Below are 111,683 nucleotides of genomic sequence, written 5' to 3'. Positions count from 1 at the left end.
TACGCCAAGGCGGTCTACGACAACTACATCACGTCGGCGCGCCCTGCCCCCGGCATTGCGGCGGCATCCGGAGGTGCGAGTGCTGGTGGCACCACAGCTGGGGCAGGCGGTTGATCCTTGGCGCGATTGCGCGCCGACTGTCTCGGAAAGTCCGATATTTCCTGAATTTTGGTCGTAATGTTGCCCATTTCTGGGGCGATGGTCTTTCCAAGGCAAGGTGGGTTCTCTGGTTTCCAGCGATCAACCGTGCAGGGGCAACGCTACGACTTTCGCCCTGATCGCACGGCCCCGCCTGACAAAGGGGTGATACGAATGAGTGGCAGCGCAGTGCGGAAGGAAGACGCTTCGGCACAGGCCTTTCAGGCCTGCACCGTCGCCCGCGATGTCCAGAAATTCGATCTGTTGATCGAGGACATGGAACACGCTTTCGGCGAGGCATGGGGCGATCTGAGCTTCGAGGATGCCGGGCTGTTCTTCCATCAGGAAGACGCCCGGGCGCTTGAATTCGTCGCCATCGCCATCGACCACAAGGACGAGGCGAACCTGGCGCTTGTCGCTGACGTGATCTCGCAGGCCAAGGCTGCGGATATCAAGGTGATCCTGATCGCCGAGGATGTCAGCCCGATCGCCCTGCACCAGCTGTTGCGCCTTGGTGCCCGCGAATTCGTGCCCTACCCGCTGCCCGAGGGTGCGCTGGACGAGGCCATTGGCCGGCTGCGCACGCCTGCACCTGTGGCGGCTGCCCCCGCAAACTATGCACAGGAACCCATCCACGCCCGCAAGCGCCCAAGCGAGAACCGCGACGGCGTCGTCGTTGCGGTGCACGGCCTGTCCGGCGGCGCGGGCGCTTCGACCTTTGCCGTCAACCTGGCATGGGAACTGGCGACCATTTCCAAGGACAACCCCCCGCGCGTCTGCATCATCGACCTCGACCTGCAGTTCGGCACCGTGTCGACCTATCTCGACCTGCCGCGCAGGGACGCCGTATTCGAGCTTTTGTCCGACACCGGGTCGATGGATTACGAATCCTTCACCCAGGCGCTGCAGACCTTCGACGACAAGATGAGCGTCCTGACCGCCCCCGCCGACATCCTTCCGCTCGACATCATCTCGTCGCAGGACGTGATGCGCCTGTTCGAGGTGGCCAAGACCGGGTTCGACTATGTGATCGTCGACATGCCCACCACGCTTGTGCAGTGGACCGAGACGGTTCTGGCCGAGGCGCATGTCTACTTCGCGCCGTTGCAGCTGGACATGCGGTCGGCACAGAACACGCTTCGGATGGTCCGCGCCCTGAAGTCCGAGGATCTGCCGCACGACAAGCTGCGCTATGTTCTCAATCGCGCGCCGGGCTTCACCGACCTGAACGGCAAGAGCCGGATCAAGCGGATGGCCGAGAGCCTCGACATCTCGATCGACGTGCTGCTGCCCGACGGCGGCAAGCAGGTCGCGGAATCGGGCGATCATGGCGCGCCGCTTGCGGCACATGCGCCCAAGAACGCCCTTCGCAAGGAAATCATGAAGCTGGCCGCTTCCCTGCACGAGCTCAGGGAAAAAGAGCTGGCGGCAGAGTTGTAAGGACCAGGACGCATGTTTTCGCGCTACAAGAAGCCGACCGGCGAACCCGTTGCCCCGGTGCAGCGTCCCGCGCCCGCGCAGGGCGCGGCCAAGCCCGCCGCACAGCCCGCGCCGTCAGCGTCCGCCCCGCCGCCAGCCGCAAAGCTTGCGACGCAGCCCGCAAGCCGCCCGCCGCAGCAGCCCGCGCAGGCGGCTCCTGCAGACCGCGACAAGAAGCGCAAGGAGCGGCTTTCGGACATCAAGGTCGAGCTGCACAAGCGTCTTCTGGACACGCTGAACCTGGCTGCGCTGGAACATGCCGCGGAAAGCGAGTTGCGCGCCGAAATCGCCGCCATCGCATCCGAGGCTCTCGAGGAAATGTCGGTCGTCCTCAACCGCGAGGAACGCGCCACGCTGATCCAGGATCTGTATCACGAGGTTACGGGTCTTGGCCCGCTCGAGACGCTGCTCAAGGATGACGAGATCAGCGATATCCTGATAAACGGCCCGCACAACATCTTCGTCGAGAAGAAGGGCAAGCTTACCCAGTCCGACGTGACCTTCAAGGACGAGAAGCACCTGCTGCGGATCATCGACAAGATCGTGTCGGCCGTGGGCCGCCGCGTCGATGAATCCAACCCTTATGTCGACGCCCGCCTTGCCGATGGCTCTCGCTTCAACGCGATGGTGCCGCCGGTCGCGGTCGACGGCTCGCTGGTGTCGATCCGGAAATTCAAGAAGGACAAGCTGGGCATCCGTGACCTGATGTCATTCGGCGCGTTTTCGGAAGACATGGCGGAATACCTTGAGGCCGCGGTGGCCTGCCGCCTGAACGTCATCGTATCGGGCGGCACCGGTTCGGGCAAGACGACCACGCTCAACGCGCTGTCGTCGTTCATCGACAACTCGGAACGCATCCTGACGATCGAGGATACTGCGGAACTTCAGCTTCAACAGGTCCATGTCGGGCGGATGGAGTCCAAGCCGCCGAACGTCGAGGGCAAGGGCGCCGTCACCCAGCGCGACTGTTTGCGCAACGCGCTGCGGATGCGCCCGGACCGGATCATCGTCGGCGAGACGCGCGGCGAGGAAGTCATCGACATGCTTCAGGCGATGAACACCGGCCACGACGGGTCGATGACCACGATCCACGCCAACAGCGCGCGCGACGGTATTTCGCGTCTGGAGAACATGGTCGCGATGGCCGGGATCGAAATGCCGCTGAAGGCGGTGCGCTCGCAGATCGCTTCGGCCGTGAACCTGATCGTGCAGGCCAGCCGCCTGCAGGACGGCTCGCGCCGGATGGTGTCGATCACCGAGATCACCGGCATGGAAGGCGACGTCATCTCGATGCAGGAGCTGTTCCGCTTCCAGCGCCTCGGGCTTGAACCCGACGGCAAGATCATCGGCAAGTTCACCGCAACCGGCGTGCGCTCGCATTACTCGACGCGCTTCAAGCAGTGGGGCTACGACCTGCCCGCCAGTATCTTTGAACCAAGTGTGAGTTTGTAATCCATGGAAATCAGTTCCGAACCGCTCATCTACGGCCTGATTTTCGTCGGTGTCCTCGTTCTGGTCGAGGGCATCTATCTTGCCGCCTTCGGCAAGTCGATCAGCCTGAACAGCCGGGTCAACCGCCGCCTGCAGATGCTTGAATCCGGCAAGGGCCGCGAGCAGGTGCTGGAACAGCTTCGCAAGGAGATGAGCCAGCACATCAAGTCGCAGTCGATCCCGTTCTATGCGCTGCTGGCCGAGAAGGCGCAGAAGGCGAACCTGGCCTTCACGCCGCCGCAGTTGGTGATGATGATGGGCGTTCTGACGCTTGTCGCCTTTGTCGGCCTGACCGTCGGCACCGAAACGGCCATCGGCGTGCGCGCGCTGGTATCGGTCGGCATGGGCATCGGCGGCATCTATTTCTGGGTCGCGGGCAAGGCCAAGAAGCGCATGCGCCTGATCGAGGAACAGCTTCCCGATGCGGTCGAGCTGATGGTGCGATCCTTGCGCGTCGGCCACCCGTTCATCGCGTCGCTGAACATCGTGGCCAAGGAAGTAGCCGATCCCTTGGGCACCGAAATGGGGATCATCGCCGACGAGGCCGCCTATGGTCGCGACGTCGGTGAAGCCCTGAAAGCCATGGCCGAGCGGCTTCAGATGCAGGATTTGCGCTTTCTGGCGGTTGCGGTGAACATCCAGCAGACATCGGGCGGCAACCTGGCCGAAGTGCTGGACGGTCTGGCCGTCGTGATCCGCTCGCGCTTCAAGCTGTTCCGCAAGGTCGCGGCGATCACCGCCGAGGCGAATTGGTCGGGCAAATTCCTGTCCGCCTTCCCGATCGTCGCGCTGATCGGCATCAACATGGTCCAGCCCAATTATTACGACAAGGTCATCGAGACGCCGGTGTTCATCCCCGCCTGTTTCGTGGTGGGGGGCTTCCTGCTCGCCAACCTGGTGATCATGAAGAAGCTCACGAATATTCAGGTTTGATTTAAGGGGTCGTCGCAATGGATCTTGTTCAGAACATTCTCGGCCCCTACGGCCCGCTGATGATTGTTGGCGGGCTTGGCGTCGTCCTGATCGGCATTGCGATGTCCTTGCTGCTGGGTGGCAAGGAAGACCCTCTCGACAAGCTGAAGAGGGCCAGGGCCGAGGAAGAGAAGGCCAAGACCACCGGCGGCGCACGGCTGCGCACGGCCAGCAAGCAGGACAAGCTGGAGAAATACGCCGGATTTCTGGAACCGCAGAACGAAGAAGCCTATTCCAGCGCCCGGATGAAGCTGATCCGCGCCGGGTTCCGGTCCAAGGCGTCGGTCCGCATTTACTTTTTCCTGACCCTGACCATGGGCATCGGCGGCCTGATCCTGGGCCTGATCTATACCCTCGTCTCCGGCGGCATGGCGGCGGGCATCACGCCGCTTGCGATGGCCACGATCCTGGTGCCCGGCCTGATCGGCTACATGGGCCCGAAACGCTATGTCAGCAGCCGCGGCGAGAAGCGGAAGAAAGAGATCATCGACGGCTTTCCAGACGCTCTTGACCTGATGCTGGTGTGCGTCGAGGCGGGCCAGTCGCTGGACCAGGCGATCCTGCGCGTCGCGCGCGAGATCGCGTCGAGCTATCCGGCGCTGTCCGAAGAATTCCAGATGGTCAGCTACGAGATCAAGGCGGGCAAGGACCGCTCGAGCGTCCTCAAGGACATGGGCGAGCGGGTCGACGTTCCGGACGTCGCCAGCTTCGTGACGGTGCTTGTGCAGTCAGCATCGTTCGGCACGCCCATTTCCGAGGCGCTGCGGGTCTACGCCGCCGAGATGCGGGACAAGCGCCTGATGCGCGCGGAAGAGGCGGCGAACCAGTTGCCCACCAAGATGACGCTGATGACGATGGCCTTCACCGTGCCGCCGCTGATGATCATTCTCGTGGGTCCGTCCGTCTATGACGTGACACAAACCCTTGGCAGCGGCGGCGGAATCGTGAACTTCTAGACATGATGCGGGGGCATGGGAAAATACTGATGATCGTGCCGCTGGTGATGCTTGTCGCCTGCGGCACGCCCGATGGTCCGGCGCTCGATGCCGGTCAAGGCCCCTATGCGCCTGTCGGCATCGACCCCGACGGCGAGACGGTGGACGGGCTGATCGTGGGGCATCGCCTGATGGAGGCCCAGGAATACGAGCTGGCACTCGACGCTTATATCCGGGGCGCGGCGGAGCAAGGGCTAACGCCAGACACTCTGTCGGCGATGGGATCGGCGAACCTGAAACTCGGGCGGCTGGACCAGGCCGAAAACCTGCTGCGGCAGGCCGTCGAGAAGGACGAAACCTTCGTGCCCGCGTGGAACAACCTGGGCGTTGTTCTGATGGAGCAGGGCAAGACAGGCGAGGCGATGGCGACGTTCCGTCAGGCGTTCGCACTCGACAGTGGCGGAAATGCAGGGATTCGCGAAAACCTCTCCTTGGCGCTCGCAAAACTGGATAACCCTGAGTATAGTGAACAAAACAAATCCGACTTCGCGTTGGTTCGTCGCGGAAAGGGCGATTACAGGCTCTTGACGGGTCAATAGCGGGGCGGGACGAGCAGCAAGGGCAGACATCCAATGCGGCAACCCTGGGTAGGATTGCTTTGCGTCGGCGCAATGGCGTTTCTCGGAGCCTGCGACAGGTTTCGGGGGGATGACCGCGCGGACGTTGGGCGTGCAGTGAAGAGTGTCAACGTCGTCGACGAAAGCAACCTTGGCGACATCATGCTGACCGTGGCCGACCCCGAAGAGGCGGTCGCCTATTTCCAGCGCACGCTGCGCGAGAACCCCGAACGGATCGACGTTCAGCGCGGGCTGGCCAAATCGTTGATCCGTGCCCGCCGCACGGACGAAGCGGTGCGGGCCTGGAAAGCGGTGACGGCGCATCCCGACGCGACCAACGACGACAAGGTCGATTACGCCGACGCCCTGATCCGCACTGGGGATTGGGAAACCGCCGAGATCGAGCTCGACAAGATCGCCCCCACCTACGAGACCTACAACCGCTACCGGCTTGAAGCGATGGTCGCCGACAGCAACCGCGAATGGGACAAGGCCGACGCCTTCTACGAGACGGCGGCCGGCCTGACGACCAAGCCTGCAGGCGTTCTTAACAACTGGGGCTATTCCAAGCTGACACGCGGCGACTACCAAGAGGCCGAGGGCCTGTTCGGCGACGCGATCCGCTATGACGAGGACGTGTTCACCTCGAAGAACAACCTCGCGCTGGCCCGCGCGGCGCAGGGCAAATACGACCTTCCCGCCTTCCCGATGACCCAGACCGAGCGCGCACAGCTTTTGCACACGCTGGGCCTGTCGGCGGTCAAGCGCGGCGATGTCGAGATGGGCAAGTCGCTCTTGCGGGACGCGATCGAGACGCATCCGCAGCACTTCGAGTCCGCCGTGCGGTCGCTCCGCGCTCTCGAAGGCTGACGGCGCATGGGCCTCGACATCACGCCGTATCAGGCGCTCTGGTTCCTGCCGTTCGTTACTCCGATCTGCATCTGGGCGGCGTGGAGCGACCTGAAATACATGAAGATCCGCAACATGTCGGTTCTGGCGATGGTCGCGGTGTTTCTTGTGGTCGGGCTGATCGCCCTGCCGTTCGAGGACTACCTGTGGCGGCTGGTCCATATCGCCGTGGTGCTGGTGATCGGGTTCCTGATGAACATGGCCCGCGTCATGGGCGCAGGAGATGCCAAATTCGCCGCCGCGATGGCACCGTTCATCGCCCTGCCCGATGCAGGTGCATTCCTGCTGCTGTTGTCGGTGGTGATGATCGCTGCGCTGGCGACGCACCGGATGTTCCGCGCGATGCCGGGGTTCCGCGCCCGCACCGCTGATTGGGAAAGCTGGCGGGTATCCAAATTCCCGATGGGGTTCGCGCTTGGCTCGGCGCTGGTCTTCTATCTTCTGATGGGCACGATCCCCGGCTGATCGTCCCGCTTTTTGCCACAAATCCGTGGCATTGCCGGTCCGCAAGACCCGCAAGAGGCCCCGGACAGAGCAGATGACCAAGGACCCGCGCCGATGAACATCCAGACAGGCAACGTGATCGCCCCTCCTCCGCCGCGCACGCTGGAGGACACCGGACTGACGGTGGTGATGATGCGCAACATCCTTCTCAAGACGATGTTCCGGCGCAACCTCGACACGGCGACGGCGCTGTCGCGCGCGCTGTGCCTGTCTCCGATGCTGACGCAGGAACTGATCGACATCGCCCGTGGTCAGGGTCTGCTGGAAGCGATGGGAACGCTGCACGCCACATCGGGCAACGAGATGGGGTTCCAGTTGACGGACGCGGGGCGCGCCCGCGCGCTCGACGCGCTGTCGCAGTCGGAATATTTCGGCGCGCTGCCGGTGCCGATGGCCGCCTACGAGGCGCAGACCCGGCGGCAATCGGTGCGCAACATGCGCATCACCCGCGACCAGCTGACCCGCGCCATGGGACACCTGATCCTGCCGCCCACGCTTCTGGACCAGCTGGGCCCTGCGGTCGGCGCTGGCCGGTCGATCCTGATGTATGGCCCGCCCGGCAACGGCAAGTCGTCGATCTCGAACGGAATCCGCGACGCGATGGGCGACAACATCTATGTGCCGCGCGCCATCGAGTATTCCGGGCAGGTCATCACCGTCTACGACCCCATCGTGCACACGCCCGTCCCCGAGGCCGAAGCCAACCCCAATTCGCTGCGATCCGCGGATTCGATGCGCGACCGGCGCTATGTTCTGTGCGCGCGGCCAACGGTCATCACCGGGGGCGAGTTGTCGCTGGACATGCTGAACCTCGTCTACAACCCGACGAGCCGGACCTATCAGGCGCCCTTGCAGATGAAATCCACCGGCGGCGTGTTCATCGTCGACGACCTTGGACGGCAGGCCGATCCGCCACAGGCGCTCATCAACCGCTGGATCGTGCCGCTGGAGGAAAGCAAGGACATCCTCGCCCTGCAATCGGGCGAGAAGTTCGAAGTGCCCTTCGACACGATGGTGATCTTCTCGACCAACTTTCACCCGAACGAGATCTTCGACCAGGCGGCGCTGCGCCGGATCTTCTTCAAGATCAAGATCGACGGGCCGAACAAGCAGGATTTCCTGAAGATCTTTGCGCTGATCGCCAAGAAGAAGGGGATGCCGCTGGACGAGGCATCGCTTATCCATCTGATCAAGAACAAGTATCCGACGATCAACAACGTCTATGCGAACTATCAGCCGGTGTTCCTGATCGACCAGATGATCGCGATCTGCGATTTTGAGGGGATGTCCTTGCGGATGACGCCCGACCTGATCGACCGCGCGTGGTCGAACCTCTTTGTGCGTGACGAGCACATCGTGAAATAGGCCCCTGCGCCTATCTGACGTGCAGTGCCGACGTTATCCCCGCCAAATTTTGTGCCCGGCACAAAATAAAGGGGCAATGACTATGCGGACCACAACAAACGGTGCTAGTCTTCAGGCGGGGTGAATCGACACGGTGTTCTTGGGGGACGGCTTGCGATGATGCATTCGATGCGGCGATTCCTGCGCGAGGGGACATTGGCCAACGCGCTCGACGCAAATCCGGTGTTCGACGCGCCGGTGCAATGCAATGAGCCGATCTATGCCATCGGCGATCTGCATGGCCGGTCGGACATGATCGCCCCGATGGTCAACATGATCGACGCCGACCGGTCCAAGCGCGGCTATCCCGATGCAAGGATCGTGTTTCTGGGCGACTACATTGATCGCGGCGACAAGATCGCCGTGACGCTTGGCGTGCTGCGCGCCCTGTCGGATCGCAGCGATGGCGAAATCGTCTGCCTTCTGGGCAACCACGAAAAGATGCTTCTCGACTTCCTCGACAGACCGGAAGAGGCCGGTCCGCGCTGGCTGCGCCACGGCGGATTGCAGACGCTGGCGAGTTTCCGCGTCGGCGAGGTCTGCACCCTGTCCACCGGCAAGGATCTGGTCAGGGCTGCGGACAAGCTGCGCGGCGCGATGCCCGTCGGATTGGAGGGCTGGCTGCGCGATCTGCCGCTGACCTGGCAAAGCGGAAACGTGCTGTGTGTCCACGCCGCTGCCGATCCGTCGCTACCGGTGCACATCCAGTCCGAGAGGACGCTTCTGTGGGGGCATAAGGAATTCTATTCCGCCGACCGGCGCGACGGCATCTGGATCGTGCACGGGCACAACGTCGTCTCGGCCCCCATCGCCCGGCGCGGCCGCGTGTCCGTCGACACCGGCGCTTATTTCAGCGGGCGTCTGTCGGCTGCGGCGCTTTATCCCGATGAACCTGTGGAATTTATCCGCCTCGCGGTCTGAGACGGTTTGCCTTGGACCGCGGTTTTGGATAGCCCCCGCCGCATGACGCCCGAAGACACCGCCGCCCTGTTCACCCGGTCAGACGGGTCCTACCTGTTCGCCCGCTGGGGTCGCCCGCTGGCGACCGTGGTGTTCGGCGTCGAGGATCAGACCCTCGCTGTCGTCAAGGGGGCCGTCGAGGCGGTCGCGCAGCTGGCCGGGCACTCCATCGCCGAAACCGACCCCGAGCTTGGCGCCAACCTGATGGTGTTCTTCCTGCGCGACTGGGACGAGTTGACCGAGACGCCAAATCTCGACCGCCTGATCGACGGGCTTGGCCCGCTGGTGGACAGGCTGAAGAAGGCGGACGCGAACCAGTACCGGGTGTTCCGTTTCGACGCCAAGGGCGCGATCATGGCGGCCTTCGTGTTCGTGCGGATGGACGACCAGATGGCGCAGGTTCCGGCGGACACGATCGCCCTGAACCAGATCGTGCAAACCATCCTGCTGTGGTCCGACACCGCGTTCACCGAACGCTCGCCGCTTGCGCAGACAGACGCCGGGCACACCGTCCTGCGGCCGGACATCGCGGCGCTGATCCGGGCCGCCTATGACCCGGTGATGCCCGCCGCCGCCCAAGACGCCAGCCATGCCCTGCGCCTACACGCCCGGATCGGAGCCTTGCAATGACCCATGAATTCAGCTGCCACGTCTACTACGAGGACACCGATCTTGCGGGCATTGTGTATTACGCCAACTACCTGAAGTTCATCGAACGGGCGCGCACGGAATGGGTGCGCAGCATCGGGATCGACCAGAAGGCGCTCAAGCGCGATCAGGGCATCGTCTTTGCGGTGCGCCGGATCGAAGCGGATTACCTGAGCCCCGCCCTTTTCGACGAGGACCTGACGGTGCGCACGCGCGTGACCTCGACCACCGGCGTGCGGATCGTGCTGGCGCAGGACGTGCTGCGCGGCGAGACCCTGCTTTTCCAGGCGCAGGTAACGCTTGTGGCGCTGACCGACACCGGGCATCCGACGCGGCTGCCAGCGAATATCCGCCGAACTGTCCACTAGGCGCGGGTTGTCTCCGCCGATCACGCGCTAGTGTTGGATTTCTGCCTTCCGCTCCTGTAGGTTCCCTGTCACAGGGCCGCGTCAAGACGGCCCCGGGGCACTTGACGAGCAGGAAATATGGAAACTGAAACCCTTGCGATGGCGCAGGAGATGGATTTCTCCTTCCTCGCGCTGTTCTGGCGCGCGACCTTCACGGTCAAACTGGTGATGCTGTCGCTTCTGATCGCATCCTTCTGGTCATGGTCGATCATCGTCCAGAAGCTGTTGGCGTTCCGAAAGGCGCGCCGCGAGGCAGCCGAGTTCGACACCGCATTCTGGTCGGGCGAGCCGCTGGACGAGTTGTATGACAAGATCGGCCCCACGCCCGAAGGCCGCGCCGAGCGGGTGTTCGCCGCCGGGATGCTGGAATGGCGCCGCAGCCACCGACAGGACGGCGACCTGATCCCGGGCGCCGCACCCCGCATCGACCGGTCCATGGACGTGGCCATCGCCAAGGAAAGCGAGGGGCTGACCTCTGGCCTGTCCTTCCTTGCCACCGTCGGATCGACTGCGCCCTTCGTCGGGCTGTTCGGCACCGTCTGGGGCATCATGCACGCGTTTACCGAGATCGCCGTGCAACAGAACACGTCGCTTGTCGTGGTCGCCCCCGGCATCGCCGAGGCGTTGCTGGCGACCGCCATCGGCCTTCTGGCAGCGATCCCCGCCGTCGTGTTCTACAACAAGCTGACCGCCGACGCCGAACGCATCACCGGCGGCTATGAAGCATTCGCCGACGAGTTCTCGACCATCCTGTCGCGCCAGCTGGACGCCTGAGCCATGGGCGCAGGTGTCATCAAGTCGGGGGCCAAGGGCGGGCGCGGACGCAGGCGTCGCCGCGCGCAGCCGATGTCCGAGATCAACGTGACGCCCTTCGTCGACGTGATGCTGGTACTCCTCATCATCTTCATGGTCGCCGCGCCGCTGCTGACTGTCGGCGTGCCGGTGCAACTGCCTGAAACGGCGGCCGAGGCGCTGCCGGTCGAGACCGAGGAACCCCTGTCGGTGACGCTGACCGCAGAAGGCACGGTGATGATCCAGACGACCGAGGTGCCGCGCGGCGAGCTGGTGGCGCGGCTGCAGGCCATCGCGGGCGAGCGTTCGACTGACAAGATCTTTCTGCGCGCCGACGGCCAGGTGCCTTACGAGCAGGTGGCGCAGGTCATGGGCGCGCTGAACGCGGGCGGCTTTCGCAACATCGGCCTTGTGACGGACACGGGCGGGCCGCGCCTTGACACGGGCAACTGACGGCGGATTTGACGTGACGACCGGCCAGAAGATTTCAGGGATCGGCCATCTGGCCCTGATCCTGATCCTCCTCTTCGGGGAGTGGTTCGCGCCGGGCGACCCGCCCGAGCCGCCGGAATCCGTCGATGTGTCGATGATCACCGAAGCCGAGTTCGCGGCCCTTACGCAGCCAAGCGCCCCCGAGGCCGCGACCGAGACCGACGCGCCCGCGCCGCCTGAACCCGAACCTGCGCCAGAGGTGTCGCCGCCCCCCACGCCCGCACCGACACCCGATCCGCCCGAGACGACAACGCCCGCCGAGCCTGACCCCGCCCCGGCCGAGCCGGAGCCTGTGGCGCCCCCTGCCGAAGTGGTGCCGGACGAGCCGGAACGCCCCGAGCCGCCCGTGCCCGATCCGGGCGCCGATGTGCCCGACACGACAAGCGCCGATCCGACCCCGCGCGAGGCGCCGCGCGTCGCGCCCACGCCCTCGCCCGAGACGCCCCCGGTGCCGGAAATCGCCGAGGCGCCGCAGCCGACCGTCTCCGAGGATGCCGTGACCGACGAGCGGGCCGAGGACGAACCCGCTGCAAGCCCGGAAGAGGCGACGACCGAGATCGTGACCGAGGCAGACCGCCCCGCCGCCGGTGCGCCCGGATCGTCTCCGCGTCCCCGTCCCCGCCCGCCGCAGCGCGTGGCCGAAGCGCTGCCCGAGACGCCTGACGACCCGGCGCCCGAATCCGTGCCCGAACCGGCCGACGAACCCGAGGAAGACCCGCAAGAGGATGTCGGCTCCGCCATCGCCGACGCACTGGCCGCCGCGAACCCCGACCCGGCACCGCAGCCCGCGCCAGCGCCCTCCGGCCCGCCGCTTACGCGCGGCGAGCGGGAAGGCTTGCGCCTCGCAGTGCAGACCTGCTGGGTGATCGACCCCGGCTCTCCCGCCGCGCAGGTCGTGGTGACGGTCGGTTTCAGGATGAACCCCGACGGCACCGTGGCAAGCGATTCCCTGCGCCAGTTGTCCGCGACGGGCGGAGACGAGCAGGCCGCGCGCGTGGCCTTCGAATCCGCACGCCGCGCGGTCCTGCGCTGCCAGGGGGCCGGCTATGACCTGCCACAGGACAAGTACGAGCAGTGGAAAGACATCGAAATCACATTCAATCCGTCCGACATGCGGACGAGATGAGCTAGTGTTATGTCGGGCATGCCCGACGCTGAATGAACAAGGACTTCGCCATGACACGACTGATCGCGCGCTTTCTGGTCGCCCTTGGCCTTCTGGCCGCCGCCCTGCCCGCTTTGCCAGCCCTGGCCCAGGACAACGGCCCTGGCCCGCTGCGCATCGAGATCACCGAGGGCGTGATCGAGCCGCTGCCGATCGCGGTTCCCGACTTCATCGCCGAAGACGGCGGCGCGGCGGCCTATGCCAGCCAGATCGCCCGTCTGGTCGCAGAGGACCTTACCGGAACGGGCCTGTTCCGCGAAATCCCCGCCTCGGCGTTCATCTCGCCCGTGACCAGCTTCGCCTCGCCGGTGCAGTATTCAGACTGGAAGGCGATCAACGCGCAGGGGCTTGTGACCGGGTCGGTGTCGACGGCATCCGATGGGCGGCTCGTGGTCAAGTTCCGCCTGTTCGACGTGTTCTCCGAGGCGCCGCTGGGCGAGGGCCTGCAATTCGTCGGCACACAGGAAAGCTGGCGGCGGATGGGCCACAAGGTGGCCGACGTGGTCTATTCCCGCATCACCGGCGAAGGCGCGTATTTCGACACCCGCGTGGTGTTCGTGTCCGAGACAGGGCCGAAAAACGCGCGGTCCAAGCGGCTGGCGATCATGGATTATGACGGCGCGAACGTCGAATACCTGACCGACGCCGCGTCCATCGTGCTGGCGCCCCGGTTCTCGCCCTCTGGCGACCGCGTACTCTACACCAGCTACGAGACCGGCACGCCGCAGGTCTATGTCATCGACGTGAACAGCGTCACGCGGCAGACCATCGCGACCGGCGGCACGGGAATGAGCTTCAGCCCCCGCTTCTCGCCCAATGGGCAGACGGTGGTGTTCTCGCAATCCTCGAACGGCAACACGGACATCTACGCGCTGGACCTCGCATCGGGATCGACACGGCGGCTGACAGAAACGCCCTCGATCGAGACCGCGCCCAGCTTCTCGCCCGATGGCAACCAGATCGTGTTTGAAAGCGACCGCTCGGGCACCCAGCAGCTTTACATCATGCCCGCCAGCGGCGGTGAGGCACGGCGCATCAGCTTTGGCGCGGGGCGCTATGGCACCCCCGTCTGGTCGCCGCGCGGCGATCTGATCGCCTTCACCAAGCAGAACGAAGGCCGCTTCCACATCGGCGTGATGCGGCTGGACGGCTCGCAGGAGCGGCTTCTGACCGCCTCGTTCCTCGATGAAAGCCCGACCTGGTCGCCGAACGGCAGGGTCATCATGTTCACCCGTGAGACCCAGGGCGCGGACGGTGCGCCGTCGCTCTATTCGGTGGACATCTCGGGCCGGAACCTGCGGCGCGTGCCCACCGAAACCGGCGCGTCCGATCCGTCGTGGTCGCCGCTTCTTGATTGAGGCAATCGTTTCCAAACGGGCGACGATTTGGTATCGTCGCCCTCAATCAAACCAATAATCGAGCGCAGGATCCCTCTCATGCCCCATATTCTGAAATCCTTGGCGCTTGTCGCCATCCTGGGCCTAGCGGCCTGTTCCAACGCCGACCGCTTCGGCGATGCCGGTGCCGGTGGCAACACGCCGCTTGGTCCGGGCGCGGGCCTCGGCGGCGCCGGTGATCCGGCCAGCCCGGCCTATTTCAGCCAAACCGTCGGCGACCGCGTCCTGTTCCTTGTCGACCAGTCGACTCTGACCAACGAGGCGCAATCCATCCTGACGCAGCAGGCGGCATGGCTGAACAACAACCCGGCCTATACGATCGCCATCGAAGGCCACGCGGACGAGCGCGGCACGCGCGAATACAACGTCGCCCTGTCCGAACAGCGGGCGAATGCGGTCAGCACCTACCTTGTCTCGCAGGGTTTGCTGCCCTCGCGGATCACCCGCGTCGTCGGGTTCGGCAAGGAACGCCCGCTTGAAATCTGCTCTGAAGAGGCGTGCTATGCGCAGAACCGCCGGTCCGTCACTGTGCTGAACGCTGGCGGCGTCTGATCGTGCCGAAGGGGACCGTCATGCACCGAACCTTGCGCCTTGTGCTGGCCGCTGCCCTTGCGGTCCCTTTCCTTGCCAGCGCCGCGCTTGCCCAGCAAGACCGGGCTCAGACGCTGGCCGATATCCGGCAGGAAATGTCGGTTCTCTATGTCGAGATCCAGAAGCTGAAGCAGGAGCTGAACACCACCGGCGCGCCCAGCGGCGGCGTGGCGGGGGGCAGCGTGCTGGACCGTGTGAACCTGATCGAACAGGCGCTGCGGGATCTGACATCCAAGACCGAACAGCTTCAGTTCCGGGTCGACCAGGTGGTCACCGACGGCACCAACCGGATCGGCGATCTTGAATTCCGCCTGTGCGAGCTGGAGACGGACTGCGACATCGGCTCGCTGGGGGACACGCCGTCGCTCGGCGGAGAGACGTCGCCGGTCATCGCCTCGCCCATCGCGCCGCTTCAGCAGGGACAGATCGACGGCGGAGCGCAGCTTGCCGTGGGCGAGCGGGCGGATTTCGACGCCGCAAAGGCCGCCTATGACGCAGGCGACTTTGACGCGGCGGCCCAGCAGTTCGGCGCGTTCACCGACACTTACACGGGCGGCCCGCTGACCGGCGAGGCGTATTTCTTCCGCGGCTCGGCGCTGGCACAGTCGGGCCAGACCTCTGCCGCCGCCCGCGCCTATCTCGAAAGCTTTTCGGGCTATCCGAACGGCCCGCGCGCCGCCGATGCCTTGCTTGGCCTTGGCCGCTCGCTGGGCGCGCTTGGCCAGACGAACGAGGCTTGCGTGACGCTGGGCGAGGTGTCGCTGCGCTATCCCAACAGCGCCGCCGTGACCGAGGCGTCAGCGGCGCTTCAGGCGCTGGGGTGCCAAAGCCAGTGATCGAGGCCCGGGTTCACGCCCGCCTTGCCACGCTTCTTCCCGCCCGCCCGCCGGTGTGTGTCGCCGTGTCAGGCGGCGGCGACAGCATGGCGCTTCTGCACATCGTCGCTGCCTGGACGAACAACCTGCGCGCCGTGACCGTGGATCATGGCCTGCGCGAGGCGTCCGCCGCCGAAGCGCGGCAGGTGGCAGAGACCTGCGCGGCGCTTGGCGTGCCGCACGAGACCCTGCGCTGGACCGGCTGGACCGGCAGCGGCAACCTGCAGGACGCAGCACGGCGTGCACGGATCGCCCTGATCGACCGCCTCGCCGCAGAGCGGGGAACGTGGCATGTGCTGACCGGCCACACCGCTGACGATCACGCCGAGACGGTGATGTTGCGGCTTGCCCGCGGGTCGGGTGTGGACGGGCTTTCGGGTATCTCGGCATCCACGCGCCACGGACCGCAAGGTGCGCTTTGGTTGCGCCCGCTGCTGGCGGAACGGCGCGAGGATCTGCGGGACTACCTGCGCGGCAAGGGCGCAGCGTGGTCAGAGGACCCGTCGAACGACGATCCCCGCTTTGACCGGGTGCGTGCCCGTCGCCTGCTGGCGGGGCTGGGCGTCCTTGGCCTTACCCATGATCGGCTGATCGAGACCGCACGCCACATGAGCGCGGCGCGCGAGGTGCTGGAGGGCGCGATGCACAGCCTTGCCGCGCAGGCGGTGCAGGTGGACAGGGGCGATCTTGTGCTCGACCCCGAGCTATTTGCGCAAGCGCCGGACGAAACCCGGCACCGCCTGCTGGCCGCGGCCCTGCAATGGGTATCGGGCGCCGTCTATCGCCCGCGCTTCGGCCCTTTGCGTGCGCTGGCGCAGTCGATGGACGGAACGCTGCACGGATGCAGGGTCTACCGCAACGGCGGCGCGGTGCGCATCACGCGCGAGTTGTCCGCCGTCGCCGAGTGCATCGTCGCCCCGCCCGGCCTATGGGACGGGCGCTGGCATCTGGCAGGGCCCGACAGCGACGTGCGGATCGCGCCCCTGGGTGAGGCGGGGCTTTCCCTGATGCCAAAGGACCAGCCCCGCACCTTGCCCGCGATCTCCGCCATCGCATCGCCCGCCGTGTGGCGCGGCGAGACGCTTGTCGCGGCGCCAGTGGCGGGATTTTCGGGCGATTGGCGCGCCAGCTTGGCGAAAGGCCGCGACATCTTTCCGGCGGTCGACGCTTCTCGTTGAACCCGGCCATCTTATCCTTATGTTAGGGTGGCATCCCGGCCATTCGCGCGGGATCGGCGAATTACGGGAGAATTTTCCTTGGGCAACGCGAGAAATATCGCCTTCTGGGTCGTGCTGTTTCTACTGATCCTGGCGCTTTTCAACCTGTTCTCGGGCGGACAGTCGACGATGTCGTCGCGGTCGGTCAGCTATTCCGACTTCATCCAGCGGGTTGAAAACGGAAACGTGTCATCGGCCACGATCGACGGCGAGCGGGTGATGTTCCGCGGCGCGGACGGTAACGACTACGTGACAGTCGTGCCCTCTGACACCGACGTCACGAGCGAGTTGATCAACAACGGCGTGTCCGTTCGGGCCGAGCCGCAGGAACAGTCGGGCTTCACCACGGTCCTGATGACCTTCCTGCCCTTCCTGCTGCTGATCGGCATCTGGATCTACTTCATGAACCGGATGCAGGGTGGCGGACGCGGCGGCGCGATGGGCTTTGGCAAGTCCAAGGCCAAGCTGCTCACCGAGAAACATGGCCGCGTGACCTTTGACGATGTCGCGGGCATCGACGAGGCCAAGGAAGAGCTTGAGGAAATCGTCGAATTCCTGCGCAATCCGCAGAAATTCTCGCGTCTCGGCGGCAAGATCCCGAAAGGCGCGCTGCTGGTCGGCCCGCCCGGCACCGGTAAGACCCTGCTGGCGCGCGCCATCGCGGGCGAGGCCGGTGTGCCGTTCTTCACCATCTCGGGTTCCGACTTTGTCGAGATGTTCGTCGGCGTGGGTGCATCCCGTGTGCGCGACATGTTCGAACAGGCGAAAAAGAACGCGCCCTGCATCGTGTTCATCGACGAGATCGACGCCGTGGGACGGTCGCGCGGTGTCGGCTATGGCGGCGGCAACGACGAGCGCGAGCAGACGCTGAACCAGCTTCTGGTCGAGATGGACGGCTTCGAGGCGAACGAGGGCATCATCATCGTCGCGGCCACCAACCGCCCCGACGTGCTTGACCCCGCGCTTCTGCGTCCCGGTCGTTTCGACCGCCAGGTGCAAGTGCCCAACCCCGACGTGAAGGGCCGCGAAAAGATCCTTGGCGTGCATGCCCGCAAGGTGCCGCTTGGCCCCGACGTGGACCTGCGCATCATCGCGCGCGGCTGCCCCGGGTTCTCGGGCGCTGATTTGGCGAACCTTGTGAACGAGGCGGCGTTGATGGCCGCCCGGATCGGCCGCCGGTTCGTCACGATGGACGACTTCGAGTCCGCAAAGGACAAGGTCATGATGGGCGCCGAGCGTCGGTCGATGGTGATGTCCGAGGACGAGAAGAAGCTGACCGCCTACCACGAGGCCGGTCACGCAGTTGTCGGCCTGAACGTCCCGCAGCATGATCCGATCCACAAGGCGACGATCATCCCGCGCGGCCGTGCGCTGGGTCTGGTGCTGTCCTTGCCAGAGCGCGACCAGCTGTCGGTGACGCTGACCAAATACAAGTCCAAGATCGCCATGGCGATGGGCGGGCGGGTTGCGGAAGAGCTGATCTTCGGCAAGGAAAACGTCACCTCGGGCGCGGCGTCGGACATCCAGCAGGTGTCAAAGATCGCCCGCGCCATGGTCACGCAGTTCGGCTTTGCCGAAGAGCTGGGCTATGTCGACTATGCCAACGAACAGCAAAGCTATCTTGGCGCCTACGGCGGCGGCACTGGCCACTCCGAAGAGATGCAGAAGCGGATCGACTCGAAGGTGAAAGAGATCATCGACGAGGGCTACGAGACCGCCAAGCGCATCCTGACCGAGAAGAACGACGACCTGCACCGTCTGGCGCAGGGCTTGCTGGAATACGAGACGCTCACCGGCAACGAGATCACGCGCGTGATCGCGGGCGAGCCGCTGAACCGGGGCGATGACGATGACAGCGGCTTGCCGAAACCGTCCGACAAGCCAAGCCTGACCGCGATCCCCAAGACGCGCCCGCGTCCCAAGGACGAAGGCGGGATGGAGCCGGATCCGGCGACCTGATCGCCCCGGTCTGACACGAAGAAGCGCCCCGGCCCCGCCGGGGCGTTTTCGTTTGGCACGGCGCGGCGTTGGCGCGAAACTGGCCCGCGCAGGAGACCGCCATGACCGACTGGAACCCCAGCCTTTATTCCCGCTTTGCCGGTTTGCGCCTGCGCCCCGCGCTTGACCTTCTGGCGCAGGTCGGCGCGCTGCCGGACGGTGACGCTGTCGATCTTGGCTGCGGGAACGGCGCCGCCGGACCTGCCCTGCGCGCCCGGCTGCCGGGGAGGCACCTGATCGGCCTCGATGCCTCGCCCGCGATGCTGGACGGCGCACAGCGCACCGGCGCCTACGATGCGCTGATCGAGGCGGATGCCGGGGGATGGCATCCCGTCAGAACGCCCGCGCTGATCTTCTCGAACGCGCTGCTGCACTGGCTGCCGGACCATGCGGCGCTGTTTCCCCGGCTTGCCGGATGTCTCGCCCCCGGCGGAGTGCTGGCGGTGCAGATGCCGCGCCAGTTCGATGCACCGTCACACCGGCTGATCCGAGAGGTGTCTGCCCGGCTGTTCCCGGACCGGTTCGACTGGTCCGGCTGGCAAGCGCCCGTGGCTGAACCGCAGGTCTATCACCGCCTGCTGGCGCCGCTGGGCGCCGTGTCGGTGTGGGAGACTGAATATCTGCAGACGCTCGCCCCGGTACCAACGGGACATCCCGTCCGGCAGTTCACCCAGTCGACGATCATGCGCCCGGTGCTGGAGCGTCTGAGCGACGCAGAGGCTGCTGACTTCATCGCGGCCTATGACGCGGCGCTGGCGCCACCTTATCCAGCACAGACGGACGGCACCGTGATCTTTCCGTTCCGGCGCCTGTTCATGGTGCTGCGGCGGCCTTGATCCCGCTGCAACGGCGGGGCCATATGCCGCCACGCGCCAAGGAGACAGTCATGCCCGCCCTTATCCCCACCGATCACGTCGGAAAGATCACCTATCTTGGCCGTGTCACCAATCGCGGCGCCAGCCTGCGATCGGACCCGGTCGAGGGGTTGATGGCGATGTTCGACGGGGTGCGCGGCGAGGAACATGCCGGGCTGACCCGGCCGTCCTGTTCAAGGGTGCTGTCGCAGTATCCGCGCAACACCGAGATCCGCAACGTGCGGCAATTCTCGATCCTGTCGGCGGAAGAACTGGATGAGGTCGCCGCCAAGATGGGACTGGAGGCGATCCGCCCCGAATGGGTCGGCGCGTCGATGGTGATCCGGGGGCTGCCCGACTTCACACATCTGCCGCCCTCCTCGCGGCTGCAATTCTCCAGCGGGGCGACGCTGACCGTCGACATGGAAAACCGCCCCTGCCATCTGCCCGCGAAAGAGATCGACAAGGACGCGGAAGGGTTCGGCGGCAAGTTCAAGGCTGCGGCAAAGGACAGGCGCGGTGTCACCGCCTGGGTCGAGCGTGAAGGATCGCTGACGGTGGGCGATGCGGTGAAGCTGCACATTCCCGACCAGCGGCCTTGGGCTCCGAGCCCAGGGCGCTGAGCGGACGGCCCGCCTGTCGCGGCGGGCCGAAGATCGTGATTACATCACGACATAGTAGCGGTAGAAGATCACCGGAACGCCGGGAAGCCCTTCGGCATCCGAAGTGTTCTCCTGTCCGGGAACATTCTGCATGGCGTCTTCATAGCTGGCCATTGCGTCGGAATTGAACTCTTCCCGGCTGACCGACCCGTCGCCGCTGCTGTCCATGTTCGAAAAGTCCTGCTCGAACGCGTCGGCCATGTTGCCCATCTCGATCTCGCGGGCGCTCCATTCCTCTTCCGAGATGCCGCCCGACTGATCGGCATCGGTCATTTCGAACATGTCCGCCACGCGCGACCAGTATTCCACCCCGGTCGGATCGCCGCTGCGCGGCGAGACTTCGCCGTCCTCGCGCGTGTAGGTCAGTTGCCGCGCGGTGTCTTCATCCTCGGACGTAGGGTTGTCGCCGGTGACGCTTTCATAGGCGCCCGACGCCGTATCGACCCACTCGTTGAAAGTCACTTCGCCGTCATCGTTCTCGTCCAGCGCGGCAAGATCGGCGGGCGAGCGTTCCATCGGCGTGCCCGTACGGCCCGCGCCGCGGTTCATGCAGGCGACGTATTCGTCGCGGGTCAGTGTGCCGTCAGCGTTTGCGTCGATCGAATCGAAACGGTCGCTGGCCATCTGTTCAGCCTCGTCACTGTCGATCTGGCCGTCCTCGTTGCCATCGACGACCGTAAAGGCGTTGGCACAAAGCGCGGTATCATCCTGCGCGGCACCGGCAGTCTGGTCGCCGGACTGGTCAGTGTTTGCCTCGTCTGTTCTCGCCTCGCCGGAACTCATCTGGCCAGAGCTTTCCTGACTCGATCCGGCCTGATCCGCGCTGGTGTGGCTTTCCGCGATCACCGCCGCCGGAGTCATGGCAAGGCTGAGGGCAATAATGGAAATCTGTGACAATCGCATGGGATCTTCCTGAGATGTGTGGCTGGGTCCCGCACCCAAGGAGGCAGGCGCCAGCTGCATGGCCTGCCCCTTCAGCCCTGCAAACAGGTCCTGCGCCGCGATGTTCCCGGAAAATCCGCGCCGGAAATGTTTCCGATCCGCAGCATGGCGGCCCCGATCTGCCGAATACGACTGCGGAAAGGTCGGTTTCCGCTCGAATGTCGGCTCCCCGGGTGCCTACACAACGGGTAAGACCGGGCACGCTGGCAGGGGAGAGACAGCGCATGGCGCACAAGACCGACATCGAGATCGCGCGCGAGGCGCAAAAGCGCCCGATCCAGGAGATCGGCGAGGCGCTTGGCATCCCCTCGGAACACCTGCTGCCCTATGGTCACGACAAGGCCAAGGTCGGGCAGGCGTTCATCGCGGGCCTCGCGGATCGCCCCGACGGCAAGCTGATCCTCGTCACCGCCATCAACCCGACGCCCGCGGGCGAGGGCAAGACCACGACGACCGTGGGCCTTGGCGACGGGCTGAACCGGATCGGCAAACGCGCCTGCGTGTGCATTCGCGAAGCGTCGCTTGGCCCGAACTTCGGGATGAAGGGCGGCGCGGCGGGCGGCGGCTATGCGCAGATCGTCCCGATGGAGGATATGAACCTTCACTTCACCGGCGATTTTCATGCCATCACCAGCGCGCACAACCTGCTGTCCGCGCTGATCGACAATCACATCTACTGGGGCAACGCGCAGGACATCGACCAGCGCCGCGTGGTCTGGCGCCGCGTGCTCGACATGAACGACCGCGCGCTGCGCGATGTCGTCACGTCGCTGGGCGGCGTGTCGAACGGCTATCCGCGCCAGACCGGGTTCGACATCACCGTCGCGTCCGAAGTCATGGCGATCCTGTGCCTTGCGAGCGATCTTGCCGATCTGGAACAGCGGCTCGGCGACATGATCGTCGCCTATCGCCGCGACAAGACGCCGGTCTTTGCCCGCGATATCGGCGCAAGCGGCGCGATGACCGTTCTTCTGAAGGACGCGATGCAACCGAACCTCGTGCAGACGCTGGAAAACAATCCCGCCTTCGTGCATGGCGGTCCCTTCGCCAACATCGCGCATGGCTGCAACTCGGTCATCGCGACGCGCACCGCGTTGAAACTGGCCGACTATGTCGTGACCGAAGCGGGATTCGGGGCCGATCTGGGGGCCGAGAAGTTCCTCAACATCAAGTGCCGCAAGGCCGGGCTGTCGCCGTCCTGCGTCGTCCTGGTCGCCACGGTGCGGGCGATGAAGATGAACGGCGGCGTCTCCAAGGCCGATCTGGGCGCCGAGAACGTCGAAGCGGTACAGGCGGGATGTGCCAACCTTGCGCGTCACATCGAGAACCTCAAATCCTTCGGCGTGCCCGTGGTGGTGGCGATCAACCATTTCTCGGGCGACACCGAGACCGAGATCGCTGCCGTGCAGGACCACGTCGCGGCGCAAGGGGCCGAGGCCATCGTCGCGCGTCACTGGGCCGAAGGCGGCGCCGGGGTCGAGGCGCTGGCCACCCGCGTGGCCGAGATCGCCGACGCAGGCACCGCCAATTTCGCGCCGATCTATCCCGACGAGATGCCGCTGGCCGATAAGATCGAAACCATCGCCACCCGGATCTACCGCGCCGACAGCGCGGTGATGGACGCCCGCATTCGCGCGCAGCTGACAGAGTGGGAGGACGCGGGCTATGGCCACCTGCCGGTCTGCATGGCAAAGACGCAGTATTCCTTCACCACCGATCCCGCGCGGCGCGGTGCGCCAACCGGCTTTGACATCCCGGTGCGCGAGGTGCGGCTGTCGGCGGGCGCGGGGTTCGTTGTCGCCATCTGCGGCGAGATCATGACGATGCCCGGCCTGCCGCGCACCCCGGCCGCCGAGACGATCCGGCTGAACGATGAAGGCCAGATCGAAGGACTGTTCTGAGGACAACCCAGCAATGCCCCAAACCGACCCGGACAACATCGAGACCATGGCCGACTTGCGCACTGCGATCGACGCCGTTGACGACCGGCTGATGGCGCTTTTGGCGGAACGGCTGCGCCTGACCGACCTTGCCCCGACGCTCAAGCAACGCGAGGGCATATCGGCTGCCGCCCCGTCGCGGGTGGCCGAGGTGCTGTCGCGGGTGCGCGGCAAGGCGGACGAGATGGGCTTTGATCCCGGTCTCGCCGAGGCGATGTGGCGCAGGATGATCGAGACAGTGATCGCGCGCGAAGAGCGCGTGATGGGCAAGAAAGGACAAGACCGATGACGGCAACCCTGATCGACGGCAAGGCCTTCGCGGCAAAGGTGCGCGGCAAGGTCGCGGGCCATGTGACGCGGCTCAAGGAGATGGGGATCACCCCCGGCCTTGCGGTCGTTCTGGTCGGCGCCGATGCGGCCAGCGAGGTCTATGTGCGCAACAAGGGCAAGATGACGGTCGAGGTCGGCATGGCCTCTTTCGAACATCGGCTGGCCGAGGACACGCAGGAAGACGAGCTTATGGGCCTGATCGACCGCCTGAACGCCGATCCCGAGGTTCACGGCATTCTCGTGCAGTTGCCGCTGCCGCCTCACCTGAACTCGGACCTTGTCATCAACGCGATCGACCCGGCCAAGGACGTCGACGGCTTTCACATTCTCAACGTCGGGCTCTTGGGCACCGGCCAGCGCAGCATGGTGCCCTGCACGCCGCTGGGCTGCCTGATGATGCTGCGCGACCACCACGGATCGCTGTCGGGGCTGAATGCCGTGGTAATCGGGCGGTCCAACATCGTTGGCAAGCCGATGGCGCAATTGCTGCTTGGCGACAGCTGCACCGTGACCATCGCGCATTCGCGCACGAAGGACCTGGCGGACGTGGTGCGCCGCGCCGACATCGTCGTCGCCGCAGTAGGCCGCCCCGGCTTCGTGCCGGGCGACTGGATCAAGCCGGGCGCGACGGTGATCGACGTGGGCATCAACCGGATCGAGGCAGAGGGCGGCAAGACCCGGCTGGTCGGCGACGTGGATTTTGCCGCCGCATCCGAAGTCGCGGGCGCCATCACGCCGGTTCCGGGCGGCGTTGGCCCCATGACCATCGCCTGCCTTCTGGCCAACACCGTCACCGCGTGCTGCCGCGCCAACGGCCTTCCCGAACCCGAGGGGCTGACCGCGTAACCGCTTGTCCAAGCTGCGGCTTTCCTTCCTGGCGGGCGGCGTATAGCGTTCCGCAATGACCGCAGACCGCCCTCTTCTCGGCATCCTTCTGATGACCGGCTTCTGCATCCTGGCGCCGCTGGGCGACAGCCTGTCGAAGATCGTGATCGCCGAGCATGCGCTGATCCTGATAATCACCGCGCGCTTCATCGTTCAGCCGGTGCTGCTGACGCCGATTCTCTGGGCGCAGGGCGGCGGCTTTGCCATGCCGCGCCGCGCACTTTGGCTCACGGCGCTGCGAACCGTGCTGCACATCATCGGCATCGCCTGCATGGTGCTGTCGCTTCGCTATCTGCCGCTGGCGGACGCCATCGCCATCGCCTTCGTCATGCCGTTCCTGATGCTGATCCTCGGCAATCTTGTTCTGGGCGAAGAGGTCGGCCCGCGCCGTCTTGCCGCCTGCGCGGTCGGGTTCGTCGGTACCCTGCTTGTCGTGCAGCCCTCGTTTGCCGAGGTTGGCGCGCCCGCGCTGCTGCCGCTTGTTGTGGCAGTCGCGTTCTCGCTGTTCATGCTGGTCACGAGGATCATGGCCAAGGACACCGGCGCGATCCAGTTGCAGGCGGTCAGCGGCGCGATGGCCACCGTGGTGCTGGTTCCCCTGCTGCTTTTGTTCGACGGCAGCGGGCTGCGTGACCTTGACGCCGACATGCCTGACGGGCGCACCTTTGCGCTGCTCCTGGGGCTTGGGATCATCGGAACCGTGGGGCACCTGATGATGACATGGTCGCTGCGGTTCGCGCCCGCCGCGACGCTCGCGCCGATGCAGTATCTTGAAATCCCCTTCGCCACCGCCATCGGCTTTGCGCTGTTCGGCGATCTGCCCAACGGGCTGGCTGCGGCGGGCATCGCCATCACGGTGGCGTCCGGCCTTTACATCGTCGCGCGCGAACGCAGCCTCAGCCGGGTGCCGACACCCCCAGCGCCCGCACCGCAGCCGAAAGGCATGACCGGGGAAGGATGACCAGAAGGCCGGGGCCGTGCGGGTCGACCGTCACCTGCGCCCGGGTGGCAAGGTTCGACGTCCCGACCCTCGCCCACGGCGCAAGGTCCAGTCCGTCGATCGGCCATTCCAGCCCGGTAGAGGTGCCCGTGACGGGCCGCATCGGAAACAGCGACACCCGCGTTCCCGACTCTAGCTCAAGCGTCAGGCGCTGCGGCGCGTGGAAACAGATATCCTCGTGCCCGACCACGATGCAGGGCGGCCCCGCGACCGACACAAGGACGGTGTAGGCCGCAAGCTCATGGTCGAGCCGCGCGCCGGTGAACCCGACCGCCAGCACCAAAGGCGCCGCGATGGACCGCAGCGCCTTGTCGAAATCCGTCGTCTCCTGGTCGGCAATCCGGTGGATGCGATCTTCGCCGATGCGGGCGCGATCGGCGGCGGGCAGCGAATCCATGTCGCCGATCACGGCGCGTGGCATGATCCCGTGCACAAGCGCGGTGGACGCAGCCCCGTCGGCGGCCACAACCTGGGGCGCAATGCGCAGGCATTCGGCCAGCGTCAAAGGATCAACGGGCGCCCCGCCGATCAGGGTGACTGGTTCTCCGGATTGGACAATGATGGCATTCATGGCAATATTGGGGCGGGACCAGAAACGGGACACAATGTGACCCAGAAAAAATACCGCGCAATCCTTTGTTCTGTTCTGCATCCAGTGACATAGCGTGGTAAATAATTTCTCGTCTGACGACGGAAGGCTCAGTGCATGTCCGGTACCAGTAAAATTCTTACCGTGTCCTATGGAACGTTTTCCTGCACCCTGGAAGGGTTCGACGATCCGTTCGATACGATGAAGTCGATCGCGGAGTATTTCCGCGATCTGGCCGCGGACGACCGCTATTTCGGTGCAGAGCCGCCGACCCCCGACCCCGAGATGCTTCACCGCATCGCCGAGCGCGAGATCAAGCGCCGCGTGGACAGCAGCGTCTCCTCCACCGGCGTCGTGTTGCGCGCCTCGGACCGTGACGGCGCCGTCGCGCTTGCAGGCTTGCAGGGGCTGGCCCCCGCGATGCAGCCCGCTGCGGATTCCCCTGCCCCTCAGGCAGCGGAACAGGTTCCCGTTACCACCACGCCGGAACAGGACACCGCCGAACCTGCGCCCGAAGCGGACGCCGCCGTTGCCGAAGCGACCGCGCCTGTGGCTGACGTGCCTGAAACGGGCGAGGCCCCCGTTGACGACCGTTCGGCAGAGGACGAAGCGGCGCTCGCCGCCGTCACGGCGGCGACGGACGATGCCGCGCCGGAAGCCGAGGCCGCAGCGCCCGAGGATATTGCCGACATTGCAGACCCGGCGCCCCTTGCGGAGGACGACGCGGCCGAGTTGCCAGAGGATGAGACCGGGGTCACGGCCAAGCTGGACCGTATCCGTGCCGCCGTTGCCGCTTCGGACTATTCCGAGGACGAGCATGCCGAGGATGCGCCGCTTGCCGTGCCCGTCGCCAGCGTGCCCGCGCAGGCCGCAGAGGCTGAGGAGCGGGCCGACGATCCGCTGGATGACATCGACCTCGACAGCCTTGCCGGACATGAAGACGCCGAGGCGCCTGTCGCCAGTGCGGCGGGTGACCTTGGCGAGGACGACGAAGACGACAGGGCCTGGGCGGACATCGACGGCCTCGATGAGGTCGCCGCACCGGACGACACCGAAAGCCGACCCGAACCGCTTCGGCTGTCTGCCGCGCAGGCTGTGCCGTCGGCGGCGCGGGCCCGCGTGATGAAGATGTCGCGTGCTGACTTCGACGCCGCCTTCGAGCCCGCCGAGGATGACGACGAAGACGACTACGAAGACGGCGACAACGACATCGCGGACTTCGAGACGCCCGCAGCACCGTCTGCCGCCGTCACGCGCGAGGCTGCGGTCGGCGTGACAGGGCTTGCCCCCGAGGACGAAGCCTCGCTTCTGGCGGACCTTGCCGAAGCCGAGGCAGAGCCGTCCGCCGCCGTGCAGGACGACCGCCCGCGCCGGTCGATTCCCCAGGGCGAGCCTGCGGTCGAGCGCATCCTCGAGCAGACCAACACCGAGTTGGACAAGACCGATGGCAACCGCCGCCGCAGCGCCATCGCGCATCTCAAGGCCGCCGTTGCCGCTGTGCGGGCCGAAGGTGGCCGCAGCAGCGCCGAGACGCGCCGCCGCGACGAGGAACATATCGGCCAGTTCCGCAATGACCTTGCCCGCGCCGTCCGCCCCGATCAGGTGCGCAATCCCGACGAAGAGCTTTTGCTGGACGAAAGTGTGCCGGACGGCCTGCAGCGCAAGACCGCTCCGACCGGGACCGCAGCAACCGACGCAGGCCAGCGTCGCAACATGCCGCCCTTGATGCTTGTCAGCGAACAGCGCGTGGACCACAGCGCCGCCGCGCCCGAACGTGCACCGGTCACGCCGCGCCGCGTCGCCCAGATCGAGGACGAGACGCCAGAGGCAGTCACCGAGGACGACGACGTGAACGTCACCGAGTTCGCAAGCTACGTCGGCCGCACGGGCGCCAATGAACTGGACGAATTGATCGAGGCGTCGGCCGCCTTCGGCATTACCGAGCTTGGCCAGGACGCCGTGTCGCGCGGCGAGATCGTGCGCCGGGTGAACAAGTATCTGAACGGCGCACTCAGCCGCGAGGACGCACTGCGCGCCTTTGGCCAGCTTCTGCGCGAAGGCCGCCTGTCACGACTTCAGCGCGGTGCCTTCGGGATCACCGACAAGACCCGGTTCCAGGATCGGCGCAGCGCCGCGGGCTGACCCGCGGCTGCCCCCGTCACATCCGACTATACAGCCCTTCGTAGATCGGCCCGAGGGTTTCGGCCTCGAACAGCGAGGACACGCTGGTGCCGTTCCAGATGTTGATGATCGCCTGCGCGAACATCGGCGCCGTCGGAACGATGCGGATGTTCTCGGCGGCGCGCACATGTTCGCTGGGTGCAATGGAATCGGTGATCACGAGGCTTTTCATCACGGATTTGGTGATCCGCTCGACAGCAGGGCCCGACAGCACACCGTGCGAGATATAGGCGTGAACCTCGCTGGCGCCGTTCTCCAGCAGCACTTCGGCGGCCTTGCACAGTGTTCCGGCGGTGTCGCAGATGTCGTCCACGATGATGCAGGTCTTGCCCTCGACGCTGCCGATCACAGTCATCTCGGCGATTTCGCCCGCCTTTTCGCGGCGCTTGTCGACGATGGACAGGGGCGCGTTAATCCGCTTGGCCAGTTCCCGCGCCCGCGCCACGCCGCCGACATCGGGCGAGACGATCATCAGATCGTCCATCCGCCCGGCAAAGGAATGCCGGATATCCAGCGCGAAGACCGGCGAGGCGTAGAGGTTGTCGACGGGGATGTCGAAGAACCCCTGGATCTGCGCCGCGTGCAGGTCCAGCGTCAGCACCCGCTCGATCCCGGCCTCGACCACCATGTTGGCGACCAGCTTTGCGCTGATCGGGGTGCGCGCCTTGGTGCGGCGATCCTGCCGGGCATAGCCGAAATACGGGATCACTGCGGTGATCCGCGCCGCCGAGGACCGGCGCAGCGCGTCGGTCATGATCAGCAGTTCCATCAGGTTGTCGTTGGCCGGGTTCGACGTCGGCTGGATGATGAACATGTCCTCGCCGCGCACGTTCTCGAAGACCTCGACGAAGATCTCGCCGTCGTTGAACCGTTCCACCCGCGCGTCCACAAGGTTCACCGACATGCCCCGGTGCATCGACATCCGCCGCGCGATGGCTTCGGCAAGCGGACGATTCGCGTTCCCCGCGATCAGTTTGGGTTCGGTGATTGTGGGCATGTGTCGGGGTTCCGGAAGCTGGCAGCGTAAAGGATTCGTGACGTTGACACCGCTTAGCACCGGGATACGGTCTTGCAAACATAGCCCCGCCCGAGAGGACATCCCCATGGCGCATATCGACTACTATTTCTTCACCGTGTCGCCCTGGGCCTACCTGGCAGGCGACAGGCTGGAACAGATCGCAACCGAAGCTGGCGCGTCCATAGCCTACAAGCCGGTGCATCCCGGCGGGATCTTCAAGGCGGGCGGCGGGTTGCCCCTGAACGAGCGTCCGCAGTCGCGGCAGGACTACCGCCTGCAAGAGCTGGAGCGTGCGCGCAAGAAGACCGGCCTGACGCTCAACCTGCACCCGGCGCATTTCCCGACCAACCCTGCCCCGTCCAGCTATGCGATCATCGCCGCAGACAAGGCAGGCGCCGGCGATCTGGGCGCGCTGACCCACGGGCTGATGCGCGCCTGCTGGGCCGAAGAGCGCAACATCGCCGAGGATGAGGTGATCCGCGATTGCCTGACAGCGGCAGGGTTCGACCCCGGATTGGCCGACAGCGGCATGCTGACCGGCGCCGAGACCTACGAGCGCTACACCGAAGAGGCCGTCGCGGCGGGCGTGTTCGGATCGCCCTTCTACATCGTCGACGGCGCAGAGAGGTTCTGGGGACAGGACCGTCTGGACGATCTCGAACTGCACCTGTCCGGTGGTCTGTGACCGCCGCCTCGCTCGCGCCGCCGCTGCATTGGCGGCGGTTCGGCGCGGGCGATACGCGCCTCGTGCTGCTGCACTGCGCGCTTGGTCATGGCGGGCTGATGGAACCGCTCGCCCGGCGGCTGGGGGAGCCCGCGCTGGCGCCGGATTTCCTCGACCACGGCGACAGCCCGGACGCCGATCCGGCGGCGGACTACCAGACGGCCTGTCTGAATGCCGTCGCCGCCGGGCTGGACGGCCCGCACGACATCGTCGGCCATTCCTTTGGCGCTACGGTCGCGCTGCGCCTCGCGGTCGAGCGTCCCGACCTGGTGCGACGGCTGGTCCTGATCGAGCCGGTGTTCTTCGCCGCCGCGCGCGATCATGCCAACTACGCCGCGATGATGGCCTGGTCCACCGCGTTCGATGCGCATTTCGCCGCCGGGGACGTCACCGCCGCCGCCCGCAGCTTTACCGAGGTCTGGGGCGGCAGCACGCCGTGGGACCGCCTGCCCGAGGCCCAGCGCGCCGCCTTCACCGACAGGATCCACGTCATCCCTGCGATGGACGGCCCGGTGAAGCATGACAGCGCGCGCCTTCTGGCCCCGGGGCGCCTCGAATCCGTGCGCTGCCAAACGCTGATGATCGCGGGCGGCGCCTCGCCGCCGATCATCCCGGCGATCCAGGACGCCCTCGCCCTTCGCCTGCCGCACGCCAGCCGCGTGACCATCGATGGCGCCGGGCACATGCTGCCCCTGACCCACGCGGGCGCGGCGGCAGACGTCATTGGGCGATTTCTCGCCTGAACCGACCTCTCACCAAAGCGTCACTGGCGCGATGGCCAAAGCCGCGCAACAGTGAAACGCGTGTGGATAACACCAGTGGACAACGTAAAGGAAGGGGGCGGCAATGACACCATTCGTGAAAGCGGCCCTCGCGCTGACGCTGGTGCTGACCATCGCCTTCAGCGTGACCGGCGGCGCTGGCCACGGCGGCGACGACCATGCCAGCCTCGGTCTGCGCTCGGTGATGACCCGCTAGCCGAGCAGCGCAAGGAACGCGTCGACATCCGCCTCGGTCGTCGACCAACTGCAAACCAGCCGCGCGGACAGCTGTTCATCCGCCGGACCCTCGGCTGCCGGTTCGGACGGCCAGAAGTAGTATTTTGCCCCCGCCGCCCGTGCACGGTCATGCACCGCACGGGGAAAGGCCGCGAAGACCATGTTGGCATCGACCGGGTGCAGGATCTCTGCGCCCGCCTGCCTCAGCCCCGCGCCCAGCCGCGCGCCCATCGCATTGGCCTGCCGCGCCATGTCGAGCCATAGCCCGTCCGCCAGAAACGCCTCCATCTGCGCCGAAAGGTAGCGGTGCTTGGAAAACAGGTGCCCCGCCCGCTTGCGCCGCAACTCGAACTCCCAGGCGTGGCGCGGATCAAAGAACACCACAGCCTCCACCCCCAGAAGCCCGTTCTTGGTCCCGCCAAAGCTGACCGCATCGACGCCCGCGCGCCAGGTCATCTCGGCGGGCGAGGCGTTCGTCGCCACGATCGCATTGGCAAAGCGCGCACCGTCCAGATGCACCGGCAGGCCATAGCCCTTGGCCACGCCGCACAGCGCCGCGACCTCGGACACCGAACTGACGCCGCCCTTCTCTGTCACGTTGGTCAGTGACACCACCCCGCGCTGCACATTGTGCACCACGCCTTGCCCGGTGCCCGCGATCGCGCGGTCCAGTGCACCCGCATCCATCTTGGCGTGATCGCCGTCCACCAGCACCAGCTTGGCCCCGCCGGTATAGAACTCGGGCGCGCCGCACTCGTCCTCCTCGATATGCGCGTTGCGGTGGCAATAGACCGCGCCCCAGGGATCGGTCAGCGTCGCCAGCGCCAGCGCATTGGCCGCCGTGCCGGTGGCGACGAGGTAGACCGCCGCCTCGGGCGCCTCGAACACATCGCGGATCGACTGACGCACCCGCCCCATGATCTCGTCGGCGCCGTAGCCGCCCGCATAGCCCTCGTTGGCACGCAGGAGCGCCTCCATCACGCGGGGATGCGCGGGCGCGGTGTTGTCGGATGCGAATTTCATGTGCCGGGTTCCTCGATCACGTAATCTTCCCAATCTTCTTCCGGCACGTCGAACTCGGACACCGTCCAGCCCTGCACCGACACGCCCGCGTCATGCACGGTCTGCGGATCGCCCGAGATCAGCGGATGCCAGTCATACAGCGCCTTGCCTTCAGCGATCAGCCGATAGGCACAGGTGCGCGGCATCCAGTAGGCGACCTTGTGGATCGTCTGCGGCGTCAGCACGACGCAATCGGGCACGAACTGCTTGCGGGTCTCGTAATGCGCACAGCGGCAGGTGCTGTCGTCCAGAAGACGGCAGGCGACACGGGTGAACGCGATCTCCTGCGTGTCCTCGTCTTCCAGCTTGTTGAGGCAGCACTTGCCGCAGCCGTCGCACAGCGCCTCCCACTCGCGAGGCGACAGGTTCTGAAGCGGCACGCGCTCCCAGTAGCGGTCGCGCAGACCGTGGCGGGGAATGGGATCGTTCATGCGTGCGACCCTAGTGCGACCCGGCTACCGGGTGCAACGCGTCCCAGGTGTCACATCTCGTCTTCTCTTTGGTCCCAAATACCTCCGGGGGAGTCGCGCAGGGCGCGACGGGGGCAGAGCCCCCCTTCCCGGTCGCAAAGCGAAGCGGAGCGACCGGAGAAAGGTCTTGCGCCGAAGGCGCTCCTTTCGACGGGGCCATCACAGTGCGGACAGGATCGCGCGGGCGCGCAGGCAATCGGCGTCCATCTGCGCGATCAGCGCCGCCAGCCCGTCGAACCGTTCCTCGGGGCGCAGGAACTCGACCAGCGCGACCGACAGGTGCGCGCCGTAAAGGTCACCCTTGAAGTCGAACAGGAAGGTTTCGATGTTCGGCCGGTTCTCTCCGAACATCGGCCGCACGCCGACCGACGCGGCGCCGTGGTAGCTGCCTGCAAAGGTCCCGCTCAGCACATCGACCAGTACCGCGTAGACGCCGAACCTTGGCCGGTGCAGCCCGTCAAGCGACATGTTCGCCGTCGGATACCCCAGGTCGCGGCCGCGCTTCTCGCCGTGCAGCACTTCGCCCTCGATGCGGTGCCAGTGGCCCAGCATGTCGGCGGCATCGCGCGCGCGGCCCTCGCCCAGCGCCTCGCGGATCCGGGTCGAGGACACCTCGATCCCGCCTGTCTCGACCAGATCGGCAATGGTGACGCCAAAGCCCATGTCGTCGCCAAAGCGTCGCAGGTCCTGGGGGGTGCCCGCCCGTCCCTTGCCGAAATGGAAATCGCGGCCGACGACCACATGACGCAGGCCCAGCCCTTCGGCGATCACGTCGTGGGCGAACTGCTCTGGCGTCAGCGACGACAGCGCGGCGTCGAACGAAAGCTGAAACAGCCGATCGACCCCCAGCTTGGCCATGCGGTTCGCCTTGGCTTCGGCATTCATCAGGCGAAAAGGCGGGGCGCCCGGTGCAAAGAACTCGCGCGGGTGCGGCTCGAAGGTCATCACGCCCAGGGGGGCGCCCAGCGCCTGTGCCTTTGCGCGCGCCACGTCGATCACCGCGCGGTGGCCAACATGCACGCCGTCGAAATTGCCGATCGCCGCCGAAGCGCCCTTGGCCTCCGGTCCGAGGCCCTGCCAGGTGGTAAAGGTCTGCATCGTCCCCCGGTAAGGGGGCGACACCCCCTTGCGATCAGTCGAACTTTCTGGACGGCGCAAGCACCACGGCCTCGCCCTTCAGAACGACCGTATCGCCCACAGCACAAAGACAATCAAGCGTGACCCGGCGCTTGCCGTGGTCGATCTCGCGCACCTTGACCTCGGCGTAGACTTCGTCGCCGGGGCGCACCGGCGCCATGAACTTGAGAGTCTGGCCCAGATACACGGTGCCATGCCCCGGCAACTGTTCCCCGATCACCGCCGAAATCAGGCCCGCGGTCAGCATTCCATGCGCGATGCGCCCCGCAAAGATCGTGTCCTGCGCATAGGCATCATCCAGATGCACCGGGTTCCGGTCGGTGGACACTTCGGCGAACATCTCGATATCGCGGTCCGTCACCACCTTGCGCAGGTAGCGGGTCATGCCGATTTCGAGGTCCTCGATGACGATGGTGCCGCGAGGCAGGTTGTGCGTGTGGTCCAACATCGGTGTCTCCGGGTTGCCGTTGCGCTGCGGCATAGCAGAGGATGCACCCGCAGCGCAACCGACAAGGTAATTTTAATTCCCCGGATGTCAAATCCTCGCAACAATGTTGCGAGGCGGATGCGCGCCCTAGCGCAGGAACCCCAGTGCGTAGGTCGGCTCGAACCCCTGATCGACCAGGTATTCCGCCAGCGCGCCCGCCTCGGGATCGCGGCCCGTCCGGGTCTCGGCGGCGGCCAGCCCGCCGGTGATGAGGACCGAATCGAGATCCTCGCCCACCGCGCCCTTCACGTCCGTCAGGATGCCATCACCGACACAAAGGATGCGGCTGTCGTCCACGTCGCGGCCAAGCCCGGCCAGACGCCGCCGCGCCAGATCGTAGATCGGCGGATGCGGCTTGCCGAAATACAGGCTCTCGCCGCCCATTTCGGTATAGAGCGCCGCAATCGCCCCCGCGCACCATTCACGCTCGTACCCGCGATCCACCACGATGTCGGGGTTGGCGCACAGCAGCTTCAGCCCCTTGGTCTTGGCGAACAGAAGCTCGGGGCGCAGAACGGCCGGGTCTGCCATGGGATCGAACGGCCCGGCGCAGACGATGCCCTCGGCGTTCCGCAGCTCGACCTGTTCGATGTCCGCGGGATCGTCCACCATCTGCATCGGCTCGAAAAAGCTCTGGTCGCGCGGCTCGCCGACGAACCAGACCTTGTTGCCGACGGCGCCATCGAACATCGCGGCGCGGGCGCTGTCGCCCGAGGTGGCGATGACGTCCCAACACTTCTCGGGCACGGCCATGCGTGCGATCTGCCGGGCAACGGACGCGCGCGGGCGCGGCGCATTGGTCAGCAGAACGACGGCGCCGCCCTTGGCCCGGAACGCCTGCAAGGCGGCGACGGCCTCGGGAAAGGCCGTGACGCCGTTGTGCAGACAGCCCCAGAGGTCGCAGAACAGCGCGTCGTAGCGGTCGGAAATCTCGGCAAGGCTGTCGATGATGCGGGTCATGTCGGCGGCTCCGGCGCTTGGGATCGTTCGGGGTCGTCTATGCACCGCATAGGGCGCAATGGCCAGCCGTCTAGCGGTCGCGCGGGGTCCAATCATCCGGCGGCGGAACCCGGCGCGACAGCCGCAGCAAGAGGCCCAGCGCCACGCCGACGCCGATGGCGACGGTCAGGTCGACCAGCACCGTCAGCACCATCGTCAGCCCCAGTAGCACGCGGTCGGCCAGCGGGCCATCGCGCAGGTATCCGCGCCAGTTCTGCGGCTCGGCCATGTTCCAGGCGGTCAGCAGCAATAGCCCCGCCAGCGCGGGCATCGCAACCCCCGAGGCCAGCGGCGCAGCAAGAAGGATCGCGGCCAGCACCACGCCAGCATGGATCATGCCAGCGACCGGCGTGCGCCCGCCCGCGCGGATGTTCGTTGCGGTGCGCGCGATGGCGCCGGTGGCAGGCAACCCGCCGAACAGGGACGAGGCGACGTTCGCCGCGCCTTGGGCCAGCACCTCGGCATTGGGACGATGCCGGTCGCGGATCATCCGATCGGCGACAAGCGCAGACAGAAGCGACTCGATCCCTGCAAGGAAGGCGATCACGATGGCGGAGGGCAGCAACTCGCGCAATTTGGCAGGCGACAGATCGGGCAGGCGCGGCATCGGCAGGCTGTCCGGCAGCGTGCCGAAGCGGTCCGCGATGCTGTCGACCGGAAGCCCCAGGCCCGCCACCAGCGCCGAGGTCGCGCCGACGGCGACAATCAGCCCCGGCAAGCGCGGAAAGGCGCGGCGCAGCACCACGATCAGACCCATCGTCGCCAGCCCAATCCCCAGCGCCCAAGGGTTCACCTCGCCCCGCGCCGCCCAAAGCGCCCCGGCCTTGTGCACGGCGTCGGCGGGCATGGCCGCATCCATGCCCAGCAGGTCCTTGAGCTGGCTGAGCGCGATGATCGCCGCGATGCCAAGGGTGAAGCCGTTGATCACGGCCTCGGGGACGTAGCCGATCAGCCGCCCCGCCCGCGCCAGCCCCGCCACCAGCAGAATCACCCCGGCCATGAAAGTCGCGGTGACCAGCCCGGAATACCCGTGCGCGGCGATCACCCCGGCGACGACGACGATGAAGGCGCCGGTCGGCCCGCCGATCTGCACCCGGCTTCCGCCCAGCGCCGAAATCAGGAAGCCCGCGACAACTGCCGTGACCAGCCCCGTCTCGGGGGCCGCGCCCGACGCGATGGCGATGGCAAGGCTGAGCGGCAGGGCCACCATCGCGACCGTCACGCCCGCGCCAAGGTCGGCCCGGAAATCGCGCGCGCCATAGCCGCGCAAGGAGGTGACGAGAGCAGGTGTCATGACGCAGCGTTAGGCCTGCGCCGATGCCCTGTCCATGAGGCAAAAAGGGCGGCCGTCACGGGCCGCCCCTCGCATCGAAATCCCCGGCAGGCTCAGAGCGTCAGGTTCGGCACGATCTGCTTCTTGCGGCTCATCACGCCCGGCAGAACGACGGTATCGCCGCTGACGGTTGCGCCAAAGCTTTTCTCGGCGACGGTCTTGATCAGATCGTTCGGCACCAGAAGCGTCGCCTCTTCGTTCAGGATGTCGATGACGAACAGAAGCACCTGCTCGACGCCGTCCTCGCGCGCTACGTCCACCATCGATGACATCAGGCTGTCCTTGCGGTCGAGCACGATGTGCGGCGCCGTGGTTTCCAGAACCGAGACGCGGAACTTGGTGCCGCCGACCTCGTATTCCTTGGAATCCATCCGCAACAACTCGGCATCCGAGAACGCGGAGACGTCGGATTTCGCCGCGAACATCTCGGCGGCATAGTCGGGGATCGACAGCGCCAACTCGCCCGCCAGCCGTTCCGCCAGGGCGCGGTCGTGGTCGGTCGTCGTGGGCGAGCGGAATTCCAGCGTGTCGGACAGGATGCAGGACAGCATCGCCCCCTTGATCGCGTCCGGCATCGCCGCCGCCTTGTCACCCATCAGGTCGTGCAGGATCGTGGCGGTGCAGGCCAGCGGGCGGACGGTGATCTCGATCGGGCCCTTGGTGACAAGCCCCCCTGCCAGCTTGTGATGGTCGATGATCTGAAGGATGTTCGCATCGTTGATCCCGGCGGGCAATTCGGCGGGGTTGTTGGTGTCGACGATCACCACGTCCTCGCCTTCGGCCACGTCACCGATGATCGCGGGCTTGGGCAGGTCCCAACGCTCCAGCATGAACGCGGCTTCGGTGTTCGGCTCGCCCAGAAGCACGGCCTCTGCAGGTTGGCCGCGCTGCTCTGACAGATACCACGCCCAGATGATCGGCGATCCGGTCGAGTCGGTGTCGGGGGCCTTGTGGCCGAATACCTTGATGGTCATGCTTGCAGTGTCCCTTTGGGGTCGGCGGTGGTTTTCGCGCGCCTTATAGGGGCATGGGGACGTGAAGTTAAGGGAACATTGAACGCCTTGGTCAAGCCGCGTGAAACCGACCTCTATCCTCCGGTAAAGGGCTTTCTCGAGCGCCTCGGCTACGAGGTGAAGGGCGAGATCGGCGCGGTCGACGTGATGGCCTGCAAAGGCAACGAAGACCCGGTGATCGTCGAGTTGAAGACCGGCTTCGCGCTGTCGCTGTTCCATCAGGCGGTGGCCCGGCAGGCGGTGACGGACTGGGTCTATGTCGCGGTGCCGCTGGGGGCGGGAAAACCCTTTGCCTCGTCCCTGAAGAACAATACCAAGCTGTGCCGCAGGCTGGGGCTTGGGCTGTTGACGGTGCGGCTGGCCGACGGGCTGGTGCAGGTGCATTGCGACCCCGGCCCTTTCGTGCCGCGCAAGTCGAAGGCGCGGCGCGGTCGGCTGCTCAAGGAATTCGCCAGGCGGCAGGGCGATCCGTCTAGGGGCGGCGCGACCCGCGACGGCCTTGTCACCGCCTACCGGCAGGACGCAATGCGGCTGCGCGCCTATCTGGAGGCACACGGGCCATCCAAGGGGGCGGTCGTGGCCAAGGCTACCGGGGTGGAACACGCGACGCGAATGATGCGAGAGGACCACTACGGTTGGTTCGTCCGGCATGGCACCGGACTCTATGCCCTTGCGGCACAGGACACCACGCGCGCCGTCAAGCCGTAGATCGCCCCCGAACGATCAATTTTTCCGATAGCCGTTCCTTGACAGGGCACCGCGCGTTGCGTATCTCCGGTTCGCTAGCACTCCACATGAGTGAGTGCTAACACCCAGATATAACCATGAACCAAGGAGCGTTCAGAGATGGCTTTCACTCCTCTGCATGACCGCGTGCTGGTCCGCCGCGTCGAGAGCGACGACACGACCAAAGGTGGCCTGATCATCCCCGACACCGCCAAGGAAAAGCCCGCCGAAGGCGAAGTGGTTTCCGTTGGCGCAGGCGCCAAGGACGAGGACGGCGACCGGATCGCCATGGACGTCAAGGCTGGCGACAAGATCCTGTTCGGCAAGTGGTCGGGCACCGAGATCACGCTGGACGGCGAAGAACTGCTGATCATGAAAGAGTCGGACATCCTGGGCATCATCGCCTGATCTCCCTGACTTTCTTTCAAATAACTTCAACACGTTAGGAGCAAGTCAATGGCTGCTAAAGACGTCAAGTTCAATACCGACGCCCGCAACAAGATGCTCAAGGGCGTCAACATTCTTGCGGATGCCGTCAAGGTCACCCTCGGCCCCAAAGGCCGCAACGTCGTGATCGACAAGAGCTTCGGCTCGCCGCGCATCACCAAGGACGGTGTCACTGTCGCCAAGGAAATCGAGCTTGAAGACAAGTTCGAGAACATGGGCGCGCAGATGGTCAAGGAAGTCGCATCGCGCACCAACGACGAAGCGGGCGACGGCACCACCACCGCCACCGTTCTGGCCCAGGCCATCGTTCGCGAAGGCGCCAAGGCCGTTGCCGCCGGCATGAACCCCATGGACCTCAAGCGCGGCATCGATCTTGCCACCGCCAAGGTCGTGGAAGCCATCAAGGCCGCCGCGCGCCCCGTCTCGGGCACCGATGAAGTCGCCCAGGTCGGCACCATCTCGGCCAACGGCGAAGCCGAAATCGGCCGCCAGATTGCCGACGCGATGCAGAAAGTCGGCAACGACGGCGTCATCACCGTCGAAGAGAACAAGGGCCTCGAGACCGAGACCGAAGTCGTCGAAGGCATGCAGTTCGATCGCGGCTACCTGTCGCCCTACTTCGTGACCAACCCCGAGAAGATGATTGCGGACCTCGACGACTGCATGATCCTTCTGCACGAGAAGAAGCTGTCGTCGCTGCAGCCGATGGTTCCCCTGCTCGAGCAGGTGATCCAGTCGCAGAAGCCGCTTCTGATCATCGCGGAAGACGTCGAAGGCGAAGCCCTGGCGACCCTCGTCGTCAACAAGCTGCGCGGCGGTCTCAAGATCGCGGCCGTCAAGGCACCGGGCTTCGGTGATCGTCGCAAGGCCATGCTGCAGGACATCGCTGTCCTGACCGGCGGCCAGGTGATCTCGGAAGACCTCGGCATGAAGCTCGAGAGCGTCACCATGGACATGCTCGGCTCGGCCAAGAAGATCACCATCACCAAGGACGAGACCACCATCGTCGACGGTGCGGGCGACAAGGCAGAGATCGAAGCGCGCGTCTCGCAGATCCGTGGCCAGATCGAGGAAACGTCCTCGGACTACGACAAGGAAAAGCTGCAAGAGCGTGTTGCCAAGCTGGCAGGCGGTGTTGCCGTGATCCGCGTCGGCGGCATGACCGAGACCGAAGTGAAAGAGCGCAAGGACCGCGTCGATGACGCGCTCAACGCGACCCGCGCTGCCGTTCAGGAAGGCATCGTGGTCGGCGGCGGCGTCGCGCTGATCCAGGCGGCCAAGTCGCTTGACGGTCTGCAGGGCGCCAACAGCGACCAGAACGCGGGCATCACCATCGTGCGCAAGGCGCTCGAGGCACCGCTGCGCCAGATCGCGGAAAACGCAGGCGTCGACGGCTCGGTCGTCGCAGGCAAGATCCGCGAATCCGACGATCTGAAGTTCGGCTTCAACGCCCAGACCGAAGAATATGGCGACATGTTCAAGTTCGGCGTGATCGACCCCGCAAAGGTCGTGCGCACCGCGCTCGAGGATGCGGCATCGGTTGCCGGTCTTCTGGTGACCACCGAAGCGATGATCGCCGACAAGCCCGAGCCGAAAGGCCAGAACGGCGGCGGCGGCATGCCCGACATGGGCGGCATGGGCGGCATGATGTAATCACGCCGTTCCCGCTTGGAACGACTGGGAAAGGGGGCCTTCGGGCCCCCTTTTTCCGTTGGCGGGGAGGGCTTTCGAGTATCTGGACCAAGAAGAAGCACGGTCGCCGCTTGACCCCGGCGCGGCGATGGCGGACGCATTCGCGATGCGCGTCCTGCCTTTGACCCTTGTGGTCCTCATCCCGCTTGCGGCCAATTCGATCCTGAACCGGCTTGCCATTCTGGACGGCGAGATCGGCGCGCTCGACTTCGCGGCGATCCGGCTGGCCTCGGGTGCGGCGATGCTGGCCCTGCTGATCCTGTGGCGTGACGGCGCCCTGCCCCGCGTCTCTGCCGGGCGGATCACCGGGGCCGCGAGTCTCTTGATCTACATGCTGTTCTTTTCGCTCGCCTACCTGCGGCTCGATGCGGGGATCGGGGCGCTGATCCTGTTCGGCGGCGTGCAGGTGACGATGTTCGCAGGCGCCCTGCTGGCGCGAGAGGCGATACCGGCCCGTCGCTGGATCGGCGCGGCGCTGGCGTTCTCGGGGCTGGTCTACCTGATGTGGCCGCGCGGCGGCGTCGATGCGAACCTTGCGGCATCCCTGTCGATGGCCTTCGCGGCGCTGGGATGGGGCATTTACAGCCTGATCGGGCGGCGCATTGGCGATCCCTTGCGGGACACGGCCGAGAATTTCCTGCTGGCCGCGCCCTTCGCCGCTCTGGCGGCGCTGCTGCTGTCACCGGGGCACGCGATGTCGGCGACCGGGATCGCGCTGGCCTGCGTGTCGGGCGCTATCACCTCGGCGTTGGGATATGTGCTGTGGTACTGGCTTCTGGCGCGCATCGCCTCGTCGGTGGCGGCGGTGGTGCAGCTTTCGGTGCCGATCCTGATCGGTGTCGCCGGGATCGTGTTCCTGTCCGAGCCGATCACCGCGACCTTCGCCATCGCCGCCGCGCTGGTGCTGGGCGGTGTCGCGGTGGCGGTGTTCGGCGGTCAGCGCACCAAGGGTTCCAGCGGGTCATAAAGGATGCCCTCGCCCCAGGCGGCGCCCGGCAGGCTGTCGGGCTTGAAGCGGATCGCGTCCATCCCGGACCGGCTGAACCAGCGGCGGTCGGTCACGATGCCTTCGGGGTCGATCCAGTCTTCGGACAGGGTGCCCGCGATCACCCGGCAGCGGAAATAGACGTCAACCTGGTGAAACCCGCGATCTGGCGCATGGAACTCGTTGACCAGCGCAGGCGCGCCGACCTCGATGCGCAGTCCGGTTTCCTCCCACACCTCGCGGGTCAGGTTGTCGGGGAGAGAGGCGTGGCGCCTGGCGCCGCCGCCGGGCGCGCACCACAGATCGCTCTGCCCGCCGGGGTAGGCGTTGACCAGCAAGAGCCTGTTCTCGTGCAGTATGAGGGCACGGACGGCAAGGCGCGGCGATTGTTCGCTCATGCCCGCGACGGTGACGTTGCGGCGCAGGCTGTGCAAGGCCCATGCGCAGGACTATCTCTGCCACATGCGCCACCTGCTGCTTTCCCTTCTGCTGATCCTGCCCGCCGCCGCGCGTGCCGACTGCGTCGTGTTGCTGCACGGGCTGGCACGCACCGAAGCGTCGATGGCGATCATGGCCGACAGCCTGCGCGCCGAGGGGTATGACGTCGTCAATCGCGGCTATCCGTCGACCGATGCGCGGATCGAGGCGCTGGTGCCCCTCGCCCTGACCCCCGCCGTGGCCGAGTGCGGGGCAGAGCGTACGCATTTCGTGACGCATTCGATGGGCGGCATCCTTTTGCGCGCCTGGCTGCAGGACAACGCGCCGCAGAACATGGGCCGCGTCGTCATGCTGGCCCCGCCGAACAACGGCAGCCAGCTGGTCGATGCCTTCGGCGATCTTGGGGCCTTCGCCTGGATGAACGGCCCCGCCGGGCTGGAACTGGGCACCGGCCCCGGCAGCGTGCCAAACAGCCTTGGCCCCGCCGATTTCGACCTGGGCGTGATCGCCGGAACGCTGTCCTACAACCCGGTGTTCAGCGGCATGATCGACGGGCCGGATGATGGCAAGGTGTCCGTCGCCTCGACCACGCTGCGCGGGATGGATGACCACATCACCTTGCCGGTGTCGCATACATTCATGATGCTGAATCCCACCGTGATCGCGCAGGTGAAGACGTTTCTGAAGACTGGCCGCTTCGCGGGCGACATGCCGTTCGGCAAGGCGCTGGGGATGGCCATCGGGATCGACTAGCGCCGGATGCGGTTGACGTGGCCCATCTTGCGTCCGGGGCGCGCCTCGGCCTTGCCGTAGAGATGCAGCGCGGCGTCCGGTTCCTTCAGGATGTCCGGCACGCTTGCGATATCCTCGCCGATCAGGTTCTCCATCACCACGTCCGCGTGGCGCTGCCCGTCGCCAAGCGGCAGGCCCGCAACGGCGCGGATATGCTGCTCGAACTGGTCCACGGCACAGCCGTTCTGCGTCCAGTGGCCCGAGTTGTGGACGCGCGGCGCGATCTCGTTCACGACAAGCGCGCCTTCGGCGGTGACGAACACCTCGACCCCCATGACCCCGACATAGTCGAGCGCGGACAGGATGCGCGCGGCGATCAGCACGGCGTCGGTGCGGGCACTGGCGGACAGCGCGGCGGGAACGGTCGTGGTGCGCAGGATGCCGCCCTGGTGGACATTCTCGCCGGGGTCGAAGCAGGCGACGTCTCCGCCAAGGCCGCGCGCGCCAATCACCGACACCTCACGCTCGAACGCAACGAAGCATTCGAGGATCGACGGTGCGTCCGCCATCGCGGCCCAGGCTTCTGCGGCATCCTCGGGCGTATCCAACCGCACCTGCCCCTTGCCGTCATACCCGAAGCGGCGGGTCTTTAGGATCGCGGGCGTGCCGATGCTGGCGATGGCCGCCGTCAGATCGTCAAGGCTGTTCACTTCGGCATGGGGGGCGGTGGCAAGGCCAAGATCGTTCAGGAACCGCTTTTCGGTCAGGCGGTCCTGGCTGACACGCAGCGCCTCGCGGCTGGGGCGGATCGCCACATGCGCCTCGATGGCGTCGAGCGCGGCGGTCGGGATGTTCTCGAATTCATAGGTCACGACATCACAGGCAGCGGCAAAGCGCGCCAGCGCGTGAACGTCGCCATAGCCGGCCTGCAGATGGAAATTGGCGACATGCGAGGCGGGGCAATCCCCCGCCGGATCGAACACGCAGGTCTTGTAGCCCAGCCGCGCCGCTGCAACAGACAGCATCCGGCCAAGCTGGCCGCCGCCCAGAATGCCGATGGTCGCGCCCTGCGGCAGCGGGTCAGTCATCGCTAGGCTCCTCGGGGATAGACGCCGACAGCGCCGCGCGCCAGTCGTCCAGCCGCTGCGCCAGCGCCGTGTCCTGAAGCGCAAGGATGCCCGCCGCCATCAGGCCCGCATTGGCCGCGCCCGCCGCGCCGATCGCCATAGTGGCCACCGGATAGCCACGCGGCATCTGGACGATGGAATACAGGCTGTCGACGCCCGACAGCGCCTTGGTCTGCACCGGCACGCCGATCACCGGCACCCGCGTCTTCGAGGCCATCATCCCCGGCAGGTGCGCCGCGCCCCCGGCCCCGGCGATGATGACCTGCAGCCCGCGCGAGGCGGCAGTCTTGCCATACTCCCACAACCTGTCCGGCGTCCGGTGCGCCGAGACGATGCGCGCCTCATGGGGCACGCCAAGCTCGTCTAGGATATCCGCCGCGCCCTTCATGGTCGCCCAGTCGGACTGGCTGCCCATGATGATGCCAACCTTGATGCTCACGCCCTGCCTCCGGCCGCCTTGAATGAGGGCGGCACTATACGGAACGCGGGCCGGGGCGCAATCAGGCGATGATGTCGGGGAACAGGCGATCCTCGAGACGGGCGATCCTGTCCTTGAGCGCCAGTTTCTGACGCTTGAGCCGTTGCAGGCGCAACTGGTCGCTCATCGCGGAATGCTGCAGCGCATGGATCGCGGCGTCGAGATCGCGGTGTTCGCGCTTGAGATGTTCCAGTTCGACGCGCAGCACGTCGTCGGATGCCATGTTCGAAAACATGTTCATGAATTGAGCCCCAAGTCCTGTGACTGATGCCGTGGCGGTCACATTAGCGCGTTCACCGATTCCCTCCAAGCACTTGCGGCGGGCATGCCTTGCGCGGCGGTGTTTCGCGTCCCATATTTTGAGGGCGGTCGCCAGACTTGGGGCCATACCTGCACTGTCGCTTGTCAAAGGACGTGTCGATGACGAAAATGACGTTGGGGTCACACCCCTTTCTTCTCGGGTTCGAGCAGCTAGAGCGGCTGGTCGAGCGAACCGCCAAATCCGACGCTGGCGGTTACCCACCCTACAATATCGAACAGACCAGCGATTTGTCCTACCGGATCACGCTGGCCGTCGCCGGGTTTCCAGAGGACGACCTGTCGATCACGACAGAGGACCGCCAGTTGGTGATCCGCGGGCGCCAGTCCGAGGACGCCGAGACGCGCGTCTTCCTGCATCGCGGCATCGCCGCTCGCCAGTTCCAGCGGACCTTTGTGCTGGCCGACGGCGTTGAGGTGGCAGGAGCATCGCTTGAAAACGGCCTCTTGCACATCGACCTTCGCCGTGCAGAGCCGGAAACGGTGATCCAGACCATCCCGATCAATGCGGGCCCGAAGACCACGGGCACGATCAACACGGGGCCCAGAAGGGGGAAGAGCAAATGAACGCCATCCATGATTTCGACCGGATCAATTCCGAACGGCTGGTCTATGTGCGACCCGTCGACGTGAGCGATCTGCCCGAAGAGGTGCAGGAACAGGCGGACGGCATGGAAACGCTCTTTGCCCTGCACGACGCCGACGGGCAGCGTCTGGCGCTGGTCAAGGATCGCCACCTTGCGTTCATCCTGGCCCGCCAGAACGATCTTGCGCCCGTGAACGTCCACTGATGCCCATCGGCTTCGACTGGGTCGATGCCTTCACGGCACAGCCTTTCGCAGGAAACGGCTGTGCCGTCATTCACGACGCCGATGGCCTGCCCGACGATCTGTGCATGGCCATCACCCGCGAGACGGGGCTGGTCGAATGCACGTTCCTGTGCGCATCCGACCGCGCCGATGTGCGCATCCGCTATTTCATGGCCAACCGCGAGATCCCCTTTGCCGGGCATCCCACGGTGGCAAGCGTCACCTCTCTGTATGATCGTGGCCTCGTCAGCGAGGGCGATCTGACGGTCGAAACCGGCGCAGGCGTGGTGCCCGTTCGCATTGAGACCGGGGCAAAGGGCGTCTGGGTGTCGATGGTGCAGAACGCGCCCGATTTCGGCCCCTACGTCCCCGAGGCGCGCATCGCCGCGCTGATCGGCCTGCCCGAGCGCAGCATCGCCGCGCCGCCGCGCGTGGTGTCGACGGGACTGCCCTTTGTCGTCACGCTGCTCGACGGGCAAGAGTCGCTGGCCGCCGCGCGGCTGGACGCCGCGGACATGCAAAGGTTTCAGGGCGAGATCGACTATCCTGACCCGCTGATGGAGCCGTTTCTCGTGACGCTGGGCGGCGCCACGCCCGAGGGCGACACATTTTCGCGGCTTCTGCTGGCGCCGCCGCTGCCGCCCGAGGATCCCTTCACCGGCTCCGCGACCGGTGCGATGGCGGCCTACCTGTGGTCCGAGGGGCTGATCGACCAGCCCGCCTTCATCGCCGAACAGGGCCACTGGATGAACCGCCCCGGTCAGGCGCGCGTCGAGGTGCTGGGGCCCCGCGACGCCATCACCGGCGTGCGCGTCGCAGGGCAAGGCTACGTCCTGATGCGCGGGTTCCTGAACCTCGGCTAGCGTCTACCAGCTGGTCTCGTAGGTCACGCCGAACCCGTAGTCCTGTGCGCCCTGGAACAACTGGCCGCCGTCCAGATTGACCGACAGGTTTCCGGCGGCGCCGGTGTAGTCCACGCCGAGGCCGAGCCTTGGCGCGAGACTGTCGGTGGTTGTTCCCAAGCCGTTGGAAAAGCTGTTGTATTCCCCCGCGAGGCTGACGTAGGGCCGCAGCGGCGCGCCGGGGTTGAACTTGGCCTTCGAGCCGATTGACCCGGTGTAGCTGGTGATCGTGCGCGCCGCACCCGACGCGGCTGGCAACGCCTCGGAGAAGCCACGCAGCCCGAGGAAGCTGTCGATCTCGATCCCGCCGATGTCATAGCGCGCCCGCACGTTCAGCCCGCCGATGGTCCGCGCCGCCGTATAGCTGACCGCGCCTGTGGTGTAGCTGGGCGTGGCAAAGGCGAGATAGCCATCAAGCTGGTAGCGCGGGCTGATCGCCAGTTTGAAATACGGGCCGTAGGTCAAGGCGCTCGTGTTGGTCGTGGTGGCGCCTTGGGTGATGGAATAATCGCCGTAGGACAGCAGGACACCGATCTTGGCGTTCGGCCCTGCATTGACATGCGCGCCAACTGTGCCTTCGAAACCGCCGCCCGACAGGCTGCCGCCAAAGATGCGGCCCTGCCCGATGATCCAGGCATCCCAGCCGCGCGACAGATCGCCCACGCCTTGCGTCGAAAACCTAAAGCTGTCGCGCGTGGCCTGCACGCCGCCCCCGCCGCCGCCCAGCGCGGCACCGATGGCACCCCCGATCGCCCCGCCCGCCGCGCCGCCCGCCGCAAGCGTCGTGTTGGTGGTCTGGGTGGTGGAGCTGCTGGAGGAGGAAGAGGAGGAGTTGTTTCCCGTTGACCCCACCGGAACGCCATCGGTGCCAAAACACGCCAAGGTGACTTGTCCCGCGCCCGCATTTTCGACGCGGGTTACCTCGATGCCGAGCGTCACAGGTCCCATTGCCTCGGGGGCCGTGAACTTCGCACCGTTGCATTCCATTACACCGTCACACACCCGCTTGCCCTCGACCGTGATTCGGACCGACGTAAATTCGGCGGGGGTTCCCACCTGCACGTCGAAACCTGCATTCGCGCCGAAGCTGGCATTCGAAAGATTGAATGAGATCTTGGCGCTGTCCATCGGGCCACGCGCATTAATATTGAAAGTGCCTCCCGCACAGGTCTGCGCAGCAGCGGGAACAGCGGCGCAAAGAAGGGCAGCAGCGGCAAGGGAGAGAACGGATCGCATTGAGATGACCTGTAATGTTTGGGGGCAATTACAGGCAGTTAGCTTTACTTCGGGTCACGATGCGCCGTAAATTTTGGAGCAACCCTGAATTGCGGCAGAAATGTGGCCATTCGGATACATTTCTATCCGAATGGCGAGGCGCGGCAGGTCCCGCGCCTCTCGTGATCCAGGCCTTCAGCTACGCCGTTCAGAACGTCTGGCTTGCGACCAGACCCATGCTTTCCAGCTTCAGTAGCACCTGATGCGCGCAATGGTCGACGTCGGTGCCTTCTGTGTCGAGTCGGATCTCGGGGTGCTCGGGCACGTCATAGGGGTCGCTGATGCCGGTGAATTCCTTGATCTTGCCCTCGCGCGCCAGCTTGTAGAGGCCTTTGCGGTCACGGCGCTCGCATTCCTCGATAGAGGTTGCGACATGCACCTCGACGAAGGCGCCGAAGGCTTCGATGTCCTCGCGCACGGCCCGGCGGGTCGAGGCGTAGGGCGCGATGGGGGCACAGATGGCGATGCCGCCGTTCTTGGTGATCTCGGACGCAACGAACCCGATCCGGCGGATGTTCAGGTCGCGGTGTTCCTTGGAGAAGCCAAGCTCGGACGACAGGTTCTTGCGCACCACGTCGCCGTCAAGAAGCGTCACGGGACGGCCGCCCATCTCCATCAGCTTGACCATCAGCGCGTTGGCGATGGTCGACTTGCCCGAACCCGAGAAGCCGGTAAAGAACACCGTGAACCCCTGTTGCGCGCGCGGCGGCGAGGTGCGGCGAAGTTCGCGCACGACTTCGGGGAACGAGAACCATTCGGGAATCTCCAGCCCCTCGCGCAGGCGGCGGCGCAGCTCGGTGCCCGAGATGTCGAGGACGGTGTCGCCTTCGGGCACTTCGTTCGCGGGGTAATACTGCGCCTTCTCCTGCACGTAGACCATGTGCTTGAAATCGACCATGGTCAGGCCGATCTCGTCCTGATGCTCCTTGAACAGCGTTTGCGCGTCATAGGGGCCGTAGAAATCCTGACCCGCGCTGTTCTTGCCCGGGCCCGCGTGATCGCGCCCGACGATGAAATGCGTGCAGCCGTGGTTCTTGCGGATCAGCCCGTGCCACACCGCTTCGCGCGGGCCGGCCATGCGCATGGCAAGGTTCAGAAGGCTCATCGTGGTGGTGGCCTGCGGATACTTGTCCAGCACCGCCTCGTAGCAGCGCACGCGGGTGAAGTGATCGACGTCGCCCGGCTTGGTCATGCCGACGACCGGATGGATCAGAAGGTTCGCCTGCGCCTCTTTCGCGGCGCGGAAGGTCAGTTCCTGATGCGCGCGGTGCAGCGGGTTGCGGGTCTGGAAGGCGACGACGCGGCGCCAGCCCAGTTTGCGGAAATAGGCGCGCAATTCGTTCGGGGTGTCGCGGCGGGCCTTGAAATCATAGTGCACGGGCTGCTGGATGCCGGTGATCGGACCGCCCAGATACACCTTTCCCGCCTTGTGGTGCAGGTAGTTCACCGCCGGGTGCGCAAGGTCGTTCGCCCCGTAGACCTTTTCGGCCTCGCGGTCCTTGTTCGGCACCCATTTGTCGGTGACCGACAGGATCGCAAGGATCACGCCTTCCTGATCGCGCAGGGCGATGTCCTGCCCTGCTTCGATGGTTTCGGCGAACTTCTCGGAAATATCGAGCGTGATCGGCATCGGCCAGAGCGCGCCGTCAGACAGGCGCATATCCTCGACGACGCCGTCATAATCCGCCTCCGACAGGAAGCCCTTGAGCGGATAGAAGCCGCCGTTCATCAACAATTCCAGATCGCAGATCTGGCGCGGCGTCAGGTCCCAGGACGGCAAATCGCCCGCCTCGACCTTCAGCTTCTGGGCGGATTCGTAAGAGACATAGAGTTCGGGAATGGGGGCCATGTTGCTTTGCATGGAAAACATCCTGTGTTGAGAAGGGGCAAGGGCACCGTCGGTGCCGGTCAATTCGGCATGAAGCGCGCTGTATTCCGCGCGTTTGCGGGCAAGGAACCGGTCTACGAGCCGCGCCTTGCGGGCGGCCCCCTTCGCGGTCAGGGCGTAGGCAAAGCGCTGGCGCCTGTCGGGACTGTCGCGCTTGCCGATCTGGACAAGCCCCGCCTCTGTCACAGCGCGCAGGATCGCGTTCAGGCGGCCAAGGCTGACATCCAGCGCCTCGGCGATGTCGCGCTGACTGGCCGCAGGCGCAGCATCAAGCTGCCGCAGAAGGCGGAAGAGCGTATCGTCATCGGGCAAGGAAGCGTGGGCTGTTGCGGGCACGGGTTCGGTCATGGATTTATGTTCACGGATGAACATATGTCACACCGGCACGCGGATTGGAAGATGTGTGTTCACGGATGAACGTAATGTTGCGGATTGGCGACGCATCATGGCGGCCAAAGGGCAGCGGGTGCGGTGTCACACGGAAAGATGGCGAAGGCAGGGCAAGGTTGTCCTGACGAACCGGCCCTCGGGACATCCCGCGCGTGCGCTGCTACGGTCGCCAGAAAGCACCAAGGACATAGTCATGACGATCACGAACCAGGACGAACTCGAAGGCATGGAAGTCATCGGGCGGATTGTCGCCCGGACGATGGCCGCGATGGCAAAGGCCATGGAGCCGGGGATGACAACGCGCGAGCTGGATAACATCGGGCGCAGGTTTCTGGAACGGGCGGACGCCGTGTCGGCCCCGCAATCGACCTATGACTTTCCGGGTGCCACCTGCATCAGCGTAAACGAGGAAATCGCCCACGGCATCCCGGGCGACCGGATCATTGCCGAGGGTGATCTGGTGAACATCGACGTCTCGGCGTCGAAGAACGGCTATTTCGCCGACACGGGCGCATCCTTTCGCGTGGGCAAGGTCGCGCCTCACCTCGACCGCCTGTGCAAGGACGGCAAGCGCGCCATGCAGATCGGCATCGCCGAGGCACGTTCCGGCAAGCCGCTGTCGGGCATCGGCAACGCCATCGGGCGCTTCGCCTCAAGGCGTGGCTACACGCTGATCCGGAACCTTGCCAGCCACGGGGTCGGTCGCGCCCTGCACGAAGACCCGGGCGAGATCGCGACATGGCCCACCAAGGGGGACCGCCGCCGGATCGGCAAGGGCCTTGTGCTGACGGTGGAGCCCTTCCTGTCGATGGGCGGGCTATGGGCCAACGGCGGGCCGGACGGATGGACCCTGTTCAGCGAACCCGCCGCGCCGGTCGTGCAGTACGAACACACCGTGATCGCCACGGACCGGGGCGCGAGGATCGTTACGCTTCCCTGACGGACCGGCCCTGCGCCGTCGGCTCAGTGCCCGGCTTCGACGGGCGCGCCGTAGCCCAGCGGGGCCGTCTCGTCCTTGGCCGGGCCGGGGTCTTCCTCCATCTCGGCAAGGAACTTCTCGGCTTCCAGAGCGGCCATGCAGCCCATTCCGGCACTGGTGACGGCCTGGCGGTAGATGTGGTCGGTCAGGTCGCCCGCCGCAAAAACGCCGGGGATCGACGTGGCGGTTGAATCGGGTTTTGTCACGACATACCCGCCGTGGTGCGTTTCAAGCTGATCCTTGACCAGTTCCGACGCAGGCGCGTGGCCGATGGCGACGAAAAAGCCCTTGCACGGCACTTCGGTTATCTCGCCCGTGTCCACATGGCGGGCGCGCACGCCCTCGACACCCAGCGGATTGTCCGCGCCGATCACTTCCTCGACCGAGTGGTTCCACATCAACTCGACCTTGGGGTTCTTGAACAGCCGGTTCTGCAGGATCTTTTCCGCCCGCAGGGTGTCGCGGCGGTGAATCAGCGTGACCTTGGACGCGAAGTTGGTCAGGAACAGCGCCTCTTCGACAGCCGTGTTGCCGCCGCCGATCACCACGACCTCGGCGCCGCGATAGAAGAACCCGTCGCAGGTCGCGCAGGCCGACACGCCGAAACCTTTGAACTTTTCCTCGGACGGCAGGCCCAGCCATTTCGCCTGCGCACCCGTCGCAAGGATCAACGCGTCGGCGGTGTAGGTGGTGCCGCTGTCGCCGATGGCGGTGAAGGGGCGCCTCGACAGATCGACCGAGGTGATGATGTCGGACACGATGTCGGTGCCGACGGCGCGCGCATGCTCTTCCATGCGGATCATCAAGTCGGGGCCCTGCACGTCGGTGTCGCCCGGCCAGTTCTCGACCTCGGTGGTGATGGTCAGTTGGCCGCCCGGCTGGATGCCCTGCACGAGCACCGGCTCCAGCATCGCGCGGCTGGCATAGACCGCAGCCGTATAGCCCGCCGGGCCGGACCCGATGATAAGCACTTTGGCGTGTCGCGTGTCGGCCATCCTGAAGCCCCCTCGTCCTGCATGTTCCATTCCGCGCCGATATATGGTGCGCCGTGCCGAACTGGAACCCCGCGTCCTGACGCAGGGGGCGCCCATAACGATATTGCGCAATGGCGAAATATTGTTGCGCTTTCTGTGCCAACTGGGTAGCTTTCCGCAAATTTCCGGAAAGCAGACATGCCAGGCGCGAAACTCGATCCCATCGACAGGATGATTCTTCGGGAACTGCAGGCCGACGGCCGCATGACCAATGTCGAACTGGCCAAGCGGGTCGGCATCTCTGCCCCGCCCTGCCTGCGCCGTGTCCGCACGCTTGAGGAACAGGGATACATCAAGGGCTATCACGCCGACGTCGACCCGCGAAAGCTGGGCTTCGAGGTGCAGGTCTTCGCGATGGTCGGGCTGGTCAGCCAGGCCGAGGCCGACCTGTCGCGCTTCGAACAGCGCTGCCGCGACTGGCCGCTTGTCCGCGAATGCCACATGCTGAACGGCGAGGTGGATTTCATCCTGAAATGCGTCGCCCCCGACCTGTCCACCTTCCAGAGCTTCCTGACCGAGCAGCTTACGGCGGCCGAGAACGTCGCCAGCGTCAAGACCTCACTGGTGATCCGGGGCGCCAAGGATCAGCCCGGCGTGCCCTTCGACGTGATGGAATCGCGGCTGGCACAAGACGCCTGAGACGTCACCGGCAATAGGCGCCGTTGCCGTGGCGTGCCGTGTCAAAGTGGAAATGATCCTGGTGGAAACGGTCCGAATTGGGGCCAAGCACTGTGCCAAAGGTCCCGCAGGCCCCAGAATGCAGGCGCTTCATCACCGGGCCGATGGACCCGTCGCGCCATCCTTTCAGAACCGTCAGCGACTGCCCGTTGCGCAGGTTGATCGCCGAGATGTCGATGGCCTTGCCGCGCCCGTGCTCGGACACCTTCGCACCCGGCTGGTTGTTGCGCGTCCGGCAGGAATAATGCGCCGCCACCTGCAACGACGCGACGCCCCCGCCCAGGCGCCCAACCGAAGGCTTCAGCGTCGCATCCACCCAGCTTCGCAAGGCCTGCGCGGTCGGGCAATCTAGCGTCGCCGCCTGGCTCAGCGAAATGCCCCCGACAGACGTCACCCGCACCGGGTTCGCGACGCGGCACCCCGCGATACGCCCCGGGATCGGCGCCATCGGTTGACCGATGATCGACGGATCGCCGCACACGACCGTGACCCGGCCCGGCGTGCGCGTCGGCGGCGGTGGCGGCTGCACGAGCATCCCCGAGGCGCGCACCACGGACCGGCGCTGCAGGTTCGGCGGCCTTGGCCCGGGGCGCGGCGACACCCGAACGGCTGGGCCGCCCCCCGCCAGAACCACATCCGGTTTGGGCGCAACGGGCGGCGCAGGCTGCGCGGCTGCACCCTCCTCGGGGCGCAGCACCGGCACGGGAGAGATGACGATGGCCGCCTCGACCGCCTGCAGGACGCGCTGGTCGGGATCGGCCGCCGCTTCTGCCGCCTGGGCCGCCGGGCGCAGCACCGGAACCGGGGATTGCAGCGGCGCCTCGGCCACGGCGGCCCCGGCGGCAAGCAGGGCCGCCGCGGCCAGGGTTGCCCACCCCCGCCGCATCAGCCCCGTTTCACCCGCCCGAAGTCGGGCGCGTCGGTATCCTGCCCCGCCTCGATGATCCCGCGCCGGATCGCGCGGGTGCGGGTGAAATAGTCGTGCAACAGCTGCCCGTCGCCGGTGCGGATCGCCCGCTGCAACGCGAACAGCTCTTCGGTGAAGCGCCCAAGGATTTCCAGTGTCGCCTCCTTGTTCGTCAGGAACACGTCACGCCACATCGTGGGATCCGACGCGGCGATCCGGGTGAAATCCCGAAACCCCGCCGCCGAGAACTTGATGACCTCGCTGTCGGTGACGCGCCGCAGATCGTCCGCCACCCCGACCATGGTGTAGGCGATCAGGTGCGGCGTGTGGCTGGTGACGGCAAGGACCAGGTCGTGATGATCGGCCTCCATCGTCTCGACATTCGAGCCGAGCGCCCGCCAGAACCGCGACAGCCGGTCAAGCGCGCCCGCGTCCGTCGCCTCATCCGGCACCAGCAGGCACCAGCGGTTGTCGAACAGTTCCGCAAAGCCCGAGCGCGGGCCGGAATGTTCCGTTCCCGCCAGCGGATGCCCGGGGATGAAATGCACGCCATGCGGCATGTGCGGCGCGACCGCGTCGATGACATGCTTCTTGACCGACCCGACGTCGGTGACCGTGGCGCCTTCCGCAAGATGCGGTGCGATCTCGGCCGCGACCCGGCCCATCACCCCCACCGGCACGGCCAGCACCACAAGATCGGCGTCCTTCACCGCCTCGGCCGCCGTTTCGACGATCCGGTCGCAAAGCCCGATCTCCTCGGCAATGGCGCGGGTCTCGGGCGACCGCGCGGTGCCCACGATCTCGCCCGCGGCCCCCGCGCGCCGGGCGGCATGGGCCATCGACCCCGCGATCAGGCCAAGCCCGATCAGCGCGACGCGGCCATAGATCACGCTCACCTGCCGACATCCTTGAAATTCCCGATCGCATGGGCGACCCGGCGGCAGGATGCCTCGTCCCCGACGGTGATCCGCAGGCAGTTCGGCAGGTTGTAGCTCGCGACAGGGCGCACGATCAGACCCTCCTGCTTGAGCCAGGCATCGCAGGCCAGCGCCTCGTCGGCACTGGCAAAACGGGCCAGCACGAAATTCGCGCAAGATGTATCGGAAGGCACGCCCTTTTCCATCAGCGCCTCGGCCAGCCAGGCGCGGTTGCGCGTGTTCTCGCTCAGGCTGCGCTGGATATGCTCATCGTCGCGCAGCGCGGCCTCGGCGGCGGCAAGCTGCGCCTCGGACAGGTTGAACGGCCCGCGAATGCGGTTCAGCACGTCGATCACCTCGGCCGGGCCATAACCCCAGCCGACCCGCAGGCCGCCAAGGCCGTAGAGCTTGGAAAACGTGCGCGTCATGAACACGTTCCCGCGCGAGGCGATCAGGCCGATGCCGCCATCATAGCCTTCGACATACTCGGCATAGGCGCCGTCCAGTACCAGCATCGCGCCCGCAGGCAGCCCGTCTGCAAGCCGCGCCAGATCGCCGGTCCCGATCATCGTGCCGGTCGGGTTGTTCGGGTTGGCGATGAACACCAGCTTCGTCTTCGGCGTGCAGGCCGCCAGCAAGGCATCGACGTCCGTCACCCGCTCGCGCTCGGGCACAGACACCGGCGTGCCGCCCGCTGACAGCGCAGCGATCCGGTAGATCGCAAAGCCATGCTCGGTGTGAACCACCTCGTCGCCCGGCCCGACATAGGCCTGGCACAGAAGATGCAGAATCTCGTCCGACCCGACACCACAGACGATGCGCCCCGCATCGATCCCGTGCACCTCGCCAAGCGCAGCGCGCAGGCTCGCATGATCTGTGGACGGATAGCGGTGCAACTGGCGCACGGCCCGGCTGAACGCCTCCATCGCCTTGGGGCTGGGGCCGAACGGGTTCTCGTTCGACGACAGCTTCACGACGTTCTCGACGCCCGCCAAATACGACTGGCCGCCGACATAGGGCGCGATATCGAGGATTCCGGGCTGGGGAACGATGACACTCATTGGGGAACCTGTGCTTTGTCCTGCCTTCTATCCGCCTGCCGCGCACAGGAAAAGCGGCAAAGCCGCACGGGCCCTGCGCCGCGACATCGCGGCAACGCCGCACGCGTCTCTCGCCTGCGCGGTGTCCGCCCCCAAGGCGCCGCCATGCCCCCATCTTTGGTCTGCAAATACCTCCGGGGGTTTGGGGGCAGAGCCCCCATGCGGCGCGCGGGGCCTCGATGGCCCCAAGCGCCGCTCCCCGTCCTCACGTCGCCAGCACGTTACGGAACTGCCAGGGATCGCTCTCGTCGATGTCCTCGGGAAAGTGCTCCCAGCGGTCCTGCAGCGGCGTCCAGTCGGTGTAATGCGCCTCGACGGGCCCGAGATACGGGCGCTGCACCTCGAGGCACCGCGCGTGGTCCATCTCGTCGGTCTCGACGATCCCTGCGCCGGGGGTCTCCAGCGCCCATACCATGCCCGCGATCACCGCAGACGACACCTGCAGGCCGGTCGCGTTCTGGTAGGGGGCCAGCGCCTTGGTTTCCTCGTTCGACAGGCGCGAGCCATACCAGAGCGCGTTCTTCTCGTGCCCGAACAGCAGCACGCCCAATTCATCGATGCCCTCGACGATCTCGTGTTCCTCGAGGATATGGTGCCGCTCCTGCTGGCGGCCCGATCCGAACATCTCGTGCAGCGACAGGACTGCGTCGTCGGACGGGTGATAGGCATAGTGGCAGGTCGGGCGGAACTCGGGCGCGGCCGCGTCGCCGACCGTGTAGTAGTCGGCGATCGAGATCGCTTCGTTGTGGGTCACGAGGAACCCGAACTGCGGTCCGGGTGTAGGACACCAGCTGTGGACCCGCGTGATCGCGCCGGGGCGGTCCAGCCAGATGCCCGCCCTGCAGCCTGTCTCGTGACGGTGGCCCAGTTCGGGGAACCACGTCTCATGCGTGCCCCAGCCCAGTTCCGCAGGCTGGAACCCTTCCGCGATGAAGCCCTCGACCGACCAGGTGTTGACGAAGACGCCGCGCGGGCGCGGCTCGCGCCGGGCTTGGGTGTCGCGCTCGGCGATGTGCACGCCCTTGACGCCCAGCGATTGCATCAGCCGGGCCCAGCCGTTGCGGTCCTTGGGCGCCGCCGCGTCCCGCCCTGTGTCGCGCGCCAGCGTCAGCAGCGCCTCCTTGACGAACCACGACACCATGCCGGGATTGGCGCCGCAGCAGGACACCGCCGTGGTGCCGCCGGGATTGCGCGCCTTCTCGTCCCGCACCGCCTGCCGCAGCGCATAATTCGTGCGCTCTGCATTGTCGGTGGTGTCGAAGTAGAATCCCGCCCAGGGCTCGACGACGGTGTCGATGTAGGGAACCCCGATTTCGCGGCAGAACCGCATCAGGTCAAGCGACGAGGTATCGACGGACAGGTTGACGCAGAACCCCTTGCCGTCCGGGAACAGCTCGCCCAGCACTTCGCGGTAATTGTCCGGGGTCAGCGCCACCTGAAGATGGGCGATGCCGCGTTGGCGCAGGAACGTGGCGACCTTCGGGTTCGGCTCGATCACCGTGAGCTTCTTGGCGTCGAAGTCGAAATGCCGTTCGATCAGCGGCAGCGTGCCGCGCCCGATCGACCCGAAGCCGATGATCACGATGGGCCCGTCGATACGGGCGTGAACGGGATGGTCGATGTCGGCCAAGGTCAGGATCCTTCCGTACTGCGCTGTCAGGGCGACTACCTAGCCGCTGCGACCCGCGACGTCCAACCGCACGGCAAGGTGAGCGTGATGTGGCGCCGGGCGCTTGACGCGGCGGCGCAGGAACATAATGTGAACATCATGCCGATGACCCTTCAAGACAAGCTTGCCATCCTGTCCGACGCTGCGCGCTACGATGCCTCCTGCGCGTCATCCGGCACATCGCGGCGCGACAGCCGCGACGGCAAGGGTCTGGGATCGACCGAAGGCTCGGGCATCTGCCATGCCTATGCGCCCGACGGGCGCTGCATCAGCCTGCTGAAGATCCTGATGACGAATTTCTGCATCTACGACTGCGTCTACTGCGTGAACCGGGTCTCGTCGAATGTCCCGCGCGCCCGCTTCACCCCGGAAGAGGTCGTGCACCTGACGACGGAATTCTACCGGCGCAACTATATCGAGGGGCTGTTCCTGTCCTCGGGCATTATCCGTTCGCCCGACAAGACGATGGAGGACATGGTGCAGATCGCCCGCCTTCTGCGCGAGCGCGAGCAGTTCCGGGGCTACATCCACCTCAAGACCATCCCCGACGCCGCGCCCGAGTTGATCGCGCAGGCCGGGCTCTATGCCGACCGGCTGTCGGTGAACGTCGAATTGCCCACCGACGCGTCCGTCGCCGCCTATGCGCCCGAAAAGAACCCCGCGACGATCCGGGACGCGATGGGGGACGTCAAGGCGCGGCGGCTGGCGTCCAAGGACCGCAGCCACACCGGCAAGCGCCCTGCCCGCTTTGCCCCGGCCGGGCAATCGACGCAGATGATCGTCGGCGCCGATGGTTCGAACGACGCCGTGATCCTGAACCATTCGGCCCGGCTTTACGGCGATTTCCGGCTGAAGCGGGTGTATTATTCCGCCTTCTCGCCGATCCCCGACTCCTCAGCGCGGCTTCCGCTCATCAAGCCGCCGCTGATGCGCGAACACCGGCTGTATCAGGCCGACTGGCTGCTGCGCTTTTACGGCTTTGGGGTGGACGAGATCACGGGCGTCAGCGCGGGCGGCAACCTCGACCTCGACATCGATCCGAAACTGGCCTGGGCGCTGGCGCATCGCGGGCTGTTCCCGGTGGACGTGCAGCGCGCCGAGCGCGAGACGCTGCTGCGGGTGCCGGGCTTCGGCACCAAGACGGTCGGCCGCATCCTGACGACACGCCACCACCGGACCCTGCGATACGGCGATCTGCAGCGCATGGGCGCCGGCCTGAAGAAGGCCCGCCCGTTCATCACGCTGCGCGACTGGAGCCCGGGGGCACTGACCGACAGCGCGGACCTGCGGGCGCGGTTCGCGCCGTCGCCCGAACAGTTGTCGCTGTTCTGATGCGCAGCATCGCCCTGCCCCGGATCGGCACCGCAGCGGCCTGGCGCGAGGCGGCGCGGGGGCTGCTGTCAGCCGGCGTGCGTCCCGAGGATGTCCTGTGGACATGGGACGGTGCGGCGGGGGATCTCTTCGCCGAGCCCGCCGCGCCGCCAGCCCCCTCGCCCGCGCTGACCGTGCCAAAGGCGTTCCTCGAGATGGCCAACCGCGTCGTCTGGCATTCCGACCCCGAGCGGTTCGCGCGGCTCTATGCGTTTCTATGGCGGGTGCGGGACGATCCCCGCCTGATGTCCGCGCGCGGCGATGCAGGGCTGGAGCGGCTGCGGACGATGGAGAAGAACGTCAACCGCTGTGCACACAAGATGAAGGCTTTCGTGCGCTTCCGCGATCTTGGCGCGGACGGACCGCGCCGCCGCTTTGCCGCCTGGTTCGAGCCGACGCATCACACGGTGGAACCGACCGCCCCGTTCTTCACTCGCCGTTTCGGCGACATGGATTGGGTCATCGTCACCCGCGACGTGACCGCACGGTTCGAGGAGGGGACGCTGTCCTTTTCAGAAGGCCAATCCAAACCCGACTTGCCCGAGGATGGCGCAGAGGCGCTGTGGGGCACGTATTTCCGCAACATCTTCAATCCTGCCCGCGTCAAGATCGGCGCGATGACCTCCGAAATGCCGCGCAAATACTGGAAGAACATGCCCGAGGCGCAGCACATCCCGGACCTGATCCGCACCGCAGAAGCGCGTGCGCGGCAGATGCAGGACAACGCCCCGACCCTGCCGCCCTTGCGCGCGGCGAAAGTGACCGAGCGGCTGCGCGGCCCCGGTACGGGCAGCACGAAAGCATGACGCATCTGTAGGGCGGGAGTCATCCCGCCACCCCTGAAAACGAAAAGGGTCGCACCCTGCGGTGCGACCCCCCTTGCGACTGTCCCTCGCGAAACGCTTAGTTCTGCGCGTAGTATTCGATGACGAGGTTCGGTTCCATCTGGACCGGGTACGGCACATCGCCAAGACCCGGGGTCCGCACGAAGGTCGCGGTCAGCTTGGAGTGGTCGACCTCGAGGTAGTCGGGCACATCGCGCTCGGCCAACTGGGTGGCTTCAAGCACCACGGCCAGCTGCTTGGAGCGGTCACGGACCTCGATCACGTCGCCTTCCTTCACGCGGTAGGACGGGATGTTCACGATCTGGCCGTTCACGCGCACATGCTTGTGGTTCACGAACTGGCGGGCGGCGAACACGGTCGGCACGAATTTCGCGCGGTAGACCACGGCGTCGAGGCGACTCTCGAGCAGGCCGATCAGGTTCTCGCCGGTGTCACCGCGCACACGCTCGGCTTCGGCATAGATGCGGCGGAACTGCTTTTCGGTCAGGTCGCCATAGTAGCCCTTGAGCTTCTGCTTGGCGCGCAGCTGGATACCGTAGTCCGACAGCTTGCCCTTGCGGCGCTGGCCGTGCTGGCCGGGGCCGTATTCGCGGCGGTTCACCGGGGACTTCGGACGACCCCAGATGTTTTCGCCCATGCGGCGGTCGATCTTGTACTTGGCAGAGGTGCGTTTTGTCACCGTCTGGTCTCCTTCTGTGGGCGCCTCCGGGCGGAGGCCATGAAGGGCGTTGTCCTTTGCTCCGGCACGGGGGCCGGGGCCGACAGGGCTCCCCTTGCGGGGACCACCAACACCAATATGAACAGGCAGCCCGAAGGCCGCCTGAGATGCGCGCTTATAAAGGGGCTGACCCCGGTGTCAATGCCGCCAGTGCATCGCTTCGGTCAGGATCGCCGCTTCCGGCGCCGACAGCAGCCGACGGGCGAATCCGCCATACAGGCTGGCATCCCGGTCGACATCCGGCGCCCGTTCCAGAAGCGCTGCGCGCTGGTCGGGCGCGATCGCTTCGAAGGGCGTGCTGGCGGGGTGGAAGGTCTCGGATTCGAGGCCGTTCGCCCAGACCACCTGATGCCGGTCCAGCAGGATGTGAACGTATGTCACGCTTTGCGGGCGATGGTCCACGGTGATCGTGCGGTCGTTCACCATGTCGCGGGCGCGCACCAGCACTTCGGGGCTGTTGAACAGCGCCTCGGCCATCGTGCCGCGCAGCAACATCCGGTGATCGGGCGACACCAGCAGTTCGGCATCGGGCACATCGGCGCCCAGCGCGCTGCCGCGAATGCGGATCGGGCGCAGTTCCGGCAGGGCGAACAGTCGCGCGCCGCTCATCCGGCGGCTGCCGATCCAGCGCACCGGCTGCGGGCCGTCGTCCTTGGTCAGGATCAGGTCACCTTCGGCAAGATCCGACACCAGGCGCGGGCCATCCGGGGTGGCCAGCCGGGTTCCCGGGGTGAAGCAGATGACCGACCGCGCCGTATCGGTGATGCGGTTGATATGGCCCTCGGGCAGCGACACGTCGCTGATCCACAGATCGCTTTCCTGGTCGGGCATGTCGCCCGCGAACATGGCAAGCGGCTCTGCGTCGGGCATCTCGATCAGCGTCACCCGATATTGCCGGTAGCCGTCCGTGATGCAGAATCCGCCACCTACGAGCGGATCGTCCGGCAGGTCAGCCCGTGGCGCCTCGTCGAAGTCAGCGACCCCGCCAAGCCGCCGCTTTACCGCTGCTGCAGCCCGCCGGTGCAATGTATCGACCGCTTCGGAACCGGTCAGAACCAGAAGTGATGTGGGTCCGTCCACCCTGACCGCACGACCGTTCCATGACCAGGACGCACCTTCTGAAAGCGACGCGATGGGCGCGCCGCGAAGGCCGTCGGTCTCGGTCTGCGACCAGGGTATGACGAACGTGCCTTTCGAGCCCGTCCTCATAGCCTGTATGCCTGCCTGCTCTTTTTTTATTGAGCCCGTTGTAACATGGGCGAATCGCACTGTGAATCCTGTTTCTTCCGCCTCGCGTCAGAACTTTGCGTTGACCCTCAGCGAGCCGATGAGCTGCCCGGACCTCTGCCCCTGAAACTCGGGGCTGAGGTAGGTCAGGCCATAGAAGGTGCCGAACCGTTTGCCCTGCGTGCGCAGGCCCAGACGCAGCCGAGTGCGAGTATCGGCAATGGTGTATCCAAGACTGGCCGGGAAATAGGCGCTGGACGACACCGCCGCGAAATCCGCGCCAAGCGTCAGGCCAAAGCCGGTGGCGGGGGACCGCACGCCGGGATAGCGCTGACCAGTGACGACATCGCGAAGCATCATGTCGCCAAGGCCAAGCCGTCCGATCTCGAAATCAACGCCAGCACGGGCCAGCACCTCTACCCCGGCGATCGTCTCGACGAAGGGACGCATGCGGACCCGTTCACCCAAGGCAATGGGGCGGCCGATCTCGAAAGTGGCGGTCGGGTTCAAGGAATTGCCAAGCTGAAGCGCCTGCGCCGCGGTCGGGCTGGGACCGTTGAACAGATCATGGATCAGCGTCTGTATTCCGGGCACGCCTGTCATCGGCCCAATGCCGACGATGTCGATGCCCGCGGAATGCTCGAAGCCGCCGCTCTGGAAATGGGTATGCGCGCCAAGCGACAGGGTCGCGGCATAGCGGCGGTCGCCGGGGCGCGGGTTTGTCAGGCTTTCAGGGGCGGCAAGGGCGGCACGGAACCGGTATTCCACGATCTCGCCCATCCGGTCCGGAAGCGCTCCAGACCATTCGGGCCCGCGCACGACACTGACCACATAGGAACCGGTCTGCCAGCGATCGCGGCCATCACCGATGGTGTCGTTGTTGAACTGGCGTCCGGTGCCTAGCGTCTGCTTGCCGTCAAAGCCATGTGCTGTCGTCGCAAGCAACAGCGCCGCGCAAAGGGGGATTAAGGCTGAAAGCCGCATGTCTTGAACCCGATAGATGCCCCCCCGGGCAAGACGCACCATAGACGGCTGGGCGCTGTGCCTGAAAGACCATTGCGCAATGCCCTTCAATCCCTGCGCGAACCTGTGGCGAAACCGCCTCAGGCGATGCGCTGGCCGCCGACCCATGCGCCGCGGTGCACAGGGGTGCCGCCCATCAGGCGGATGCGGATCAGATCGCCCTTCAGGCCGGTCTCGATCCTGCCGCGGTCCGCAAGGTTCGCAGCGGCGGCGGGAGCAGCGGTGACGGTGCGGATCGCGCGCGGCAGGTCGTCCCACAGGGCGGCCAGCCGGAACGCCGCCAGCAACAGCCCGGACGGCACATAATCCGACGACAGGATGTCCAGAAGCCCCGCGCCTGCAAGGTCCAGCGCCGAGACGTTGCCGGAATGCGAGCCGCCCCGGATCACGTTCGGCGCGCCCATCATGATCGCGATGCCTGCCGCGCGGCACGCCTCTGCCGCCTCGACCGTGGTCGGGAATTCCGCAAGCGCCACGCCGTGCGCGCCGGAGGTGGCGACGTGATCTGCGGTGGTGTCGTCGTGGCTGGCCAGCACCGCGCCATAGCGGCGGGCCTCGGACACGGCGGCGGCCTCGTGCACCTCGCCAAAGCGGTCGCGCAAGGACTTGAGGTTCGCCACATGCTCGACGAAATCGGCCTCGGACATTGATTTCTTGCCCATGACATACGCCTTCAGCTTGCCAATGTCGCGGAACTGGCGCTGGCCCGGCGTGTGGTCCATCAGGCTGACAAGACCGATGCGGTCGGCGGGGCCGAACTCCGCCATTTCCTCGACCAGCGTCTCGGAGCAGCACTCTGCGCGCAGGTGGATCAGGTGCCGGATCCGCAGCGCCTGCGCCGCGCGCAGGTCCAGAAGCGCGCTCACCAACTCGCGCGCGTATTTCGCGTATCCGCCCTTGTCGGACAGCACGGACCCCACACGCATCGCGTCGAACACCGTCGTGATCCCGCAAGACGCAAGCTCTCCGTCATGGGCAAGGATCGCGGCATCATGCGGCAGATGCACGCCCGGGCGCGGCTCGATATGACGCTCGAGGTTGTCGGTGTGCAATTCGACAAGGCCGGGCAACAGATAATCGCCGCCCATGTCCTCGGCGCCCGGCGGCACGGCTGCGCCCTCGGAGATGTCCGTGATCTTGCCGCCAGACACCGTCACCCGCCCGCGCAGCACCGCGTCCGGCAGCACCAGCTCGGCATTGGCGAGAACCGTCTCGCGTGTCACACCAGCGTCATTGGCCGTGGTCATTGATCCGCTCGGAGAGAAAGTGTTCATGTCGGAATTCGCTCGCTATGCAATCTATTACGTGCCGGACGGCCCGCTGGCCGCGTTCGGGGCCGCATGGCTTGGGTGGGATGTAGCGCAGGGCGCCGAGGTGCCACAGCCCGACCTGCCGCCGCTGGGCGACGAGTTGCGCCGGATCACCGACACGCCGCGAAAATACGGATTTCACGGCACGCTCAAGCCGCCGTTCAGGCTGGCCGAAGGACGCTCCGCAGAACAACTTGCCGAAGAGACCCAGGACCTTGCCCGCCGCACCGCGCCGGTTCGAGTTGGCGGCCTGGCGCCGGGGCGGATTGGCCGGTTCCTTGCGCTGGTCCCGCAAGGCGACACCGCCGCGCTGGCCGCGCTGGCCGCCGCCTGCGTGACCGAGCTTGACGGCTTCCGCGAGACCCTGTCCGAGGCGGAACTGGCCCGCCGCCGCGCCGCCGGTCTGACCGACCGGCAAGAGGATTTGCTGGCTGCCTGGGGCTATCCCTATGTGCTGGACGAATTCCGGTTCCACATGACCCTGAGCGGCCGGGTGGATGACAGCACCGCTGCCCGCGCAATGGCCGCCCTGGACGTGGCGCTGCCGGCCTTGGATACGCCGTATGTCTTTGGCGCGATCGCGCTTGTCGGAGAGCGTGCGGATGGCAGGTTCCAGACGATCCATCGTTACGCCCTGACCGGATAAAGCTTGGCCAACGCCATCTCAACAGCATCGGCAAGCGCGCCGTCGTTGGGAATGTCGCGCACGTCCAGATGCCCCGGCAGGTCCACCCGGCGCGCCAGCCTGCGCGCGATCCCGGCCTCGTCCTCGCGCCCGCGCCCGGCAAGGCGGCGGGCCAGCGTTTCCGGTGTCGCGGTGACGTTCAGCACGACAAGGCGGTCAAAGGCGCGGCCTGCCTCCTCCAGCACGCCGCGCGACAGGTTCACGATGGCGTCGCCCCCGGCGGCAACGCGCGCCTGCACGGCGGCCGGAATGCCGTAGAACAGGCCATGCGCGCCCCAACTCAGGCAGAACGCGCCTGCCGCGCGCCGGGCGGCAAAGCCTGCCTCGGTCTCTGGCTCGTGGTCCTCGCCGCCTGCCTCGGGCGGGCGCGTGATGACGCGGCGGACCTTGTGCAACGCGGGGCGCCGCGCCGCCAGAGCGTCGATCAGGCTGTCCTTGCCGACACCGGACGGCCCGACAACGGCGATCAAGCGTCCGCTCATGCCGCCGCCTGGGGCGAGAAGCCGGTGACGTCGATCTCGCGGTCGCAGACCCGCGCGCGCGCCGTCTCGTCGTGGAAGATGCCGACGATGGCCGCGCCGCGCGCCTTGGCCTCTTCGATCAGCGACAGCACGACCTCGCGGTTGCCGCCATCAAGGCTTGCCGTCGGCTCGTCCAGCAAGAGCGCCGGATAGGCATGGATGAAGCCGCGCGCGATGTTCACGCGCTGCTGTTCGCCACCCGAAAACGTGGTGGGCGACAGGTGCCACAGCGTTTCGGGCACATTGAGCCGCGCGAGCATCGCCGCCGAGCGGTCCCGCGCCTCGTCCTCGGGCACGCCGACCGCGCGCAAGGGTTCGGCGACCACGTCCAGCGTCGGCACACGCGGCACCACGCGCAGGAACTGGCTGACATAGCCCAACGTATCGCGACGAAGCGACAGGATCTCGCGCGGGGCGGCACGGGCCACGTCCAGCCCGCCGACGACGATGCGCCCCGACGCGGCAAGGTAGTTGCCGTAGATCATCCGCATCACGGTGGACTTGCCCGATCCCGACGCGCCCACCAGCGCCACGCATTCGCCCGCCGCCACGGACAGCGACGCGCCCCGCATCACCTCGATGGTGGCCCCGCCCTGATTGTGCAGCGTGAAGCTCTTGCTGACGTTGTCGATCTCGATCATCGCCATCCCCTTACACCTGAAGCACGCTTGAGACGAGCAGCTGCGTATAGGCATGCTGCGGATCGTCGAGCACCTGGTCGGTCAGCCCGTGTTCCACCACATGCCCGTCCTTCATCACCATCAGCCGGTGCGCCAGCAGCCGCACCACCGCCAGATCGTGCGTGACGACGATGGCAGACAGCCCCATGTCGCGCACCAGCCCGCGCAGAAGGTCGAGCAGCCGAGCCTGCACGCTGACGTCGAGGCCCCCGGTGGGTTCGTCCATGAACACCAGCCGTGGCCCGGTCACGAGGTTGCGCGCGATCTGAAGCCGTTGCTGCATCCCGCCCGAAAACGTCGTGGGGCGATCGTCGACACGGGTTTCGCTGATCTCGACGCGGCCCAGCCAGTCGATGGCGCTGTCGCGGATATCGCCGTAGTTCCGCGCCCCCACGGCCATCAGCCGTTCGCCCACGTTGCCGCCTGCCGACACGCCCATGCGCAGCCCGTCGCGGGCGTGCTGATGAACAAAGGCCCAGTCGGTGCGCCCCAGCATCCGGCGTTCGGGTTCCGACATCGTAAGCACGTCGCGCTGGCCGTCCGCGCGGGTGTCGAAGATCACCTGCCCCGCGTCGGGCGGCAGGTGCCCGGCCAGGCAATTCAGCAGCGTCGACTTGCCCGACCCGGATTCGCCGACGATGCCCAGAACCTCACCGGGGAACAGATCGAACGACACGTCGCCGCAGCCCAGGTGCGCGCCATAGCGCTTGGTCAGGCCGTGGACGGACAGAAGCGGCGTCATGCGGCGTCCTTTCCGCGATGGCCTTGCGCGCGGCGGCTCTCGCAATAATCGGTGTCGGAACAGACGAACATCCGTCCGCCCGCGTCGTCGGTGATGACCTCGTCGAGATAGCTGTCTGCAGCCCCGCACAGCCCGCAGGGATGATCGGCCTTGGTCGGCTCGAACGGGTGATCCTCGAAATCGAGGCTGACGATCCCGGTGTAAGGCGGGATCGCGTAGATGCGCTGTTCGCGGCCCGCGCCGAACAGCTGGATCGCGGCCATCTCCAGTTTCGGATTGTCGAACTTGGGGATCGGCGAGGGGTCCATCACGTAGCGCTCCTCGACCTTTACAGGGTAAGCATATGAGGTAGCGATGTGCCCGTGCCGCGCGATGTCTTCATACAGCTTGACGTGCATCAGCCCGTATTCCTCAAGCGCATGCATCTTGCGCGTCTCGGTCTCGCGCGGTTCCAGAAACCGCAGGGGTTCGGGAATGGGTACCTGATAGACCAGGATCTGCCCCTCGGTCAGCGGCTCCTCGGGGATACGGTGGCGGGTCTGGATCACGGTGGCCTCGGACGTCTTGGTGGTCACAGCGACCCCTGCCGTGCGTTCAAAGAACCGCCGGATCGACACGGCGTTCGTCGTGTCATCCGCGCCCTGGTCGATCACCTTGAAAGTGTCGTCCGGTGTAAGTGTCGCGGCAGACACCTGCACGCCGCCGGTGCCCCATCCGTAAGGCGTGGGCATCTCGCGCGACGCGAATGGCACCTGGTATCCGGGGATCGCCAGCCCTTTGAGGATCGCGCGGCGGATCATCCGCTTGGTCTGCTCGTCGAGATAGGCAAAGTTGTAGGACTGCTCGGTCATTCCGCCGCCTCCTGCAGGTCTTGCGCCCCGGCAGACCGGCGCAGTTTCCGCACCAGTTCTAGTTCCGACTGGAAATCGACGTAGTGGGGCAGCTTGATGTGCTCGAGAAACCCCGTCGCCTGGATGTTGTCCGAATGATAGAGGACGAATTCGGCGTCCTGCGCGGGCGCGCCGACGTTGTCTTCGCCCAACTCCTCCCACCGCAGCGCGCGGTCCACCAGCGCCATCGAGATCGCCTTGCGCTCGGTCTGGCCGAACACCAGCCCGTAGCCGCGGGTGAATTGCGGCGGTTCGGTCTTTGAGCCCTTGAACTGGTTCACCGTCTCGCATTCGGTAAGCGTCACCTCGCCGATGGAAATGGCGAACCCCAGCTCAGGGATGTCCATCTCGACCTCCACCGCGCCGATGCGCAACTCTCCGACGAAGGCGTGGTTGCGCGCATAGCCGCGCTGCGTGGAATAGGCGAGGCCAAGGGTGAACCCCTCGTCCGCGCGGGTCAGTGCCTGAAGGCGCAGCGCGCGGTTCGCAGGCAATTCCAGCGGCTCGCGCGTCAGGTCGGGTGGGGTGTCGTCGCTGGAAGGTTGCTCCTCGATCAGCCCCTCACGGTTGAGGAAGCCGGTGACATGGGGCACATGGCCGACACCGGTGTCGGCGCGGCCTGCTACGGGCGCCTCACCCTCGGCGGCGAGTTTGAAATCCAGCAAACGGTGCGTGTAGTCGAAGGTCGGGCCAAGGATCTGCCCGCCAGGCAGGTCCTTGAAGGTGGCGGACACGCGGCGTTCGACCGCCATCGCGTCGGTGTCGACGGGACGCGATGCGCCAAAGCGCGGCAGCGTCGTGCGGTAGGCGCGGATCAGGAAGATCGCCTCGATCAGATCCCCGCGTGCCTGCTTGATCGCCAAAGCGGCAAGGTCGGGATCGTAGAGCGATCCTTCGGCCATCACCCGGTTCACGGCCAGCCTCATCTGCTCGCGGATCTGCGCGACCGACATTTCGGGCACGTCAGTGTCGCCGCGCCGTTCTTCGGCGAGCCACTGGTGTGCGGCATCGATGGCGCGTTCGCCGCCCTTGACTGCAACATACATCGTCTATTCCACCCGAGTTGTGCGGGGCAGCGCGGCTAGGCGCGACCCGCAGGTGAACAGGAAATCGAGGCCCAGTGGGAACCGCGCGGCGTTGTCGCGGAAAACATCGAGGTCGGGGAGCGACAGGAATGCCGTGTCCTTGATGCCCGGGCCGGTCAGGCGGGCGCCGTCGCTCCGCAGGTCGGGCATCTCGACGATGACCGTGACCGAGCGGTCGGGGTATTCCGAGGTGCCAACGGGATACGCCGTAAGGTCGTGCGCATCCCAGGCCCCGAGAGCGAACATCGCCCGCCCCGGTTCTGCCATTGGCGCGCCGGAATGAAAGGCGATCCAGTCCCGAACCTCGGCGGCATTGCAGGCACCTGCCAGATGCACCGGCGTCTCGGGATCGCAGAGCGTCAGGATCACCGTTCCGGCGGCGACGGACAGGGGTGCGGGCGGCGCGGCCCCGGTGATCTCGACAATGCGACCGGGATGCGCCATTGCCGTCATCACGGCGCGGAAGGCGTGACTTGCGGTGCGCGGCGTGTCGGTGAACCCGCCTTCAAGGGCAATGGTGTCCATCAATCCTCTCCCCTCACCAGCGTGAAGAACTCGACCTTCGTTGCAGCGGCCTTCTGCGCGCGGGCTTCCCGCCTCGCGGTCTCTTCTCGCGCCAAAGGCCCCAGCACCCCGGCGCGAACCTCCCGCGCCGCATCCGTGTGCATCAGCGCATCGACAAGCGCGGCGGCCTCGGCGGCGGGCTTGCTGCGGCCTTGCACATAGCCGTGGCCGACCTCGCCCGTCGCAAGGCGCAGCGCGCAACGCGTCACGGTCATCTCGCCCAGATTGAACGGTGCGCCGGTGCCGCCGGTGCGGCCGCGCACCATCACGGCACCGACCTCGGGCGCGCGAAGCCAGTCGAATGCCGGGCGGTCGCCGCACGCATCGAGCAAGGCCGCAACGCAGTCTTGCCGGGCGCGCGCCAGCAATCCCATCCATTCTTTTCGCTCTGCAGCGGGGTCAGGGGCGTCTTTCATCTCGACAACTTCGCCATATCCTATACAACTAGACATATCTTAGCATACTGCTTCGCGCCGCACAGCGGATATTTGTGAAATTTGGGTGACATGACCGAACCGGCCACAGCCCGCACTCCGATCTGGCAGGCGATCGCCGCCAACCTGCGCGACGATCTTGCCGAGGGGCGCTACCGCCCCGGCGACAAGCTGCCGACCGAGGCGGACCTCGCGCTGCGCTTCGGCGTCAATCGCCACACGGTGCGTCATGCGCTGGCGCGGCTGGTCGAGGACGGGCTGGTGCGCACCCGGCGCGGCTCGGGTGCCTATGTCAGCGCGCGGCCCACCGACTACGCCATCGGCCGCCGCGTGCGGTTTCATGAGAACCTGCTGGCCGGCGGGCACCGTCCCGAAAAGCGCATCCTGCAGATCGGCGAGCGCGCAGCGGGTCCGGGCGAGGCGCAGGCGCTGGACATCAAGCCCGGCGCCCCGGTCTGCGCCTACCACGGGCTGTCGTTGTCCGATGGCCAGCCCATCGCCGTCTTCGAGTCGGTCTTTCCGCTGGAACGCCTGCCCGGGATCGCCGCGGCCCTTGCCGAGACCAGCGGCGTTACCGAGGCGCTGGCCCGCGAAGGCGTCGCCGACTACACCCGCGCCTCGACCCGGCTGACGGCGACACCCGCGACAGCAACACAGGCGCTGCACCTGCATCTGCGCGAAGGCGATCCCGTGCTGCGCTCGACCGGGATCAACGTCGATGCGCAAGGCGTGCCGGTGGAATACGGGCGGACCTTCTTTGCCGGATCGCGCGTTACGCTGACGCTGGATCACTAGGGCGATCAGCCCTCGTACTTCTCCAGGAAGGCCTCGGCGGGCAGACTGCGGAAATCCGGCAGCGCGGTGCGCAGCGCCTCATGCGACCAGTCCCACCACGCCAGCGCGATCAGGCGGTCTGCGATGGCGGCAGGCTGACGGTCCCGGATCGGGCGGGCCGGGTTGCCGCCGACAATGCTGTAAGGCGCGACGTCCTTGGTCACGATGGACCCCGACGCCACGACCGCGCCGTCACCGATCATCACCTCGGGCTTCACGACCGCGTTGTGGCCGATCCATGTGTCGTGACCGATGTGCGCGAGCCGCGCCGCGCGCCGTGCGAAATGCGCCTCGTCGTCAGGTTCATCGGGCCAGTAGTAGTGCGACCGATAGGTGAAGTGATGCGTCGTGGCGGTGGTCAGCGGATGGTCCGTCGGACCGATGCGGGTGAAGCTGGCGATGTTGGCGAACTTGCCGATCCGGGCGTTGGCGATGTCGCAGATGCGGTCACAGTAGCTGTAATCGCCGATCTCAACGTTCGACAGCCTGGTTCCCCTGGCGATCTCGACATAGGCGCCGAAACTCGCGTTCGTGATCTCGCACTCCGGACCGATCACGGGCCGGTCGGCAAACAGTTGCGGCATGTTAGTCTTTCCGGCCGATCAGGCGCGACCGCAGGATGCCCGACAACCAGTCCATGAGCATGACGACGATGATGATGAGAACGATGTAGTAGGCCACCTCTTCCCAATCCTTCTGGGTCTGGATCGCCTGGGTCAGCAACAGGCCGATGCCGCCACCGGTGATCGCTCCGATGATGGTCGCAGAGCGGGTGTTGGATTCAAGGAAATACAGCACCTGGCTGAGCAGCACCGGAACGATCTGCGGGATGACGCCGAAGCGGTAGCGCTGCACCGGGTTCGCGCCGGTCGAGGCGACGCCCTCGATCTGCTTGTCGTCCACGTTCTCCAGCGCTTCCGAGAATATCTTGCCGAAGGTGCCGGTGTCGGTGATCAGGATCGCCAGCGTGCCGGTCATCACGCCCGGGCCAAAGGCCCGCGACAGGATGATCGTCCAGATCAGCGCATCGACGCCGCGCACGAAGTCGAACACGCGGCGCACGGCAAAGCGCGCGGCGCCCAGTGGCGCGAAGTTCTTGGCGGCCAGGAACGCCAGCGGCAGCGCGATCATCGCCGCGCCAAAGGTTCCAAGGAACGCCATCAGGATGGTCTCGAAGATCGCCCAGGCGACATCCGCGTGGCGCCACATGCCGTTGGACCAGAAATCCTGCCACGCGCCCGCAAGGTTCGCACGTTCGGGATCGACGCGGTCGCCAAACAGGATCGTGCCGAGCCCGGCGCCGTTGTAGGGGCTGTCGAGCGTGAAGAAGAACAGCTCCCACCCCGCGAAGTAGCGGAACAGTTCGGTCTTGGACCGGGTGAAGGTGACGCGCGCGCCGTCCAACGTGATCGTCGCGCGGCTGTCCGAGATGTTTGTCCAGTCGGGCGGCGTATCGCCAAAGCTGGTGACGACGTCGCGGCCGACCAGCGCCATCTCGACGGTGCCATATTCAGGCAGTTCCAGCGTCAGGCGGTTGTCCGGCAGCAGCGTGGCGATCTGGCCGTTGCCAAGATCGACCACCGTGCTTTGTTCGCCCGGCGTCACCCATGCGGGATAGCGCCCCTCGGGATAGGCGCCCTTGCGCTCGCCCTCGATGGCGTACTCGATCGCGCCGAAGCGGTTGTCGCGGGTGACGTGGGTCTTGTAGCTCCAGCTGTCCGAGGCCAGCGTGACCGCGTTGTCGAGCCGGGCGCGCTGGGCAAGCCCCGCGATGTCGAAGGCGAAGAAGATGTAGGTCAGGTAGGCGATCAGCGCGGCAAGCGCCCCGAAGGCCATCGTCCGTTTGCGCGAGAACAGGCGCTCGGCGACGATGCGGGCATCGTTGATGTTCGTGGATGCGGCAGTCACAGCGCGGCCCCCTTGGTCAGACGGTTGCGAAAGTGGCTGGACACCTGATCGACCACGACGATGGTGCCGAACAGCAGGATGAAGATTGCGGCGGCCTCGTCGAACTTGCCCTGCCCCCAGCTGATCGAATTGCGCAGCTCATAGCCGATACCGCCCGCCCCCACGAAGCCAAGGATGGCCGACGCGCGGATGTTGATCTCGAAGCGCAAGAGTCCGTAACTCACGTAGTTGGGCGCGACCTGCGGGATCACGCCAAGAAGCATCTTCTGTCCCCAGCTTGCCCCGACCGATGACAGGCCCTCGACCGGCTTGAGGTCGGCGTTTTCCGCAACTTCCGAGAACAACTTGCCCAGTGCGCCCGCTGTGTGGAAGGCGATGGCGATCATCGCCGGAACCGGGCCACCGCCCAGCACGAAGATCAGCACCAGCGCGATCACGATTTCGGGCAGCGCGCGCATGACGTCCATCACCCGGCGGAACAGCGGGATCGCGCGCGGCCAGAGCGCAAGACCACGCGTGGACAAAAGCGACAGAACGATGCCGCCGAAGGCACCGACAAGCGTAGAGACTGCGGCGATGTTCACGGTTTCGATCAGCGCCGGGAAATACTTGACCAGAAGACCGGGCAGATTGCCGCGTTTTTCCCAGGCTTCCTCGATCACACCTTCGGGGAAATCGAAGAACATCGGGATGCCTTCCAGAAACCCGCCCGCATTTCGGTCGTTGGCGATCTGGAAGCCGGATAGCATGAGCATGATGAAGATCAGCAGGGTGATCCCGCCATAGAGGCGCTTCTTGCGCACGAGCGCCAGATAGTTGTCCTGAACGGAGCGCACGCCTTCAGCGCGGCCAGCGGTCACATCGGTCATGCGTGGGGGTATCCGGGCATCAAAGGAAGCGGGCCCCGGAAAACCGGGGCCCGCGGGATCGTTTCAGGCTCAGTTCGACTGGGCCTGACGCACGGCGATGATGGTCTCGTAGGCATCGTGGCCGATCGGCTGGAACCCGGCAGTCTCACCTGCCGCAACGCCGTAGGCGCAAGCCTCGTCCCGCTCATGCAGGCTTTGGACCAGCTCGGTCATGGTGGTCTTGACGTCTTCCGGCAGGTCGTTGCGCAGAACGACGGGGCCTTCCGGGATCGGCTTGGATTTCCAGATTTCGACAATGTCATTCATGTCGACGAGGCCCGAGTCGACGGCCTTGCGCAGCGCGCCCGAGTTGTAGCCGTCTTCCCATGCGCCAAGACCATCAGCCCAGGTCACGCCCGCGTCGATGTCGCCGTTGGCGACTGCAACGATGGTCTGCTCGTGGCCGCCGGTGAACACGACGTCACCAAAGAACTCGCCCGGCTCCATGGTGATGTCTTCCGCGATCTGCGGGATCTCGACCGAAGGGATCAGGAAGCCAGAGGTCGAGTTCGGATCGCCGAAGCCGAACACTTTGCCCTGCAGGTCTTCGACCGAAGCGACCTCTGCGTCGCGGCGGGCAAAGCCGATCGAGTGGTAGGCGAACGAGCCGTCGAGGTTGGTCTTGACCAGAACCGGCGACACGGCCTCGGGATCTTCGAGGTAGACGGCCGCGTAGCCCGACGCACCGAGCCAGGCCATGTCGACCGAGCCGCCCAGCAGCGCCTGGATGACGCCGTTGTAGTCGGCCGGTGCAAACAGCTTGACCGGAACGCCAAGCGCTTCTTCGGCATAGGCGCGCAGGCACTCGTTCGAGTTCAGGCGGTCCTGTGCGTTCTCACCGCCCAGAAGGCCGATGTTGAATTCGGTGATGGCGTCCTGAGCGAATGCGCCGGTCGACAGTGCAGTCGATGCGGCCAGGGCAAGTGCGATGGTCGATTTCATCTAGGTCTTCTCCAGTTGATCCGGCATGTGCCGGGTTTGGTTGGCTGGGGTTCAGATGGCGGCAGCTTCCGCCTCGCGCTCCAAAGCGGCGATGTCGGTCGACGTCGCTGCCTCGGAAAAGTCTGCGCCCGCGCCGTAGATGTCGCGCGCGGCGCCGGTGGTCAGTTGCGACGGCAGGCCGTCGAACACGATGCGCCCGTCGCGCATCCCGATCACGCGGTCGCAGTAGCGCCGCGCGGTGTCGAGCGTGTGCAGGTTGCACACGATCATCCGGCCGTCTTCCTCGTGAATGCGGCGCAGGGTATCCATGACAACCTGCGCGTTCATCGGGTCGAGCGACGCGATGGGCTCGTCCGCAAGGATGATCTTGGGGTCCTGCATCAGCGCCCGCGCGATGGCGACGCGCTGCTGCTGGCCGCCCGACAGCGCCTCGGCGCGCTTGGGCGCCTGTTCGGCAATGCCAAGACGGTCAAGGATTTCGATGGCGCGGTGAATGTCCTCGCGCGGGTAGAGGTTGAACACGGTGGACAAGGTGGACCGGCGGTTCAGCGTGCCGTGCAGGACGTTCGAGACCACGTCCATGCGGGGCACAAGGTTGAACTGCTGGAAGATCATCGCGCATTGCGACTGCCACGCCCGGCGTTCGGCGCCCTTGAGATTGGTGATCTCTCGACCCTCGAAGGTCATCATGCCTTCCGAGGAATCGATCAGACGGTTCATCATCCGCAAGAGGGTGGACTTGCCAGCGCCTGAACGTCCGATGATGCCGATCATGGCCGGCTTGTCGATCTCGAAACTGGCCGCATCGACGGCCGTACGATCTCCGAAACGCTTTGTAAGGCGCTCTAGCTTGAGCATGTCGATCCCCCGTAACTCACCGCCCTGCTACTGGGCGGAAGCCACGGATTCTTGACGGTTTGGTAACAAACATACGACGGTTTGCCGTCGGTTTTGTAAAAACGCCCGTTGCCCTGCAGACAGATCGCGGCACGCACGAACCGGGGCGCACGCGTTCATCTGACGAGTGGAAAAGGTGCCTTCGGGAACGCCGCCTTGCCTATTCGGCAAGCGGATGGAAACACGCAGCCGCCCCGGCGCCCGCGTCCGGCTCCAAGGGTGGCACGTTGTCCCGGCATACCTCGGTCGCACGCGGACAGCGGGCCGCAAAGGCGCAGCCCGGCGGCGGGTTCAGCGGATCAGGCAACTCGGTGCCCTTCGCTTCGGGTTCGGTCAACGGACGGCCCACCACCGGCGCACTGTCCGCAAGAAGCCTGGTGTAGGGGTGGCGCGGCGCCGAGAATATCTGCTCCGCTGGTCCGATCTCCACGACCGATCCGAAATACAACACCGCGATGCGGTCCGACACCGCCTCGACCACGGCAAGATCGTGACTGATGAACAGGTAGGTCAGGTCGAACTCGCGCTTGAGGTCGGCGAGCAGGTTCAGCACCTGCGCCTGAACCGACACATCGAGGGCCGACACCGGTTCATCCAGGATCAGGATGCGCGCCTGTGCGGCCAGCGCGCGGGCGATGCCGATGCGCTGCGCCTGCCCGCCCGAGAATTCGTGAGGATAGCGATCGAGGAATTCCTCGCGCAGGTTCACGCTGTCGAAGATCTCGGCGATCCGCCTGCCGCGTTCCGCCCGGTCCATGCCGTGCAACAGCTTGAGCGGGGCCTCCATGATCTGCCGCACCGTCTTGCGCGGGTTCAGCGACGAGATCGGATCCTGAAACACATACTGGATGCGCTTGCCGAACTCGGCCGGATCGGCGGTGTCAAGCGCGGCGCCCTCGATCTCGATGCGCCCCTCGGTTGGCGTCAAGAGCCCCACAAGCATCCGCGCCAGCGTGGACTTGCCGCAGCCCGACTCTCCGACAATGCCCAACGTCTCGCCCTGCTCCACGGTCAGGGTGATCGGATGCACCGCCTTCACGCGGCCCGAGGCGCCGCCGAACAGTTTGCGCCCCACGGGAAAGGTCTTGGACAGGCCGGTCAGTTGCAGCGCCGCCGTCATTCCGCCACCTCGCGCAGTCCGGTTTCGGGGAACAGGCACCGCACCCGGCGCATGCCCTCGCCGTCAAGGGGGATATCCCCCTCGCGGCAGACCGGCTGCGCCTTGGGGCAGCGATCGGCGAAGGCACAGCCGGGTGGCAGTCGGTCGACCACCGGCGGCAGACCGGGGATCGAGGCCAGCTTGCGCTTGCCCTGCCCCAGTTCCGGCACGCAGGCCATCAGACGGGCGGTGTAGGGATGGCGCGGCATTTCGAGTATCTCGCGCGTCGTCCCCTCCTCGACGATGCGGCCCGCGTACATCACCGCCACACGGTCGCACAGCTGCGCCACGACGCCGAAATCATGGGTGATGAACACGATGGCCAGCCCGCGCGAGCGGCGCAGATCGTCCAGCAGCGACAGGACTTGCGCCTGCACGGTCACGTCGAGCGCCGTCGTCGGCTCGTCCGCGATGATGACTTCGGGATCGTTCGCCAGCGCCATCGCGATGCCGACCCGCTGGCGCATCCCCCCCGACATCTCGTGCGGATAGTCGGACAGGCGCTGCTCGGCATTGGGAATGCGCACGTCGCGCAAGAGCGCAAGCGCCTTGGCGCGCGCCGCGCTGTTGCTGACGGGCTGGTGCACCTGCATCGCCTCGATCAGCTGGTCACCGACACGGTAGAGCGGATGTAGCGTCGCCTGCGGGTCCTGAAAGATGTAGGCGACGTTGCGCCCGCGCATCGCGCGCAGCCTGGCATAGGGCGCGCCGATCAGGTCGTCGCCGTCGTAATAGGCCGCGCCGCCGGTGACGATGCCGGGCGGCGAAGCGACCAGCCCCATCACCGAAAGCGCCGTGACCGACTTGCCGGACCCCGATTCCCCGATGATGCCAAGGCATTCGCCGGGCTTCACCGCCAGATCGACCCCGCCGACGGCGCGATACACCCGGTCCTTGACGTGGAACTGCGTTTCCAGCCCGCGCACCTCCAGCAGGCCCGCGCCGGTGGCAGCGGGCACGGCGCCCTGCCGGTCCACGCGGGTCGCCGCCATCGGCCGCGACAGCGCGCCCGACTTCAGCCGAGGGTCGAGCGCATCGCGGATGCCGTCCCCTAGCAGGTTGATCGACATGACGATGATAAGGATCATCACCCCCGGCACGACCGAGGTGTGCGGATTGGTAATCAGCGCCGAGCGCGCCTCGCCCAGCATCGAGCCAAGGTCGGCCACGGGCGGCTGCGAGCCAAGGCCGAGGAACGACAGCCCCGCCGTTTCCAGGATCATCCAGCCGATGGTGGTGGACATGGCGATGACGATGACGGGGATCACGTTGGGCAGGATCTCGGTCAGGATGATGCGCGCGTTCGACATCCCCGACAGGCGCGCGGCATCGACGAACTCCTTGTGCGCGATCCCCACGGTGATGCCGCGGATGTTGCGGGCAAAGAACGGCACGTTCACCGCCGCCACCGCGATCAACGCGTTGAACAGCCCCGGCCCCAGCGCTGCGACGATGGCCAGCGCCAAGAGGATGTAGGGAAACGCCATCAGCATGTCGACGCCGCGCATGATGACGTTGTCGGTCCGCCCGCCATAGAAACCCGCGATGATGCCGATGGCGGCGCCGAGCGTCGCGGCGACGATGGCGGCGGCGAAGCCCACCGCCAGCGACAGGCGCGTGCCCCACAGAAGCCGTGACAGCAGGTCCCGGCCCAGATGATCGGTGCCAAGAAGCGCGCCTTCGGAAAACGGCGGCAGGAACCGGTCGCCGGTGGCCGTCACGTTGGGCGGGGCCAGCGGCAGAAGCGGAGTGACCAGCGCCAGCAGCACGACGAGCGACAGCATCACGCCGCCGACCAGCGCCAGCCGGTTGCGGGCCAGCAGCCTCAGAAACGCCATCATGTCTTGATCCTCGGGTCGAGCAGGCTTTGCGCCACGTCCACCACGATATTGAACAGGACATAGCAGGCGGCGACGAACACCACGCCGCCCTGCACCAGCAGAAGGTCTCGCGTCAGGATCGCGTCGACCAGCATCCGCCCGACACCGGGCCACTGGAACACGATCTCGATATAGACCGCGCCCGACAGCACGAACCCGGCCTGAATGCCCAGCACCGGGATGATCGACACCATTGCCGCGCGCAGGGCATGGCGCCAGATCACGCCGCGCTCGTGCACCCCCTTGGCACGCGCGGTGCGGATGAAATCCTGCCGCAGCACCTCGAGCATGGCCGACCGCGCAAGCCGCGCGATGACGCCGGTGGCCACGACGGCCAGCGCGATGGCGGGCAAGGTCAAGTGATCGATCAGCGCCCAGATGTCACGGTCGCCGTAGATCGGCCACATGCCCGACACCGGGAACCAGCGCAGGTTCACCGCGAACACCAGAATCATCATCATGCCGAGGAAGAACGACGGGATCGAGATGCCCAGCAGCACCGCGAAGGTGATCGCGCGGTCGGCCCAGCCATACTGGTTCGCCGCCGAAAGGACGCCCGCCATGACCCCGAAGATCGAGCACAGGACAAACGACGTGCCCGCAAGGATCAGCGTGCCGTTGAACCGCTCCAGCACCTCGTCGAGGACCGGACGGTTCAGAGAGAAACTAGTGCCGAAATCCCCGGTCAGCATGTTACCAAGCCAGATGAAATACCGCTGCCACGCAGGCGCATCGAGGCCGAGATCACGGTTCAGCTTGGCGACGTTCTCAGGAGTGGCATAGCTGCCGAGGATCGCGGTCGCCGGATCGCCGGGGATCAGCGCCATGATCGCGAAGACGATGACCGTGATTCCCAAAAGGACCGGAATGGCCGAGATCAGGCGTCGAAGGATGTAGCGGCCCATGCGCGGCTCCCTGTCGGCGGGGATGGCTCCCCGTCCTTCTTCTTGGCGCAAATACTCTGGGGGGTCCGGGGGGCAAAGCCCCCCGGCGGATCGGACCGGGCAGAGCCCGGTCCGAAGAACCTCAGTTCTTCACGACATCGTCCAGCAGCAGGAAGAACGATGGCTGCAACTCGAAGTTCTCGACCGTGTCGCTCGTCACCGCGTTCTGCTTCCAGTTGGCGACAAAGACCCAGGGCGCGTCCTCTTGCACGATCACCTGCATCTCCTTGTAAAGCCGCGCGCGCTCGTCCTGATCGGTGGCGACCCGCGCCTCTTCCAGAAGCCGGTCAACCTCGGGGTTGGAATAGTAGCCCGAGTTGAACCCGCCCTGGTCGGGGAACGCCTCGGTGCGCAGGGTCAGGAACGGCAAAGTGTCGGGATCGTTCGTCATCCACGCCATTTCCGCCATGTCGGCCTTGCCTTCGAGGCCGGGGTTCACCTCGCCCAGGAACGTGTTCCACTCGTAGGTCTCGATCGCGACGTCGAAGCCCACGGCTTCCAGATCGGCTTGGATTGCGGTGCCCATCGCCACCGGGTCCAGCATCCCCGAGCCGCCTTCGGTGACGTAGAAGGTCAACTCCGCCCCCTCGGCGCCCGCCTCGGCGAGCAATTCGCGCGCCCGGTCGGGATCGTAGGGATAGGGCTCGAGCTCTTCGTTGTGTGCCCAGGCAAAGGCGGGCGGTGTCGGGCCTGCGGCGACCTCGGCGGTGCCCTCCAGCACGTCATCGACCAGCGCGGACTTGTTCACCGCGTAGTTCGCGGCTTGCCGCACGCGCTTGTCGGCGAACGGGCCTTCCTTGGCGTTCAGGATCAGGAACCAGACATGCGGGCCGGCCTGTTCGTGGACCGTGTAGGCGTCGTCCTGGAATTCCGACAGCGCGACGGGGGGCACCTCGACCATCAGGTCGATGCCGCCCGCCAGCATCTCGGCGGTGCGGGTGTTGGCGTCGGTGATCGGGCGGAACACCACCGCTTCCAACTCGGGCGCGCCGTCCCAGTAGTCGGCATTGCGCTCGACCACGACCGCCTCGTTCGAGCGCCATTCGCCAAATGTGAAAGGCCCAGTGCCGGACGGGTTGCGGCCAAAGTCCCCGCCGTGCTGTTCGACCGCTGCGGGCGACACGATCAGGCCGGTGGGATAGGCGAGGTTCGACAGGAACGGCGCATAGGGTGCGTTCAGCGTGAACTTGACCGTCAGGTCATCCACAGCCTCCACCGTCTCGACCGCCGAGAAGAAGAACGCCAGCGGGAAGGGGCCGGTGTCGTGATAGGGGTGATCCTCGTTCAGCATCCGCTCGAAGTTGAACACCACCGCCTCGGCGTTGAAGGGGCTGCCATCATGAAACGACACGCCCTCGCGCAGGGTGAAGGTGTATTCGGTGCCGTCGTCGCTGATCGTCCAGTCGGTCGCCAGCGCAGGCTCGACCTCGAGCGTGCCGTCCCGGTAGCGCACCAGCCCGTCATACATGTTCATCAGGATGCGGAAATCGTTGACCGCCGTTACCGCCGCAGGATCAAGCGCCTTGGGCTCGGCGATCTGGCCGACGATCAGGACGCCGGGCGGCGTCTGGGCGATGGCGCCGGGAGCACCGAGCGCCATTGCAAGCGCCGTTCCGGTGGCAAGCACGCTCCGGCGGGTGAAATTGAGAACTGACATGGAAGAACCTCCGCTGTTCATGGGCAGCTATTTATCATGATAAATTGAAGTGGGCCAAATTCTCATGATAAATTCAAGCCCGAACGGAGAGGCGATTGAATCATGACGATTTCCATACTCGCGCGTGACGCAGAAACAGGCACCTTGGGCGGGGCCGCCGCCACGGGAAGCCTGTGCGTCGGCGGCTGGGTGCTGCGCGGCGACCCCGAATCGGGAATGTCCGCATCGCAGGGATCGCTTCCCAGCACGCTCTGGGGCACCGGGGTTCTGGCGCGGATGCGGGCGGGGCTGACCGCGCAAGACGCCGTGGCCGAGGTCACGGGCGCCGATGCGGGCCGCGCGCAGCGGCAGCTTGCGGCGCTGGACCCTGCGGGCGGAACCGGCCACTTCACCGGCGATGCCAGCATCGCCTACGCGGGCGCGCGCAGCGAAAGCGGCGTGGTCGTCGCCGGTAACCTCTTGTCCAGCGCGTCGGTCGTCGAGGCTGCGATGGACGCCTTTCTTGCCTCGGGCGCGCCATTTCCGGAACGTCTGCTGGTCGCCCTGAAGGCGGCCAGCGCAGCGGGGGGCGATTCGCGCGGGCTGCGATCGGCCGCTCTGCTGGTGGTGTCGCGCACGGCGGCGCCGCTGACGCTGCGGGTGGATTATTCACAAACCCCGCTGGCCGATCTTGGCGCGCTGCACGACCGGGCGACCAGCGGCGAATATGCGGCGTGGGCAGCGCTGGTGCCGACGCTGGACGACCCCGAACGCGGAGAGGCACCTGCGGGCATCGTCGCCCACAACGACTGACGCGACTGACGCGCTATTCGGCGATGAACCGCTTCATCACCACCGCTTCCTGTTCGCGCATCAGGCTGCGCGCCATCTCCATGTGGCTGGCCATGACGGCGCGCGCGCGCGCCGCCTCGCCCCGGTCCAGCGCGTCCAGAAGGTCAAGTTGGTGCTGCCGCCCGCGCCGCCACAACTCGTGGTTCGGCTCGGCATAGAGGTGATTGTAGACGGTCAGATCGCTCAGGATCTGGGCCATGAAGCTGATGAAGAACGACAGGATCGCATTGTCGCCGAAGGCCGCCAGCTTGGCGTGGAACCGCAGCGACGCAATGTGCTGCGCGCGTTCCTCCTCGGGCCCTGCGGCGGCACGGTCATAGTCGGCCATGATCCCGCGCAAGTCGTCCAGTTGCGCCGCGCTCAGCCGTCCGGCAAGCGACGCGGCCAGTTCCGGCTCGAGCAGGACGCGCAGCTCGTAGATGTCGTCGATGGTGATGTTGCGAAAGTAGAAGTAGTTCGCCAGCAGCGCATGCGCCCGGTCCTTGGTCACTTCGCCGACAAAGCTGCCGCCGCCGGGGCCGGTCTTGGTCTCGACCAGCCCCTGCGCCTGCAACAGCCGCATCGCCTCGCGGATGGTGCCCTTGGACATGCCGAAGCGGGCGATCAGGTCGGCCTCGCCGGGCAGGCGGTCGCCGGGCTGAAGCCCCTGCTCGACCACCCAGTCCTTGATCGCCTCGGCCACGCGCACGGGCCGCGACTTGCGCGTGCGGGTCAGGCGGCCCGGCGTCTCCTGCGGTTCGGTCGTGGTCATGCGCGTCAGCCCTCTGGCGGGACCGGTCCATGGAACCGGCTTGGCGCGGTCATTTCAACCCTGCGCAGTCCTCAGGGCTTGCCGCGCCGGGGCGGAGCGTTGCCGCCACTGCGCGCCGGGCCGGTCTTGCCTGGCTTGTTCGGGCGCGACGGCTTGGTTCCCGGTGGCACGAACCGCTTGGAGGTGTCGCTCGGGTTGGCGGGTGGACGCGCGGGCCGCGCCTGCGAAGCGTCCGCCGCATCCCTGGGCTTGCCAAAGGGCTTGCCGCCGCCGGGTTTCCCTGCGGGCTTGCCAAACGCCTTGCCCGCCGGTTTGCCGTGGGGCTTGTCCCCGTAGGCTTTGTCGCCCGTCGGCTTGCCGTAGGGCTTGTCGCCCGCCGGCTTGCCATAGGGCTTGTCACCCGCAGGCTTGCCATAGGGTTTGTCACTCGCAGGCTTGCCGTAAGGCTTTCCGCCCCCGGCAGGCTTGCCGAACGGTTTGCCCGCGGAAGGCTTGCCGTAGGTCCGGTCTTCGGGACGCGCGTCATTGCTCTTGGAGCGGGACGCGGGCTTTCCGGCAGGCTTGCCACCCTCGCGCGGCTTGTAGGGCTTGCCTCCAGCGGGCTTGTCGCGCGGTGCATACGGCTTGCCGGGCGCGCGCGACGGACGAGAGACGGCGCCATGCGGGCGCGGCGGCTCGGCGACCGGAGCCTCGGCTCTGGGCGTCTCGGGTCTGGGCGCGGGGCGCTCGTCGCTCGCCTGATCCGGCGCTGATGCGACATCGGCCGAGGCGCTGCGCGCAGGCGACTTGCGCGGCTTTGCATCAGGCCGGTCAGACTTGCGCGGACGGTCGGGCCGTTCGACCCGGTCAGACGGCGCGCGCGCGGGGCGCGGGCCAGCCGCAGGTGCACCGTCCATCTCGCGCACGGTGACACCGCCTTCGAGTGCCCGCTCGGGGCCAAGCGTGTTCAGGAAACCCGCAACGGCAGCTTCGGACAATTCCACATGCGTCTCGGTGTCCTTGACGCGGATCGCGCCGATGGCGGTGCGGTCGATCCCGCCCGCCTTGCACAGCAGCGGCAAGAGCCAGCGCGGTTCTGCCTTGGCGTCGCGCCCGACCGACAGGGCGAACCAGCGGCTGGGGCCGAAATCCTTGTGCTCTCGCGTCGGGATGCGCGTGTCCGGCGGCAGCAGGTCTTCAGGTGCAGAGCGGCCGGCGCGATACATTCGCAGATAGGCCAGCGCGATGGCGCCCGGTCCGTGGCGTTCCAGCAGGCGCGTCACGAACTCGCCCTCGTTTTCGGTTGCCTCTTCTACCGCGCCCAGATCGTTCAGCAGGCGTTCCTCGTCCTGCCGCAGGATGTCGTCAGCCGAGGGCGGCGTGACCCATTCGGCGTCGATCTTGCCCCATTTGAGCAGCCGTTCCGCCTTGGCCAGCATCTTGGGCGGCACGATCAGCGCCGAGATGCCCTTGCGTCCGGCGCGGCCTGTGCGGCCGGACCGGTGCAGCAGGGTTTCGGCGTTGGTCGGCAATTCGGCATGGATCACGAAGTTCAGGTTCGGCAGGTCGATGCCGCGCGCGGCGACATCGGTGGCCACGCAGACCCGCGCCCGCCCGTCCCGCATCGCCTGAAGCGCGTGGGTCCGTTCGGACTGGCTGAGTTCTCCCGACAGGCTGACGACGCTGAAGCCGCGATTGTGCAACCGCGCGGTCAGGTGGTTCACCGAGGCGCGGGTGTTGGCAAAGACGATGGCGCTTTCGGCATCATGGTAGCGCAGCAGGTTGAAGATCGCGTGCTCGGTATCGGAGCCTGCAACGCGCAGAGCCTGATAGGCGATATCGGCATGTTGGCCCGCGCCGCCGCCGGTGGTGACGCGGCGCGCGTCCCGCTGGTATTGCTCGGCCAGTTTGGCGATGGCGGGCGGCACGGTGGCCGAGAACAGCAGCGTGCGCCGATCCCCGGGCGCCTCGCCCAGCATGAATTCCAGATCCTCGCGGAAGCCGAGGTCGAGCATTTCGTCGGCCTCGTCCAGCACCACGGCGCGAAGCGATCCCATGTCGAGCGCGCCGCGCTCGATGTGGTCGCGCAGGCGGCCGGGCGTGCCGACGACGATGTGCGAGCCGCGTTCCAGCGCGCGGCGTTCGTCCCGTGCATCCATCCCGCCGACGCAGGATGCCATGCGCACGCCCGCCTTGGCGTAAAGCCATTCCAGCTCGCGCTTGACCTGAAACGCCAATTCACGCGTGGGGGCGATCACCAGCGCCAGCGGCGCGGCGGCGGGACCAAAGGTCTCTTCCTCGCCCAGCAGCGTCGTGGCGATGGCCAGCCCGAAGCCGACGGTCTTGCCCGATCCGGTCTGCGCCGACACCAGAAGGTCGCGGTCCGCCAGAGCGGGGTCGGTGACGGCCTCCTGCACGGGGGTCAACTTGTCGTATCCACGCTCGGCCAGCGCGTCGGAAAGGGTAGAGATCATCTAAGGAAATGTCCGTGAGTTCGTGGCAATGGGCTGCCGTGCCGCGTCGCCTGTGCAACGCGAGACGACCGGCCTTATCAGCCGCGCCTGCGTTTGTATATCTTGAATTGCATCCCGCCGCGCCTGTTTTCTGCAGTCCTGTGCCGCGCGGATCGCCCGCAGGTCGGCCCAGGCCCGATCACCGGGGCCGTTGAGGCCGGACCTCAGGCGCCCACGATCTTGCCGCCGTTGGGGTGCAGGGTCTGCCCGTTGAAATAGCTTCCATCGCTGGAGGCGAGGAACAGGTACGAGGTCGCGATTTCCCACGGCTGGCCGGGGCGGCCCATCGGGACGTGCTTGCCAAAGCCTTCGACCATCTCGGGCGGCATGCTTCCGGGAATGAACGGCGTCCAGACCGGCCCGGGCGCCACAGCGTTGACGCGGATGCCCTTGTCGATCAGTTGTTCGGCCATGGACCGCGAGAACGCCAGCGTCGCGCCGCGCGTCGTCGAATTGGCCTCAAGGTTCGCGTTTCCCTTGAAGGCGTTGACCGACGTGGTGTTCACCATGACAGCGCCGTCCTTGAGGTGCGGCAGCGCAGCCTGCGTGACGAAGACCGGCGCCATGACGTTGCTGTCGATGATGCGGCGCAGGCGGCTTTCCTCAAGCTCGGTCAGGTCCTGGTCGAGCCATTGCTGGGCGGCGTTGTTGATGACGATGTCCAACCGCCCGAACCTGTCGACAGTGCGGGCGACCACATCTTCGGCATGGGCCTTGTCGCCAAGATCGCCCTTCAACAACAGCGCCTCGCTGCCCTCGGCCTCGACCAGATCGCGCGTCGACTCGGCGTCTTCGGTTTCCTTGAGATAGGCGATGGCGATCTTCGCGCCCTCGCGGGCGAACAGCACCGACACGGCGCGCCCGATGCCGCTGTCGCCGCCAGTGACCAGGGCAACCTTGCCGTCCAGCTTGCCGACGCCCAGATGCCGCGGCATGTAGTCGGGCGCAGGGTCCATCCTGTCCTCGTAGGCGGGCATCGAGTCTTGCGATTGCGGCGGAATATCCACGTCCGAAGCCATGAGGTGTCCTTTCCTGCTGGTGTTCCAGCACAAGAACAGCGCCGAGGGGGACTTGTTCCGACCAGCCTTCGGCTAGCCTTCGGCCAGCTTCGCAGCCGGGCGCGTCAGGCTTCCGGCGGGTCTGCCCAAAAGCCGGGGATGCCGCCGCAATAGCTGATGACGTTGTTGGTCTCCTCGATCACCGACCACATCACCGCGCTTGAAAACCCGATCCGCTCGGGCGGATCCTCAAGTTCCGCGACGGCGATCACCGGCGCCGGATGGCGGCCAAGAAGCTGCACCTGTGGAACGGATCTGCCGTCTCTGGCGTGGCACAGGAGGCAATCGACGAGGGCCTGACCGGCACCGAGCTTGCCGAGGCCGTCAGAACCCGCGCCGCCCGGCGCTGTTCCATCGCGAATTTCCACGAACAGCTTGCCGATCCGCAGAACCGCCTGACCCTGAGCCAAGACAAGATGGACCCGCTGGGCCTGCCCCGCCCGGTCATCGACTACCGCGTCGGCGAGTACGTCCAGCGCAGTGCGCGGCACACCGCCGAGGTGTTCCGAGACATCGTGGACAAGCTTGGCGCGTCGCTGGTCAGCATCGAGGATGGCAGCGAGGGGTTTCGCCCGAACAATCACATCATGGGCAGCACGATCATGGGCGCAGACCGAAGCGACGCCGTCGTGGATGGCGACTGCCGGTGCCACGACCACGAGAACCTCTATCTGGCAAGCTCGTCGGTCTTCCCCTCGGGCGCCTGCGTGAATTCGACCCTGACGATCGCCGCGCTTGCCCTGCGGATCGGCGACGACGTCGTGCGCAGGCTTGGGTGACCGAAGTCAGATCAGCCAGGCCAGAAGACCGCCCGCCGCCACCACAAGGCAAAGCCCTGCCAGCGCGACAAGCCCGTCCAGCGTCAGGATCGCGATGGTCAGAAGCGTGATGCAGGCCGCCACCGCCGAGGCCGAGAACGGGATGAATTCGAGGAACGGCATGACCATTCCGCCCATCATGCACAGCGCGAACAGCGCCCTCGTGCCCGGCCCCCGCACGAGGAGATGAAACCGCTCGTGGGTGTGGCGGTCAAGGAAGGTGGTGATGGGGCGCACCTTGTCGAGCGAATCGTGAATGCGCGTGCCTTCCACGGTGCGGCGGGTGATGAAGCGGGGCAGCCACAGGCAGTGACGCCCCACAACCGCCTGCGCCGACACCACGGCAATCATGATGCCGCACAGGGCGGAAAGCCCCGGTATCCCGCTAAGAGGCGTCGTGGCGGTGATCGCGGGAACGAACAGCAAGGCAGCGGTCGAGGCGCGCCCAAGCTCGTTCACGACGTCGTCCACGCTGACCGTGTCCCGCTCGCCGCCCAGCGCCCGGACCGCGTCGAGGATCTCGCTCAGGGAACGTGGTTCGGGCTGATCGGCCATGCCTTGGGTTCCTCATCCTTGTCGCGGCGCGGCCAGGGCGGCTGAATGTGGTTCGGGTCGGTTCGTTCCCGGCGCCCTGTCAAAACACCTCCGGGCGCAAGGTGTTCCCGCAAGGGAATCTTTGTCCTCCCGGGACGCTTGGCTGACATGACTTCTGCCACATTGCCCCGCCCGTCATGCGCGGGCTGAACGCAGAGACCGCGCTGCGTGCCCGGCCGCGCGTCGTGGCGCTGGCCCTGTCGCAACAGGCGCTGGTGCTGCTTGCCGTCGTGGTGCCTCCGGCTCTGGCGGCGCTGGTCATGCAGGAACGGGCGCTTGCCTTGGCCTTTGCGCCGCAGATCGCCGTCCTTGTGCTGATCGCCGTGGCCTACCGCTCTGCCGCGTTTCCGCAGGACCTGCGCCGGATCGAGGCGTTCGTAAGTTTCGCCCTGATGTTCATTCTGGCCAGCCTGTCCGTGATGCCGCCGCTGATGATGCTGGGAATGCCGCCGCTCGACGCCCTGTTCGAGTCGGTCTCAGGCATCACCTCGACAGGTCTCAGCCTTGCGGCGAACACCGAAAGCTGGCCGGTCGCGGCGCATCTCTTGCGGGGTTGGATGCAGTGGTGCGGCGGCTTTGCCATCGCCTTCGCCGGTCTGGCCATCTTTTCGGGCGGGTCGGGCGCGTCGCTGTCGATGGGCAGCAGCACGATCACCGAACGCGACGACAAGACGTCGGTGCGGGCCCAGGCGCGGCAACTTCTGATCTCTTACGCGGGGCTGACGATGCTGTCGGTCCTGCTGTGCCTGCTCTTGCTGCCGACCTGGTGGGAGGCGGTCAGCGTTGCGCTGTCCGCCGTGTCCACCGGGGGCTTCACGCCGCGCACTGACAGCCTGGGCAGTTATTCGCCGCTGGCGCAGGCAACCGTCATCGGCATCTGCGTCGCAGCCGCGGTTTCGTTGATGTTCTACATCCAGATCATGCGCGACGGCCTGTCCGCGGCGCTGCGGAAATCGCATGTCGCGGCCACGCTGGGGCTGATGCTGTGCGGCGTGTTGTGTTTCTGCGCGGTGGACTTTGCGGTGAACCGCCCTTCCCTGCAGGAGGCATTTCGCGGCGTTCTGAATTTCCTCAGCGGCTTCACCACGGCGGGATTTTCCACCAACGAGGTATCGAGCCACGTCTCGCTGTTGCCGCTGATCCTTCTGGCCATGCTGATCGGCGGCGACATCGGGTCGACCGCCGGCGGCATCAAGGTCAGTCGCCTGTCGGTGCTGGTGCAGATGGTCCGCCTCAGCGTCGTGCGCGTGCGGGTGCCGCCCAGCGCGCTAACCTATCTGCGCGACGCCGGAAGCAAGGTCGAGGCCGACCGCGTCATCGCCGTCACGTCGCTGCTGATGCTCTACATGGGCGCGCTGATCGTGTTCTGGATCATCTTTCTCGCCTCGGGGATCGACCCGTTGCCCGGCCTGTTCGAGGTCGTTTCGGCCCTGTCCACCGTGGGGCTGAGCCAGGGCGTCGCCGCGCCCGACCTCGCCGAAAACCTGAAGCTTGTCCTGCTGCTGGCGATGCTGCTGGGGCGGCTCGAATTCGTGGCGCTCATCGTGCTGTGCCTTCCCTCTACCTGGCTGAAAAGGAGCTGACATCATGCGGATCGTCGTCATCGGCGCCTCGCGCCTCGGCGTGGCGCTTGTCGAAGAGTTGCTGGAACATGATTTCGACGTGGTGCTCGTTGACCAGTCCCGCGAACGGCTGGACGAGTTGTCGGACGAGCTGGAATGCGGGTTCATCCACGGCGACGGCACCCTGCCCCGCACCCAGCGGGACGCCTATGGCGACAGCGCGGATGCGCTCATGTTGATGACCAACCATGACGACGTGAACATCCTTGGCGCCGTCGTCGGCCGCTCGATCGGGTACGAGCGCATCGTGCTTCAGATCGTGCGCGCGCAATTTCTGGCCGTCTGCGACGAGTTGGGATTTGACGACGTGGTGACTCCGCATGTCACCGTGGCCGGGTCCATCGTGCATTCGCTGGAGCACGACGAACGGGTCTGGTCGCAGCTTGGCGTGGCCGAGGGTCTGCATTTCACCACCTACTCGGTGCCGAAGTCGCTTGAAGACAGCACGCTGGCCGATGTCGAGCTTCCGCAAGGGGCGAGGGCGATCGCAGTCCTGCGCGGATCGGACGACATCGACCTTGCGCAGGACACCGCCCTGAAGGAAGGCGACGAGGTGCTGGTCGCCGCAAAGCGCGACGTGCGCAAGGGACTGGGAGAGGTGTTCACCGACAGCGACTGACGCGCTGCGCCGCCGTTCCGCCCCGGGCCTTTCGCCGACTGCGGGGGGTGATCCTGCGACAGCGCGCCAAAAAATCTTTCTACCTATCAATAATTTGCGAGAAAATCCGTCGTTCCGCCCCGGATTTTGCGGAACCCCGTCAGGAACATTCTCACAGCAGCCTTGTTTTCTTCACGATCACGCCATCCGACCTTGTGGGGGAAGATTACATGGGAACGCTATTCTCAAGACGCGCAGTCCTTGCGGGCCTGACGTCTGGAGCCGCCCTTTCCACCTTGCCGATCAACCACGCCTTCGCGGCGCTGGATGACAAGCCGTTCTACTTTCTCACACCGGACGAAGCGCGGTTCCTGGCCGCCCTGTGCGATACGCTGATCCCCGAAGACGACTTTCCCAGCGCCTCGCAGGCCGGGGTCGTCGATTTCATCGACCTGCAACTGGCCGGGCCCTACGGCAAGGGCCAGTTCATCTACATGCAGCCCCCGTTTCCGTCGGGCACCCCCGAACAGGGCTATCAGGTGTCCCTGATCCCTGCGACGTTCATCCGGCAGGGCATCGCCGCGCTGATGGAGGCCGAAACCGGCTTCGTGGACGCAGACACTGAGGCGCGCAGCTCTGTCCTGACCCGCCTGTCCGAGGATGACTTCGACCTTGGGGACCTTCCCGCCAAGCCGCTGTTCGACGAATTGTGGACCCTGACGAACCAAGGCTATTTCGCCGATCCGATCTACGGAGGCAACGAAGGCTATGCCGGGTGGGAAATGGTCGGGTTCCCCGGCGCGCACGCCTATTACCTGTCCTTCGTCGACAAGCACAACGTGCCGTATCCGCAGCCGCCCACGGGCATCAATCACGAACCCGGGGGTGACGGACGCATTCCCTCGGGCCTGAAACCGCAGGAGGTGTAAGGCATGCCCGACAAGACCCTTCCCAGGACCGACGTGGTTATCATCGGTGGTGGCTGGACCGGCCTGACGGCGGCCTATGAGCTGGCCCATGAGGGCCAGAAATGCGTGGTCCTCGAACGCGGCGATCATCGCCACGATGCGACCAGCTTTGGCGCGCCCGAAGAACATGACGAGCTGAAATACGCGCTGCACCACACCCACATGATGGACGTGAAGACCAGCACGCTGACCTTCCGCAACAACCGTTCGCAGCGCGCGCTGCCGATGCGGCGGCTGGGATCGTTCCTGCCGGGCGAAGGGCTCGGCGGCGCGGGCATCCACTGGAACGGCCAGATCTGGCGACCGCTGCCGTCCGACCTGGAGATGCGCAGCCACTACGAGAGCCGCTATGGCGCGCAGTTCATTCCCGAGAACCTGAACGTGCAGGACTGGGGCGTCACCTATGAAGAATTGGAGCCGCACCTCGATTTCTTCGAGAAGATCTGCGGCGCCGCCGGATACGCGGGCAACCTGAACGGCGAGACACGCGAGGGCGGCAACGTCTTCGAAGGGCCGCGCAGCGACGAGTATCCCAACCCTCCAATGAAGCAGCCGATCCGCTCGACCCTGTTCGGCGAGGCGGCGGCGGACATGGGCCTGCACCCGTTCCCCCTGCCCTCGGCGAACGTCACGCAGAAATACGAGAACCCGTATGGCGCGCAGCTGCATCCCTGCACCTATTGCGGGTTCTGCGAACGCTTCGGCTGCGGGTATTTCGCCAAGGCCGATCCGATCATCTGCGTCTACGATCGCATCAAGGAACACGAGAATTTCGAGATCCGGTTCCGCTCGACCGTGATGCGAGTGGAGAAATCCGAGGACGGCCAGACCGCCACCGGCGTCACCTACATCGACTCCGACGGGCTGGAGGTTTTCCAGCCCGCGGATGTGGTCTGCATGAACGCTTACGCGCTTTGGAACGTGCACCTGATGCTGGTCTCGGGGCTGGGCAGGCCCTACGATCCGCAGACGGGCACCGGCACGGTGGGGCGCAACTATGCCTACCAGACCCTCGCGGGCGTCGATGTCTTCTTTGACGAGGAAATCATCACCAACCCGTTCATGGGCGCGGGCGCGCTTGGCACGGTCATCGACGACTACAACGGCGACAACTTCGACCATTCCGAGCTTGGCTTCGTCGGTGGCGGCTATGTCGCCTGCAACCAGTATCACGGTCGTCCGATCAGCTATCAGCCGACGCCCGAGGGCACCCCGCCCTGGGGCGCGGAGTGGAAGCGCGCGGTGCGCGAGAACTACCTGCACCATGCCGGGATCGGCGTGCACGGCTCGTCGATGGCGACGCCCGACAACTTCCTCGACCTCGATCCCACCTGGACCGACTCTTTCGGCCGCCCGCTACTTCGGATGACCTTCGACTTTCCCGACAACGACCGGCGAATGTCGAACTACGTGATGGAGCGCGCCGTCGAGATCGCCCGGAACATGGAGCATGTCCGGTCGTATTCGTCGAGCAACCGCGCGGCAGAAGGCAGCGGCTACAGCATCGAGCCCTACCAGACCACGCACAACACCGGCGGTGCGGTGATCGGCACCGACCCCAGCACCAGCGTCGTCAACCGCTACGGCCAGATGTGGGACCACCATAACGTCTTTGTCTTCGGCGCCTGCCTGTTCCCGCAGAACCTTGGCTACAACCCCACGGGGCCGCTGATGGGTCTGGCCTACTGGACGCTGGACCACCTGAAATCCGATTACCTTGCGAACCCCCGTCCGCTGATGGACGCCTGAAGGAGGCAGACATGAAACCCGGCATCCGCAAGACCTTTGCACGTCTCGCCATGCTCGCGGCGCTGGCGCCCATCCCCGTCATGGTCGGCGCTCAGGACACCGAAACTCCCGCTATCAGCGAACTTGAGGCGCGGCTGGACGACGAGCGCTCGCTGTTCAACGCGACGGTCAGCGACACGGCCCCCGACGACGACCTTCTGGAACTCGGTCCGCTTGTCGCGATGGGCGGCGCCGAGAACGGCGGCTCGGGGATGGCCTGCATCACCTGCCACGGCGGCCAGGGCGCGGGCGACGGCTCGGGTGCGTTCCCGCGCCTGACGGGCCTGTCCGGTTGGTACACCTACAAGCAGCTTAACGACTATGCCTCGGGCGCGCGTCCGAACGAGGTGATGACAGGCATCGCCCAGCGCCTGACGGAACGCGAGCGCGAGGCGGTCGCGGTCTATTACTCGGTCGTCGAGGCGCCCATCGAAAAGCCGCTGGGCGAGATCGATCTGGGTCTTCTGCAATGGGGCGGCCAGCTTGCCGCTGTCGGATCGGCGGAAAAGGGCATCCCGGCCTGCGTGAACTGTCACTGCGCCGAAGGCACCGGCAATCCGCCCTCTGTCCCCTACCTGGCAGGGCAATATGCGAACTACATGAGCTATCAGCTTCAACTCTGGAAGGAAGGCGTGCGCGACAACGACGCGATGGGCGTGATGAGCGCCATCGCCGAGAAGATGAGCGAAGAGGACATGCGCGCCGTCAGCGAATACTACATGCGCGTCCACAATCCCGAGACGACGGGCGAATAGGCGGCATGTGGGGGAAGGCGGCGGCAACCCTGTCGGTGGCCGGGCTTACTGCGGCCTGCGCTGCACTGGTCACGGTCTGGGCTCTCGCGGCTCCGGCGCGTGATCCGTTGGGGGATGCCCTCGGCGCGGCATCCGCGCGGCTGCGGGCCGTGACGGACTGGTATGCCCAAGGCCCGGGCGGCGGCCGCCCGACGTTGGATGCGATGCGAGCCGCCGCGCTTGGCGATGCCGGGCGCGGACGGCGCCTGATGACGGAATACGGATGCGGAGCCTGCCACCTGATCCCCGGTGTTGCAGGCGCCCGCGGCACGGTCGGCCCTTCCCTCCACAACCTGGTTGGCCGTGCCTACATTGCCGGGGTCCTGACGAATACGCCGGGCGATCTGAGCCGCTGGCTGATGAACCCGCCGCTGTTCTCGCCGCAGACCGCGATGCCGGACCTTGGGGTCGAAGAGGCCGACGCCGCCGACATGGCCGCGTATCTGCTGACCCTCGGGGCGGACGCATGAACAACACGAGCACGCTTGCCGACTACGGAAGCCAGACGTCGTTCTCCTCTGCAGGCAGCGGGGCGGCGGCGACGCTTGGCCTGACCACCGCGATGTCCGTCGCGGGCGGCGTTCTGTTCCTTCTGGTGATGGGCGCGGTCTGGCTGGCGCGGCGGCGCAATCGGCCCGGGCATGTCTGGTGGATCTGGGCGGGCGGCGTTGTCCTGCCGGTGCTGGCCCTGGCCGCGCTGGTCGCCGCCTCGACCTTCACGCTGGCCGCGATCGGACGGACCGGCGACACCGCTCCGGTGATCGAGGTGACGGGCCATCATTATTGGTGGGACGTCGTGCACGATCCGCAAGGGCGCGCCTTGCGTGATGCCAACGAGATCGTCCTGCCGGCGGACACCAAAGTGACGCTTCGGCTGCGGTCTGGCGACGTGATCCATTCGTTCTGGGTGCCATCCATCGCGGGCAAGCTGGACATGATCCCCGGGCGGGTTAACGAGATGACGGTCACGGCGACGCGGCCGGGCCGCTACCGCGGGCAATGCGCCGAGTTTTGCGGCCTGTCGCATCCCCTGATGGCGTTCGAGGTGCTGGTGCTGCCCCCGGCAGAGTATGCCGCCTATCTGGCCGGTCTGCAGGACGAGGCGCGTGATGCCGACACGGCGCAACTGGAGCAGGGGCGCGAGGTGTTCCTGCGGGAGGGCTGCCCGGCATGCCATGTCATCCGCGGCATTGCGGAAGGCGGGCGGATCGGCCCCGACCTCAGCCGGGTCGGCGCGCGCGGGTCGCTTGGCGCGGGCATGTGGCGAATGAACGTCGGCAACCTGGCAGGCTGGATCGCCGATGTGCAGGACATGAAGCCCGTCGCAGAAATGCCGTCGTTCAACCACCTGAGCGGCCCCGACCTGCGCGCCGTCGCGCATTACCTGGCGAGCCTGAAATGACCGACACCAGCGCAGACGACAGGCCACGGCAGGGCCCGATCCTTGATGAGTTGCCGCTCTATGAGCGGGCATGGGCGACCCCGAAGGGGTGGCGGTCGCTGTCCTCGGTCTCGCACCGCGTCGTCGGGCAGCGGTTCATCGTCACCGGGCTCGGGTTCTTCCTGATCGCCGGTTTCCTCGCCCTTCTGGTGCGCACGCAGCTGATCGTGCCGCAGAATACGTTCCTTGATGCCGAGACCTACAACCAGGTCTTCACCATGCACGGAACGCTGATGATGTTCCTGTTCGCCATCCCCATCCTCGAGGGTTTCGGCGTCTACCTGTTGCCGTTGATGCTGGGGGCGCGCGACCTGATCTTTCCCCGGCTCGGCGCCTTCGGCTACTGGTGCTACCTGTTCGGCGGCCTGATCGTGCTGGCGTCCTTCCTGTTCGACGCCGCCCCCGCCGGTGGCTGGTTCATGTACACGCCGCTGTCCAGCAAGGAGTACACGCCGGGCCTGTCCGCAGACTTCTGGCTGATCGGCATCACCTTTGCCGAGATCGCCAGCGTCACCGCCGCGGTCGAGCTGATCGCCGCCATCCTGTGCACCCGCGCGCCCGGCATGTCGCTGACGAAGATGCCGATCTTCGGATGGTACATGCTGGTGACCGCCTTCATGATCGCTGTCGGCTTTCCGCCCCTGATCGTCGGGTCCATCCTGCTCGAGGTCGAGCGGCTGCTGGGCCTGCCGTTCTTCGATCCCGCGATGGGCGGCGACCCGCTGCTGTGGCAACACCTGTTCTGGCTGTTCGGCCACCCCGAGGTCTACATCATCTTCCTCCCCGCTTCCGGGATGGTCGCAACGATGTTGCCGACTTTCGTGGGCAAGCCTCTGTTCGGCTACGGCTATGCCGTGGCGGCTGTGGTGGCGATGGGGTTCATCAGCTTCGGGCTGTGGGCGCACCACATGTTCACGACGGGGCTGCCGATGATCACGCTGTCGCTGTTCTCGGCCGCCTCGACGATGGTCACGATCCCGACCGGCGTGCAGATCTTCTGCCTCATCCTCACGCTGGCGCAGGGACGGCCACGCCTGACCGTGCCGATGCATTTCATCCTGGGGTTCCTGTTCATCTTCGTGATCGGCGGGCTGACAGGCGTGATGCTGGCCTCTGTTCCGTTCAACTGGCAGGCGCACGACAGCTATTTCGTTGTCGCGCACCTGCATTATGTCCTGATCGGCGGCATGGTGTTCCCGCTGATCGGGGCGTTCTACTACTGGACGCCGCATTTCACCGGGCGGATGATGTCGGAGCGGCTGGGCCGCTGGGCGTTCTGGCTGATGTTCATCGGCTTTCACGTCACCTTCTTCCTGATGCACATCACCGGCCTGCGCGGGATGCCGCGCCGCATCGCGACCTATCCCGAAGGGCTGGGCTGGGACCGCCTGAACATGCTGTCCTCGATTGGCTCGTACATCCTTGCGGCCGGGGTTGCAGTGTTCGTCTGGGATTTCATCGCGCATCGCTGGCGCGGGCCGCTGGCGCCGCGCGATCCCTGGCAGGCGGGCACGCTGGAATGGATGTATCCGCCGATTGCGCCAGGTCACAACTTTCACGCCATCCCGCGCGTGCACTCGCGCGAGCCGCTGTGGGACCAGCCGGAGTTGCTGGGCGGCGATGCCCACAGGGTGCACGGCGTGCTGCACGATGCCCCGCACGGGCGGCGCGAGACCGTGGGCTGTCATCCGCTATCGGGCGAGCCGCTTCAGATCGTGCGGCTTCCGCACCCGACCTGGGTGCCTCTGGTGACGGCCGCCTGCGTCGCTGTCGGCTTTGCCGCGCTGCTGGCCAACTTCTACCTTGTGGCGGCGGCGGGGCTTGTCGCGGCCCTTGTCGGCTTTGCGGTCTGGGCGTGGGAGCCGTCCGAGACCGGCGAAACCCTGGAGACCAGCGAAGGCACGCTGACCGTCAACCTGCCGTCGCGGCTGGGCCACACGCATATCGCGATCATCGGCACGCTGCTGATCCTCGTGGCGCTCTTTGCCTCGCTGCTGTTGGGGGTGATGTATCTGTGGAACGTGCAGCCCGAGTTCGCCCGCCTTGCCGGGGACGGTGATCTTGACTGGGCGGGCGCCGCGCTGGCTTGCGGCGCGGGCGTCGTGCTGACCGCCTGGCTGGCACGCCGCTGGCCGAACGCCCTGCTGGACCTGATCCTCGCGCTTTTCGCAGCTGCTGCGGGCGGCGCGCTTTATCTGGCGGTTCTGCCGATGGACCCTCTGGCGACCGCCCTGGCCGGAGCGGTCTGGATGACGGCTGGCTTCATCGGCGTGCAGTTGTTCGTCCTGCTGTACTGGAGCGTGTTCCTTGCCCTGCGCAAGCTGACTGGACAGGTCGCGCCGGGCCAGACCGTGCCCGAGATCAACCGACTGCCCTACGCGGTGGTGACAGCCGGAATGCTGGTCGCGGCCGCCGTCGTCCTTGCCGCCCCGCAACTGGAGGCCTTCACATGACAGACTTGACCGCCGCCCCCATCGCCCCGGGCCTGCGCGATGTCCTGCGCGCGCTGGTGATCTGGACGCTGCATTTCATCGTTGTCTACGGCGCGTTCTCGGCGGCCTGCGCAGAGCGCGAAGTGATCTCGTATCCGGCGTCTGTGGTCGTCGTCGCGGTGGCGACCCCCGTTGCGATCGTTGCCGCGGGCTGGGGCCTGCTGCGCCGGGGCGACGCGCCGCTGCGGATCGCCGCCCGCGTGGCGATCACGATCTCGGTTCTGGCGATCCTGTTCAACGCCTCGCCCGTGCTCCTGCTGGACGGGTGCAGATGACCGGAGAGGACACATGATGGACACCTATGTTCCGTTCTGCGGCACCCCGCCGATCCCGGCCGAGTTTTGGACACGCTGGCTGTTCGATCCGGTGCTGATCGCGGGGCTTGCCGCTTTGGGCGCGCTTCTGGCGTGGCGCGCGGACAGCAGGCGCCACGCGCTCGCCGCCTGGGGGCTGGTGACGCTGCTGTTCGTCTCGCCGATCTGTGCCGCGTCGATGGCGCTGTTCTCGGCGCGGGTCGCGCAGCACCTTCTGCTGACGCTGGTTGCGGCGCCGCTTCTGGCACGGGCGATGCCCCTGCGCGGCGCCGGCGTTCTGCCCGCCGCAAGCCTGTTCGGTGTCCTGTTCTGGCTCTGGCACGCGCCGCCGCCATATGCGGCCACGCTGGCGTCTGACGCGGTATACTGGCTGATGCACCTGTCGCTTGTGGGCGCGGCGTGGCTGATGTGGTCCGCGATCCTTGCCGCGATCGCCGCCCGGCCGCATGCCGTGGCGCTTGGCCTTGCACTGACCGCCGCGCAGATGTCGCTGTTGTCGGCGCTGCTGGTCTTTGCGCAATCCCCCTGGCACGCATGGCACCTGCTGACGACCCTGCCCTACGGGATCTCGCCGATGGCGGACCAGCACCTTGCGGGGGCGATCATGTGGGTGACGGGCGGGGCGCTGATGCTGTGCGCCGTCGCGGCGTTGGTGCGCCTCGTGTTTCGGGGACAGCCGGGAGAAGAGGGCGATGCGCGGACCCCGGGCTGAGGCACCGCTGCACTCTGCACAGGATTTGTGCAGTCTGGGGCGAGGACAGGTTCATGCCACGCCCCTGCGAGCGGCAGACTCGGCCCGCAAGGCATAAAAACGGTGTTCTGTCAGGCCAAATGGCTTTAGTTGAAGGAATATCCCGAGAGGAGATACGGGATTCTACGGGCGAAATGCCCCTGAAGGGAGGACTAAAATGCTTCACAAAATTCTCAGCGGCCCGCGTGGCCTTCTTGGATCGGCTGTCATCGTCGCGATGGGTGTCGCGACGCCCGGTCTGGCGCAGCAACAGCTTTCGATCGCGACCGGCGGCACCGGCGGTGTCTATTACCCGATGGGCGGCGGCCTTGCCGAGATCGTCAACAACCACATCGAAGGCTACTCGGCGACCGCCGAAGTCACCGGCGCCTCGGTCGAGAACATGGGCCTTGTCGCCACCGGCGATGCGGACCTTGCCATCGCGCTGGCGGACACCGTTGCGCAGGCCTATTCCGGCACCGGCCGGTTCGAGGGTCAGCAGCTTCCGATGGTGCGCGGCCTTGCCTCGCTTTACGCGAACATGGTGCAGATCGTGGCGCTGGAAGGCAGCGGGATCACCTCGCTTGAGGATCTGCGCGGCAAGCGCGTGTCGATCGGCGCACCGGGGTCCGGCACCGAGGTCAACACCGCCGCGATCCTCGAAGCCAATGGCATCAGCTATGACGAGATCGACGAGCAGCGCCTGAACTTCAACGAGACGGCGGACGCACTGGCGAACGGCGACATCGACGCCGGGTTCTGGTCGGTTGGGGCACCGACCTCGTCGATCCTGAACCTTGCCACCACCAACGGCATCGTCATCCTGGAGCTGTCCGAGGAAGAACTGGCCGCCGCGCAGGCCGCCGACCCGACCTTTGCCCGCACCACGCTGGCGGGCGGCACCTATACCGGTGTCGAGGACGATATCAACGTGCTGGGCATCCCGAACGTGCTGGTCGTGTCGTCCGAGATGTCAGACGATCTGGCCTATGCGCTGACCAGCGCGATGTTCACCAACATCGCCGATCTGCAAGCGGTCCACCCGGCGGCGAACGAGACCACGGTCGAGTTCACGCTGGGCGCGACGCCGGTTCCGCTGCATCCCGGTGCGATCCGCTACTACGAGGAAATCGGCGCCGACATCCCGGACGCGCTGCGCCCGTGAATGCCGTGACCGGAGGGGGGCTTTGCGCCCTCCTCCTGCTCGCCGCAGCCCCCTGCTCTGCCCTGGCGGAGGATCTTGTCGCCGCGCGTGCGGACGGCACAGAGATCGCGCGTCTGCCGGTTCCCGACGGGACCGGCTGGTGCGTTCTGTGGCGCCATTCGGTGCAGGGCTTCGAGGTGTCCGACTGCTACGAGAACCGCGACGGGCGCATGGTCCTGACCCGCACCCACCAGCCCGATTTCGCCGCCGGTCTTGGGCACATCCCGGGACGCGGGCGGCAAGTGTCGGACGGGCACGGCGGCTATTTCATTCTTGATATCGACGAGCCGGTGCCCGGCAATGCCTATGTGCTGCGCCCCGGAGGCCCTGCGGTCGATCACCGCCTGCAGGTCGGCGACACGGTGGTGTCGCTCTCTGCCGTGGCCCCGCGCGAACGTGTGCGCCTTTCGCTGACAGGAGCTGACGACTGATGGACACCGAAACCGCCGCGCGCCTGCAAGAGCCTCCGCAGCCCTGGTTCGTCCTGCGGGCGGTCGCCGTGATCGGCATCGCGCTGTCGCTGTTCCAGCTTTACGCCGCCGGTTTGCAGCCACTTGGCCTGTTCTTCCAGCGCCCGATCCACCTTGGCTTCATTCTGGTGCTGTGCTTCCTGATCTACCCGGTCTTTGGCCGCGACAAGCCGCGCGGCCCGCTGGGCTGGGCCATCGACGGCGCGCTGATCGCCATCAGCATTCTCGTCGGCGCCTGGCTGCCGGTGAACATCGACATCATCGCCAACCAGATTTTCCCGCGCACGGTCGATATCTGGGTCGGCGTGCTGACCGTGCTGGTCGTGCTGGAAGGCGCGCGCCGGGCGGTCGGGCTGGGCATGACGGTGATCGGCGCGCTGTTCATCGTCTACGCCTTCGCGGGCAACCGGGGGGAGTTGCCGTTCCTGTCCGACTGGATGCCCGGCATCATGAACCACCGCGGCTATTCGCTGGACCGGCTGGCCAGCCAGATGACCCTTGGCGCCGAGGGCATATATGGCATCCCCCTGGGCGTCGCCGCGACCTTCGTGTTCATCTTCGTGCTGTTCGGCGCCTTCCTGGAAGTGACCGGCGCGGGCAAATTCTTTATCGACCTCGCCTATGCCGCCACCGGACGCCAGCGCGGCGGCCCCGCGAAGGCCGCGGTCATCGCGTCCGCGGGCATGGGGTCGATTTCCGGCTCGGCCATCGCCAACGTGGTGACGACCGGCGCCTTTACCATCCCGCTGATGAAGAAGCTTGGCTATCGCCCCGCGCAGGCGGGCGGGATCGAGGCCGCTGCCAGCACGGGCGGGCAGATCATGCCGCCGCTGATGGGCGCCGGGGCCTTCCTGATGAGCGAGTTCACCCGCGTGCCGTATGTCGACATCGTGCTGGTCTCGATCTTTCCGGCGGTGCTGTATTTCGGCGCCGTCTATCTGCTGGTCCACATCGCCGCCGTGAAACAGAACATGACCGGGCTGACCTCTGAGGAATTGCCGCGCGTGCGCCAGGTTCTCGCCGATGGCTGGCATTTCCTGCTGCCACTGGTGGCCTTGGTGGCGCTGCTGGTCGCGGGATACTCGCCGATGCGCGTCGGTTTCTATGCCATCGTGTCGGTGATCGCCGCCGCCGGGGCACGGGCGCTCTGGAACTTCACGGCGAATGGACCGACGGCGGGCAAGTTCGTCGCCCTGTGCCGCAGCGGCATCGCGCTGACCCTCGAGGCGCTGGAGCTTGGCGCGCGCAACGCGGTCGCCGTGTCGATGGCCTGCGCGGTGGCGGGCATCATCGTCGGTGTCGTCGGCCTGACTGGCCTGGGGCTCAAGTTCTCGGCCATGATGATCGCCTTCTCGGGCGGGAACATTGTGCTGGCGCTGATCCTGGTGCTGATCGCCAGCCTGATCCTCGGCATGGGTCTGCCGGTCACGGCGGCCTATATCGTGCTGATTATCCTTGTCGGTCCCGCTCTGACGCAGGAATTCGGCATTCCGCTGCTGATCGCGCATCTGGTGGTGTTCTGGTACTCGCAGGACAGCAACGTGACGCCGCCCGTGGCGCTTGCGGGGTTCGCGGGCGCCGCCATCGCCGGATCGAAACCGATGGAGACCAGCGTTCAGGCGTGGAAATACGCCAAGGGCCTCTACCTGATCCCGCTGTTCATGGTCTTCAACCAGGAGATCATCCTGGGCGGTCCGCTGCCGCTGGTGCTGTGGGCCGGGGCAATCGCCATTCTCGCGCTCGTCGCCTTTGCCGCCGCGCTGGAGGGGTTCCTGTGGCGGCCGATGGCACTTTGGGGACGGGCGCTTCTGATCCCCGGGGTCATCGCGGTGTTCTGGCCCGACCTGCGGATCGAGATCGCGGGCACCCTGCTGATCCTGCTGATCCTCGGGCTGAACTGGTGGCAGGCGCGCAAGGAAGGCATTCCGTCCGCGCCCATGGGAACAAGCGCCCCGAACTGACCCGGCCTGTGATCCCGGAGCGGCACCGCCGAAAACGCGCGCCGCACCCGGTTGCCCTTCGCGGCCTGAGCGGCTAGGCGCAGCGCAACGAACCTGGACCCGGCCTGTGCGCCGGGTGGCTCTTCCGGCCGCCGATCCGCCGGACAACCGTATTCGCTGACGCGATCCCCGGCTCCACAAGGACGCGCCGCCGGGCAGGGACATTTCTTCAATGATTTCACTCGACGCATACCGCGCCCAATGGCTGGGCAATATTCGCGGCGATCTTCTGGCCGGGCTTGTCGTCGCGCTGGCGCTGATCCCCGAGGCCATCGCCTTTTCGATCATCGCGGGCGTGGACCCCAAGATCGGCCTCTACGCCAGCTTTTCCATCGCCGTCATCACCGCGATCACCGGCGGGCGGCCCGGCATGATCTCGGCGGCCACGGCGGCGACCGCCGTGTTGATGGTCACGCTGGTGCGCGACTACGGGCTGCAATACCTGCTGGCCACCACCGTCCTTGCCGGTCTGATCCAGATCGGCGCGGGTGTTCTGAGGCTGGGTTTCGTCATGCGCTATGTCTCGAAATCGGTGATGACCGGCTTCGTCAACGCGCTCGCCATCCTGATCTTCATGGCGCAGCTGCCCGAGCTTGATCCGCGCAGCGTCACATGGCTGACCTATGCGCTGGTCGCGGCGGGGCTGGCGATCATTTACCTCTTTCCGCTGGTGACGACCGCGATCCCCTCGCCGCTTGTTACCATCGTCGTGCTGACCGCGCTGGTCTTTGCGCTGGGGCTGGACGTGCGCACGGTCGGCGACATGGGTGAGCTGCCCGACACGCTGCCGGTGTTCCTGATCCCGCAGATCCCGCTCAATCTCGAGACGCTGATGATCATCCTGCCCTATTCCGTCGCGGTGGCGGTCGTGGGCCTGCTGGAAAGCCTGATGACGCAGAACATCGTCGACGACCTGACCGACACCAAGTCGAACCGGAACCAGGAATGCGTCGGCCAAGGTCTGGCCAACACCGCCACCGGCTTCATCGGCGGCATGGCGGGCTGCGCGATGATCGGTCAGTCGATCATCAACGTGAAATCCGGCGGGCGCGGGCGGCTGTCGTGCTTCGTGGCGGGGGTGTTCCTACTGATCCTTGTCGTGGGGCTGGGCGATCTGGTTAGCGTCATTCCCATGGCGGCCCTTGTGGCGATCATGATAATGGTCTCCATCGGCACCTTCTCGTGGTCGTCGATCAAGGCGCTGACGGTGCATCCGCGATCTTCCTCTGTCGTGATGATCGCGACTGTTGTGACCGTGGTCTACACCCACAACCTTGCCATCGGCGTTCTGGTGGGCGTGCTGCTGTCGGGTATCTTCTTTGCCGGCAAGATCGCGCAGTTGTTCCGCGTGCGGTCCGAGATCAGCGGCGACGACCGGGTGCGGACCTACCGCGTCGAGGGCCAGCTGTTCTATGGCTCGGTCGAGGATTTCATGGACGCCTTCGATTTCAAGGAAGCACCCGAGCGCGTCGTCATCGACGTCAGCGCAGCGCATATCTGGGACATCAGTTCCGTGCAGGCGCTGGACATGGCGATTCTCAAGTTCCGCCGCGACGGCGCCGAGGTCGAGGTCGTGGGCATGAACGAGGCGACGGAAACCCTGGTCGACCGGCTTGCCATCCATGACAAGCCCGGCGCCATGGACAAGCTGATGGCGCATTGAGGGAGGACGCACCATGACAGACAAGATCATCGCATTGGTGGACGCATCCATCTACGCCGAAAGCGTCTGCGAGCACGCCGCGTGGATCGCGGGCCGCACGGGCGCACCGGTCGAGCTGATCCACGTCCTTGGCCGCCGCGAAGCGCCGGGCAAGCAGGACCTGTCCGGCTGGATCCGGCTGGGCGCCCGCAGCGCATTGCTCGAGGAGTTGGCCGATCTGGACGCGCAGCGCGCGAAACTGGTGAACCACCGGGGCCGCGCCATCCTTGAAGACGCCCGCGCAATCGTGGACCGCGACGGCGTGACCGACATCACCACCCGCCTGCGCCACGGCGACATCGTCGAAGCCATCGGCGAGATCGAGGGCGAGGCCCGTGTCATCGTGCTTGGCAAGCGCGGCGAGGCGGCGGATTTCGCCAAGGGGCATCTTGGATCGAACCTTGAACGCATCGTCAGGGCCGCGCATCGCCCGGTGTTCGTCGCCGCGCGCGCGTTCAAGCCGATCGACAGCGTGCTGGTCGCCTATGACGGCGGGCGGTCGGCAATGAAGGCGGTCGACCACATCGCGCGCAGCCCCCTGTTCGCCGGGCTGTCGGTCACGGTGGCGACGGTCGGCAGCGACACGTCCGAGGCACAACGCGGCCTTGCCGACGCCCAGGCGCTGCTCAAGGCCGCCGGGATCGACGCGCAGACCCGCCTCGTCCCCGGGCAACCCGAGACCGAGCTTGGCAAGCTGGTCGAGGAGGAAGGTTTCGGCATGGTCGTCATGGGCGCCTATGGCCACAGCCGCATCCGCAGCCTCGTCATCGGCTCGACCACCACCGAGATGGTGCGGTCCTGCAAGGTGCCGGTCGTGCTGATGCGCTAGGTGGCAGGCTGAGCCGACGCGCGCCGCGCTGCAGAAAAATCCTGCCGTTGCGTCAATCACTTGTGCCTCGTGGGGTGCGCGTTTCATCGCAATGCGCGATTCCTGACATACGTCTATCAAGAACCGATTGACGTCCGTCACCGCGGGTGTTTTCCTCTCGGACAGGGAGGACTTCGATGGACAGGCGTTTGCCGACCTTGTCGGACGTCGCGCGGCGCGCGGGCGTCAGCTATGCCACCGCCGACCGCGTCGTGAACGCGCGCACCGGGGTGTCGGACCGCGCGGCGCAAAGCGTGCGGCAGGCCATCGACGAGTTGGGCTATGTGCGCAACGTCGCCGCCGCCAACCTCTCGCAACAGCGTCTCTACCGGCTGGCGGCTGTCCTGCCCGCGGGCTCCAACGCGTTCTTCCGCCGGATGCGCGATTTGTTCGGCGCCTCGGCCGAGCGGCTTCTGGTGGACCGCATCCGGCTACGGGTCGAGGACGTCGAGGCGTTCGATCCGTGCGCGCTGCGCGACAGGCTGGACGCGCTGGGGCAGGACGGCGTCGACGGCATCGCCGTCGTGGGAAGCGCTGACCCCGAAGTCGTCGGGACCATCTCGGCCCTGCGCGCCAAAGGCGTTCCGGTTCTTGCGCTCGTATCCGACCTACCCGGCGCGGAACGCGATGCCTATGTCGGGATAGACAACACTGTGGTCGGCCGCACCGCCGGGCGGCTGATGGTGCTGTCCCATGGTGGGCGGCGCGGCCGTATCCTTCCTGTCGTCGGCACGCGGACGGCGCCCGACCATGCGGACCGGCTTGCCGGCTTCTACGAGGTCATCGGCGGCGCCATGGACATCGCGCCGGTGATCGAGGGGCGCGACCAGCACGAGCTTGTGGAACGTCAGGTTGCCGCCGCGCTGGAGGCAGACCCGGCGATCACCGGTATCTACAGCGCCGGTGCGGGCAACGCCGGGCTGATCCGGGTTCTTGAGGGACGGACAGGCGCAGGGCCGCGTCCAATCGTGATCCTGCACGAACTTGTCGCCCATTCCCGGCGCGCGCTTGAGGCGGGGCTGATCGACATCGTCATCGACCAGCGCCCCGAGGAAGAAGTCGCCCGGGTGATCGAGGCGCTGCGCCTGCTGGCGGATCGACGCACTCCTGCGGCGACCGATCCGATCGTGCCGACGATTTACGTCCGGGAGAACCTGCCGCCAGACACCTCTGGCGCGGATCCGGGCGAGGTGGCTCCATGACGATGCGCGGCCTGCATACAACGTAAGTATCAAATCGAGGCGGTCCGGCGGGGGCCGACGCCAGACACAGACAAAGGGAGCGAACGATGAAGACGATCAAGGGCCCTGGGTTGTTCCTGGCGCAGTTTGCCGGTGACGAGGCTCCGTTCAACTCATGGGACGGGATCACCCGCTGGGCGGCCGATTGCGGCTACAAGGGCGTGCAGGTGCCGGTCTGGGACGCACGGCTTGTCGATCTCGACAAGCTGGCCACCTCGCAGACCTATTGCGATGAATGGGCCGGTCAGGCGCGCGACAACGGGGTCGAAGTCACCGACCTGTCCACGCATATCCTGGGACAGCTGGTGGCGGTTCACCCCGCCTATGACGCCTGGGTCGACGGCTTTGCCGCGCCCGAGGTTCAGGGCATGCCGAAAGAGCGGCAGGCCTGGGCGACCGAGCAGGTCAAGAAGGCACTGACCGCATCGAAGAACCTTGGCATCGGCCAGCACGTCACGTTCTCGGGCGGGCTGGTGTGGCCCTTTGTTTACCCGTTCCCCCAGAGACCGCAGGGCCTTGTCGACACCGCGTTCGACGAGTTGGCGGCGCGGTGGCGCCCGATCCTCGACCATGCCGAGGACTGCGGGGTGGACGTCTGCTATGAAATCCACCCGATGGAAGACCTGCACGACGGCGTCACCTTCGAGATGTTCCTTGACCGGTTGGACGGTCACGCGCGCTGCAACATGCTGTACGACCCCAGCCACTATGTTCTGCAATGCCTTGATTACCTTGAGAATATCGACATCTACGCGGACCGGATCAAGATGTTCCACGTCAAGGATGCCGAGTTCAACCCGACCGGGCGGCAAGGCGTCTATGGCGGCTATCAGCCATGGGTGAACCGCGCCGGGCGCTTCCGGTCGCCGGGCGACGGGCATGTCGATTTCGGCGCGATCTTTTCCAAGATGGCGGCCAACGATTTCGACGGCTGGGCCGTGGTCGAATGGGAATGCGCGCTCAAGCATCCCGAAGACGGCGCGCGCGAGGGTGCGCAGTTCGTGCGCGACCACATCATCCGCGTCACGCCGCATGCCTTCGACGACTTCGCGGGCAGCGAGATCGACGACGCGACCAACCGCAAGCTACTGGGACTTGACTGACATGACACGCATCAGACTGGGCATGGTCGGCGGCGGCGCCGACGCGTTCATCGGCGGGGTTCACCGCATCGCAAGCCGGATCGACGACCGCTTCGAGTTGGTCGCGGGGGCGCTGTCCTCGACCCCAGAGAAAGCGCGCGACAGCGGCGCGGCGTTGGGGCTGGACCCCGACCGCAGCTATGGCAGCTTTGACGAGATGGCAGAGGCAGAGGCGGCGCGCGAGGACGGTATCGAGGCGGTCAGCATCGTGACCCCGAACCACGTCCACTACCCGGCGGCCAAGGCGTTCCTGTCGCGCGGTATCCATGTGATCTGCGACAAGCCGCTGACCGCAACCTTCGAGGACGCCGAGGCGATGGAAGCGGCGGTGCGGGACAGCAAGGCGCTGTTCATCCTGACGCACAATTACACCGGCTATCCGCTGGTGCGGCAGGCGCGCGAGATGGTGGCGAACGGCGATCTGGGCGAGTTGCGGCTTGTGCAGGTGGAATATCCGCAGGACTGGCTGACCGACACGCTGGAGGCCGAGGGCGTGAAGCAGGCCGAATGGCGCACCGACCCCGCCCGATCGGGTGCTGGCGGCGCGATCGGCGACATCGGCACCCATGCCTTCAACCTTGCCAGCTTCGTGACCGGGCTGAAGGCGGCGGAACTGGCTGCCGACCTGCACAGTTTTGGTGCGGGCCGCGCGCTGGATGACAACGCCCATGTGATGCTGCGCTATGACGGCGGCGCGCGCGGGATGCTGTGGTGCAGCCAGGTCGCGCCCGGCAACGAGAACGGGCTGCGGCTTCGCGTCTACGGCAGCAAGGGCGGGCTGGAATGGGCGCAGGAGGTGCCGAACGAATTGTGGTTCACGCCGCATGGCGAGCCGACGCGCCGCCTTACCCGCATGGGCGCCGGGGCATCAGACGCGGCCAACGCCGTAAGCCGCATCCCGTCGGGGCATCCCGAAGGCTACCTTGAGGGCTTTGCGAACATCTACACCGCTGCGGCCGAAGCAATCCGCGGCGTGCAGGGCGGCGCCGCGCGCGAGGATGTCATGGGCCTGCTGCCCGACATCCGTGCGGGGCTGGATGGAATGGCGTTCATCCGCGCCTGCGTCGCCTCGTCGAAGGGCAACGCCAGATGGGTCAGTCTATGACCGCACCGCCCGTCCTGAGCCTGCGCGACGTCCGAAAAAGTTTCGGGCCCGTCGAGGTGCTGCACGGCGTCGATCTCGATTTGCGCGCGGGCGAGGTGCTGGCGCTGATCGGCGAGAACGGCGCGGGCAAGTCCACGACGATGAAGATCCTCGGCGGCTATCAGCCTGCAAGCGCGGGACGTATCCTTCTGGACGGGCAAGAGGTGACGTTCGGCTCGCAGCACGATGGCGAGACCGCCGGGATCGTGATGATCCACCAGGAGTTCAACCTGGCCGAGCAGCTGACCGTCGAGCAGAACATCTTTCTGGGGCGCGAGCTGCATCGCGGCTGGCTCTTGGACAAGACGCGGATGCGGCAGCTGTCGCGCGAGTATCTCGACCGGGTGAACTGCGACGTCGACCCGGACGAGCTGGTGTCGCGTCTGTCCAACTCGGACAAGCAGATGGTCGAGATCGCCAAGGCGCTCAGCCGCGATGCGCGCGTTCTTATCATGGATGAGCCGACCGCCGTGCTGACCGGCGAGGAAACCCGCGTGCTGTTCGACCAGGTGCGCGCGCTCAAGGCGGCAGGCACGGCGATCCTGTTCACCTCTCACAAGCTGGGCGAGGTGTCGGAAATCGCCGACCGCGTGGCGATCCTGCGCGACGGCGCGCTGGTGCGCGACGTGGCGGCGTACGAGATAACCGAAGACGGCATGGCGACCGCGATGGTCGGGCGTGACGTGTCCGACCTGTTCCCGGCCAAGCCGGACACCGCACCGGGCGAGATCCTGTTGCGGGTCGAGGGGCTGCGCGTTCCCGGCGAGGCGGAGGATATCGGTTTCGACCTGCACCGGGGCGAGATCCTTGGCATCGCGGGCCTGATCGGCTCTGGCCGGACCGAGGCGATGGAGGGGCTGTGCGGCTTGCGCGCCGCCTCAGCCACGCGGATCGAGATCGGCGGCGCCGAGGTCAACATCCGCAAGCCATCCGACGCGCGGGACCACGGGCTTTGCTACCTGACGGAAGACCGCAAGCTGCGCGGGCTTCTGCTGGGCATGGGGATGCGCGTGAACCTGACGCTTCAGGCGCTGGACCGCTTCGGCGGCGTTCTGGTGGACCGCTCTGCCGAGGAACGGGCGCTCGATGATGCCATCCGCGAATTCGACATCCGCGCCGGGGGGCGCGACATGAAGGTCGGCAACCTGTCGGGCGGCAATCAACAAAAGCTGTTGCTGGCCAAGGTTATGCAGACCGAGCCGTCGATCCTGATCGTGGACGAACCGACGCGCGGCATCGACATCGGCACCAAGCAACAGATCTATGCCTATCTGCGCCGCCTTGCGGCCGAGGGGCTGGGGATCGTGATGATCTCGTCCGAGATGCAAGAGGTCATCGGCCTGTCCGACCGGGTGCTGGTCATGCGGGCGGGCCGGGTCGCCGGGATGCTGTCCGGCGACGAGATCAACGAAGACGCAATCGTCCGCCGCGCCATGGGCGTCGGCGCAAAACACTCCGAGAAGGTGGCTTGATGACAACCGAAACCACGTCGCAGGCCCCGCGCCGCAAGCTGCCGTCGATGAGCATCCTCGGCCCGGTGATCGCCCTTGTCGTGCTGGTCGCCATCGGCGCTTCGATGAACTCGAACTTCCTTGGCGCCGCGAACATCACGAACGTGCTGGCGCGTTCTGCGTTCATCGGCATCATCGCTGTCGGCATGACCTTTGTCATCACGGCGGGCGGGCTTGATCTGTCGGTCGGCTCGATGGCGGCCTTCATCGCGGGGCTGATGATCCTGGTGATGAACGCGGCACTTCCGACGCTTGGCATCGGCATTCCGATCATCCTTCTGGGCATGGTCGTCGCCATCCTGGCCGGGATCGCGGCGGGGCTGCTCAACGGCTTTCTGATAACCGTCGTCGGGATTGAGGCGTTCATCGTGACACTGGGCACGATGGGCATCTACCGCAGCCTTGTCACATGGCTGGCGGACGGCGGCACCCTGTCGCTCGATTTCGGGCTGCGCACCTTCTATCGCCCGGTCTATTTCGACGGCATCCTCGGGATATCATGGCCGATCATCGTGTTCGCGCTGATCGTGATCTTCGGCGAGGTGCTGATGAGCCGCGCGCGGTTCGGGCGCCACTGTGCCGCCACGGGCGCGAACGAGGCCGTCGCCCATTATTCCAACGTCAACGTCAACCGCACCCGGCTGCTGACCTACGCGATGCTTGGGCTTCTGGTGGGCGTGGCGACGATCATGTATGTGCCGCGCCTCGGCTCTGCCTCGGCCTCGACCGGCCTCTTGTGGGAACTGGAGGCGATCGCCGCCGTCATCATCGGCGGCACCGTGCTCAAGGGCGGCTTCGGCCGGGTCTGGGGCACCGTGATCGGCGTGCTGATCCTGTCGCTGATCGACAACATCCTGAATCTGACCGACCTCGTGTCGCCGTATCTGAACGGCGCCATCCAGGGGGTCATCATCATTCTCGCTGTCATCTTGCAGCGTGAAGCCAAGGCGAAGGGCTGACGCCCGCGCCAATCCTAGGGAGGAATGAAATGTCCTATATGAAGACGATACTCGCCAGCGCAGCCGTTGCGGCGCTTGGCACCGGCGCATTCGCGCAGGACACCAAGGTGATCGGCGTGTCCATCCCCGCAGCCACCCACGGCTGGGCCGGCGGCATGAACTTTCACGCGCAGGAAGCCGTCGAGCGGCTTGAAGCGGTCTACCCCGATCTCGACTTCGTCCTTGCCACCGCGTCCGATCCCGGCAAGCAGGTCAACGACATCGAAGACATGGTCGCCACGCGCAACATCAGCGCGCTCGTCGTCCTGCCCTTCGAGTCCGAGCCGCTGACTGGCCCTGTCCAGTCGGTCGCCGAAAGCGGCGTCTGGGTCACGGTGGTGGACCGCGGCCTGTCGGTGGACGGTATCGAGGACCTGTATGTCGCAGGCGACAACCCCGGCTTCGGCCGCGTGTCGGGCGAATACATGGTCTCGAAGATGCCCGATGGCGGCAAGATCGTCGCGCTGCGCGGCATCCCGACCACCATCGACAACGAGCGGGTTGCCGGTTTCGAAGCGGCGATCGAAGGCTCGGGCATCGAGATCATCGACATGGAGCACGGTAACTGGAACCGCGACGACAGCTTCAACGTGATGCAGGACTTCCTGCAGAAGCATGAAGAGATCGACGCGGTCTGGGCCTCGGACGACGACATGGCCGTGGGCGTTCTTGCCGCAATCGAGGCGGCAGGCCGCGACGACATCCAGTTCGTTCTGGGCGGCGCTGGCATGAAGGAGATGGTCAAGCGCGTGATGGACGGCGACAGCATGATCCCCGCCGACGTCACCTATCCGCCGTCGATGATCGCCACCGCAATTGAACTGACCGCTGTGGGCATGACGTCGACCGCGCCTGTCTCGGGGACGTTCACCATCGGGTCGGTGCTTATCACCCCCGAGAACGCCGAGCAGTTCTACTATCCCGACAGCCCGTTCTGATGGGCGATCCTTCGGGCGGGCACCTTGCCCGCCCGAAGGTCCTTTTGCCGTGCCGCATTCGGCGGGCGCTACCGCGCCGAGGCGGCAATCCTGTTGCGCAGGATGCCAAGCCCTTCGATTTCCAGCTCGACCACGTCACCCGGCGACAGGAAGCGGTTCATTTCCAGGCCGCATCCGCCGCCGACCGTTCCCGATCCAAAGAACTCGCCCGCCCGGATTTCCTCATCCCGGCTGACGTGTTCAAGGATGCGCGCAAAGGAATGGTGCATCGTGGACGAATTGCCGTGGCTCCACTCTTCGCCGTTGACACGCGCACGCATGTCCAGCCCCGAGCCGTCGCCGATCTCGTCGCGCGTCACCAGATACGGCCCCATCGCGTTCGCCGTCTTCCAGTCCTTGCCCTTTGCCGGGCCAAGACCGCCCGTCATCTCGCGCATCTGGTGATCGCGGGCCGAGAAGTCGTTGAAGATGAGGAACCCGAAGACGTGGTCCTTCGCATCCGCCGCCGCGATGTCCATGCCGCCCTTCGACGTGATCATGCCAAGCTCCAGCTCGTAGTCGAGCCGGGTCTCGCCCTTGGGCCAGATGATCTCGTCGTTCATGCCGGACACCGAGAACCGGTTGCCCTTGTAATAGACCGGCTGGTCATACCACACCTGCGGCAACGCGACTTCGCCAGGCTCAAGGTCGGCGGCGTTCGGGTCCAGCTTGGAGATCGTGGACCGGCATTGGCGCAGGTGCTTTTCAAAGGTCAGGCAGTCGCGCATCTGGACGGGCACAGGCACGGGCGCACGCAGGTGCACCGAGGCAAGATCGACCCGCGCAGCCGGCCCTTGCGCCTTGC

General features: G+C 66.2%; 113 protein-coding genes, 1 pseudogene and 1 other annotated feature (2 of these 115 cut by a window edge). Of the genes and pseudogenes, 67 read left to right on the top strand and 47 right to left on the bottom strand.

All coding sequences use genetic code 11. The features are described 5' to 3' along the window. The 22 genes from KTJ87_RS02735 to KTJ87_RS02630 form a co-directional block, all read left to right on the top strand. Positions 1 to 114 carry the 3' portion of an OmpA family protein gene (locus KTJ87_RS02735; RefSeq protein ID WP_267137527.1) on the top strand. The gene continues 576 nt to the left of window position 1, outside the view, so only the last 114 of its 690 coding nucleotides appear in the window; the start codon falls outside the window, past its left edge; the stop codon is at positions 112 to 114. Positions 115 to 312: 198 nt separating this feature from the next. Beyond that, the gene (locus tag KTJ87_RS02730) at positions 313 to 1,578 is read left to right on the top strand and encodes an AAA family ATPase (protein WP_267137526.1); all 1,266 of its coding nucleotides are present in this window, start codon (positions 313 to 315) and stop codon (positions 1,576 to 1,578) included. A gap of 12 nt (positions 1,579 to 1,590) precedes the next feature. Next, the gene (locus KTJ87_RS02725) at positions 1,591 to 3,069 is read left to right on the top strand and encodes a CpaF family protein (RefSeq protein WP_267137525.1); all 1,479 of its coding nucleotides are present in this window, start codon (positions 1,591 to 1,593) and stop codon (positions 3,067 to 3,069) included. Positions 3,070 to 3,072: 3 nt separating this feature from the next. Continuing rightward, a complete protein-coding gene (locus KTJ87_RS02720) occupies positions 3,073 to 4,041 on the top strand; it encodes a type II secretion system F family protein (RefSeq protein WP_267137524.1) in 969 nt (322 codons plus the stop codon). Positions 4,042 to 4,058: 17 nt separating this feature from the next. Beyond that, positions 4,059 to 5,036, top strand: a complete 978-nt coding sequence (locus KTJ87_RS02715) for a type II secretion system F family protein (RefSeq protein WP_267137523.1) — start codon at positions 4,059 to 4,061, stop codon at positions 5,034 to 5,036. A gap of 29 nt (positions 5,037 to 5,065) precedes the next feature. Then, entirely contained in the window at positions 5,066 to 5,614 is a 549-nt protein-coding gene (locus KTJ87_RS02710; RefSeq protein WP_407650454.1) for a tetratricopeptide repeat protein, read from the top strand. Positions 5,615 to 5,647: 33 nt separating this feature from the next. Continuing rightward, a complete protein-coding gene (locus tag KTJ87_RS02705) occupies positions 5,648 to 6,502 on the top strand; it encodes a tetratricopeptide repeat protein (protein WP_407650453.1) in 855 nt (284 codons plus the stop codon). Positions 6,503 to 6,508: 6 nt separating this feature from the next. Continuing rightward, on the top strand, positions 6,509 to 7,006 hold the full coding sequence (locus KTJ87_RS02700) for an A24 family peptidase (RefSeq protein ID WP_267137520.1): 498 nt from the start codon (positions 6,509 to 6,511) through the stop codon (positions 7,004 to 7,006). 93 nt (positions 7,007 to 7,099) lie between these two features. Next, the gene (locus KTJ87_RS02695) at positions 7,100 to 8,410 is read left to right on the top strand and encodes an ATPase (RefSeq protein ID WP_267137519.1); all 1,311 of its coding nucleotides are present in this window, start codon (positions 7,100 to 7,102) and stop codon (positions 8,408 to 8,410) included. 156 nt (positions 8,411 to 8,566) lie between these two features. Then, positions 8,567 to 9,370, top strand: a complete 804-nt coding sequence (locus KTJ87_RS02690) for a metallophosphoesterase (RefSeq protein WP_267137518.1) — start codon at positions 8,567 to 8,569, stop codon at positions 9,368 to 9,370. A 42-nt stretch (positions 9,371 to 9,412) separates the two neighbouring features. Beyond that, positions 9,413 to 10,039 carry a DUF2927 domain-containing protein gene (locus KTJ87_RS02685; protein WP_267137517.1) on the top strand — a complete coding sequence of 209 codons (627 nt, stop codon included), beginning with the start codon at positions 9,413 to 9,415 and terminating at the stop codon, positions 10,037 to 10,039. Further along, positions 10,036 to 10,425, top strand: coding sequence for a tol-pal system-associated acyl-CoA thioesterase (gene ybgC / locus KTJ87_RS02680; RefSeq protein ID WP_267137516.1), 390 nt, complete (start codon positions 10,036 to 10,038; stop codon positions 10,423 to 10,425). The genes KTJ87_RS02685 and ybgC overlap by 4 nt, the downstream gene beginning before the upstream one ends. Positions 10,426 to 10,542: 117 nt before the next feature. Beyond that, a complete protein-coding gene (gene tolQ, locus KTJ87_RS02675) occupies positions 10,543 to 11,238 on the top strand; it encodes a protein TolQ (protein WP_267137515.1) in 696 nt (231 codons plus the stop codon). A 3-nt stretch (positions 11,239 to 11,241) separates the two neighbouring features. After that, positions 11,242 to 11,709, top strand: coding sequence for a protein TolR (gene tolR, locus KTJ87_RS02670; RefSeq protein WP_267137514.1), 468 nt, complete (start codon positions 11,242 to 11,244; stop codon positions 11,707 to 11,709). After that, positions 11,693 to 12,874, top strand: a complete 1,182-nt coding sequence (locus tag KTJ87_RS02665) for a cell envelope integrity protein TolA (protein WP_267137513.1) — start codon at positions 11,693 to 11,695, stop codon at positions 12,872 to 12,874. Before tolR ends, KTJ87_RS02665 begins: the two co-directional genes overlap by 17 nt. A gap of 50 nt (positions 12,875 to 12,924) precedes the next feature. Further along, entirely contained in the window at positions 12,925 to 14,271 is a 1,347-nt protein-coding gene (gene tolB / locus KTJ87_RS02660; protein WP_267137512.1) for a Tol-Pal system beta propeller repeat protein TolB, read from the top strand. 78 nt (positions 14,272 to 14,349) lie between these two features. Then, a complete protein-coding gene (locus KTJ87_RS02655) occupies positions 14,350 to 14,862 on the top strand; it encodes an OmpA family protein (protein WP_267137511.1) in 513 nt (170 codons plus the stop codon). Positions 14,863 to 14,882: 20 nt separating this feature from the next. Continuing rightward, positions 14,883 to 15,737, top strand: a complete 855-nt coding sequence (gene ybgF, locus KTJ87_RS02650; RefSeq protein ID WP_267137510.1) for a tol-pal system protein YbgF — start codon at positions 14,883 to 14,885, stop codon at positions 15,735 to 15,737. Next, entirely contained in the window at positions 15,722 to 16,954 is a 1,233-nt protein-coding gene (tilS, locus tag KTJ87_RS02645) for a tRNA lysidine(34) synthetase TilS (RefSeq protein ID WP_267137509.1), read from the top strand. Before ybgF ends, tilS begins: the two co-directional genes overlap by 16 nt. Before the next feature lie 78 nt (positions 16,955 to 17,032). Further along, a complete protein-coding gene (ftsH, locus tag KTJ87_RS02640; RefSeq protein ID WP_267137508.1) occupies positions 17,033 to 18,952 on the top strand; it encodes an ATP-dependent zinc metalloprotease FtsH in 1,920 nt (639 codons plus the stop codon). A gap of 101 nt (positions 18,953 to 19,053) precedes the next feature. Next, positions 19,054 to 19,827 carry a methyltransferase domain-containing protein gene (locus tag KTJ87_RS02635; protein WP_267137507.1) on the top strand — a complete coding sequence of 258 codons (774 nt, stop codon included), beginning with the start codon at positions 19,054 to 19,056 and terminating at the stop codon, positions 19,825 to 19,827. A 50-nt stretch (positions 19,828 to 19,877) separates the two neighbouring features. Beyond that, positions 19,878 to 20,468: an MOSC domain-containing protein gene (locus KTJ87_RS02630; RefSeq protein ID WP_267137506.1), complete on the top strand. Its 591-nt coding sequence runs from the start codon at positions 19,878 to 19,880 to the stop codon at positions 20,466 to 20,468. Between the two features lie 39 nt (positions 20,469 to 20,507). Here the strand turns inward: KTJ87_RS02630 and KTJ87_RS02625 are convergent, their stop codons facing one another. Continuing rightward, positions 20,508 to 21,410, bottom strand: coding sequence for an EF-hand domain-containing protein (locus KTJ87_RS02625; protein WP_267137505.1), 903 nt, complete (start codon positions 21,408 to 21,410; stop codon positions 20,508 to 20,510). A gap of 263 nt (positions 21,411 to 21,673) precedes the next feature. On the opposite strand from KTJ87_RS02625, the gene KTJ87_RS02620 reads away from it, so the two are divergent. From KTJ87_RS02620 to KTJ87_RS02605, 4 genes are read left to right on the top strand one after another with little or no spacing between them, the layout of a single operon-like run. Continuing rightward, positions 21,674 to 23,350 carry a formate--tetrahydrofolate ligase gene (locus KTJ87_RS02620; RefSeq protein ID WP_267137504.1) on the top strand — a complete coding sequence of 559 codons (1,677 nt, stop codon included), beginning with the start codon at positions 21,674 to 21,676 and terminating at the stop codon, positions 23,348 to 23,350. Between the two features lie 13 nt (positions 23,351 to 23,363). Beyond that, positions 23,364 to 23,678: a chorismate mutase gene (locus tag KTJ87_RS02615; RefSeq protein ID WP_267137503.1), complete on the top strand. Its 315-nt coding sequence runs from the start codon at positions 23,364 to 23,366 to the stop codon at positions 23,676 to 23,678. Continuing rightward, a complete protein-coding gene (gene folD / locus KTJ87_RS02610) occupies positions 23,675 to 24,565 on the top strand; it encodes a bifunctional methylenetetrahydrofolate dehydrogenase/methenyltetrahydrofolate cyclohydrolase FolD (protein ID WP_267137502.1) in 891 nt (296 codons plus the stop codon). Before KTJ87_RS02615 ends, folD begins: the two co-directional genes overlap by 4 nt. 55 nt (positions 24,566 to 24,620) lie before the next feature. Continuing rightward, complete coding sequence (locus KTJ87_RS02605; protein WP_267137501.1) at positions 24,621 to 25,565, top strand: DMT family transporter; 945 nt, start codon at positions 24,621 to 24,623, stop codon at positions 25,563 to 25,565. On the opposite strand, the gene KTJ87_RS02600 is transcribed toward KTJ87_RS02605, so the two are convergent. Continuing rightward, on the bottom strand, positions 25,501 to 26,175 hold the full coding sequence (locus KTJ87_RS02600; protein WP_267137500.1) for a thiamine diphosphokinase: 675 nt from the start codon (positions 26,173 to 26,175) through the stop codon (positions 25,501 to 25,503). The two genes, KTJ87_RS02605 and KTJ87_RS02600, sit on opposite strands and share 65 nt — an antisense overlap. Positions 26,176 to 26,310: 135 nt before the next feature. Here KTJ87_RS02600 and KTJ87_RS02595 point away from each other — a divergent pair, with 135 nt between their 5' ends. After that, entirely contained in the window at positions 26,311 to 28,335 is a 2,025-nt protein-coding gene (locus KTJ87_RS02595; protein WP_267137499.1) for a hypothetical protein, read from the top strand. Positions 28,336 to 28,351: 16 nt separating this feature from the next. Here KTJ87_RS02595 and KTJ87_RS02590 read toward each other — a convergent pair whose 3' ends face one another. Beyond that, positions 28,352 to 29,371, bottom strand: a complete 1,020-nt coding sequence (locus tag KTJ87_RS02590) for a ribose-phosphate pyrophosphokinase (RefSeq protein WP_267137498.1) — start codon at positions 29,369 to 29,371, stop codon at positions 28,352 to 28,354. A gap of 106 nt (positions 29,372 to 29,477) precedes the next feature. On the opposite strand from KTJ87_RS02590, the gene KTJ87_RS02585 reads away from it, so the two are divergent. From KTJ87_RS02585 to KTJ87_RS02575, 3 genes are all read left to right on the top strand, one after another. Beyond that, positions 29,478 to 30,077 carry a 2-hydroxychromene-2-carboxylate isomerase gene (locus tag KTJ87_RS02585; RefSeq protein ID WP_267137497.1) on the top strand — a complete coding sequence of 200 codons (600 nt, stop codon included), beginning with the start codon at positions 29,478 to 29,480 and terminating at the stop codon, positions 30,075 to 30,077. After that, the gene (locus KTJ87_RS02580) at positions 30,074 to 30,859 is read left to right on the top strand and encodes an alpha/beta fold hydrolase (RefSeq protein WP_267137496.1); all 786 of its coding nucleotides are present in this window, start codon (positions 30,074 to 30,076) and stop codon (positions 30,857 to 30,859) included. Before KTJ87_RS02585 ends, KTJ87_RS02580 begins: the two co-directional genes overlap by 4 nt. 103 nt (positions 30,860 to 30,962) lie before the next feature. Further along, positions 30,963 to 31,094 (top strand): hypothetical protein, encoded by a 132-nt coding sequence (locus tag KTJ87_RS02575; protein ID WP_267137495.1) that lies wholly within the window; start codon positions 30,963 to 30,965, stop codon positions 31,092 to 31,094. Here KTJ87_RS02575 and KTJ87_RS02570 read toward each other — a convergent pair. The 7 genes from KTJ87_RS02570 to KTJ87_RS02540 form a co-directional block, all read right to left on the bottom strand. Further along, positions 31,091 to 32,137 (bottom strand): threonine aldolase family protein, encoded by a 1,047-nt coding sequence (locus tag KTJ87_RS02570; RefSeq protein ID WP_267137494.1) that lies wholly within the window; start codon positions 32,135 to 32,137, stop codon positions 31,091 to 31,093. The genes KTJ87_RS02575 and KTJ87_RS02570 overlap by 4 nt on opposite strands. Continuing rightward, entirely contained in the window at positions 32,134 to 32,607 is a 474-nt protein-coding gene (locus KTJ87_RS02565) for a YcgN family cysteine cluster protein (RefSeq protein ID WP_267137493.1), read from the bottom strand. Before KTJ87_RS02565 ends, KTJ87_RS02570 begins: the two co-directional genes overlap by 4 nt. A 198-nt stretch (positions 32,608 to 32,805) precedes the next feature. Then, the gene (locus KTJ87_RS02560; RefSeq protein WP_267137492.1) at positions 32,806 to 33,744 is read right to left on the bottom strand and encodes a bifunctional riboflavin kinase/FAD synthetase; all 939 of its coding nucleotides are present in this window, start codon (positions 33,742 to 33,744) and stop codon (positions 32,806 to 32,808) included. A gap of 34 nt (positions 33,745 to 33,778) precedes the next feature. Next, positions 33,779 to 34,231, bottom strand: a complete 453-nt coding sequence (locus KTJ87_RS02555; RefSeq protein WP_267137491.1) for a MaoC family dehydratase — start codon at positions 34,229 to 34,231, stop codon at positions 33,779 to 33,781. A gap of 126 nt (positions 34,232 to 34,357) precedes the next feature. Beyond that, positions 34,358 to 35,230, bottom strand: a complete 873-nt coding sequence (locus KTJ87_RS02550; RefSeq protein ID WP_267137490.1) for a TIGR01459 family HAD-type hydrolase — start codon at positions 35,228 to 35,230, stop codon at positions 34,358 to 34,360. A gap of 70 nt (positions 35,231 to 35,300) precedes the next feature. Continuing rightward, positions 35,301 to 36,563 (bottom strand): SulP family inorganic anion transporter, encoded by a 1,263-nt coding sequence (locus tag KTJ87_RS02545; RefSeq protein WP_267137489.1) that lies wholly within the window; start codon positions 36,561 to 36,563, stop codon positions 35,301 to 35,303. A 92-nt stretch (positions 36,564 to 36,655) separates the two neighbouring features. Further along, positions 36,656 to 37,576 (bottom strand): manganese-dependent inorganic pyrophosphatase, encoded by a 921-nt coding sequence (locus KTJ87_RS02540; protein WP_267137488.1) that lies wholly within the window; start codon positions 37,574 to 37,576, stop codon positions 36,656 to 36,658. Positions 37,577 to 37,663: 87 nt separating this feature from the next. Here KTJ87_RS02540 and KTJ87_RS02535 point away from each other — a divergent pair, with 87 nt between their 5' ends. From KTJ87_RS02535 to KTJ87_RS02520, 4 genes are all read left to right on the top strand, one after another. Next, complete coding sequence (locus KTJ87_RS02535) at positions 37,664 to 38,323, top strand: DUF2161 domain-containing phosphodiesterase (protein ID WP_267137923.1); 660 nt, start codon at positions 37,664 to 37,666, stop codon at positions 38,321 to 38,323. 138 nt (positions 38,324 to 38,461) lie between these two features. Beyond that, complete coding sequence (locus KTJ87_RS02530; RefSeq protein WP_267137487.1) at positions 38,462 to 38,749, top strand: co-chaperone GroES; 288 nt, start codon at positions 38,462 to 38,464, stop codon at positions 38,747 to 38,749. Positions 38,750 to 38,797: 48 nt separating this feature from the next. Next, positions 38,798 to 40,441 (top strand): chaperonin GroEL, encoded by a 1,644-nt coding sequence (gene groL / locus KTJ87_RS02525; protein WP_267137486.1) that lies wholly within the window; start codon positions 38,798 to 38,800, stop codon positions 40,439 to 40,441. Positions 40,442 to 40,568: 127 nt separating this feature from the next. Beyond that, the gene (locus KTJ87_RS02520; RefSeq protein WP_267137485.1) at positions 40,569 to 41,447 is read left to right on the top strand and encodes a DMT family transporter; all 879 of its coding nucleotides are present in this window, start codon (positions 40,569 to 40,571) and stop codon (positions 41,445 to 41,447) included. Here the strand turns inward: KTJ87_RS02520 and KTJ87_RS02515 are convergent. Continuing rightward, entirely contained in the window at positions 41,417 to 41,863 is a 447-nt protein-coding gene (locus KTJ87_RS02515) for an NUDIX domain-containing protein (protein ID WP_267137484.1), read from the bottom strand. The genes KTJ87_RS02520 and KTJ87_RS02515 overlap by 31 nt on opposite strands. A gap of 64 nt (positions 41,864 to 41,927) precedes the next feature. On the opposite strand from KTJ87_RS02515, the gene KTJ87_RS02510 reads away from it, so the two are divergent. Beyond that, complete coding sequence (locus KTJ87_RS02510; protein ID WP_267137922.1) at positions 41,928 to 42,656, top strand: alpha/beta fold hydrolase; 729 nt, start codon at positions 41,928 to 41,930, stop codon at positions 42,654 to 42,656. Here KTJ87_RS02510 and KTJ87_RS02505 read toward each other — a convergent pair. From KTJ87_RS02505 to KTJ87_RS02495, 3 genes are all read right to left on the bottom strand, one after another. Continuing rightward, positions 42,653 to 43,723: a 5-(carboxyamino)imidazole ribonucleotide synthase gene (locus tag KTJ87_RS02505; RefSeq protein ID WP_267137483.1), complete on the bottom strand. Its 1,071-nt coding sequence runs from the start codon at positions 43,721 to 43,723 to the stop codon at positions 42,653 to 42,655. The genes KTJ87_RS02510 and KTJ87_RS02505 overlap by 4 nt on opposite strands. Further along, positions 43,716 to 44,201: a 5-(carboxyamino)imidazole ribonucleotide mutase gene (gene purE / locus KTJ87_RS02500; protein ID WP_267137482.1), complete on the bottom strand. Its 486-nt coding sequence runs from the start codon at positions 44,199 to 44,201 to the stop codon at positions 43,716 to 43,718. The genes KTJ87_RS02505 and purE overlap by 8 nt, the downstream gene beginning before the upstream one ends. Positions 44,202 to 44,262: 61 nt before the next feature. After that, positions 44,263 to 44,481, bottom strand: a complete 219-nt coding sequence (locus KTJ87_RS02495; protein ID WP_267137481.1) for a YdcH family protein — start codon at positions 44,479 to 44,481, stop codon at positions 44,263 to 44,265. A 179-nt stretch (positions 44,482 to 44,660) separates the two neighbouring features. Here KTJ87_RS02495 and KTJ87_RS02490 point away from each other — a divergent pair, with 179 nt between their 5' ends. Genes KTJ87_RS02490 through KTJ87_RS02480 form a run of 3 tightly spaced genes read left to right on the top strand, consistent with a single transcriptional unit; the run spans position 44,661 to position 46,230 of the window. Next, a complete protein-coding gene (locus KTJ87_RS02490; RefSeq protein WP_267137480.1) occupies positions 44,661 to 45,125 on the top strand; it encodes an Hsp20 family protein in 465 nt (154 codons plus the stop codon). Beyond that, on the top strand, positions 45,122 to 45,349 hold the full coding sequence (locus KTJ87_RS02485) for a DUF1150 family protein (RefSeq protein ID WP_267137479.1): 228 nt from the start codon (positions 45,122 to 45,124) through the stop codon (positions 45,347 to 45,349). The genes KTJ87_RS02490 and KTJ87_RS02485 overlap by 4 nt, the downstream gene beginning before the upstream one ends. Further along, a complete protein-coding gene (locus tag KTJ87_RS02480; protein ID WP_267137478.1) occupies positions 45,349 to 46,230 on the top strand; it encodes a PhzF family phenazine biosynthesis protein in 882 nt (293 codons plus the stop codon). The genes KTJ87_RS02485 and KTJ87_RS02480 overlap by 1 nt, the downstream gene beginning before the upstream one ends. A 3-nt stretch (positions 46,231 to 46,233) precedes the next feature. On the opposite strand, the gene KTJ87_RS02475 is transcribed toward KTJ87_RS02480, so the two are convergent. Both KTJ87_RS02475 and KTJ87_RS02470 read right to left on the bottom strand, forming a co-directional pair. Beyond that, the gene (locus KTJ87_RS02475) at positions 46,234 to 47,397 is read right to left on the bottom strand and encodes a hypothetical protein (protein WP_267137477.1); all 1,164 of its coding nucleotides are present in this window, start codon (positions 47,395 to 47,397) and stop codon (positions 46,234 to 46,236) included. Between the two features lie 295 nt (positions 47,398 to 47,692). Then, a complete protein-coding gene (locus KTJ87_RS02470; protein WP_267137476.1) occupies positions 47,693 to 49,780 on the bottom strand; it encodes a bifunctional sulfate adenylyltransferase/adenylylsulfate kinase in 2,088 nt (695 codons plus the stop codon). A 235-nt stretch (positions 49,781 to 50,015) separates the two neighbouring features. Here KTJ87_RS02470 and map point away from each other — a divergent pair, with 235 nt between their 5' ends. Further along, positions 50,016 to 50,762: a type I methionyl aminopeptidase gene (gene map / locus KTJ87_RS02465; protein ID WP_267137475.1), complete on the top strand. Its 747-nt coding sequence runs from the start codon at positions 50,016 to 50,018 to the stop codon at positions 50,760 to 50,762. 23 nt (positions 50,763 to 50,785) lie between these two features. Here map and trxB read toward each other — a convergent pair whose 3' ends face one another. Next, on the bottom strand, positions 50,786 to 51,796 hold the full coding sequence (gene trxB, locus KTJ87_RS02460; RefSeq protein ID WP_267137474.1) for a thioredoxin-disulfide reductase: 1,011 nt from the start codon (positions 51,794 to 51,796) through the stop codon (positions 50,786 to 50,788). Between the two features lie 177 nt (positions 51,797 to 51,973). Between trxB and KTJ87_RS02455 the strand changes: the two genes are divergently transcribed. Next, positions 51,974 to 52,474 carry an Lrp/AsnC family transcriptional regulator gene (locus KTJ87_RS02455; RefSeq protein WP_267137473.1) on the top strand — a complete coding sequence of 167 codons (501 nt, stop codon included), beginning with the start codon at positions 51,974 to 51,976 and terminating at the stop codon, positions 52,472 to 52,474. A gap of 4 nt (positions 52,475 to 52,478) precedes the next feature. On the opposite strand, the gene KTJ87_RS02450 is transcribed toward KTJ87_RS02455, so the two are convergent. The 4 genes from KTJ87_RS02450 to KTJ87_RS02435 all read right to left on the bottom strand — a co-directional run bounded on the left by KTJ87_RS02450 (position 52,479) and on the right by KTJ87_RS02435 (position 57,058). Then, a complete protein-coding gene (locus KTJ87_RS02450) occupies positions 52,479 to 53,399 on the bottom strand; it encodes an extensin-like domain-containing protein (RefSeq protein WP_267137472.1) in 921 nt (306 codons plus the stop codon). Beyond that, positions 53,399 to 54,316, bottom strand: a complete 918-nt coding sequence (locus KTJ87_RS02445) for a prephenate/arogenate dehydrogenase family protein (RefSeq protein WP_267137471.1) — start codon at positions 54,314 to 54,316, stop codon at positions 53,399 to 53,401. The genes KTJ87_RS02450 and KTJ87_RS02445 overlap by 1 nt, the downstream gene beginning before the upstream one ends. Further along, a complete protein-coding gene (hisC, locus tag KTJ87_RS02440) occupies positions 54,313 to 55,398 on the bottom strand; it encodes a histidinol-phosphate transaminase (protein ID WP_267137470.1) in 1,086 nt (361 codons plus the stop codon). The genes KTJ87_RS02445 and hisC overlap by 4 nt, the downstream gene beginning before the upstream one ends. A gap of 244 nt (positions 55,399 to 55,642) precedes the next feature. Continuing rightward, on the bottom strand, positions 55,643 to 57,058 hold the full coding sequence (locus tag KTJ87_RS02435) for a homospermidine synthase (protein ID WP_407650466.1): 1,416 nt from the start codon (positions 57,056 to 57,058) through the stop codon (positions 55,643 to 55,645). Positions 57,059 to 57,211: 153 nt separating this feature from the next. Between KTJ87_RS02435 and KTJ87_RS02430 the strand changes: the two genes are divergently transcribed. Together KTJ87_RS02430 and KTJ87_RS02425 are read left to right on the top strand one after the other, a co-directional pair. After that, positions 57,212 to 58,438: a putative DNA modification/repair radical SAM protein gene (locus KTJ87_RS02430; protein ID WP_267137921.1), complete on the top strand. Its 1,227-nt coding sequence runs from the start codon at positions 57,212 to 57,214 to the stop codon at positions 58,436 to 58,438. After that, positions 58,438 to 59,250 (top strand): annotated as a pseudogene (locus tag KTJ87_RS02425) (TIGR03915 family putative DNA repair protein); the annotation flags it as partial. The gene KTJ87_RS02430 and the pseudogene KTJ87_RS02425, both read left to right, overlap by 1 nt. Before the next feature lie 130 nt (positions 59,251 to 59,380). On the opposite strand, the gene rpsD reads toward KTJ87_RS02425, so the two are convergent. The 4 genes from rpsD to KTJ87_RS02405 form a co-directional block, all read right to left on the bottom strand. Continuing rightward, a complete protein-coding gene (gene rpsD / locus KTJ87_RS02420) occupies positions 59,381 to 60,001 on the bottom strand; it encodes a 30S ribosomal protein S4 (RefSeq protein ID WP_267137468.1) in 621 nt (206 codons plus the stop codon). A gap of 177 nt (positions 60,002 to 60,178) precedes the next feature. Next, on the bottom strand, positions 60,179 to 61,120 hold the full coding sequence (locus KTJ87_RS02415; RefSeq protein ID WP_323371591.1) for a Hint domain-containing protein: 942 nt from the start codon (positions 61,118 to 61,120) through the stop codon (positions 60,179 to 60,181). Between the two features lie 216 nt (positions 61,121 to 61,336). Beyond that, positions 61,337 to 62,251, bottom strand: coding sequence for a lipid A-modifier LpxR family protein (locus KTJ87_RS02410; protein WP_267137466.1), 915 nt, complete (start codon positions 62,249 to 62,251; stop codon positions 61,337 to 61,339). Positions 62,252 to 62,370: 119 nt separating this feature from the next. Next, on the bottom strand, positions 62,371 to 63,537 hold the full coding sequence (locus tag KTJ87_RS02405) for an alpha-D-ribose 1-methylphosphonate 5-triphosphate diphosphatase (protein ID WP_267137465.1): 1,167 nt from the start codon (positions 63,535 to 63,537) through the stop codon (positions 62,371 to 62,373). A 25-nt stretch (positions 63,538 to 63,562) separates the two neighbouring features. Here KTJ87_RS02405 and KTJ87_RS02400 point away from each other — a divergent pair, with 25 nt between their 5' ends. Beyond that, positions 63,563 to 64,246: a DUF1045 domain-containing protein gene (locus KTJ87_RS02400; RefSeq protein WP_267137464.1), complete on the top strand. Its 684-nt coding sequence runs from the start codon at positions 63,563 to 63,565 to the stop codon at positions 64,244 to 64,246. On the opposite strand, the gene phnN is transcribed toward KTJ87_RS02400, so the two are convergent. From phnN to phnG, 7 genes are read right to left on the bottom strand one after another with little or no spacing between them, the layout of a single operon-like run. Beyond that, positions 64,228 to 64,767: a phosphonate metabolism protein/1,5-bisphosphokinase (PRPP-forming) PhnN gene (gene phnN / locus KTJ87_RS02395; protein WP_267137463.1), complete on the bottom strand. Its 540-nt coding sequence runs from the start codon at positions 64,765 to 64,767 to the stop codon at positions 64,228 to 64,230. The genes KTJ87_RS02400 and phnN overlap by 19 nt on opposite strands. Next, positions 64,764 to 65,447: a phosphonate C-P lyase system protein PhnL gene (phnL, locus tag KTJ87_RS02390; RefSeq protein WP_267137462.1), complete on the bottom strand. Its 684-nt coding sequence runs from the start codon at positions 65,445 to 65,447 to the stop codon at positions 64,764 to 64,766. The genes phnN and phnL overlap by 4 nt, the downstream gene beginning before the upstream one ends. 10 nt (positions 65,448 to 65,457) lie before the next feature. Continuing rightward, positions 65,458 to 66,228, bottom strand: a complete 771-nt coding sequence (gene phnK / locus KTJ87_RS02385) for a phosphonate C-P lyase system protein PhnK (RefSeq protein WP_267137461.1) — start codon at positions 66,226 to 66,228, stop codon at positions 65,458 to 65,460. Then, a complete protein-coding gene (locus KTJ87_RS02380; RefSeq protein ID WP_267137460.1) occupies positions 66,225 to 67,079 on the bottom strand; it encodes an alpha-D-ribose 1-methylphosphonate 5-phosphate C-P-lyase PhnJ in 855 nt (284 codons plus the stop codon). Before KTJ87_RS02380 ends, phnK begins: the two co-directional genes overlap by 4 nt. After that, the gene (locus KTJ87_RS02375; RefSeq protein WP_267137459.1) at positions 67,076 to 68,164 is read right to left on the bottom strand and encodes a carbon-phosphorus lyase complex subunit PhnI; all 1,089 of its coding nucleotides are present in this window, start codon (positions 68,162 to 68,164) and stop codon (positions 67,076 to 67,078) included. Before KTJ87_RS02375 ends, KTJ87_RS02380 begins: the two co-directional genes overlap by 4 nt. Before the next feature lie 3 nt (positions 68,165 to 68,167). Next, positions 68,168 to 68,728 carry a phosphonate C-P lyase system protein PhnH gene (phnH, locus tag KTJ87_RS02370; RefSeq protein ID WP_267137458.1) on the bottom strand — a complete coding sequence of 187 codons (561 nt, stop codon included), beginning with the start codon at positions 68,726 to 68,728 and terminating at the stop codon, positions 68,168 to 68,170. Then, positions 68,728 to 69,183, bottom strand: coding sequence for a phosphonate C-P lyase system protein PhnG (phnG, locus tag KTJ87_RS02365; protein WP_267137457.1), 456 nt, complete (start codon positions 69,181 to 69,183; stop codon positions 68,728 to 68,730). The genes phnH and phnG overlap by 1 nt, the downstream gene beginning before the upstream one ends. 90 nt (positions 69,184 to 69,273) lie before the next feature. Between phnG and phnF the strand changes: the two genes are divergently transcribed. Continuing rightward, entirely contained in the window at positions 69,274 to 69,996 is a 723-nt protein-coding gene (gene phnF, locus KTJ87_RS02360) for a phosphonate metabolism transcriptional regulator PhnF (protein ID WP_267137456.1), read from the top strand. A gap of 5 nt (positions 69,997 to 70,001) precedes the next feature. Here the strand turns inward: phnF and KTJ87_RS02355 are convergent, their stop codons facing one another. The 9 genes from KTJ87_RS02355 to KTJ87_RS02315 all read right to left on the bottom strand — a co-directional run bounded on the left by KTJ87_RS02355 (position 70,002) and on the right by KTJ87_RS02315 (position 80,330). Beyond that, positions 70,002 to 70,619 carry an LbetaH domain-containing protein gene (locus KTJ87_RS02355; protein WP_267137455.1) on the bottom strand — a complete coding sequence of 206 codons (618 nt, stop codon included), beginning with the start codon at positions 70,617 to 70,619 and terminating at the stop codon, positions 70,002 to 70,004. A gap of 1 nt (position 70,620) precedes the next feature. Further along, on the bottom strand, positions 70,621 to 71,943 hold the full coding sequence (phnE, locus tag KTJ87_RS02350) for a phosphonate ABC transporter, permease protein PhnE (RefSeq protein WP_407650451.1): 1,323 nt from the start codon (positions 71,941 to 71,943) through the stop codon (positions 70,621 to 70,623). Beyond that, positions 71,940 to 72,812 carry a phosphonate ABC transporter, permease protein PhnE gene (gene phnE / locus KTJ87_RS02345; protein WP_267137454.1) on the bottom strand — a complete coding sequence of 291 codons (873 nt, stop codon included), beginning with the start codon at positions 72,810 to 72,812 and terminating at the stop codon, positions 71,940 to 71,942. The genes phnE (KTJ87_RS02350) and phnE (KTJ87_RS02345) overlap by 4 nt, the downstream gene beginning before the upstream one ends. A gap of 69 nt (positions 72,813 to 72,881) precedes the next feature. Continuing rightward, positions 72,882 to 73,793, bottom strand: coding sequence for a phosphonate ABC transporter substrate-binding protein (phnD, locus tag KTJ87_RS02340; protein ID WP_267137453.1), 912 nt, complete (start codon positions 73,791 to 73,793; stop codon positions 72,882 to 72,884). Positions 73,794 to 73,844: 51 nt separating this feature from the next. Next, positions 73,845 to 74,651 carry a phosphonate ABC transporter ATP-binding protein gene (gene phnC / locus KTJ87_RS02335; RefSeq protein ID WP_267137452.1) on the bottom strand — a complete coding sequence of 269 codons (807 nt, stop codon included), beginning with the start codon at positions 74,649 to 74,651 and terminating at the stop codon, positions 73,845 to 73,847. A gap of 199 nt (positions 74,652 to 74,850) precedes the next feature. Beyond that, positions 74,851 to 75,810, bottom strand: coding sequence for an ABC transporter ATP-binding protein (locus KTJ87_RS02330; protein ID WP_267137451.1), 960 nt, complete (start codon positions 75,808 to 75,810; stop codon positions 74,851 to 74,853). Continuing rightward, entirely contained in the window at positions 75,807 to 77,687 is a 1,881-nt protein-coding gene (locus KTJ87_RS02325) for a dipeptide/oligopeptide/nickel ABC transporter permease/ATP-binding protein (RefSeq protein ID WP_267137919.1), read from the bottom strand. The genes KTJ87_RS02330 and KTJ87_RS02325 overlap by 4 nt, the downstream gene beginning before the upstream one ends. Continuing rightward, complete coding sequence (locus tag KTJ87_RS02320; RefSeq protein WP_267137450.1) at positions 77,687 to 78,634, bottom strand: ABC transporter permease; 948 nt, start codon at positions 78,632 to 78,634, stop codon at positions 77,687 to 77,689. Before KTJ87_RS02320 ends, KTJ87_RS02325 begins: the two co-directional genes overlap by 1 nt. Before the next feature lie 121 nt (positions 78,635 to 78,755). Next, positions 78,756 to 80,330: an ABC transporter substrate-binding protein gene (locus KTJ87_RS02315; RefSeq protein WP_267137449.1), complete on the bottom strand. Its 1,575-nt coding sequence runs from the start codon at positions 80,328 to 80,330 to the stop codon at positions 78,756 to 78,758. A 102-nt stretch (positions 80,331 to 80,432) separates the two neighbouring features. On the opposite strand from KTJ87_RS02315, the gene KTJ87_RS02310 reads away from it, so the two are divergent. After that, positions 80,433 to 81,122, top strand: a complete 690-nt coding sequence (locus KTJ87_RS02310; protein ID WP_267137448.1) for a DUF1028 domain-containing protein — start codon at positions 80,433 to 80,435, stop codon at positions 81,120 to 81,122. A 13-nt stretch (positions 81,123 to 81,135) separates the two neighbouring features. On the opposite strand, the gene KTJ87_RS02305 is transcribed toward KTJ87_RS02310, so the two are convergent. The 4 genes from KTJ87_RS02305 to KTJ87_RS02290 all read right to left on the bottom strand — a co-directional run bounded on the left by KTJ87_RS02305 (position 81,136) and on the right by KTJ87_RS02290 (position 85,704). After that, positions 81,136 to 81,912: a FadR/GntR family transcriptional regulator gene (locus KTJ87_RS02305; RefSeq protein WP_407650450.1), complete on the bottom strand. Its 777-nt coding sequence runs from the start codon at positions 81,910 to 81,912 to the stop codon at positions 81,136 to 81,138. A gap of 71 nt (positions 81,913 to 81,983) precedes the next feature. Continuing rightward, entirely contained in the window at positions 81,984 to 84,365 is a 2,382-nt protein-coding gene (locus KTJ87_RS02300) for a DEAD/DEAH box helicase (protein WP_267137447.1), read from the bottom strand. A gap of 203 nt (positions 84,366 to 84,568) precedes the next feature. Next, positions 84,569 to 85,423 carry an SDR family oxidoreductase gene (locus tag KTJ87_RS02295; RefSeq protein ID WP_267137446.1) on the bottom strand — a complete coding sequence of 285 codons (855 nt, stop codon included), beginning with the start codon at positions 85,421 to 85,423 and terminating at the stop codon, positions 84,569 to 84,571. A 104-nt stretch (positions 85,424 to 85,527) separates the two neighbouring features. Further along, positions 85,528 to 85,704: a hypothetical protein gene (locus KTJ87_RS02290; RefSeq protein WP_267137445.1), complete on the bottom strand. Its 177-nt coding sequence runs from the start codon at positions 85,702 to 85,704 to the stop codon at positions 85,528 to 85,530. Here KTJ87_RS02290 and KTJ87_RS02285 point away from each other — a divergent pair. Continuing rightward, positions 85,684 to 86,241 carry a GMC family oxidoreductase gene (locus KTJ87_RS02285; protein ID WP_267137444.1) on the top strand — a complete coding sequence of 186 codons (558 nt, stop codon included), beginning with the start codon at positions 85,684 to 85,686 and terminating at the stop codon, positions 86,239 to 86,241. The two genes, KTJ87_RS02290 and KTJ87_RS02285, sit on opposite strands and share 21 nt — an antisense overlap. Positions 86,242 to 86,247: 6 nt before the next feature. On the opposite strand, the gene KTJ87_RS02280 is transcribed toward KTJ87_RS02285, so the two are convergent. Beyond that, on the bottom strand, positions 86,248 to 86,835 hold the full coding sequence (locus KTJ87_RS02280; protein WP_267137443.1) for an exopolysaccharide biosynthesis protein: 588 nt from the start codon (positions 86,833 to 86,835) through the stop codon (positions 86,248 to 86,250). 176 nt (positions 86,836 to 87,011) lie between these two features. Between KTJ87_RS02280 and KTJ87_RS02275 the strand changes: the two genes are divergently transcribed. The 21 genes from KTJ87_RS02275 (at position 87,012) to KTJ87_RS02175 (ending at position 110,839) form a co-directional block, all read left to right on the top strand. Beyond that, positions 87,012 to 88,457 (top strand): potassium transporter TrkG, encoded by a 1,446-nt coding sequence (locus tag KTJ87_RS02275; RefSeq protein WP_267137442.1) that lies wholly within the window; start codon positions 87,012 to 87,014, stop codon positions 88,455 to 88,457. A 4-nt stretch (positions 88,458 to 88,461) separates the two neighbouring features. Continuing rightward, entirely contained in the window at positions 88,462 to 89,115 is a 654-nt protein-coding gene (locus KTJ87_RS02270; RefSeq protein WP_267137441.1) for a potassium channel family protein, read from the top strand. Positions 89,116 to 89,324: 209 nt separating this feature from the next. Continuing rightward, on the top strand, positions 89,325 to 90,023 hold the full coding sequence (locus KTJ87_RS02265; RefSeq protein WP_267137440.1) for a gluconate 2-dehydrogenase subunit 3 family protein: 699 nt from the start codon (positions 89,325 to 89,327) through the stop codon (positions 90,021 to 90,023). A 3-nt stretch (positions 90,024 to 90,026) separates the two neighbouring features. Further along, positions 90,027 to 91,811, top strand: coding sequence for a GMC family oxidoreductase (locus KTJ87_RS02260; RefSeq protein ID WP_267137439.1), 1,785 nt, complete (start codon positions 90,027 to 90,029; stop codon positions 91,809 to 91,811). An 11-nt stretch (positions 91,812 to 91,822) separates the two neighbouring features. Then, a complete protein-coding gene (locus KTJ87_RS02255; RefSeq protein ID WP_267137438.1) occupies positions 91,823 to 92,605 on the top strand; it encodes a c-type cytochrome in 783 nt (260 codons plus the stop codon). Between the two features lie 5 nt (positions 92,606 to 92,610). Beyond that, positions 92,611 to 93,114, top strand: coding sequence for a c-type cytochrome (locus KTJ87_RS02250; protein ID WP_267137437.1), 504 nt, complete (start codon positions 92,611 to 92,613; stop codon positions 93,112 to 93,114). Next, on the top strand, positions 93,111 to 94,046 hold the full coding sequence (locus KTJ87_RS02245; RefSeq protein ID WP_267137436.1) for a cytochrome c oxidase subunit II: 936 nt from the start codon (positions 93,111 to 93,113) through the stop codon (positions 94,044 to 94,046). Before KTJ87_RS02250 ends, KTJ87_RS02245 begins: the two co-directional genes overlap by 4 nt. Continuing rightward, a complete protein-coding gene (ctaD, locus tag KTJ87_RS02240) occupies positions 94,043 to 96,538 on the top strand; it encodes a cytochrome c oxidase subunit I (RefSeq protein WP_267137435.1) in 2,496 nt (831 codons plus the stop codon). The genes KTJ87_RS02245 and ctaD overlap by 4 nt, the downstream gene beginning before the upstream one ends. Continuing rightward, a complete protein-coding gene (locus tag KTJ87_RS02235) occupies positions 96,535 to 96,852 on the top strand; it encodes a hypothetical protein (RefSeq protein ID WP_267137434.1) in 318 nt (105 codons plus the stop codon). Before ctaD ends, KTJ87_RS02235 begins: the two co-directional genes overlap by 4 nt. Before the next feature lie 13 nt (positions 96,853 to 96,865). Then, positions 96,866 to 97,603 (top strand): cytochrome c oxidase assembly protein, encoded by a 738-nt coding sequence (locus tag KTJ87_RS02230; protein WP_267137433.1) that lies wholly within the window; start codon positions 96,866 to 96,868, stop codon positions 97,601 to 97,603. A gap of 196 nt (positions 97,604 to 97,799) precedes the next feature. Then, a complete protein-coding gene (locus tag KTJ87_RS02225) occupies positions 97,800 to 98,786 on the top strand; it encodes a TAXI family TRAP transporter solute-binding subunit (RefSeq protein WP_267137432.1) in 987 nt (328 codons plus the stop codon). Then, positions 98,783 to 99,256: a DUF1850 domain-containing protein gene (locus KTJ87_RS02220; protein ID WP_267137431.1), complete on the top strand. Its 474-nt coding sequence runs from the start codon at positions 98,783 to 98,785 to the stop codon at positions 99,254 to 99,256. The genes KTJ87_RS02225 and KTJ87_RS02220 overlap by 4 nt, the downstream gene beginning before the upstream one ends. Further along, positions 99,256 to 101,256 carry a TRAP transporter permease gene (locus KTJ87_RS02215; RefSeq protein WP_267137430.1) on the top strand — a complete coding sequence of 667 codons (2,001 nt, stop codon included), beginning with the start codon at positions 99,256 to 99,258 and terminating at the stop codon, positions 101,254 to 101,256. Before KTJ87_RS02220 ends, KTJ87_RS02215 begins: the two co-directional genes overlap by 1 nt. Before the next feature lie 92 nt (positions 101,257 to 101,348). Further along, positions 101,349 to 101,405 (top strand) — a sequence feature (sul1 is cis-regulatory element that is thought to sense ions involved in sulfur or methionine metabolism; They are found in Alphaproteobacteria). A gap of 62 nt (positions 101,406 to 101,467) precedes the next feature. Further along, positions 101,468 to 102,958, top strand: coding sequence for a SulP family inorganic anion transporter (locus tag KTJ87_RS02210; protein WP_267137429.1), 1,491 nt, complete (start codon positions 101,468 to 101,470; stop codon positions 102,956 to 102,958). Positions 102,959 to 102,971: 13 nt separating this feature from the next. Continuing rightward, complete coding sequence (locus KTJ87_RS02205; protein WP_267137428.1) at positions 102,972 to 103,826, top strand: universal stress protein; 855 nt, start codon at positions 102,972 to 102,974, stop codon at positions 103,824 to 103,826. Between the two features lie 176 nt (positions 103,827 to 104,002). Then, on the top strand, positions 104,003 to 105,067 hold the full coding sequence (locus KTJ87_RS02200) for a LacI family DNA-binding transcriptional regulator (RefSeq protein ID WP_267137427.1): 1,065 nt from the start codon (positions 104,003 to 104,005) through the stop codon (positions 105,065 to 105,067). 86 nt (positions 105,068 to 105,153) lie between these two features. After that, complete coding sequence (locus KTJ87_RS02195) at positions 105,154 to 106,209, top strand: sugar phosphate isomerase/epimerase family protein (protein WP_267137426.1); 1,056 nt, start codon at positions 105,154 to 105,156, stop codon at positions 106,207 to 106,209. Between the two features lies 1 nt (position 106,210). Then, positions 106,211 to 107,353, top strand: coding sequence for a Gfo/Idh/MocA family protein (locus tag KTJ87_RS02190; RefSeq protein ID WP_267137425.1), 1,143 nt, complete (start codon positions 106,211 to 106,213; stop codon positions 107,351 to 107,353). After that, entirely contained in the window at positions 107,350 to 108,864 is a 1,515-nt protein-coding gene (locus KTJ87_RS02185) for a sugar ABC transporter ATP-binding protein (protein ID WP_267137424.1), read from the top strand. Before KTJ87_RS02190 ends, KTJ87_RS02185 begins: the two co-directional genes overlap by 4 nt. Next, positions 108,864 to 109,862, top strand: a complete 999-nt coding sequence (locus KTJ87_RS02180; RefSeq protein ID WP_267137423.1) for an ABC transporter permease — start codon at positions 108,864 to 108,866, stop codon at positions 109,860 to 109,862. Before KTJ87_RS02185 ends, KTJ87_RS02180 begins: the two co-directional genes overlap by 1 nt. A gap of 38 nt (positions 109,863 to 109,900) precedes the next feature. Beyond that, positions 109,901 to 110,839 (top strand): ABC transporter substrate-binding protein, encoded by a 939-nt coding sequence (locus KTJ87_RS02175; protein ID WP_267137917.1) that lies wholly within the window; start codon positions 109,901 to 109,903, stop codon positions 110,837 to 110,839. A 68-nt stretch (positions 110,840 to 110,907) separates the two neighbouring features. Here KTJ87_RS02175 and KTJ87_RS02170 read toward each other — a convergent pair whose 3' ends face one another. Next, positions 110,908 to 111,683: the 3' portion of a fumarylacetoacetate hydrolase family protein gene (locus tag KTJ87_RS02170; protein WP_267137422.1), read on the bottom strand. Its footprint extends 154 nt past the window's final position; 776 of the gene's 930 nt are visible here — the last part of the coding sequence; its start codon lies off the right edge, out of view; its stop codon occupies positions 110,908 to 110,910.

This window comes from Anianabacter salinae (assembly GCF_019061145.1).
Lineage (GTDB): Bacteria > Pseudomonadota > Alphaproteobacteria > Rhodobacterales > Rhodobacteraceae > Anianibacter > Anianibacter salinarum.
This window is presented reverse-complemented; position numbering and strand designations above follow the sequence as displayed.

Coding starts and splice junctions, on each gene's coding strand:
- KTJ87_RS02730 (WP_267137526.1), top strand. CDS start 313: ATGAGTGGCAGCGCAGTGCGGAAGGAAGACGCTTCGGCACAGGCCTTT.
- KTJ87_RS02725 (WP_267137525.1), top strand. CDS start 1,591: ATGTTTTCGCGCTACAAGAAGCCGACCGGCGAACCCGTTGCCCCGGTG.
- KTJ87_RS02720 (WP_267137524.1), top strand. CDS start 3,073: ATGGAAATCAGTTCCGAACCGCTCATCTACGGCCTGATTTTCGTCGGT.
- KTJ87_RS02715 (WP_267137523.1), top strand. CDS start 4,059: ATGGATCTTGTTCAGAACATTCTCGGCCCCTACGGCCCGCTGATGATT.
- KTJ87_RS02710 (WP_407650454.1), top strand. CDS start 5,066: ATGATCGTGCCGCTGGTGATGCTTGTCGCCTGCGGCACGCCCGATGGT.
- KTJ87_RS02705 (WP_407650453.1), top strand. CDS start 5,648: ATGCGGCAACCCTGGGTAGGATTGCTTTGCGTCGGCGCAATGGCGTTT.
- KTJ87_RS02700 (WP_267137520.1), top strand. CDS start 6,509: ATGGGCCTCGACATCACGCCGTATCAGGCGCTCTGGTTCCTGCCGTTC.
- KTJ87_RS02695 (WP_267137519.1), top strand. CDS start 7,100: ATGAACATCCAGACAGGCAACGTGATCGCCCCTCCTCCGCCGCGCACG.
- KTJ87_RS02690 (WP_267137518.1), top strand. CDS start 8,567: ATGATGCATTCGATGCGGCGATTCCTGCGCGAGGGGACATTGGCCAAC.
- KTJ87_RS02685 (WP_267137517.1), top strand. CDS start 9,413: ATGACGCCCGAAGACACCGCCGCCCTGTTCACCCGGTCAGACGGGTCC.
- ybgC (WP_267137516.1), top strand. CDS start 10,036: ATGACCCATGAATTCAGCTGCCACGTCTACTACGAGGACACCGATCTT.
- tolQ (WP_267137515.1), top strand. CDS start 10,543: ATGGAAACTGAAACCCTTGCGATGGCGCAGGAGATGGATTTCTCCTTC.
- tolR (WP_267137514.1), top strand. CDS start 11,242: ATGGGCGCAGGTGTCATCAAGTCGGGGGCCAAGGGCGGGCGCGGACGC.
- tolB (WP_267137512.1), top strand. CDS start 12,925: ATGACACGACTGATCGCGCGCTTTCTGGTCGCCCTTGGCCTTCTGGCC.
- KTJ87_RS02655 (WP_267137511.1), top strand. CDS start 14,350: ATGCCCCATATTCTGAAATCCTTGGCGCTTGTCGCCATCCTGGGCCTA.
- ybgF (WP_267137510.1), top strand. CDS start 14,883: ATGCACCGAACCTTGCGCCTTGTGCTGGCCGCTGCCCTTGCGGTCCCT.
- KTJ87_RS02635 (WP_267137507.1), top strand. CDS start 19,054: ATGACCGACTGGAACCCCAGCCTTTATTCCCGCTTTGCCGGTTTGCGC.
- KTJ87_RS02630 (WP_267137506.1), top strand. CDS start 19,878: ATGCCCGCCCTTATCCCCACCGATCACGTCGGAAAGATCACCTATCTT.
- KTJ87_RS02625 (WP_267137505.1), bottom strand. CDS start 21,410: ATGCGATTGTCACAGATTTCCATTATTGCCCTCAGCCTTGCCATGACT.
- KTJ87_RS02620 (WP_267137504.1), top strand. CDS start 21,674: ATGGCGCACAAGACCGACATCGAGATCGCGCGCGAGGCGCAAAAGCGC.
- KTJ87_RS02615 (WP_267137503.1), top strand. CDS start 23,364: ATGCCCCAAACCGACCCGGACAACATCGAGACCATGGCCGACTTGCGC.
- folD (WP_267137502.1), top strand. CDS start 23,675: ATGACGGCAACCCTGATCGACGGCAAGGCCTTCGCGGCAAAGGTGCGC.
- KTJ87_RS02605 (WP_267137501.1), top strand. CDS start 24,621: ATGACCGCAGACCGCCCTCTTCTCGGCATCCTTCTGATGACCGGCTTC.
- KTJ87_RS02600 (WP_267137500.1), bottom strand. CDS start 26,175: ATGAATGCCATCATTGTCCAATCCGGAGAACCAGTCACCCTGATCGGC.
- KTJ87_RS02595 (WP_267137499.1), top strand. CDS start 26,311: ATGTCCGGTACCAGTAAAATTCTTACCGTGTCCTATGGAACGTTTTCC.
- KTJ87_RS02590 (WP_267137498.1), bottom strand. CDS start 29,371: ATGCCCACAATCACCGAACCCAAACTGATCGCGGGGAACGCGAATCGT.
- KTJ87_RS02585 (WP_267137497.1), top strand. CDS start 29,478: ATGGCGCATATCGACTACTATTTCTTCACCGTGTCGCCCTGGGCCTAC.
- KTJ87_RS02575 (WP_267137495.1), top strand. CDS start 30,963: ATGACACCATTCGTGAAAGCGGCCCTCGCGCTGACGCTGGTGCTGACC.
- KTJ87_RS02570 (WP_267137494.1), bottom strand. CDS start 32,137: ATGAAATTCGCATCCGACAACACCGCGCCCGCGCATCCCCGCGTGATG.
- KTJ87_RS02565 (WP_267137493.1), bottom strand. CDS start 32,607: ATGAACGATCCCATTCCCCGCCACGGTCTGCGCGACCGCTACTGGGAG.
- KTJ87_RS02560 (WP_267137492.1), bottom strand. CDS start 33,744: ATGCAGACCTTTACCACCTGGCAGGGCCTCGGACCGGAGGCCAAGGGC.
- KTJ87_RS02555 (WP_267137491.1), bottom strand. CDS start 34,231: ATGTTGGACCACACGCACAACCTGCCTCGCGGCACCATCGTCATCGAG.
- KTJ87_RS02550 (WP_267137490.1), bottom strand. CDS start 35,230: ATGACCCGCATCATCGACAGCCTTGCCGAGATTTCCGACCGCTACGAC.
- KTJ87_RS02545 (WP_267137489.1), bottom strand. CDS start 36,563: ATGACACCTGCTCTCGTCACCTCCTTGCGCGGCTATGGCGCGCGCGAT.
- KTJ87_RS02540 (WP_267137488.1), bottom strand. CDS start 37,576: ATGACCATCAAGGTATTCGGCCACAAGGCCCCCGACACCGACTCGACC.
- KTJ87_RS02530 (WP_267137487.1), top strand. CDS start 38,462: ATGGCTTTCACTCCTCTGCATGACCGCGTGCTGGTCCGCCGCGTCGAG.
- groL (WP_267137486.1), top strand. CDS start 38,798: ATGGCTGCTAAAGACGTCAAGTTCAATACCGACGCCCGCAACAAGATG.
- KTJ87_RS02520 (WP_267137485.1), top strand. CDS start 40,569: ATGGCGGACGCATTCGCGATGCGCGTCCTGCCTTTGACCCTTGTGGTC.
- KTJ87_RS02515 (WP_267137484.1), bottom strand. CDS start 41,863: ATGAGCGAACAATCGCCGCGCCTTGCCGTCCGTGCCCTCATACTGCAC.
- KTJ87_RS02510 (WP_267137922.1), top strand. CDS start 41,928: ATGCGCCACCTGCTGCTTTCCCTTCTGCTGATCCTGCCCGCCGCCGCG.
- KTJ87_RS02505 (WP_267137483.1), bottom strand. CDS start 43,723: ATGACTGACCCGCTGCCGCAGGGCGCGACCATCGGCATTCTGGGCGGC.
- KTJ87_RS02495 (WP_267137481.1), bottom strand. CDS start 44,481: ATGAACATGTTTTCGAACATGGCATCCGACGACGTGCTGCGCGTCGAA.
- KTJ87_RS02490 (WP_267137480.1), top strand. CDS start 44,661: ATGACGAAAATGACGTTGGGGTCACACCCCTTTCTTCTCGGGTTCGAG.
- KTJ87_RS02485 (WP_267137479.1), top strand. CDS start 45,122: ATGAACGCCATCCATGATTTCGACCGGATCAATTCCGAACGGCTGGTC.
- KTJ87_RS02480 (WP_267137478.1), top strand. CDS start 45,349: ATGCCCATCGGCTTCGACTGGGTCGATGCCTTCACGGCACAGCCTTTC.
- KTJ87_RS02475 (WP_267137477.1), bottom strand. CDS start 47,397: ATGGACAGCGCCAAGATCTCATTCAATCTTTCGAATGCCAGCTTCGGC.
- KTJ87_RS02470 (WP_267137476.1), bottom strand. CDS start 49,780: ATGACCGAACCCGTGCCCGCAACAGCCCACGCTTCCTTGCCCGATGAC.
- map (WP_267137475.1), top strand. CDS start 50,016: ATGACGATCACGAACCAGGACGAACTCGAAGGCATGGAAGTCATCGGG.
- trxB (WP_267137474.1), bottom strand. CDS start 51,796: ATGGCCGACACGCGACACGCCAAAGTGCTTATCATCGGGTCCGGCCCG.
- KTJ87_RS02455 (WP_267137473.1), top strand. CDS start 51,974: ATGCCAGGCGCGAAACTCGATCCCATCGACAGGATGATTCTTCGGGAA.
- KTJ87_RS02450 (WP_267137472.1), bottom strand. CDS start 53,399: ATGCGGCGGGGGTGGGCAACCCTGGCCGCGGCGGCCCTGCTTGCCGCC.
- hisC (WP_267137470.1), bottom strand. CDS start 55,398: ATGAGTGTCATCGTTCCCCAGCCCGGAATCCTCGATATCGCGCCCTAT.
- KTJ87_RS02430 (WP_267137921.1), top strand. CDS start 57,212: ATGACCCTTCAAGACAAGCTTGCCATCCTGTCCGACGCTGCGCGCTAC.
- KTJ87_RS02410 (WP_267137466.1), bottom strand. CDS start 62,251: ATGCGGCTTTCAGCCTTAATCCCCCTTTGCGCGGCGCTGTTGCTTGCG.
- KTJ87_RS02405 (WP_267137465.1), bottom strand. CDS start 63,537: ATGACCACGGCCAATGACGCTGGTGTGACACGCGAGACGGTTCTCGCC.
- KTJ87_RS02400 (WP_267137464.1), top strand. CDS start 63,563: ATGTCGGAATTCGCTCGCTATGCAATCTATTACGTGCCGGACGGCCCG.
- phnN (WP_267137463.1), bottom strand. CDS start 64,767: ATGAGCGGACGCTTGATCGCCGTTGTCGGGCCGTCCGGTGTCGGCAAG.
- phnL (WP_267137462.1), bottom strand. CDS start 65,447: ATGATCGAGATCGACAACGTCAGCAAGAGCTTCACGCTGCACAATCAG.
- phnK (WP_267137461.1), bottom strand. CDS start 66,228: ATGACGCCGCTTCTGTCCGTCCACGGCCTGACCAAGCGCTATGGCGCG.
- KTJ87_RS02380 (WP_267137460.1), bottom strand. CDS start 67,079: ATGACCGAGCAGTCCTACAACTTTGCCTATCTCGACGAGCAGACCAAG.
- KTJ87_RS02375 (WP_267137459.1), bottom strand. CDS start 68,164: ATGTATGTTGCAGTCAAGGGCGGCGAACGCGCCATCGATGCCGCACAC.
- phnH (WP_267137458.1), bottom strand. CDS start 68,728: ATGGACACCATTGCCCTTGAAGGCGGGTTCACCGACACGCCGCGCACC.
- phnG (WP_267137457.1), bottom strand. CDS start 69,183: ATGAAAGACGCCCCTGACCCCGCTGCAGAGCGAAAAGAATGGATGGGA.
- phnF (WP_267137456.1), top strand. CDS start 69,274: ATGACCGAACCGGCCACAGCCCGCACTCCGATCTGGCAGGCGATCGCC.
- KTJ87_RS02355 (WP_267137455.1), bottom strand. CDS start 70,619: ATGCCGCAACTGTTTGCCGACCGGCCCGTGATCGGTCCGGAGTGCGAG.
- phnE (WP_267137454.1), bottom strand. CDS start 72,812: ATGACCGATGTGACCGCTGGCCGCGCTGAAGGCGTGCGCTCCGTTCAG.
- phnD (WP_267137453.1), bottom strand. CDS start 73,793: ATGAAATCGACCATCGCACTTGCCCTGGCCGCATCGACTGCACTGTCG.
- phnC (WP_267137452.1), bottom strand. CDS start 74,651: ATGCTCAAGCTAGAGCGCCTTACAAAGCGTTTCGGAGATCGTACGGCC.
- KTJ87_RS02330 (WP_267137451.1), bottom strand. CDS start 75,810: ATGACGGCGGCGCTGCAACTGACCGGCCTGTCCAAGACCTTTCCCGTG.
- KTJ87_RS02325 (WP_267137919.1), bottom strand. CDS start 77,687: ATGGCGTTTCTGAGGCTGCTGGCCCGCAACCGGCTGGCGCTGGTCGGC.
- KTJ87_RS02320 (WP_267137450.1), bottom strand. CDS start 78,634: ATGGGCCGCTACATCCTTCGACGCCTGATCTCGGCCATTCCGGTCCTT.
- KTJ87_RS02315 (WP_267137449.1), bottom strand. CDS start 80,330: ATGTCAGTTCTCAATTTCACCCGCCGGAGCGTGCTTGCCACCGGAACG.
- KTJ87_RS02310 (WP_267137448.1), top strand. CDS start 80,433: ATGACGATTTCCATACTCGCGCGTGACGCAGAAACAGGCACCTTGGGC.
- KTJ87_RS02305 (WP_407650450.1), bottom strand. CDS start 81,912: ATGACCACGACCGAACCGCAGGAGACGCCGGGCCGCCTGACCCGCACG.
- KTJ87_RS02300 (WP_267137447.1), bottom strand. CDS start 84,365: ATGATCTCTACCCTTTCCGACGCGCTGGCCGAGCGTGGATACGACAAG.
- KTJ87_RS02295 (WP_267137446.1), bottom strand. CDS start 85,423: ATGGCTTCGGACGTGGATATTCCGCCGCAATCGCAAGACTCGATGCCC.
- KTJ87_RS02285 (WP_267137444.1), top strand. CDS start 85,684: ATGGCGGCCAAGAAGCTGCACCTGTGGAACGGATCTGCCGTCTCTGGC.
- KTJ87_RS02280 (WP_267137443.1), bottom strand. CDS start 86,835: ATGGCCGATCAGCCCGAACCACGTTCCCTGAGCGAGATCCTCGACGCG.
- KTJ87_RS02275 (WP_267137442.1), top strand. CDS start 87,012: ATGCGCGGGCTGAACGCAGAGACCGCGCTGCGTGCCCGGCCGCGCGTC.
- KTJ87_RS02270 (WP_267137441.1), top strand. CDS start 88,462: ATGCGGATCGTCGTCATCGGCGCCTCGCGCCTCGGCGTGGCGCTTGTC.
- KTJ87_RS02265 (WP_267137440.1), top strand. CDS start 89,325: ATGGGAACGCTATTCTCAAGACGCGCAGTCCTTGCGGGCCTGACGTCT.
- KTJ87_RS02260 (WP_267137439.1), top strand. CDS start 90,027: ATGCCCGACAAGACCCTTCCCAGGACCGACGTGGTTATCATCGGTGGT.
- KTJ87_RS02255 (WP_267137438.1), top strand. CDS start 91,823: ATGAAACCCGGCATCCGCAAGACCTTTGCACGTCTCGCCATGCTCGCG.
- KTJ87_RS02250 (WP_267137437.1), top strand. CDS start 92,611: ATGTGGGGGAAGGCGGCGGCAACCCTGTCGGTGGCCGGGCTTACTGCG.
- KTJ87_RS02245 (WP_267137436.1), top strand. CDS start 93,111: ATGAACAACACGAGCACGCTTGCCGACTACGGAAGCCAGACGTCGTTC.
- ctaD (WP_267137435.1), top strand. CDS start 94,043: ATGACCGACACCAGCGCAGACGACAGGCCACGGCAGGGCCCGATCCTT.
- KTJ87_RS02235 (WP_267137434.1), top strand. CDS start 96,535: ATGACAGACTTGACCGCCGCCCCCATCGCCCCGGGCCTGCGCGATGTC.
- KTJ87_RS02230 (WP_267137433.1), top strand. CDS start 96,866: ATGATGGACACCTATGTTCCGTTCTGCGGCACCCCGCCGATCCCGGCC.
- KTJ87_RS02225 (WP_267137432.1), top strand. CDS start 97,800: ATGCTTCACAAAATTCTCAGCGGCCCGCGTGGCCTTCTTGGATCGGCT.
- KTJ87_RS02215 (WP_267137430.1), top strand. CDS start 99,256: ATGGACACCGAAACCGCCGCGCGCCTGCAAGAGCCTCCGCAGCCCTGG.
- KTJ87_RS02210 (WP_267137429.1), top strand. CDS start 101,468: ATGATTTCACTCGACGCATACCGCGCCCAATGGCTGGGCAATATTCGC.
- KTJ87_RS02205 (WP_267137428.1), top strand. CDS start 102,972: ATGACAGACAAGATCATCGCATTGGTGGACGCATCCATCTACGCCGAA.
- KTJ87_RS02200 (WP_267137427.1), top strand. CDS start 104,003: ATGGACAGGCGTTTGCCGACCTTGTCGGACGTCGCGCGGCGCGCGGGC.
- KTJ87_RS02195 (WP_267137426.1), top strand. CDS start 105,154: ATGAAGACGATCAAGGGCCCTGGGTTGTTCCTGGCGCAGTTTGCCGGT.
- KTJ87_RS02190 (WP_267137425.1), top strand. CDS start 106,211: ATGACACGCATCAGACTGGGCATGGTCGGCGGCGGCGCCGACGCGTTC.
- KTJ87_RS02185 (WP_267137424.1), top strand. CDS start 107,350: ATGACCGCACCGCCCGTCCTGAGCCTGCGCGACGTCCGAAAAAGTTTC.
- KTJ87_RS02180 (WP_267137423.1), top strand. CDS start 108,864: ATGACAACCGAAACCACGTCGCAGGCCCCGCGCCGCAAGCTGCCGTCG.
- KTJ87_RS02175 (WP_267137917.1), top strand. CDS start 109,901: ATGAAGACGATACTCGCCAGCGCAGCCGTTGCGGCGCTTGGCACCGGC.